The sequence below is a fragment of the Streptomyces sp. NPDC001315 genome, from assembly GCF_042896175.1.
In the GTDB taxonomy this organism is placed as follows: Bacteria; Actinomycetota; Actinomycetes; order Streptomycetales; family Streptomycetaceae; genus Streptomyces.
On the sequence record NZ_JBIAWZ010000006.1, the window covers coordinates 55,020 to 168,204 of the forward strand.

101 protein-coding genes and 4 pseudogenes (1 of these 105 running past the window's edge) are annotated in these 113,185 nt (G+C 71.9%); 38 read left to right on the forward strand and 67 right to left on the reverse strand.

Features of this window, described 5'->3' with window-relative positions; all coding sequences use genetic code 11:
- Positions 1-122: 122 nt before the first annotated feature.
- Both ACFY16_RS18910 and ACFY16_RS18915 read right to left on the reverse strand, forming a co-directional pair.
- Positions 123-908, reverse strand: coding sequence for a GNAT family N-acetyltransferase (locus tag ACFY16_RS18910; RefSeq protein ID WP_390648254.1), 786 nt, complete (start codon positions 906-908; stop codon positions 123-125).
- A 458-nt stretch (positions 909-1,366) separates the two neighbouring features.
- On the reverse strand, positions 1,367-2,023 hold the full coding sequence (locus ACFY16_RS18915; protein ID WP_390648255.1) for a chaplin family protein: 657 nt from the start codon (positions 2,021-2,023) through the stop codon (positions 1,367-1,369).
- Positions 2,024-2,673: 650 nt separating this feature from the next.
- Between ACFY16_RS18915 and ACFY16_RS18920 the strand changes: the two genes are divergently transcribed.
- Complete coding sequence (locus tag ACFY16_RS18920; protein WP_390648256.1) at positions 2,674-4,284, forward strand: alpha/beta hydrolase; 1,611 nt, start codon at positions 2,674-2,676, stop codon at positions 4,282-4,284.
- Positions 4,285-4,317: 33 nt separating this feature from the next.
- On the opposite strand, the gene ACFY16_RS18925 is transcribed toward ACFY16_RS18920, so the two are convergent.
- The 4 genes from ACFY16_RS18925 to ACFY16_RS18940 are packed head-to-tail and all read right to left on the reverse strand — an operon-like array spanning position 4,318 to position 8,203.
- Positions 4,318-5,115: an alpha/beta fold hydrolase gene (locus ACFY16_RS18925; protein WP_390648257.1), complete on the reverse strand. Its 798-nt coding sequence runs from the start codon at positions 5,113-5,115 to the stop codon at positions 4,318-4,320.
- Between the two features lie 34 nt (positions 5,116-5,149).
- A complete protein-coding gene (locus ACFY16_RS18930) occupies positions 5,150-5,554 on the reverse strand; it encodes a hypothetical protein (RefSeq protein ID WP_390648258.1) in 405 nt (134 codons plus the stop codon).
- On the reverse strand, positions 5,521-6,777 hold the full coding sequence (locus tag ACFY16_RS18935; RefSeq protein WP_390648259.1) for an arginine deiminase: 1,257 nt from the start codon (positions 6,775-6,777) through the stop codon (positions 5,521-5,523). The genes ACFY16_RS18930 and ACFY16_RS18935 overlap by 34 nt, the downstream gene beginning before the upstream one ends.
- A 16-nt stretch (positions 6,778-6,793) precedes the next feature.
- Complete coding sequence (locus ACFY16_RS18940; protein WP_390648604.1) at positions 6,794-8,203, reverse strand: basic amino acid/polyamine antiporter; 1,410 nt, start codon at positions 8,201-8,203, stop codon at positions 6,794-6,796.
- 126 nt (positions 8,204-8,329) lie between these two features.
- On the opposite strand from ACFY16_RS18940, the gene ACFY16_RS18945 reads away from it, so the two are divergent.
- Both ACFY16_RS18945 and ACFY16_RS18950 read left to right on the forward strand, forming a co-directional pair.
- Positions 8,330-9,427 (forward strand): chemotaxis protein, encoded by a 1,098-nt coding sequence (locus ACFY16_RS18945; RefSeq protein WP_390648260.1) that lies wholly within the window; start codon positions 8,330-8,332, stop codon positions 9,425-9,427.
- Positions 9,428-9,982: 555 nt separating this feature from the next.
- Positions 9,983-11,008: a Gfo/Idh/MocA family protein gene (locus ACFY16_RS18950; protein ID WP_390648261.1), complete on the forward strand. Its 1,026-nt coding sequence runs from the start codon at positions 9,983-9,985 to the stop codon at positions 11,006-11,008.
- Positions 11,009-11,120: 112 nt separating this feature from the next.
- Here the strand turns inward: ACFY16_RS18950 and ACFY16_RS18955 are convergent, their stop codons facing one another.
- Complete coding sequence (locus ACFY16_RS18955) at positions 11,121-11,534, reverse strand: SsgA family sporulation/cell division regulator (RefSeq protein WP_390648262.1); 414 nt, start codon at positions 11,532-11,534, stop codon at positions 11,121-11,123.
- A gap of 410 nt (positions 11,535-11,944) precedes the next feature.
- Between ACFY16_RS18955 and ACFY16_RS18960 the strand changes: the two genes are divergently transcribed.
- Positions 11,945-13,378 (forward strand): PP2C family protein-serine/threonine phosphatase, encoded by a 1,434-nt coding sequence (locus ACFY16_RS18960; protein ID WP_390648263.1) that lies wholly within the window; start codon positions 11,945-11,947, stop codon positions 13,376-13,378.
- Between the two features lie 28 nt (positions 13,379-13,406).
- Here the strand turns inward: ACFY16_RS18960 and ACFY16_RS18965 are convergent, their stop codons facing one another.
- Positions 13,407-14,903, reverse strand: coding sequence for a hypothetical protein (locus ACFY16_RS18965; protein WP_390648264.1), 1,497 nt, complete (start codon positions 14,901-14,903; stop codon positions 13,407-13,409).
- 245 nt (positions 14,904-15,148) lie between these two features.
- On the opposite strand from ACFY16_RS18965, the gene ACFY16_RS18970 reads away from it, so the two are divergent.
- Both ACFY16_RS18970 and ACFY16_RS18975 read left to right on the forward strand, forming a co-directional pair.
- The gene (locus tag ACFY16_RS18970) at positions 15,149-16,291 is read left to right on the forward strand and encodes an aminoglycoside phosphotransferase family protein (RefSeq protein ID WP_390648265.1); all 1,143 of its coding nucleotides are present in this window, start codon (positions 15,149-15,151) and stop codon (positions 16,289-16,291) included.
- A 264-nt stretch (positions 16,292-16,555) separates the two neighbouring features.
- On the forward strand, positions 16,556-18,523 hold the full coding sequence (locus ACFY16_RS18975; RefSeq protein ID WP_390648266.1) for an N-acetylmuramoyl-L-alanine amidase: 1,968 nt from the start codon (positions 16,556-16,558) through the stop codon (positions 18,521-18,523).
- An 8-nt stretch (positions 18,524-18,531) separates the two neighbouring features.
- Here the strand turns inward: ACFY16_RS18975 and ACFY16_RS18980 are convergent, their stop codons facing one another.
- The 9 genes from ACFY16_RS18980 to ACFY16_RS19020 form a co-directional block, all read right to left on the reverse strand.
- Positions 18,532-19,029 (reverse strand): hypothetical protein, encoded by a 498-nt coding sequence (locus ACFY16_RS18980; protein ID WP_390648267.1) that lies wholly within the window; start codon positions 19,027-19,029, stop codon positions 18,532-18,534.
- A gap of 65 nt (positions 19,030-19,094) precedes the next feature.
- On the reverse strand, positions 19,095-21,986 hold the full coding sequence (locus tag ACFY16_RS18985; protein WP_390648268.1) for an ATP-binding protein: 2,892 nt from the start codon (positions 21,984-21,986) through the stop codon (positions 19,095-19,097).
- A 110-nt stretch (positions 21,987-22,096) separates the two neighbouring features.
- Complete coding sequence (locus ACFY16_RS18990) at positions 22,097-22,708, reverse strand: CGNR zinc finger domain-containing protein (RefSeq protein ID WP_390648269.1); 612 nt, start codon at positions 22,706-22,708, stop codon at positions 22,097-22,099.
- A gap of 52 nt (positions 22,709-22,760) precedes the next feature.
- Positions 22,761-23,663 carry a universal stress protein gene (locus ACFY16_RS18995; protein WP_390648270.1) on the reverse strand — a complete coding sequence of 301 codons (903 nt, stop codon included), beginning with the start codon at positions 23,661-23,663 and terminating at the stop codon, positions 22,761-22,763.
- Between the two features lie 141 nt (positions 23,664-23,804).
- A complete protein-coding gene (locus ACFY16_RS19000; protein ID WP_390648271.1) occupies positions 23,805-24,047 on the reverse strand; it encodes a DUF397 domain-containing protein in 243 nt (80 codons plus the stop codon).
- A gap of 119 nt (positions 24,048-24,166) precedes the next feature.
- A complete protein-coding gene (locus ACFY16_RS19005) occupies positions 24,167-25,333 on the reverse strand; it encodes a thiolase domain-containing protein (RefSeq protein ID WP_390648272.1) in 1,167 nt (388 codons plus the stop codon).
- Complete coding sequence (locus tag ACFY16_RS19010; protein ID WP_390648273.1) at positions 25,330-26,400, reverse strand: thiolase domain-containing protein; 1,071 nt, start codon at positions 26,398-26,400, stop codon at positions 25,330-25,332. The genes ACFY16_RS19005 and ACFY16_RS19010 overlap by 4 nt, the downstream gene beginning before the upstream one ends.
- Positions 26,397-27,338 (reverse strand): Zn-ribbon domain-containing OB-fold protein, encoded by a 942-nt coding sequence (locus tag ACFY16_RS19015; protein ID WP_390648274.1) that lies wholly within the window; start codon positions 27,336-27,338, stop codon positions 26,397-26,399. The genes ACFY16_RS19010 and ACFY16_RS19015 overlap by 4 nt, the downstream gene beginning before the upstream one ends.
- Before the next feature lie 22 nt (positions 27,339-27,360).
- Entirely contained in the window at positions 27,361-28,161 is an 801-nt protein-coding gene (locus tag ACFY16_RS19020; protein ID WP_390648275.1) for a crotonase/enoyl-CoA hydratase family protein, read from the reverse strand.
- Positions 28,162-28,337: 176 nt separating this feature from the next.
- Here ACFY16_RS19020 and ACFY16_RS19025 point away from each other — a divergent pair, with 176 nt between their 5' ends.
- Positions 28,338-29,948, forward strand: coding sequence for an acyl-CoA synthetase (locus ACFY16_RS19025; RefSeq protein ID WP_390648276.1), 1,611 nt, complete (start codon positions 28,338-28,340; stop codon positions 29,946-29,948).
- Positions 29,949-29,993: 45 nt separating this feature from the next.
- Here the strand turns inward: ACFY16_RS19025 and ACFY16_RS19030 are convergent, their stop codons facing one another.
- The 10 genes and pseudogenes from ACFY16_RS19030 to ACFY16_RS19075 form a co-directional block, all read right to left on the reverse strand.
- A complete protein-coding gene (locus ACFY16_RS19030; protein WP_390648277.1) occupies positions 29,994-30,863 on the reverse strand; it encodes an alpha/beta fold hydrolase in 870 nt (289 codons plus the stop codon).
- A gap of 74 nt (positions 30,864-30,937) precedes the next feature.
- Entirely contained in the window at positions 30,938-32,440 is a 1,503-nt protein-coding gene (locus ACFY16_RS19035) for an acyl-CoA synthetase (protein WP_390648278.1), read from the reverse strand.
- On the reverse strand, positions 32,412-32,681 hold the full coding sequence (locus tag ACFY16_RS19040) for a hypothetical protein (RefSeq protein WP_390648279.1): 270 nt from the start codon (positions 32,679-32,681) through the stop codon (positions 32,412-32,414). Before ACFY16_RS19040 ends, ACFY16_RS19035 begins: the two co-directional genes overlap by 29 nt.
- Before the next feature lie 104 nt (positions 32,682-32,785).
- Positions 32,786-34,336, reverse strand: a complete 1,551-nt coding sequence (locus tag ACFY16_RS19045; protein WP_390648280.1) for an acyl-CoA synthetase — start codon at positions 34,334-34,336, stop codon at positions 32,786-32,788.
- On the reverse strand, positions 34,333-35,445 hold the full coding sequence (locus ACFY16_RS19050) for a nitronate monooxygenase (protein ID WP_390648281.1): 1,113 nt from the start codon (positions 35,443-35,445) through the stop codon (positions 34,333-34,335). The genes ACFY16_RS19045 and ACFY16_RS19050 overlap by 4 nt, the downstream gene beginning before the upstream one ends.
- Positions 35,446-35,499: 54 nt before the next feature.
- Positions 35,500-36,081 carry a GNAT family N-acetyltransferase gene (locus ACFY16_RS19055; protein ID WP_390648282.1) on the reverse strand — a complete coding sequence of 194 codons (582 nt, stop codon included), beginning with the start codon at positions 36,079-36,081 and terminating at the stop codon, positions 35,500-35,502.
- Positions 36,082-36,242: 161 nt separating this feature from the next.
- Positions 36,243-37,811 (reverse strand): phytoene desaturase family protein, encoded by a 1,569-nt coding sequence (locus ACFY16_RS19060; protein WP_390648283.1) that lies wholly within the window; start codon positions 37,809-37,811, stop codon positions 36,243-36,245.
- Between the two features lie 52 nt (positions 37,812-37,863).
- The gene (locus ACFY16_RS19065) at positions 37,864-40,101 is read right to left on the reverse strand and encodes a tetratricopeptide repeat protein (protein ID WP_390648284.1); all 2,238 of its coding nucleotides are present in this window, start codon (positions 40,099-40,101) and stop codon (positions 37,864-37,866) included.
- A 57-nt stretch (positions 40,102-40,158) separates the two neighbouring features.
- A pseudogene (locus ACFY16_RS19070) lies at positions 40,159-40,509 on the reverse strand (oxygenase MpaB family protein); the annotation flags it as partial.
- Between the two features lie 5 nt (positions 40,510-40,514).
- Positions 40,515-41,139, reverse strand: a pseudogene (locus ACFY16_RS19075) (AAA family ATPase); the annotation flags it as partial.
- On the opposite strand from ACFY16_RS19075, the gene ACFY16_RS19080 reads away from it, so the two are divergent.
- The gene (locus tag ACFY16_RS19080; protein ID WP_390648285.1) at positions 41,021-42,763 is read left to right on the forward strand and encodes an FUSC family protein; all 1,743 of its coding nucleotides are present in this window, start codon (positions 41,021-41,023) and stop codon (positions 42,761-42,763) included. The pseudogene ACFY16_RS19075 and the gene ACFY16_RS19080 overlap by 119 nt on opposite strands.
- Positions 42,764-42,888: 125 nt before the next feature.
- On the opposite strand, the gene ACFY16_RS19085 is transcribed toward ACFY16_RS19080, so the two are convergent.
- Positions 42,889-44,067, reverse strand: a complete 1,179-nt coding sequence (locus tag ACFY16_RS19085) for an acyl-CoA dehydrogenase family protein (protein WP_390648286.1) — start codon at positions 44,065-44,067, stop codon at positions 42,889-42,891.
- Between the two features lie 156 nt (positions 44,068-44,223).
- Positions 44,224-44,598 (reverse strand): four-helix bundle copper-binding protein, encoded by a 375-nt coding sequence (locus tag ACFY16_RS19090; protein WP_390648287.1) that lies wholly within the window; start codon positions 44,596-44,598, stop codon positions 44,224-44,226.
- 100 nt (positions 44,599-44,698) lie between these two features.
- Here ACFY16_RS19090 and ACFY16_RS19095 point away from each other — a divergent pair, with 100 nt between their 5' ends.
- Positions 44,699-45,064 carry a DUF6479 family protein gene (locus tag ACFY16_RS19095; RefSeq protein WP_390648288.1) on the forward strand — a complete coding sequence of 122 codons (366 nt, stop codon included), beginning with the start codon at positions 44,699-44,701 and terminating at the stop codon, positions 45,062-45,064.
- An 87-nt stretch (positions 45,065-45,151) separates the two neighbouring features.
- Here ACFY16_RS19095 and ACFY16_RS19100 read toward each other — a convergent pair whose 3' ends face one another.
- Together ACFY16_RS19100 and ACFY16_RS19105 are read right to left on the reverse strand one after the other, a co-directional pair.
- Complete coding sequence (locus ACFY16_RS19100) at positions 45,152-46,036, reverse strand: fructosamine kinase family protein (RefSeq protein ID WP_390648289.1); 885 nt, start codon at positions 46,034-46,036, stop codon at positions 45,152-45,154.
- Between the two features lie 429 nt (positions 46,037-46,465).
- A complete protein-coding gene (locus tag ACFY16_RS19105; RefSeq protein WP_390648290.1) occupies positions 46,466-46,921 on the reverse strand; it encodes an RpiB/LacA/LacB family sugar-phosphate isomerase in 456 nt (151 codons plus the stop codon).
- Positions 46,922-47,920: 999 nt separating this feature from the next.
- On the opposite strand from ACFY16_RS19105, the gene ACFY16_RS19110 reads away from it, so the two are divergent.
- The 4 genes from ACFY16_RS19110 to ACFY16_RS19125 all read left to right on the forward strand — a co-directional run bounded on the left by ACFY16_RS19110 (position 47,921) and on the right by ACFY16_RS19125 (position 52,766).
- Complete coding sequence (locus ACFY16_RS19110) at positions 47,921-50,344, forward strand: SpoIIE family protein phosphatase (RefSeq protein ID WP_390648291.1); 2,424 nt, start codon at positions 47,921-47,923, stop codon at positions 50,342-50,344.
- A gap of 385 nt (positions 50,345-50,729) precedes the next feature.
- Positions 50,730-51,722, forward strand: a complete 993-nt coding sequence (dhaK, locus tag ACFY16_RS19115) for a dihydroxyacetone kinase subunit DhaK (protein WP_390648292.1) — start codon at positions 50,730-50,732, stop codon at positions 51,720-51,722.
- A gap of 41 nt (positions 51,723-51,763) precedes the next feature.
- Positions 51,764-52,363, forward strand: coding sequence for a dihydroxyacetone kinase subunit DhaL (gene dhaL, locus ACFY16_RS19120; RefSeq protein ID WP_390648293.1), 600 nt, complete (start codon positions 51,764-51,766; stop codon positions 52,361-52,363).
- Positions 52,356-52,766: a PTS-dependent dihydroxyacetone kinase phosphotransferase subunit DhaM gene (locus ACFY16_RS19125; protein WP_390648294.1), complete on the forward strand. Its 411-nt coding sequence runs from the start codon at positions 52,356-52,358 to the stop codon at positions 52,764-52,766. Before dhaL ends, ACFY16_RS19125 begins: the two co-directional genes overlap by 8 nt.
- A gap of 19 nt (positions 52,767-52,785) precedes the next feature.
- Here ACFY16_RS19125 and ACFY16_RS19130 read toward each other — a convergent pair whose 3' ends face one another.
- Positions 52,786-53,424 (reverse strand): TetR/AcrR family transcriptional regulator, encoded by a 639-nt coding sequence (locus ACFY16_RS19130; protein WP_390648295.1) that lies wholly within the window; start codon positions 53,422-53,424, stop codon positions 52,786-52,788.
- Between the two features lie 147 nt (positions 53,425-53,571).
- On the opposite strand from ACFY16_RS19130, the gene ACFY16_RS19135 reads away from it, so the two are divergent.
- Positions 53,572-54,333, forward strand: coding sequence for an SDR family NAD(P)-dependent oxidoreductase (locus tag ACFY16_RS19135; protein ID WP_390648296.1), 762 nt, complete (start codon positions 53,572-53,574; stop codon positions 54,331-54,333).
- 7 nt (positions 54,334-54,340) lie between these two features.
- Here the strand turns inward: ACFY16_RS19135 and ACFY16_RS19140 are convergent, their stop codons facing one another.
- On the reverse strand, positions 54,341-55,045 hold the full coding sequence (locus ACFY16_RS19140) for a glycoside hydrolase family 75 protein (RefSeq protein ID WP_390648297.1): 705 nt from the start codon (positions 55,043-55,045) through the stop codon (positions 54,341-54,343).
- A gap of 412 nt (positions 55,046-55,457) precedes the next feature.
- Between ACFY16_RS19140 and ACFY16_RS19145 the strand changes: the two genes are divergently transcribed.
- Together ACFY16_RS19145 and ACFY16_RS19150 are read left to right on the forward strand one after the other, a co-directional pair.
- Entirely contained in the window at positions 55,458-56,438 is a 981-nt protein-coding gene (locus ACFY16_RS19145; RefSeq protein ID WP_390648298.1) for a fibronectin type III domain-containing protein, read from the forward strand.
- Between the two features lie 166 nt (positions 56,439-56,604).
- On the forward strand, positions 56,605-57,171 hold the full coding sequence (locus tag ACFY16_RS19150) for a hypothetical protein (RefSeq protein ID WP_390648299.1): 567 nt from the start codon (positions 56,605-56,607) through the stop codon (positions 57,169-57,171).
- A gap of 13 nt (positions 57,172-57,184) precedes the next feature.
- Here ACFY16_RS19150 and ACFY16_RS19155 read toward each other — a convergent pair whose 3' ends face one another.
- Entirely contained in the window at positions 57,185-57,736 is a 552-nt protein-coding gene (locus ACFY16_RS19155) for a PadR family transcriptional regulator (protein ID WP_390648300.1), read from the reverse strand.
- Positions 57,737-57,766: 30 nt separating this feature from the next.
- Complete coding sequence (locus tag ACFY16_RS19160) at positions 57,767-59,782, reverse strand: FAD-dependent oxidoreductase (protein ID WP_390648301.1); 2,016 nt, start codon at positions 59,780-59,782, stop codon at positions 57,767-57,769.
- Between the two features lie 373 nt (positions 59,783-60,155).
- Between ACFY16_RS19160 and ACFY16_RS19165 the strand changes: the two genes are divergently transcribed.
- On the forward strand, positions 60,156-60,956 hold the full coding sequence (locus ACFY16_RS19165; RefSeq protein WP_390648302.1) for a putative protein N(5)-glutamine methyltransferase: 801 nt from the start codon (positions 60,156-60,158) through the stop codon (positions 60,954-60,956).
- A gap of 171 nt (positions 60,957-61,127) precedes the next feature.
- Here the strand turns inward: ACFY16_RS19165 and ACFY16_RS19170 are convergent, their stop codons facing one another.
- Positions 61,128-63,233, reverse strand: a complete 2,106-nt coding sequence (locus ACFY16_RS19170; protein ID WP_390648303.1) for a SpoIIE family protein phosphatase — start codon at positions 63,231-63,233, stop codon at positions 61,128-61,130.
- Positions 63,234-63,536: 303 nt separating this feature from the next.
- On the opposite strand from ACFY16_RS19170, the gene ACFY16_RS19175 reads away from it, so the two are divergent.
- Positions 63,537-64,427, forward strand: coding sequence for a hypothetical protein (locus tag ACFY16_RS19175; protein WP_390648304.1), 891 nt, complete (start codon positions 63,537-63,539; stop codon positions 64,425-64,427).
- 148 nt (positions 64,428-64,575) lie between these two features.
- Complete coding sequence (locus tag ACFY16_RS19180; RefSeq protein WP_390648305.1) at positions 64,576-64,944, forward strand: hypothetical protein; 369 nt, start codon at positions 64,576-64,578, stop codon at positions 64,942-64,944.
- Positions 64,945-64,959: 15 nt separating this feature from the next.
- Here the strand turns inward: ACFY16_RS19180 and ACFY16_RS19185 are convergent, their stop codons facing one another.
- Entirely contained in the window at positions 64,960-65,124 is a 165-nt protein-coding gene (locus tag ACFY16_RS19185) for a hypothetical protein (RefSeq protein WP_390648306.1), read from the reverse strand.
- Between the two features lie 213 nt (positions 65,125-65,337).
- Between ACFY16_RS19185 and ACFY16_RS19190 the strand changes: the two genes are divergently transcribed.
- A complete protein-coding gene (locus ACFY16_RS19190; RefSeq protein ID WP_390648307.1) occupies positions 65,338-65,751 on the forward strand; it encodes a MarR family winged helix-turn-helix transcriptional regulator in 414 nt (137 codons plus the stop codon).
- A 91-nt stretch (positions 65,752-65,842) separates the two neighbouring features.
- Here ACFY16_RS19190 and ACFY16_RS19195 read toward each other — a convergent pair whose 3' ends face one another.
- Together ACFY16_RS19195 and ACFY16_RS19200 are read right to left on the reverse strand one after the other, a co-directional pair.
- Positions 65,843-66,574, reverse strand: coding sequence for a GNAT family N-acetyltransferase (locus ACFY16_RS19195; protein WP_390648308.1), 732 nt, complete (start codon positions 66,572-66,574; stop codon positions 65,843-65,845).
- On the reverse strand, positions 66,571-67,497 hold the full coding sequence (locus tag ACFY16_RS19200; RefSeq protein ID WP_390648309.1) for a zinc-binding alcohol dehydrogenase family protein: 927 nt from the start codon (positions 67,495-67,497) through the stop codon (positions 66,571-66,573). Before ACFY16_RS19200 ends, ACFY16_RS19195 begins: the two co-directional genes overlap by 4 nt.
- A gap of 229 nt (positions 67,498-67,726) precedes the next feature.
- Here ACFY16_RS19200 and ACFY16_RS19205 point away from each other — a divergent pair, with 229 nt between their 5' ends.
- The 5 genes from ACFY16_RS19205 to ACFY16_RS19225 all read left to right on the forward strand — a co-directional run bounded on the left by ACFY16_RS19205 (position 67,727) and on the right by ACFY16_RS19225 (position 71,423).
- Positions 67,727-68,332 (forward strand): sulfite oxidase-like oxidoreductase, encoded by a 606-nt coding sequence (locus ACFY16_RS19205; RefSeq protein ID WP_390648310.1) that lies wholly within the window; start codon positions 67,727-67,729, stop codon positions 68,330-68,332.
- Positions 68,325-69,080: a ferredoxin reductase gene (locus tag ACFY16_RS19210; protein ID WP_390648311.1), complete on the forward strand. Its 756-nt coding sequence runs from the start codon at positions 68,325-68,327 to the stop codon at positions 69,078-69,080. Before ACFY16_RS19205 ends, ACFY16_RS19210 begins: the two co-directional genes overlap by 8 nt.
- Positions 69,081-69,339: 259 nt before the next feature.
- Complete coding sequence (locus ACFY16_RS19215; protein ID WP_390648312.1) at positions 69,340-69,927, forward strand: hypothetical protein; 588 nt, start codon at positions 69,340-69,342, stop codon at positions 69,925-69,927.
- Positions 69,928-70,039: 112 nt separating this feature from the next.
- A complete protein-coding gene (locus ACFY16_RS19220) occupies positions 70,040-71,008 on the forward strand; it encodes an acetylxylan esterase (protein ID WP_390648313.1) in 969 nt (322 codons plus the stop codon).
- A 10-nt stretch (positions 71,009-71,018) separates the two neighbouring features.
- Positions 71,019-71,423 carry a nuclear transport factor 2 family protein gene (locus ACFY16_RS19225; RefSeq protein WP_390648314.1) on the forward strand — a complete coding sequence of 135 codons (405 nt, stop codon included), beginning with the start codon at positions 71,019-71,021 and terminating at the stop codon, positions 71,421-71,423.
- Positions 71,424-71,682: 259 nt separating this feature from the next.
- Here the strand turns inward: ACFY16_RS19225 and ACFY16_RS19230 are convergent, their stop codons facing one another.
- Positions 71,683-72,411 (reverse strand): class I SAM-dependent methyltransferase, encoded by a 729-nt coding sequence (locus tag ACFY16_RS19230; RefSeq protein WP_390648315.1) that lies wholly within the window; start codon positions 72,409-72,411, stop codon positions 71,683-71,685.
- Between the two features lie 96 nt (positions 72,412-72,507).
- On the opposite strand from ACFY16_RS19230, the gene ACFY16_RS19235 reads away from it, so the two are divergent.
- Positions 72,508-72,906 (forward strand): nuclear transport factor 2 family protein, encoded by a 399-nt coding sequence (locus ACFY16_RS19235; RefSeq protein ID WP_390648316.1) that lies wholly within the window; start codon positions 72,508-72,510, stop codon positions 72,904-72,906.
- A 254-nt stretch (positions 72,907-73,160) separates the two neighbouring features.
- Here ACFY16_RS19235 and ACFY16_RS19240 read toward each other — a convergent pair whose 3' ends face one another.
- Entirely contained in the window at positions 73,161-74,375 is a 1,215-nt protein-coding gene (locus tag ACFY16_RS19240) for a cytochrome P450 (protein WP_390648605.1), read from the reverse strand.
- A 91-nt stretch (positions 74,376-74,466) separates the two neighbouring features.
- Positions 74,467-74,874 (reverse strand): hypothetical protein, encoded by a 408-nt coding sequence (locus tag ACFY16_RS19245; protein ID WP_390648317.1) that lies wholly within the window; start codon positions 74,872-74,874, stop codon positions 74,467-74,469.
- A 343-nt stretch (positions 74,875-75,217) separates the two neighbouring features.
- On the opposite strand from ACFY16_RS19245, the gene rho reads away from it, so the two are divergent.
- Together rho and ACFY16_RS19255 are read left to right on the forward strand one after the other, a co-directional pair.
- Positions 75,218-76,363 carry a transcription termination factor Rho gene (rho, locus tag ACFY16_RS19250; protein WP_390648318.1) on the forward strand — a complete coding sequence of 382 codons (1,146 nt, stop codon included), beginning with the start codon at positions 75,218-75,220 and terminating at the stop codon, positions 76,361-76,363.
- A 122-nt stretch (positions 76,364-76,485) separates the two neighbouring features.
- Positions 76,486-77,319, forward strand: a pseudogene (locus ACFY16_RS19255) (D-alanyl-D-alanine carboxypeptidase family protein); the annotation flags it as partial.
- Positions 77,320-77,378: 59 nt separating this feature from the next.
- On the opposite strand, the gene ACFY16_RS19260 reads toward ACFY16_RS19255, so the two are convergent.
- Together ACFY16_RS19260 and mptB are read right to left on the reverse strand one after the other, a co-directional pair.
- Positions 77,379-78,755 (reverse strand): glycosyltransferase 87 family protein, encoded by a 1,377-nt coding sequence (locus tag ACFY16_RS19260; RefSeq protein WP_390648319.1) that lies wholly within the window; start codon positions 78,753-78,755, stop codon positions 77,379-77,381.
- Positions 78,752-80,155 (reverse strand): polyprenol phosphomannose-dependent alpha 1,6 mannosyltransferase MptB, encoded by a 1,404-nt coding sequence (mptB, locus tag ACFY16_RS19265; protein ID WP_390648320.1) that lies wholly within the window; start codon positions 80,153-80,155, stop codon positions 78,752-78,754. Before mptB ends, ACFY16_RS19260 begins: the two co-directional genes overlap by 4 nt.
- A 295-nt stretch (positions 80,156-80,450) precedes the next feature.
- Here mptB and ACFY16_RS19270 point away from each other — a divergent pair, with 295 nt between their 5' ends.
- On the forward strand, positions 80,451-80,801 hold the full coding sequence (locus ACFY16_RS19270; protein WP_390648321.1) for a DUF6234 family protein: 351 nt from the start codon (positions 80,451-80,453) through the stop codon (positions 80,799-80,801).
- A 1-nt stretch (position 80,802) separates the two neighbouring features.
- On the opposite strand, the gene ACFY16_RS19275 is transcribed toward ACFY16_RS19270, so the two are convergent.
- The 14 genes and pseudogenes from ACFY16_RS19275 to ACFY16_RS19340 form a co-directional block, all read right to left on the reverse strand.
- Positions 80,803-81,729, reverse strand: coding sequence for a glutaminase (locus ACFY16_RS19275; protein WP_390648322.1), 927 nt, complete (start codon positions 81,727-81,729; stop codon positions 80,803-80,805).
- Between the two features lie 47 nt (positions 81,730-81,776).
- Complete coding sequence (gene aspA / locus ACFY16_RS19280) at positions 81,777-83,189, reverse strand: aspartate ammonia-lyase (protein ID WP_390648323.1); 1,413 nt, start codon at positions 83,187-83,189, stop codon at positions 81,777-81,779.
- Between the two features lie 18 nt (positions 83,190-83,207).
- The gene (locus ACFY16_RS19285; protein WP_390648324.1) at positions 83,208-83,339 is read right to left on the reverse strand and encodes a hypothetical protein; all 132 of its coding nucleotides are present in this window, start codon (positions 83,337-83,339) and stop codon (positions 83,208-83,210) included.
- Positions 83,340-83,428: 89 nt separating this feature from the next.
- On the reverse strand, positions 83,429-84,451 hold the full coding sequence (locus ACFY16_RS19290) for an asparaginase (protein WP_390648325.1): 1,023 nt from the start codon (positions 84,449-84,451) through the stop codon (positions 83,429-83,431).
- A gap of 44 nt (positions 84,452-84,495) precedes the next feature.
- Entirely contained in the window at positions 84,496-85,935 is a 1,440-nt protein-coding gene (locus ACFY16_RS19295) for an amino acid permease (RefSeq protein ID WP_390648326.1), read from the reverse strand.
- Positions 85,932-86,609 (reverse strand): FadR/GntR family transcriptional regulator, encoded by a 678-nt coding sequence (locus ACFY16_RS19300; RefSeq protein WP_390648606.1) that lies wholly within the window; start codon positions 86,607-86,609, stop codon positions 85,932-85,934. Before ACFY16_RS19300 ends, ACFY16_RS19295 begins: the two co-directional genes overlap by 4 nt.
- Before the next feature lie 165 nt (positions 86,610-86,774).
- Positions 86,775-87,611 (reverse strand): undecaprenyl-diphosphate phosphatase, encoded by an 837-nt coding sequence (locus ACFY16_RS19305; RefSeq protein WP_390648327.1) that lies wholly within the window; start codon positions 87,609-87,611, stop codon positions 86,775-86,777.
- An 84-nt stretch (positions 87,612-87,695) separates the two neighbouring features.
- Positions 87,696-88,070 (reverse strand): fluoride efflux transporter CrcB, encoded by a 375-nt coding sequence (gene crcB / locus ACFY16_RS19310; protein ID WP_390648328.1) that lies wholly within the window; start codon positions 88,068-88,070, stop codon positions 87,696-87,698.
- Positions 88,067-88,447, reverse strand: a complete 381-nt coding sequence (locus ACFY16_RS19315) for a DUF190 domain-containing protein (RefSeq protein ID WP_390648329.1) — start codon at positions 88,445-88,447, stop codon at positions 88,067-88,069. The genes crcB (ACFY16_RS19310) and ACFY16_RS19315 overlap by 4 nt, the downstream gene beginning before the upstream one ends.
- Positions 88,444-88,899, reverse strand: coding sequence for a fluoride efflux transporter CrcB (gene crcB, locus ACFY16_RS19320; RefSeq protein ID WP_390648330.1), 456 nt, complete (start codon positions 88,897-88,899; stop codon positions 88,444-88,446). Before crcB (ACFY16_RS19320) ends, ACFY16_RS19315 begins: the two co-directional genes overlap by 4 nt.
- A gap of 75 nt (positions 88,900-88,974) precedes the next feature.
- A pseudogene (locus tag ACFY16_RS19325) lies at positions 88,975-89,941 on the reverse strand (SMP-30/gluconolactonase/LRE family protein).
- 42 nt (positions 89,942-89,983) lie between these two features.
- Positions 89,984-90,271, reverse strand: a complete 288-nt coding sequence (locus tag ACFY16_RS19330) for an ArsR family transcriptional regulator (protein WP_390648331.1) — start codon at positions 90,269-90,271, stop codon at positions 89,984-89,986.
- Between the two features lie 194 nt (positions 90,272-90,465).
- A complete protein-coding gene (locus ACFY16_RS19335; RefSeq protein WP_390648332.1) occupies positions 90,466-92,025 on the reverse strand; it encodes a glycosyl hydrolase 53 family protein in 1,560 nt (519 codons plus the stop codon).
- A 122-nt stretch (positions 92,026-92,147) separates the two neighbouring features.
- Positions 92,148-94,169 carry a beta-galactosidase gene (locus tag ACFY16_RS19340; RefSeq protein ID WP_390648333.1) on the reverse strand — a complete coding sequence of 674 codons (2,022 nt, stop codon included), beginning with the start codon at positions 94,167-94,169 and terminating at the stop codon, positions 92,148-92,150.
- 238 nt (positions 94,170-94,407) lie between these two features.
- On the opposite strand from ACFY16_RS19340, the gene ACFY16_RS19345 reads away from it, so the two are divergent.
- The 6 genes from ACFY16_RS19345 to ACFY16_RS19370 all read left to right on the forward strand — a co-directional run bounded on the left by ACFY16_RS19345 (position 94,408) and on the right by ACFY16_RS19370 (position 99,702).
- Positions 94,408-95,727, forward strand: coding sequence for an ABC transporter substrate-binding protein (locus ACFY16_RS19345; protein ID WP_390648334.1), 1,320 nt, complete (start codon positions 94,408-94,410; stop codon positions 95,725-95,727).
- On the forward strand, positions 95,724-96,650 hold the full coding sequence (locus tag ACFY16_RS19350) for a carbohydrate ABC transporter permease (RefSeq protein WP_390648335.1): 927 nt from the start codon (positions 95,724-95,726) through the stop codon (positions 96,648-96,650). Before ACFY16_RS19345 ends, ACFY16_RS19350 begins: the two co-directional genes overlap by 4 nt.
- Positions 96,647-97,552, forward strand: a complete 906-nt coding sequence (locus ACFY16_RS19355; RefSeq protein ID WP_390648336.1) for a carbohydrate ABC transporter permease — start codon at positions 96,647-96,649, stop codon at positions 97,550-97,552. Before ACFY16_RS19350 ends, ACFY16_RS19355 begins: the two co-directional genes overlap by 4 nt.
- Complete coding sequence (locus tag ACFY16_RS19360) at positions 97,549-98,580, forward strand: LacI family DNA-binding transcriptional regulator (RefSeq protein ID WP_390648337.1); 1,032 nt, start codon at positions 97,549-97,551, stop codon at positions 98,578-98,580. The genes ACFY16_RS19355 and ACFY16_RS19360 overlap by 4 nt, the downstream gene beginning before the upstream one ends.
- A 307-nt stretch (positions 98,581-98,887) precedes the next feature.
- A complete protein-coding gene (locus ACFY16_RS19365) occupies positions 98,888-99,238 on the forward strand; it encodes a VOC family protein (RefSeq protein ID WP_390648338.1) in 351 nt (116 codons plus the stop codon).
- A 74-nt stretch (positions 99,239-99,312) separates the two neighbouring features.
- The gene (locus ACFY16_RS19370; protein WP_390648339.1) at positions 99,313-99,702 is read left to right on the forward strand and encodes a MarR family winged helix-turn-helix transcriptional regulator; all 390 of its coding nucleotides are present in this window, start codon (positions 99,313-99,315) and stop codon (positions 99,700-99,702) included.
- A 24-nt stretch (positions 99,703-99,726) separates the two neighbouring features.
- Here ACFY16_RS19370 and ACFY16_RS19375 read toward each other — a convergent pair whose 3' ends face one another.
- Positions 99,727-101,226 (reverse strand): PQQ-binding-like beta-propeller repeat protein, encoded by a 1,500-nt coding sequence (locus ACFY16_RS19375; protein ID WP_390648340.1) that lies wholly within the window; start codon positions 101,224-101,226, stop codon positions 99,727-99,729.
- A gap of 155 nt (positions 101,227-101,381) precedes the next feature.
- Between ACFY16_RS19375 and ACFY16_RS19380 the strand changes: the two genes are divergently transcribed.
- Positions 101,382-102,143 (forward strand): hypothetical protein, encoded by a 762-nt coding sequence (locus ACFY16_RS19380; RefSeq protein ID WP_390648341.1) that lies wholly within the window; start codon positions 101,382-101,384, stop codon positions 102,141-102,143.
- A gap of 12 nt (positions 102,144-102,155) precedes the next feature.
- On the opposite strand, the gene ACFY16_RS19385 is transcribed toward ACFY16_RS19380, so the two are convergent.
- Together ACFY16_RS19385 and ACFY16_RS19390 are read right to left on the reverse strand one after the other, a co-directional pair.
- Positions 102,156-103,250 (reverse strand): hypothetical protein, encoded by a 1,095-nt coding sequence (locus ACFY16_RS19385; protein ID WP_390648342.1) that lies wholly within the window; start codon positions 103,248-103,250, stop codon positions 102,156-102,158.
- A 118-nt stretch (positions 103,251-103,368) separates the two neighbouring features.
- Complete coding sequence (locus ACFY16_RS19390; protein WP_390648343.1) at positions 103,369-103,767, reverse strand: SseB family protein; 399 nt, start codon at positions 103,765-103,767, stop codon at positions 103,369-103,371.
- A 325-nt stretch (positions 103,768-104,092) separates the two neighbouring features.
- On the opposite strand from ACFY16_RS19390, the gene ACFY16_RS19395 reads away from it, so the two are divergent.
- Positions 104,093-105,538 carry a glyceraldehyde-3-phosphate dehydrogenase gene (locus tag ACFY16_RS19395; protein ID WP_351140984.1) on the forward strand — a complete coding sequence of 482 codons (1,446 nt, stop codon included), beginning with the start codon at positions 104,093-104,095 and terminating at the stop codon, positions 105,536-105,538.
- A gap of 241 nt (positions 105,539-105,779) precedes the next feature.
- Here ACFY16_RS19395 and ACFY16_RS19400 read toward each other — a convergent pair whose 3' ends face one another.
- Positions 105,780-105,995: a DUF4177 domain-containing protein gene (locus ACFY16_RS19400; RefSeq protein ID WP_351140988.1), complete on the reverse strand. Its 216-nt coding sequence runs from the start codon at positions 105,993-105,995 to the stop codon at positions 105,780-105,782.
- Positions 105,996-106,232: 237 nt separating this feature from the next.
- Between ACFY16_RS19400 and ACFY16_RS19405 the strand changes: the two genes are divergently transcribed.
- Positions 106,233-106,880 (forward strand): DUF6629 family protein, encoded by a 648-nt coding sequence (locus ACFY16_RS19405; protein WP_390648344.1) that lies wholly within the window; start codon positions 106,233-106,235, stop codon positions 106,878-106,880.
- Between the two features lie 12 nt (positions 106,881-106,892).
- Here the strand turns inward: ACFY16_RS19405 and ACFY16_RS19410 are convergent, their stop codons facing one another.
- The 5 genes in view from ACFY16_RS19410 to hypF are tightly spaced (at most 56 nt apart) and all read right to left on the reverse strand, a layout consistent with a single transcriptional unit that may run on beyond the window.
- On the reverse strand, positions 106,893-108,365 hold the full coding sequence (locus tag ACFY16_RS19410) for a hypothetical protein (RefSeq protein WP_390648345.1): 1,473 nt from the start codon (positions 108,363-108,365) through the stop codon (positions 106,893-106,895).
- 56 nt (positions 108,366-108,421) lie between these two features.
- The gene (gene hypE / locus ACFY16_RS19415; RefSeq protein WP_390648346.1) at positions 108,422-109,501 is read right to left on the reverse strand and encodes a hydrogenase expression/formation protein HypE; all 1,080 of its coding nucleotides are present in this window, start codon (positions 109,499-109,501) and stop codon (positions 108,422-108,424) included.
- Positions 109,494-110,618, reverse strand: a complete 1,125-nt coding sequence (gene hypD / locus ACFY16_RS19420; protein WP_390648347.1) for a hydrogenase formation protein HypD — start codon at positions 110,616-110,618, stop codon at positions 109,494-109,496. The genes hypE and hypD overlap by 8 nt, the downstream gene beginning before the upstream one ends.
- Complete coding sequence (locus ACFY16_RS19425; protein WP_390648348.1) at positions 110,615-110,935, reverse strand: HypC/HybG/HupF family hydrogenase formation chaperone; 321 nt, start codon at positions 110,933-110,935, stop codon at positions 110,615-110,617. Before ACFY16_RS19425 ends, hypD begins: the two co-directional genes overlap by 4 nt.
- A 50-nt stretch (positions 110,936-110,985) precedes the next feature.
- Positions 110,986-113,185 carry the 3' portion of a carbamoyltransferase HypF gene (hypF, locus tag ACFY16_RS19430; RefSeq protein WP_390648349.1) on the reverse strand. The gene runs 203 nt beyond the window's last position, so only the last 2,200 of its 2,403 coding nucleotides appear in the window; the start codon falls outside the window, past its right edge; the stop codon is at positions 110,986-110,988.

Consider the following 113,185-nt stretch of genomic DNA (forward strand, 5'->3'; position numbering starts at 1 on the left):
CGTCGATCCGGGCCGTGAGCACCTACGCGTACGGCGCTGTCCTGCCCGGTGCTCCCGGTGTTCCCGCCGTGACAAACAGCGGGCGCCAGAGCCGACCTGCGGCACCCCTTACGGACGGCGCGCTACGGCACATACACGTACGGCGTCGTCGTGCTCAGTGCGGTGAAGCCGAGGCGTTCCAGGATGGGGCGACTGTCGGCGGAGGCGTCGACCTGAAGGTAGCGGTAGCCGCGGTCGGCGGCGACGCGGGCGCGGTGGGCGACCAGGGCGCGGTAGATGCCCCGGCCGCGCCAGGCTTCGACGGTGCCGCCGCCCCACAGTCCGGCGAACGGCGTGCCGGGGACCAATTCCATGCGGGCCGAGCTCACGGGCACATGGCCGACGACGGCGACCATGGCGACGATCGTGTCGGGGTCGGCGGCGAGCCGGGCGAGCATCCGGTGGCGCAGCCGTGTGCTGTCCCTACCGAACGCCTTCTCGTGCGCCTCGGCCATCAGGTCGACGCCCGCGGCGTCGGTGACGGGCAGGATGCGGATGCCCGCCGGCGGCTCGGCGTCGAGAGTCAGACTCGCCACTTCGGCGATGACCAGCGTCTCCTGCGGCTCGGGTGTGAACCCGGCCGCCTCGAGCCGCTGCCCGAGGTCGGTCGGCAGGTCGTGCCCGTAGACCTTCCACTCGAACTCGCGGCCGAGCCCCGTGAAGTACGCGATCTGCTCGGCGATCGCCGCGTCGGCGCCGGCCGCATCCAGCGCTGACCACAACACCCCGTTCCAGCCCTGTGCGGAGGCGACCTGGCGGACCACGTTGCCGGCGCGTTCGATGCGGGTGTCTGGGCCGTCGGGGCGGGCGCCTTCGCGCATGGCCCGGTCGTAACGGGCGAGTACCGCCGCGTGATCCGTCTGATTCATGCGCTCACTCCAGCATCAAGGCCCGGCCCGCTCAACGGATTTACCGCCGGGCGACGTCGGGCCGCACCGCCGCGAGGGAGAGGCACGCCACGCGCGCGTGCCGCCGGCCCGGGTCGCCGTCCTGCAGATCACGGTGTAGTACGCGGGCATCGCGGGCTCCCTCACCGGCGGAGTCGTCCTCGACGGCAGGGGCGCCGGTCCCTTCCGTGGACGGCGCTCCCGCCGGTCGCCGTGGGGCGTCGGCACCCCTTTCCCGCCCTACGCGAGCGAGCCCTCGGCACGGAGCCCGCGGCTCTGTATCACCGAGGGGCGGGCGGTGGGTGACGATCCGTTTGCCCCTTGTGTACAGCGGCCCACGCCTGGGTGGGGCTCAGGCGCGCTTCACTGTGGGGACGCCTGACGGAGGGCCCCCACAGGGGAGACCCTCCGTCGGACCGGAATCGCTGGGCTGGTTCCGGTCAGTACTCCGCACGCGGACGGAAGCGCCGGTAGAGGGCTGCTCCGCCCAGGACCAGGGCGGCGCCGCCGGCGAGGGCCGGGAGGGTCTGGTCCATTCCCGTGTGGGCGAGGGAGACGGGCTCGCCCAGGTCGTGCGGCGCGGGCGCCGGCGCCTGGTGCGCCTTCGGCGGAGCCGACTTCACCGGGACCGGGCTCACGGGGGTGGAGGGGGTGGCGGGGGCGTCACCGTAGGTGTTCGTCGACTTGTTGCCGACGGCCGCGTTACCGACGCCGACCCCGTTCACGGTGTTGCCGCTGACATTCACCGGGAGGTGGACGGGGAGCTGCACGACGTTGCCGGAGACGACGCCGGGCGAGTTCGCCGTCGTGCCGTGTGCCACCGCCCCATCGCGTGCGGATGCCCCGCCGGGTGCGGGGGCCGCGGCCTTGGCGTCGGCGGAGTCCTCGTTGGCGCAGATGTTGCCCGCGGCCGGATTCAGCAGCCCCGCCACGTTCACGGTGTTCCCGCACACGTTCAGCGGGATGTGCACCGGAACCTGGACGGTGTTGCCGGAGATCACACCGGGCGAGCCGGCCGCGGAACCGTCCGCCGCGGAACCGGCGTACGCGGGGATCGTTACTGCCATCGCGCCGGAGGCGGCGGCTACGGCGATCACACCGTTTCGGGTAGCCCGTCTCATAGGTTCTCTGCCTTCCAGACATGGTCGCGGGCGCTCGCCCGCACCGGGTAGAACGCAGGTCGAACCATCGAAGTTATGGCTTACCGGCCTTTCACCCCATTGAGCGGCACAGCTGTCGAACGGGCAGCAATACCGTCGTACCGGTAGCAGTCGTACCGGTACGACGGTGACGGTACGACGATCAGCGGGACCGCCGGGCGGCGAGGAGCGCCGCCACGTCGTCCTCGCGCACGCCGTTGGCCGGCCGGGCCAGGAGCGCGTCGAGCAGGTGCTCGAAGCCGCCCGTACTCATCCCGGCAGACGGCGACGCCGACGTCCTGCGGCTGCCGACCGGACCGCCCATCGGCGCCGACCGGCTCGTCGGCGGGACGGCCGTGGGCCTCGGGAAGAGCCACTGGGGCGGTGGTCGTTCAGCGGTCACACTTCTTGCGCTCGCTGTCGTGACCTGGTCACCTGCTCACCCATCGTGAAGTGAAGGTCCGGATGCCGCATCTCAGCCCGGCCCGGCCCGACGCCGCCGCCCGACGCCGCCGCCCGGGCCCCGCTCGTCCGGAGGCGGGGCTTCCCGAGCCCGCCTATCGTGAGCGGAAGCGCCCGGTCCGCCGTGGGGCGCCCTGGAGGCATCCATGCCGGCAAAGCTGTCAGCGCGGCCCGCGATACGGCGCTGCGCGCTCGTCGGAACCGTCGGGCTGGCACTGCTCGGCGCGGGACTGCCTGCGGCGACCGCGCAGAGCGGGGACGGCGGCGAGCCCGATCTGTCCCGGTTCTACCGCCAGAAGGTCACCTGGTCGGCGTGCCGGGGCGAGGGCATGCCCGAGGACCTGCAGTGCGGCACGGTCACGGTCCCCCTCGACTACGCGAGGCCCGGTTCCGGCACCCTCGACCTGGCCCTGGCCCGCTACCGGGCGACGGGTCGGTCGCGAGGCTCGGTGCTGCTCAACTTCGGCGGGCCGGGCGGCTCCGGGGTCAGCGGGCTGGCCACCGACAGCAAGGACTTCATGGGTCTGACCAACGGCTACGACGTGGTTTCCTTCGACCCCCGCGGGGTCGGCCGGTCCTCGCCCGTCAGCTGCGGCGAGGGCCAGGACGGCGCCTGGGCGGCCACCGGGGAGAGCGCGGACAGCCTCGCCGATCCGAAGGCCGTCCTCAGGCAGCTCAAGAAGTCGGCGGACGCGTGCGCCCGGCACGCCGGGCCCGTACTGCCGCACATAGGCACCGTGAACGTCTCGCGGGACATGGACGTCATACGCCAGGCGCTCGGCGACAAGAAGCTGAACTACCTCGGGTTCTCCTACGGAACGCGGCTCGGCGCGGTGTACGCGGCCCAGTTCCCGGACCGGGTGGGCCGGATGGCGCTCGACGGGGTGGACACACTGACCGAGCCGCTGTCCGAGCAGGGGGCGGCAGGCGCCGCGGGCCAGCAGGTCGCGCTGGAGGACTTCCTCGACTGGTGTGCGAAGGACGTCGCCTGCCCGCTCGGGCAGGATGCGCGCGCGGCCAGGGAGCAGATCGTACAGATCGTCCACTCGCTCGACGAGGACCCGGTACCGACGGACTTCGGCGACCAGTTCTCCGGCCAGGACCTCGTGGGCGCGATCGGTCAGGCGCTCTACAGCAAGGAGTTCTGGCCCTTGCTGGAGCGGGCCCTGGCCCAGCTGGTCGAGGACGGCGAAACGCGCGCGATCATGGGGTTCGTCTCCGGCGGATACGCGCTCCCGATCCGGCAGGAGAACGGAAAGCCGCACTCCGGGCACAAGGCCGGCGGCCTCGTCGACCCGGCGGACGTTCCCCTCGACAACCTTCCGGCGGCACTGATGGCGATCAACTGCGCGGACGACCCCGATCGCCCCGCCGCCGCGCAGGTCACCAAAGACCTCGACCGGCTGCGCACCGAGTACGACCAGGCGTCCGCGGTGTTCGGCGAGTACCGGCTCAGCCAGGTGCTGATGTGCTATGGCCGCCCCAAGGGCACCGACTACATCCGCGACGACGTCAAGAACGTCCACACGCCGAAGATGCTCCTCGTCGGCACGCGCGGTGACCCGGCGACGCCGTACCGCTGGACCCTGGAGACGGCGAAGCGGCTCGGCCCGTCGGCCGTGGTGCTCGACAACAGGGGCGAGGGCCACACCGGGTACGCGTCCTCGAAGTGCGTGCACGGCAAGGTCGACGCGTTCCTGCTGTACGGCTCCCTGCCGGCGAGCGGCAGCTCCTGCGGCTCGGAGGACGACGACTGAGCCCGGGGCACAAGGGCATGACGCATGATTCACTCAGGGCGTCGTCTCGCCTGCCTGCGCCGTCCTGACGAACCGGTCGATCGCCGCGGTGAGTTCGGCCGGCTTCTCCACCGGGAGTTCATGGCCGGCGTCGAGGATCCGGACCTCCGCGTCCGGGTAGCTCTTGGCCATCCGCAGCATCTGCTTCACGGGCAGCTGGATGTCGTAGTAGCCGTGGACGAGCAGGGTGGGCGTGCGAATCTCGCCGACCCGGTCCAGGACGTCGAAGGCCCGCATGGCGCCGTACAGCGTCATCACGACCTCGCGCGGGGTGTCCGCGGAGGACCGCACGTACTCCCGGATCTCCTCCCGCGGGTAGCCGGGGGCGAACGCCCGCTGGATGTTGGTGGCGACGAACAGCTTGAAGGGGACGAGGGTCGAGGCCGCCATCAGCAGCCCTCGCCCTCGGCTGTACGTCATCCGGCTGATGGAGTTGACCAGCACCATGCGCTCGACCCGCTCGGGGTGGGCGAGGGCGATGGTCTGGGAGATCATCCCGCCCATGGAGTGACCGACCGGCACGAACCGTTCGACCTTCAGGTGGTCGAGGAGGGCGAGGACGTCCTTCGCCAGCTCCTCGATCGTCCGCACGCCCGCCCCGCCGCTGTCGCCGTGCCCGCGCAGGTCGAGCCGGATCACCCTGCGCCGCTCGGCGAAGTGCGTCACCTGGTGGTCCCAGCGGTGCCGGTTGGCGGTCCAGCCGTGGATGAACACCAAGGGCACGCCGGCACCGTCGCGCGGACCCTCGTCGTCGTAGGTCAGGGCTGCGCCGTCGACTTCGAGCAGCGGCATGGGTGCCTCCTGGAGTGCGGTCCGGACAGTCCGGTTACTGTCCGGTTACTGTCCGGTACGGTAACCGGCCGTCCCTGCGGCCGTCACCGCCGACGCCGAGGAAATCGAGGATGTACCCGAACACGTCCAGGGCGGCGCCCCGGCCGAGGAAGGTGTCCAGGTGCCCGTGGCCGGGGATCTCGGTGTACGTCACGTCCAACTGCGGCTGCCGGTGGGCGAGTACGTCGCGGCACAGCTTCTGCGAGTCCAGCCACAGCCCGTTCTCGCTGCCCGCGAGCAGCAGGACCGGGCTGTCGACACGGTCGGCCGCGTCGCCAGGACGTCGGCCAGGTTGCGGGTCTCGGGCTGCAGGGTCGGAGTCGGCCGCGAAGTGGGCTGATTGCGTCCTGAACTGCTGCCGTGCCGTCAGAACTCCACAGGGTCCCGGACGATCGGACACGTCATACAGTGCCCACCGCCCCGCCCGCGCCCCAACTCGGCACCGACGATGGTGACCACCTCGATACCGGCCTTGCGCAGCAACGTGTTCGTCTGGGTGTTGCGGTCGTACGTGAACACCACACCGGGTTCCAGCGCGACCGCGTTGTTGCCGCTGTCCCACTGCTGCCGCTCGGAGGCGTAGACGTCCCCGCCGGTCTCCACGACCCGCAACTCCGACAGGCCGAGCGCCTTCGCGACCACGTCGACGTACGAGGCCGAGCCCTCGTCGGTGATGTCGACGCCGGGCGCCTTGTCCGAGGGGCGCAGGGAGAAGGCGTGGACAGCCTCCATGATGGTCGGATACAGCGTCACCAGGTCGCGGTCGGCGAAGGTGAACACGGTGTCCAGGTGCATCGCGGAGCGCAGCTTCGGCATGCCGGCGACGACAACGTGCCTGGCGGCGCCCCGGTCGAACAGGGCCTTGGCGACCTGGGTGATGGCCTGCCGCGAGGTGCGTTCACTCATCCCCATCAACACGACACCGTTGCCGACGGGCATGATGTCCCCGCCCTCGAACGTCGCCTGCCCCCAGTCGAGTTCGGGATCGCCCCACCAGACGTTGGAGTCCACGAAGTCGGGATGGAAGGCGTAGATCGCCTTCATCAGCAGGGTCTCGCCGTGCCGGGCCGGCCAGTACAGCGGGTTGAGCGTGACGCCGCCGTACAGCCAGCACGTGGTGTCGCGGGTGTAGAGGGTGTTGGGCAGCGGGGGCATCAGGTACTCACGCACGCCGGTCGACTCGCGGGCGAGGGTGACGTAGCCGGTGCGGTACTCGTCCGGCAGGTCGGCGGTGGCCAGGCCGCCGATCAGGAACTCGGCGAGCCGACCCGGTTCGAGGGTCTCGAGGTAGGCGCGCGTGGTGTCGATGAGGCCCAGCCCGACCTCGTTGGCGGTGATCTTCCGGTCGAGGAGCCAGTCCCGGGCCTCGGGGATCGCCATGGTCTGCGCGAGCAGCTCGTGCAACTCGACCACGTCGACGCCACGTCCGCGCAGCTTGTTGACGAAGTCGAGATGGTCGCGCTGGGCGTTCTCCACCCACATCACGTCGTCGAAGAGCAGGTCGTCGGAGTTGGTGGGGGTGAGCCTGCGGTGGGCGAGCCCGGGGGCACAGACAAGCACCTTGCGCAGCCTGCCGACCTCGGAGTGGACGCCGTACACGGGGCGGGTGTCTTGACTGGTCACGGTGCACCTTCCGGGGTCAGAGGCTGATCCAGCCCAGGGTCAGGGCGACGATCCCGAGGACCGCGCCGGCCACCGACACGGCCAGGACGACGAGTTCGTGCGGCGAGAACAGCCGCCTGCCCTGCTCCCTGCGGGCCATCACGAACAGGACGGTGGCGGGGGCGTAGATGATGAAGGAGACGAGGAGGAACTTCAGTCCGGCCGCGTAGAGAAGGAACGCGGTGTAGATGGTGGCGAGCGCTGCGACGAGCAGTTCCCCGTTCCTGTTCCCACCCCGGTCCCCCAGCCGCTCCGCTTCCCCGCCCTCCCCCTGCCCGCGCGGCCCGCGGGCGAGCGCGATCCGTACGGCGAAGGCCGCGGCCAGCAGAAAGGGGATCAGCGTCAGTGCGCTGGTCAGGTCCAGCGCGAAGTTGAACGCGTCGTCCGAGAACAGCGTGACGATCAGGAAGAGCTGGCTGAGCAGGGTCGACATCACCAGCGCGGGCACCGGCACGTCGGCCGCGGTGGAGCGCTTGAGGAACCGCGGCATGTCGTCGTCCTTGGCCGCCACGAACAGCACCTCCGCGGCCATCAGGGTCCAGGCGAGATAGGCGCCGAGCACCGAGACGATCAACCCGACGCTGACGAAGACCTCGCCCCAGGTGCCCACCGCGTGCTCCAGGACGCCGGCCATGGACGGCTGGCGCAGTTCGGCGATCTCACTCATCGGCATGATGCCGTACGACACGATGGTCACCGACGCGAAGATCGCGAAGACGCTGAGGAAGCCGAGGACGGTGGCTCGGCCGACGTCCTCGCGGCGGCGGGCGTGCCGCGAGTAGACGCTGGCACCCTCCACGCCGAGGAAGACGAAGACGGTGGCCAGCATGGTGCCCTTGACCTGATTGAAGAGCGAACCGGCGTAGTCGGCGCCGGCGAAGTTGTCGGCGAAGACCCGGGGTTCGAAGTAGAAGAGCGCGAGGACGACGAAGACGATGATCGGCACGACCTTGGCGATCGTGACGATCCGGTTGATGGCCGCGGCCTCCTTCACCCCGCGGCTGATGAGCAGGAAGAACAGCCACAGGCCCACCGAGGAGAGGACCACCGAGAGCACGGTGTCGCCGTCGCCGAGGGAGGGGGCGATCGCACCGATCGTCGACATGATCAGCACCCAGTACGTCACGTTGCCGACGCAGGCGCTGGCCCAGTAGCCGAAGGCCGAGAAGAAACCGAGGTATTCGCCGAAGCCCGCCTTGGCGTAGGCGTACACGCCGGCGTCGAGATCCGGCCGGCGCACCGCGAGGGTCTGGAAGACGAAGGCCAGCATCAGCATGCCGGTGCCGGCGACGGCCCAGGCGATCAGCGCGCCGGCCACGCCCGTCTCCTGGGCGAAGCGGCTCGGGAGGGAGAAGACGCCCGCCCCGACCATGGAGCCGACGACCATGGTCGTGAGGGTCGGCAGGCTCAGTTTCGCGGCAGCCACGCCAGCGACGTTAATACTGAAACTTCCCGAATGCCCGCCTGAACTGCCCCAAATGCCTGATACGCAAATCAGTCCTATGGTGCTCATATGGAGCACGCACTCAGTCCCGCAACCCTCACCGAGCTGCGCCGGCCCCGCCCCTACCCGGCGGTGTCCGTACTGACCCCGACGCACCGCCGCGAGCCCGACAACACCCAGGACCCGGTCCGGCTGCGCAATGTGCTGGCCGAGGCCAAGCGGCAGCTGGAGGCAGATCCCGCGGTCACCCGCGAGCGGCGCACGGAAGTCGTCGAGCAACTGGACCGGGCGCTGGCCGAGGTCGACCTGGCGCACGCCGAGGACGGCCTGGTGATCTTCGCCGCCCCGGGTGAGCACCAGGTGTGGTCGCTGGCCCGCCCCGTGCCGGAACGGGTGGTGCTCTCGGACACCTTCCTGACCCGTAACCTGGTCTCCGCGCAGGCCGCCGAGCGCCCCTTCTGGGTGCTGTCGGTCTCCGCCGACCGGGTGACGCTGTGGAGCGGCGGCGCCGAGCGCGTCACCGAGGAGCACGTCGGCGGCTTCCCGCTGACGCGGAGCGCCGAGAACTTCGACGCCGAGCGCCAGGAGCAGATCGGCGACCTGCCCAGCACCTTCCGCGACGAGGGGACCCGCCACTTCCTGCGCGAGGCGGACACCGCGATGAGCAAAATCATTCGGGACGATCCGCGGCCGCTGTACGTCACCGGCGAGCGGGCGGCGCTGTCCCTCCTGGACGAGGCCGGCGGCGCCACCAGCAGGAACGCGGTGCACGTCCCGCACGGCGGTCTCGCGACCGGCTCCCCCGACGCGGTGTGGCAGGCCGTACGCCCCGTCCTGGCTGCCGAGGACCGCAAGAACGTGGACACCGTGACCCGGGAACTCGTAACCGCCCGCGGCCGGAAGGAGTTCGCGGCCGGGGTGGACGAGATCTGGCAGAACGCCCGGGAGGCGCGGATCCGGCTGCTCGCCGTCGAGGAGAACTACCGCGTCACGGTGCGCGACGACGGCGACCATCTGGTCCCGGCTTCGAGCGGCGACCTGGACGCCCGCGACGACATCGTGGACGAGATCGTCGAGCAGTGCCTGGAGACGGGAGCGGACGTGCGCTTCGTGCCGGACGGCACGCTGGGTGACGCCCAGGGGATCGCGGGCGTGCTGCGGTACTGAGGCCCGCCCCGGGGCCTCTTGACGACCATGAAACCCTGGTCGTCGTGGAGTCGCCCGAGCCGCCCCGCCTCGAACCGCCCGCGCACCTCGGTCCCGGTGCCCTGTTCGTGTGCACGGCCGCCGTCTCCTCCGCCTACCGCCCGCCGGCGTCCCTCGGCCGGCCGGTCGCCTCCCTGCCCGGTGTGCACCGCATCCCCAGGCCCTGGGCCCTGCCGCACGCCGTCGGCTTCGACGAGTCGGGAAAGTTCGCGCGGTGCGACGGCCGGGAGGCGTCCTCCCTGCCGTGGCGCCGGGTGCGACGGCTCGACGTCGGCCGTCCCGAGTACGGCCGGCCCTTCTGGACACCGCCTCCCGGCCGGCTGCGGCTGTGGGTGGTCGGCGGTGCGACGGCCGGAGGCGTGGGGCGCCTCTCGGCATGGCGGCGGACCAGCGAGGGGGCCGTCCCGCTGTGGCCGTTCGGCGAGAGCGGAATCGACCGGATCTACGTACGTGAGGCCCTGCGCCGGCTCGCTCCGCCGGGTGCGCGCGTGGGGCTGGGAAAGGAGCCGACGGATCGTGTCCGAACTGCTGGGAGTAGCCGTCCTGGGTGCCGGCCACATGGGTGCCGACCACATACGACGTCTCGATCAGGTAGTGAGCGGCGCGAGGGTGGCCGCCGTGGCCGATCCCGATGCGGGACGGGCGAAGGAGGCGGTGGCCGGACTGGACGGCGTCTGCCTGCACACGGAGGCGGAGGCCGCCCTCGACGCCCCGGGGGTCGACGCCGTACTGATCGCCTCGCCGGGTCCCGCGCACGAGGAGGCGCTGCTCGCGGCCTTCGCACGCGGGCTGCCGGTGCTGTGCGAGAAGCCGATGGTGCCCGAGTCCGCGGGAGCGCTGCGCGTGGTGGAGGCGGAGGCGCGGCTGGGCCGGCGGCTGGCGCAGATCGGGTTCATGCGGCGCTACGACGCCGAGTACCAGCGGCTCAAGTCCCTTCTGGGCAGCGGGCGGTTGGGGCGGCCGCTGATGCTGCACTGCACCCACCGCAACGTCTCCTCCCCGCCCGGCTTCACCAGTGCCATGCTGATCAACAGCTCCGTGTCGCACGAGATCGACGCGGCCCGCTGGCTGCTGGACCAGGAGCTGACCGCGGTGACCGTGCTCCGCCCCCGGTCCGCCTCGGATGCTCCCCAGGGCCTGCTCGACCCGCAGTTCGTGCTCTTCGAGACCGATGGGGGCGCCCTGGTCGACGTGGAGGTCTTCGTCAACTGCGGCTTCGGCTACCAGGTCCGCTGCGAGGCCGTCTGCGAGGCGGGCAGCGCCCGGATCGGCGAGGAGCACACCATGGCCGTGACGTCCGCGGGCAGCGCGAGCCGGGACGTGCCGCAGGACTACCTCGTGCGGTTCGCGGACGCCTACGACCGTGAGGTGCAGGCATGGGTCGACGCGACCCGGCGGGGGCAGGTCACCGGCGCGAGCGTCTGGGACGGCTACGCGGCCTCCGTCGTGGCCGAGGCCGGGGTCCGGGCGCTGGAGAGCGGCGGCCGGGTGACCGTCGAGCTCGCCCCACGCCCGGACCTGTACGCGGCGGTCAGCCGCTGACGCACCCCGCGGTCGAAGCCGGCCGTCCTGCCGGGCGGCGGTGTCGCGACAGGCGTTCGAGTGGATCGAGAAGTGGGGGGTGGGAGCGTCTCCTCAAAGGTGTGTTGCGCACTCACGCGGGACGGAAGAGGGCGTTGAGGCTCTTGTCGACGGCGGCGGTGAGGTCCTCCTCGCCGGGCGCCACGACCGCGTACGTCCGAAGCAGGAAGCGGCGCAGCGCCGGGGTGTCGAACTGAAGCAGCGCCATCCCGCGGGCCGAGTGGAACTCCAGGACCGTACGGTCCCGCCCGCAGGGCCAGATGTGCACGTCACCGCTACCGGACGGTCCCCGCAGCCCGGCCTCCAGCAGAGTGCGGCCGAAGGTCCAGGTGGCCCCCTCGCCGTCGAGGGTGACGTCGGGCGGGAAGTCGACGTGCACGGCGAGCGGGTCGGCGTCGGTGTAACGGAAGGTGGCGGAGACGGGAAGCTCCTGCTGCTCCGCGGTGATCAGCCGGCCGTGGCTGGCCTGCTCGACGGTGACGTCCATGGTCGGTCTCCCCCGGGTGAGTGGCGGGTCGGTCGGCATTGCCGTGTTGTCTTTACGACCTCGCTGGGGGCCTTCGCATTACGCGGAACCGGCAACAATTTAGTGTGACCTGCATCACTCAGGGCGCGATTCGCTCGCACCATAGAACACAGGGTCGTCGAACATATGGATAGGCGCGACCTTCGAAGCCCCAACGCTCCGTCAAGCCCCGTAGGCCACCTACGACTTACCCTCACTGGTGGCGTACGTCATTCACCCTGTACAGCCACATCATAAAGACTGTGGCATATGCCAGAAGCACCACCGGATCGAGTGTTGCCAAATCCCTTACACGGCGTCGCGGGCTGTGCAACAGTCATAACGGTCCTTCCGTCAGCCTTGGTCGTACCGTCCCCGCATCGGAGTGCGTCATGCCGTCCCATCTCTCTGCGGACCGCCCAGCCGCCCAGCCGCCCGGACGCGGCTCGGTCGACGCGCTCATATCGCAGACGCGACACCTCAAGGGCGAGGTGGACGCCGTACGACGGGACGCGCAGGGCGACGCATCACACCCGGAGGGACGCTGGCAGCGCGCGCTGTGCGACCTGGCACTGCACCAACTCAGCGACCTCGACGCACACTTGGCGCAGCTGCGCGACGGCCCACCGCCCGTACCCACGGCATCCGAGACGGTGTCCGTCCCCCCGTCGGCCCCGGACGCCCCCCGGCGCGACTCGCTGCTCAGCCGCGTCGGCAGCGCGGAGTGGAACCTGCTGACCGACGAGGCCAGTTGGTCCGGCGAGCTGTTCCAGATCCTCGGCCGCGACCCGACCGCTCCCCCGCTCACCCTCGACGAACTGCCGTCCGTGGTCCTCGACGAGGACCGGCCGATGCTGACGGCGATGGTCACGGACTGCCTCGTCGACGCCAAACCCATCGACGGGGAGTTCCGGGTCGTGCGCCCGGACGGCGAGGTCCGGACCGTGCACATGATGGGCGAACCCGTGCTCGACGCCGACGGCAGCACCGCCTCGATGTGGGCTGTGCTGCGGGACGTCAGCGAACTGCGGCGCAGTCAGCGGGCGGTGAGCGAGACCCGTGACTCGCTCCAGCGCCACCAGCACCGCGCACAGACCGAGCACCGGCTCGCGGTCGAGCTGCAGGAAGCCGTGCTGCCACCGTGGCGCGGCTCCCTGCGGCTCCCGCACCAGGGCCCCCGGGCACTGGACCTGGCCGCCCACTACCTGCCCGCGTCGACCAGCACACTGATCGGCGGCAACTGGTACGACGCCCTCGAACTGTCCGACGGCGAGACACTCCTGACCGTCGGCGACCTCACCGGACACGGCCCCACCGTCACCTCGAGCATGGCGATGCTGCTGGGCGCCCTGCGCGGCATGGCCATGGCGGGCACCCAGCCCGCCCAACTGATGGCCTGGCTCAACCAGTTACTCGACGCCACCGTCCAGCCGGCCCTGGGCAGCGCGGTCTGCTGCCGCTACCGCGCCGACACCCGCACACTGCTCTGGGCCCAGGCCGGACACCCCGCCCCCCTGCTGTACCGCGGCGGGACGGGGCGCAGGCTCGACGCCCCGGACGGCGTGCTGCTCGGCGCCACCTCGGGTGCCATCTACGGACAGACCGAAGAGACCCTCGAGGTGGGCGACCTGCTCCTGCTGCACACCGACGGGCTGGTGCCCAGTGGGTGGGGAGGAGCGACGTCCGTGAACCGTCTCCTCGACCTGGCCCCACGCTTTGACGAGGCGCGCACCGCACAGGACTGCGTACGGATGGTCGTGGAGGAGTTCGGCGAGACCGAGCGGCAGGACGACGCGTGCGTGCTCCTGGTCAGGGTGGCCTCGTAACAATCAATCAGGGCAGCCGCAGGAACCCCTATGCCTGGGCACTGTTACCACTACCGCCCTTCACCGTCTTCGGCAGCACGAGCCTGATCTCCTCGCGCAGCTCGTGGATCTTCGGGTAGCTGGCGTACTCGGCGGTGAGCCGGTACATCTGGCGCAGCCGGTCCCAGGTGCGGTGCGAGGAGTTCGAGCCCATCGACACCAACGCGAGCCGGGCATAGCGGTCCGCCTGTTCGGGATCGTCCGCGATGAAGCAGGCGGAGGCCATGGACAGGAAGTCGAAGATCTTCGACCGCTGCCTGCCGTCGACGCGCAGGGCCAGGGCCTTCTCCGCGTAGTGCTGGGCGTGCACGGCCGCTTCCGGGTCGTGCTCGGCCAGCGTGCGGTAGGCCAGGGCCTGCATGCCGTACAGGTCCTCCTCCTTGAACGTCTGCATCCAGTCGGGCGGTTCCACGTCGGCCCTGTCGGAGACGAACAGGTCCTCCGCCTGTCCGAGGGTGCGGCGCATCGCCTGGCCCTTGCCCATGGACGCCTGCGCCCAGGCCTCGACGGTGTAGAGCATCGCCTTGGTGCGCGGCAGCACCTCTTCGCCGGAACCGGACTGGGCGAGCTTCATCAGGTCGAGTGCGTCGTCGGGCCGGCCGAGGTGCACCATCTGGCGGGCCGCCCGGGAGAGGGCCTCCCCGGCGCGCGGCCGGTCACCGCCCTCCCTCGCGGCATGGGCGGCGATGACGAAGTACTTCTGCGCCGTGGGCTCCAGGCCGACGTCGTGCGACATCCAGCCCGCGAGAACGGCGAGGTTGGCGGCGACGCCCCACAGGCGCCGCTGGAGATGGGGTGGATGGTGGTAGGCGAGCATGCCTCCCACCTCGTTGAGCTGGCCCACCACGGCCTTGCGTTGCAGCCCGCCGCCGCGGGCCGCGTCCCAGGCCCGGAACACCTCGACGGAGCGTTCCAGTTCCTCGACCTCCTGCGCCCCGACGGGGGCGGCCTCATAGCGGTCGAACCCAGCGGGGTCGGCGTGCAGGGGGTTGTCGGAGTGGGGAGCATCGGCGGACAGGGTCGGATCGGTGTGCAGCCAGTCGTACATGGCGCTGCTGAGGGCGGATCCGGCGGCGAGCGCGGCACCCGCGCCCACCAAGCCGCGTCGGTTGAGCATGAGGTCCATTCCCGTGAATTCGGTGAGGACCGCGGCAGTCCGCTCGGGCGCCCACGGCACACCGTCGGGATGCTCCACGCTCCCGGCGCCCTGCCGTTTCCCCGCACGCCCGTGCCGGACCAGACCGAGGTCCTCGATGGTCACGACACGGCCGAGACGCTCGGTGAACAGGGCTGCCAGCACCCGCGGTACCGGATCGCGTGGGATCTCTCCCATGTCGATCCACCGCCGCACCCGTGAGGTGTCGGTCGAGAGCTGGGGGTGGCCCATGGCCGCCGCCTGCCGGTTGACCAGCCTCGCGAGTTCACCCTTGGACCAGCCGGCCAGGCCGAACAGGTCGGAGAGGCGGGTGTTGGGTTCTCCGCTCACGTCAAGCCCCCAGGTTCTCGGCTGAGTTGACAGTAGCCCGGTGAGAGTTGCCGGGCGACTATTCGCCAGGCTTCGCCAGGGTGCGCCAGATGGTGTGCCACTGGGCATCGGGTGTCAGGTAGGAACGCGCCACCCCGACCCGGTCGCCATCCTGACAAGGCGGACGCATTCCCCAGGGTGCACCCGGGCGGTCGGGCGGGGCAGCGCATTGACGTCGCAGGCACACGAAGGGATCTGTTTCGCCCATGTACGCAGCATCGTCCTCCGTGTCCGCCCCGCCCCGGCCCCTGCACCCCCGCCCGGGTGGCAGCGGCCCCTACCTCGACCCCGCGCGGTCGGCGGCGGCCCCCGTCATCGGTGCGGGCCGGCCGCGGCGCGCCCCGGGGGTCGGCACGCAACCGCTCAGCGGGAGACTCGACTTGTCCGGCCCTCAGGGCGCCCAGCTGCGCACGGCGATCGCGTCGGTGCACCGGATCTGCCCGGAGTTCGCCCCGGTGCAGGTGCTGCGCCGTAGCGGGCGCTCGGTGCTCCTCGTCGGCACGACGGGACGCAGCACAGCCGTCGCCAAGTGTTTATTGGACCACTCCCCTGTGTGGGCCGAGCGGTACCGGCACGAAATAGCCGCGTACCGCACGTTCGTCCGGCAGCGCCCCCCGGTGCGCGTGCCGAGACTGATCGCGGCGGATCCGGACAACTGCACCCTCGTCATCGAGCGGATGCCCGGGCGGGTGGCGGCCCTCCAGCGGCACCCGGCCGAGGCCCCGCCCCGCAGCGACATCCGGACGGCACTGGGCGCGATCTGCCGGCTCAACGCCTGGCGGCCGTCGGCGGGCACGTTCGACGCGCCCCTGGACTACGCGGCGCGCATCTCCCGGTACCACGAGCTGGGGCTGCTCACCGACCGGGACATGGGGGACCTCCAGAAGCTGCTGCACGGCATCGCGCTCGCCGCGGGCCGGCAGGGCATGGGCCAGTTCTGCCACGGCGACGCGCTGCTCTCGAACATCCTGCTCTCACCGGCCGGTCCAGTGCTGGTGGACTGGGAGCACGCGGGCTGGTACCTACCGGGCTACGACCTGGCGACGCTGTGGTCGGTGCTCGGGGACGCGCCGGTGGCCCGTCGGCAGATCAGCCAGATCGCACAGTCGGCGGGACCCGCGTCACGGGACGCGTTCCTGGTGAACCTGATGCTCGTCCTCACCCGTGAGATCCGTACCTACGAGACGGCCGTGCAGCGTTCGATGCACGACACGACCCCGGCGGCACCGGGAATGGCTCCCCCCGGTGCTGCGCCGTCCGGCGAGGAACAGCGGCTGCTCCTACGGCGGCTGCACGACGACTGCCAGATGGCCCGGCGGGCCGTACGCGCGGCGGTCGGCACTCGCTGACGGGGATGGTGGTCCGCGGTGCGCCAGGAACGACGGCGCACCGCGGACCTTCGCCATTATCCGCATGCGTCCCCTGCGGCCATTGGTGTACGCCACTGACGCCCCGCAGGCCCGCGGCCCGCCGCCACGAAACTCCCCGGCCCCCTTGTTGACATGGGAAATCGCCTCCTTCTGGGCATGATTGACGGATCGTCGGACAGCCGGTACCACTGACACGCCCGGCCCCGCACGGCTCATCGCGCTCAACCGTCCCTGGAGGCTGCATTGCAAGGATCCGCCACCGACCCCAACCGTGCCCCCGGGCACAGACGCGCACGCAGAACCGCGGTCGCCGTGGCCTCCGCGGCGCTGCTGCTGCCGCTGCTCGGCGCGGCCCCGTCCGCCGGCGCCACGGACTCCGCGGAGCGCCTGCAGCAGGCGTTCGCCACCGCGGCCGCCGAGTACCACGTACCGCAGAGCGTCCTCCTCGGCGTCTCGTATCTCCAGTCCCGCTGGGACGCGCACGACGGGGCGCCGAGCGTCACCGGCGGGTACGGCCCGATGCACCTCACCGACGCCCGCACCGCGCTCACGCGGGCACCGCACCACAGCGAGGGCACGGAGGACGCGCGCGGCGACAGCGCCCGCCCGGCTCTGCTCCCCGACACGAAGGTGCCGGAGAACACGGAACTCCCGGCCCGCCTCAAGACCTTGCCGAAGGCGGCCGAGCTGACCGGTCTGAGCGCCGAGGAGCTGCGCACCGACCCCGCCGCCAACGTGGCGGGTGGCGCCGCGCTGCTCGCCGCCGCCCAGCAGGACCTGGGCGAGCCACTGAGCGCCGATCCGGCGGACTGGTACGGGGCGGTGGCCCGCTTCTCCGGCGCGGACGACACCTCGACGGCGGCGGCGTACGCGAACGACGTGTACGACGTGCTGCGCGGCGGCGAGGAGCGCATCACGGACGCCGGGCAGCAGGTCGCCCTGGCCGCACAGCCGGAGCTCACCCCCGATACCGCGCAACTGGGGCGGACGGGCCTGCGCACGACCTCCGCCGACGGCACGGAGTGCCCGAAGTCGGTGTCCTGCGAGTGGATCCCGGCACCGTACGAGGAGTTCGGCGACAACGACTACGGCAACCACGACCTGGGCGACCGACCGGCGTCGCAGAGCATCAAATACATCGTCATCCACGACACCGAGGGCGCCTGGGACGGAGTCCTCAACCTGGTGCAGGACCCGACCTATGTGTCGTGGAACTACACGCTGCGCTCCACCGACGGCCACATCGCCCAGCACGTGAAGGCCCAGGACGTGGCCTGGCACGCCGGCAACTGGTACGTCAACGCCAAGTCGGTCGGCCTGGAGCACGAGGGTTTCCTCACCTCGCCGGACGCCTGGTTCACGGAGGCGATGTACCGGTCGTCGGCGCGCCTGGTGAAGTACCTCGCCAAGAAGTACGACATCCCGCTGGACCGGCAGCACATCCTCGGCCATGACAACGTGCCCGGCCCGACCACCGGGACCGTCCCTGGTATGCACACCGACCCGGGCCCGTACTGGGACTGGCGGCACTACTTCGAGCTGCTCGACCACCCCTTCAAGCGCACCGCCGGAAAGAACGGCGGCCTGGTGACGATCCTGCCCGACTACGCGGCCAACCAGCCGGTGTACACGGGCTGTGTGACCGCGGGCGAGCCGTGCGCGGCCCATGGTTCCGGTGAGGTGCGCCTGTACTCCGACCACGACGAGAGCTCGGCGCTGATCAAGGACATCGGCCTGGGGACGACGCCCACCGCCGGAGTGAACGACCTGTCCTCGCGGGTGTCCACCGGACAGCAGTACGCGGTGGCCGACCGGTGGGGCGACTGGACCGCGATCTGGTACCTGGGCCAGAAGGCCTGGTTCAAGAACCCGAAGAAGGAGCCGACCGCGGTGAACGCGGCCGGTCTCGTGATCACGCCGAAGGACGGCCTGGACAGCGTCCCCGTGTACGGGCGTGCCTACCCGGAGAAGGCGGCCTACCCGACGGGCGTACCCGCCCAGACGGTGTCACCGCTGCCGTACAAGGTGCTCGCGGGCCAGCGGTACGCGGTCGGCGACGAGGTGCCGGGCGAGTACTACTACGCGGTCACCTTCACCACCGACTCGCACAGGGTGGTCGTCGGCACGGACCTGTACTACGAGATCCAGTACGGCCACCGGGTGGCGTTCGTGCGCGCCACGGACGTACAGCTGGTGCCGTCGGCCGCCTAGCGGCCGCCTCAGCCCTGCTGGAAAAGCTCCGCCGGGAGCGGCTTCAGCAGGGCGTACAGGTCGTCGGTGATGGGGCGGTCCCAGGCGGCGATGGTCACCAGGACATTGTCGCTGCGGTCGAACTGCACGCAGGAGATCCGGCTTTCCGACAGCTTCAGCCGGCGCACGATGAGGAGGTTGTCGCCCTGCATCACGGGCATGTCCTCGGTGCCGACGACGGTCACCTCCTCGTCGTTCTCCAGGGCCAGCAGCAGCTGGGCCACCTCGAAGGGGACCTCTCCCTCGGCGACCTCGCGGGCCGGTGAGCCCTCGGGCAGATTACCGATGATCATCGCGGGGCCGCGGCCGCCGAAGAGGTCGTAGCGCAGGAAGACACCCTGACAGCTGCCGTCGGGGGCGGGCAGCAGGCCCGCGCCCAGATTGCCGGGCCAGTCGCCCGGGTCCATGGCCAGGACGTCGAAGTCGGGCCCGGCGGGAGTGGCGCTGCGGCGGCGGAGGAACGACATGCGGCCATGGTACGTGCCCGGGCGTGTCCGGCGACGTGCGGGAGGCGGCCGGACGGGGTACCGGTCTACTCCCGCGCCCGCTCCGTCAGGGCCGCCCCCAGCCCCGTGGGCTCTGTGCCGACCTTCCGGTAGACCGCCGAGAGCAGACGGACGACCGTCTGCTCGTCGGTGTGCAGTTCCCCGGCGATCTCGGTCTCGGTGCGGCCGCGGGCGGCCAGGGCCGCCGCGGTGCGTTCGCGGGCGGTGAGGGAGTCGGTCTCGGTGGTGTGGAGGCGGCGGGGGCGCAGTCCGGCGGCGGCGAGTCCGTCACGGGCGGCCTCGGCGAGTCCGTCGGCGCCGCACTGCGCGGCCGTGTCGAGGCCGCGGTAGAGGTGTTCGGCGGCTTCTTCGGTGCGGCCGGCGCGGTACAGCTCGGTGCCGAGGGAGACCAGGGCGCAGGCCAGTTCGTAGGCGGCCGGAGAGCGCTCCAGGTGGGCCACGGACTCCTCGAGGTATTTGACGCGGGCGGAGCCCGCGGAGACTTCGGCGGCGGTGCGCAGCGCCTGACCGATCGCGGAGGGGGCGCCGAACTGGCGGGCGCGGGCGAGTGCTTCGAGGGCGGTGGCGACGGCGCGCTCGGGGTCGTCGTGGCTCTCGGCGCGGGCGAGGTGGAGCTGCCAGGGGCACCAGGCGGGGTTGCGGATGCCGCGCGGGTCGAGGCGGCGGCCGGCGGCGGACAGCTCGGCGGCGGCCTCCTTGGCCAGGCCGCGGGCGAGCAGCAGCTCGCCGCGCACGGTCTGGGCGTCGGGGAAGACGACGGCTGCCGGGAAGGGCGCCGAGAAGCGGTGGTCGTCGGCGGTCTGCGCGGCCTCGGCGACGCGGCCGCGGGCGATCAGGAGCTGGATGAGGATGCCGACCGCGTACCAGTGGGCGGGGGTGCCGGGGCCGACGCGTTCGGCCAGCCGCAGGCCGGCCCGGACGAAGTCCTCGGCCTCGGCGAGCCGGCCGCGCCGGTAGCGGACGTAGGCGAGGAGGGTGTAGGCGAAGGAGAGGTGGGCGCCCCGCCAGCCCTGGCGCTCGAAGTCGGCGATGCCGGCGGCGAAGAGTTCCTCGGCGCGGCCCGGGCGGTCGGCGTACAGGAAGGCGAGGGCGACCAGGACGGGCACCTCGAAGCCGCGGTCGGGTTCGGCCCAGCCGAGGCCGCCGGCGAGGGCGCGTTCGGCGTGGTGGAGGGCGACGTGGGCGGGTTCGCCGCGCTGGATCGCGTCCCAGGTCCGCAGCCCGATGATGTAGCGCTCGGTGAGGTCGCGGCCCTTGAGCCGGTCGGCGAGCCGGGTGAGGCGGCGGGAGCGGGCGGGGTGGTCGGGTTCGTCGGCGCGGAAGGCGTCCCACATGAACTGTTCGGCGACCATGCGCAGCCTGACCCGGGCGTCGTCGGTGACGCGGATCTCGCGGGCGAGGGCGTCGGAGGCCTCGGCGAGGCGGTCGCTGTGGGCGAGGACCTGGGAGAGGCGGTAGACGATGTGGTGGCGCAGCTCGGGGTCGGCGATGGGTTCTTCGAGGGCGGCGCGCAGGTGGTTGACGGTGGTCGCCGGCTCGGTGAGCAGGGAGGCACAGCCGAGCTCGTACAGGATGGCGGCCCGGTTCTCGGCGGTCGGGGGTTCGCGCAGGGCGCGGGCCAGATAGCTGCGGGCGGCGTCGGGGGCGCCGGCCCGGAGGGTCTCTCCGGCGGCGGCGCGCAGCTGCTGGACGACCCAGGGGTCGCCCTCGGGGTGGGTCTCCAGGAGGTGGCGGGCGGCCGCCGCGGGGCCCAGGCCCGCGTCGACGACGCACCAGGCGGCCTGGCCGTGCAGGGCGACGCGGAAGCCCGCGGGGATGGCCCGGTAGACGGCGGTGGCGATCAGCGGGTGGACGAACTCCAGGGTGCTCTCGCCGGTGAGGACGCGGGCGCCGCGCAGGGCGTCGGCGGCGTCGGCGGCCTCCTCGTGGCCGAGTCCGGCGACGGCGGCGGCGAGGGCCTGGGGGATCTCGGTGCCGAGGACGGCGCAGGCCCAGGCGAAGCGGACGGTGGAGGCGCCGAGGCGTTCGAGGCGGGCGATCAGGCCGCTGCCCTTGGCGGCCGCGGCGAGGTCGCGCAGCAGGTGGGCGCCGTCCTCGGTCGGGTTGAGGCCGCGGTCGCGCACTTTGGCCGTCAGCTCGACGGTCTCGAACGGGTTGCCCGCGGTGACGGCCCAGCACTCGTGGCAGAACGCGTCGTCGGCGTGGCCGCCGACCGTTTCGCGCACCAGGCGGGCGACGGCGCCGGCGCTCAGCGGTTCCAGGTCGATGGGACGTCCGCCGGCGCGGCCGGGCAGCCGTCGGAACGACTCGGCGTGGTCGGGGAGTTCGTCGGGCCGGTAGGCGACGACGACCAGCAGCGGGAGTTCCTCGGCGCGGGGTGCGAACGCGGCCAGCCAGCGCAGCGATTCGGGGTCGGCCCAGTGCGCGTCGTCGAGGAGGAGGACCATCGGGGCGCGCCGGACGGCGAGGTGGGTGAGCACCCAGTCCAGCCCGTCGCGCAGGCCCTGCTGGTCGGGCGGTGCGCCGTCGGTCGGGGCGCAGATGCCGAGGGCGGGGCCGACGATGTCGTACCAACTGCCCAGCGCGGAGCGCAGATCGGCCTCCGCCGCGCCCGCGAACTGCGGCTGGAGGAGCTGGCGGGCGACGTGGAAGGCGACGCGCTGTTCCTGGTCGCCGCCGCGGGCGGAGAGCACGGTGCAACCGTGGGTGGCGGCGCGGCGGCGGACCTCGCCGAGGAGGGTGGTCTTGCCGATGCCGGCGTGTCCGGCGAAGGCGAGCAGGGCGCCGCGCGGCCGGTCGGACGGTTCGGCGCCGTCCGCACGCAGGCCGGTCAGCTCCCTCAACGCCTCGTCGACGGCGGCGAGTTCGCTCTCACGCTCGAAGAGAGTCCTTCTGCCGCGTGCGATGTGCTGCCCCATGATGCACCCCCTGTCACGGTGGTCCACCCGCGCGGGGAGCGGGCGCGCACCATGACCTACTGGCAGCTCAGCGTACGCCCGGCGGGGGTCGCGCGCCCCGCCGTTGACCGTTACCGACCGAAGCCGTTCCGGGCGTCCTGCCGGTGCCGCTCGTGGTGGCGGGCGACACGGGCCCGGTTGCCGCAGGAGGGCTTGCACCACTCCTGGCGCGGGTGCTCCTTGAGGAAGTAGCGCACACAGCGCGGCGCGTGGCAGGCGCGCAGCCGTTGCCGGTCGGGGCCGGCGAGGAAGGCGATCGCGGCCTGCGCCAGGACCGCGGTGAGCTCTCCTCGATCCGGCCGCCGGTGGACGAAGGGTTCGTTGTCCGCGGGCCAGTGCAGGACGGGGACGGTGGGCATCCGGGCGGCCGTGGTGTTGAGGTACTCCAGTGCCTCCGGCACGGGCATGAGACGGGCCGCGTCGGCGGGGCTCGGCTCGCCCGGCCGCACGGCGCGGGCGAAGAGCGCGCGGACGGCGGCGCGCAGGTCGCGTACGGCGGCGAGGGCCGGGCCGTCGGCGACGAAACCGGCGGCGTCCGGGAGGGCGTCGGGGTGGGCGCGGACCCAGGCGGTGAGACCGGCGGGGTCGGACAGGTCGTCGGCGACCCCGCCGTTGCCGTCGTGCCGGACGGTGAGGGCGAGGTCGAGGGCGAGCGCGGTGTCCGTGCTGAGCGAGTCCTGCATGTGGTTAATGATAGATCTACGGTTTCCCATTAGCCCACGAGGGCTGCCTCCGTCACTCCTCGGCAGGCGCGGGCGGCACCACCGCGACCGGGCTCGCCGCGTGCAACAGGACGGCGTGGGTGACGGAGCCCAGCATGCGGGCGGGCGCGAGGAGACGGCGGCGGTGACGGCCCACGACGACCAGGTCGGCGTCCTTCGAGGCCGCGACGATGTGACCGGCCGCGTCGCCCGGGGGCACGTACGGCTCGGCCCGGACACCGGGGTGCCGTTCGCGGTGCGGGGCGAGGAAGCCCTCGGCGAGGGTGCGTGTCTCGCTCTCGATGGCGTCCTGCTCGATCGCCGGCGGTAGGAGCTCACCGGGGGCCACCCAGGAATGGATCGGCCACGGGTAGGCGGCGACCACCTGCAGGCGCGCCTCACGCAGCGCCGCCTCGGCGAAGGCGAAATCGAGGGTGGCGTCGTCGGGCCCGTCCACGTTCAGGCCGACGACCACGCGGGGCCCGGGCCCGGACGGCGGCGCGTCCTCGACCTGACGGCCGGGCCGGGGCACCACGACGACCGGGCACTCGGCGTCACGGGCGGCTGCCATGCCGTTGGAGCCGAGCAGCAGGCTGGCGAAGCCGCCGCGGCCCCGGGAGCCGAGTACCAGGAGCTGGGCGGCGGAGCCGAGTTCGGGCAGCGTGGCGCCGGGGGCACCGTCGAGGGCGACGTACTCCGTGTCCGGCAGGTCGGTGCGCCCGGCCAGGTGCTCCCTGACCTGGGCCAGTACCGGGTCGTCCGCGGGGGCCGGCGGCGCGACGACCGGGACGGCGGGCGGTACCCATGCGGCGTACTGCCGCACATGGACCACCCGCAGCGGTGCCCCGCGCCTGCGGGCGTCGTCGAGGGCCCACTCCAGGGCGCGCAGGCTGTCGTCCGAGCCGTCGACCGCCGTGATGACCGGCAGGGCGCTCATGGTTCTCCACCTCCGGAATGCGACCTTCCCGTTCCTGGGGTCAGCCTGGCTCAGGCATCGACCCCAGGACGGCGTACAAGGTCGCGTGTCCGGAAAATCGGGCGTGACACACCCGGATCGGCCCGCGGCTCACCGCGCGATTCAGGTGAGGTCGAACTCCCCTTCCCGTGCGCCCGACACGAACGCGCCCCACTCGGCGGGCGTGAAGATCAAGGAAGGGCTTTCCGGCCGGCCGCTGTTGCGCATCGCGATGAATCCCTCGACAAAAGCGATCTGAACATCCCCCCGGCCTCGGCTGCTGGACTGCCACTCGGCGTTGCTGAGGTCCAGCTCCGGCTTGTCCCAGCCCGTGAGCGGCTGCTGCTGGATGGTGCTCTCGGCCACGTCCGTGCTCCTCCCGATTCGTCGTCCGCGGGCCAGCCTAGCGATCGGTTCCTACCGCCGACAGGCCACGTGAGGGGGACCTTTCGGGAGCCCTTCACTCTGTGCTCGGGGGCGTACTCTCAGGCATCCGGAGCCTGCGCTCCGACGAGCCACATGGAGAAGAACTGCGCCCCTCCCCCGTAGGCGTGTCCGAGCACCCTGCGGGCCCGCTCCACCTGGTGTTCCCCGGCCTGCCCGCGCACCTGGAGCGCCGCCTCGGCGAAGCGGATCATGCCGGAGGCGCCGATGGGGTTGGCCGACAGCACCCCGCCCGACATGTTCACGGGCAGGTCCCCGTCCAGCTCGGTCGCCCCCGCCTCGGTGAGTTTCCAGCCCTCGCCCTCCGCCGCGAAGCCGAGGTTCTCCAGCCACATGGGTTCGTACCAGGAGAACGGCACGTACATCTCGACGGCGTCGATGTCCCGCCGCGGGTCGGCGATCCCGGCCTGCCGGTACACGTCGGCGGCGCAGTCCTTGCCGGCCTGCGGCGACACGAAGTCCTTGCCGGCGAAGAGCGTGGGCTCGCTGCGCATGGCGCCGCCGAGCATCCAGGCGGGCGGCCGGGGGGCGCGCGCCGCCCCCGCCCGGTCGGTGAGGACCATCGCGCAGGCGCCGTCGGAGGACGGGCAGGTCTCCGAGTAGCGGATGGGGTCCCACAGCATCGGCGAGGCCTGGACCTTCTCCAGCGTGATGTCGTGCTCGTGGAGGTGGGCGCAGGGGTTCTTCAGCGCGTTGCGCCGGTCCTTGTAGGCGACCAGGGACCCGACCGTGTCGGGCGCTCCGCTGCGCCGCATGTACGCCCGTACGTGCGGCGCGAAGAAACCGCCCGCCCCGGCGAGCAGCGGCTGCTGGAACGGGATCGGCAGGGACAGGCCCCACATGGCGTTCGACTCGGACTGCTTCTCGAAGGCGAGGGTCAGCACGGTGCCGTGCACGCGGGCCGCGACGAGGTTGGCGGCGACAAGCGCCGTCGATCCGCCCACCGAACCGGCCGTGTGCACCCGCAGCATGGGCTTGCCGACCGCGCCGAGCGCGTCGGCGAGGTACAGCTCGGGCATCATCACGCCCTCGAAGAAGTCGGGCGCCTTGCCGATGACGACGGCGTCGATGTCGGCCCAGGTCAACTCGGCGTCGGCGAGGGCACGTCGGGCGGCCTCGCGGACGAGCCCGGCGATCGACACGTCCCGCCGGGCCGCGACGTGCTTGGTCTGGCCGATCCCTACGACGGCCACGGGCTCCTTGCTCATCGGGGATCCCCTTCGAGTACGGCGACCAGGTTCTGTTGCAGGCAGGGGCCGGAGGTGGCGTGGGCGAGGGCGCGGTCGGACTCACCCCGGTGGACACGGGCGGCGGCCTCGCCGATGCGGATCAGTCCGGCGGCCATCATCGGGTTGGCGGCGAGAGCTCCACCGGAGGGGTTGACGCACACGCCGTCGTCGAGCCGCAGCGCCTTGCGCAGGACGACCTCCTGCGCGGTGAACGGCGCGTGCAACTCGGCGGTGTCGACAGGCCGTTCGAAGGCACCGGCCCGCTCGGCGGCCAGCCGGGTGGACGGGGAGTCGGTCAGGTCACGTACCCCCAGGCTGTGCGCCTCGATGCGGTGGTCGATGCCGCGGATCCAGGCGGGCCGCGCGCACAGCTGCCGGGCCCGCTCCCCGGCCGCGAGGATCACGGCGGCGGCGCCGTCGCCGACGGGCGGGCAGTCGCCGGTGCGCAGGGGCCGTACGGCGTAGTCCCCGTGCGGCACCGAACCCCGCAGCTGGGCATGAGGGTTGGCGGTGGCGGACGCCCTGCTGCGAGCGGCCACGGCGGCGAGTGCGGGCTCGTCGACGTCCCCCGCGTCGATGAGCGCCTGCGCCTGGAGCGCGGCCAGGGCTATGGCGTCGGGCCACAGGGGGGCGACGTAGTACGGGTCGAGCTGCCGGGTCAGCACGTCGCGCACGGACCCGGGCGAGGATTTGCCGTACGCGTAGACCAGGGCCGTGTCCGCGTCACCGGTGAGCAGTTTGGTCCACGCCTCGTACAGGGCCCACGCGCCGTCCATCTCGACGTGCGACTCGGAGATCGGCGGCCAGGCGCCCACGCCGTCGAGGGCGAGCGTGAAGGAGAAGGCCCGGCCGGCGAGGTAGTCGCTGGACCCGGAGCAGGTGAAGTCGATGTCGGCGGTCTTCAGGCCGGTCCGGTCGAGCACGTCGTGCAGGACCGGCATGAGCATCTCCACCTCGGAGAGCTCGTCGGTGGTGCGTCGGTGGTCGCTCTGGGCGAAGGCGACGACGGCGATCTCGCGGCCCCCCGGGGCTTCTTCCCGCGTCACAGCAGCTCCTTGTACGTCTCGTAGTCCGCGTCGGGTTCGCCGGTGGGCCGGTAGTGGTCGGGGTAGCGGGCCCCCTCGGTCCACACCGGTTCGACGCGCAGGCCCATCCGCACCTGGTCGTAGGGGATGCCGCCGATGCGGCCGTGCAGGGCGAGATCGGCGCCGTCGAGGGCGATGTGGGCATAGACGTACGGCACGTCGATGTCCAGGTTCTTCGCCTTGATGTTGACGATGCAGAAGGTGGTGACGGTGCCGCGCGGGCCCACCTCCACCTGTTCGGCGGTGGCGACGCCGCAGGTGGGGCAGGCGCCCCTCGGCGGGACGTACACCTTCCGGCAGGACGGGCAGCGCTCGCCGACGGTCCGCTGTTCGGTGAGCGCCCCGATGTACGAGGCCTGGGCACGGCCGGGCGAGTAGGTGTAGTCGAGGCGGGCGGGGGCGACGACGCGTGTGACCGTGTCCTCGAACTCGCCGACTCGCCCGGAGAGCTGGGCCGCTTCACCGTCGTACGGTTCGAAGCAGGCGATGTCCGTGATGGCGCCGGTGCGATCCGCGGCCCAGCGCAGGCGGACGCGCATGCCGGTGTGTACGGCGTCGGGGCCGGGGGCATCGAGGGCGTGCAGGAGGGCGGTGTCGGCACCGTCGAGGCGGACCAGGACCCAGGCGAAGGGGGTGTCGAGGGGCTGGCCGCGGCGGGGTGCGTGGTTCCAGGCCCAGGTGGTGACCGTGCCGGTGGTGGAGACCTCGACGAGGTCGCGTATCTCGTCGGCGGTGACGGGGTCGTACTCGACGGGTGGGACGAGGACGCGGTCGTCGCCGGTCCGCACCCCGAGGACGACGCGCTCGCGCAGGCCGGTGAGGAAGGCGCTCTGGACCGGGCCGAGGGAGCGGGTGAAGGGGAACTCGACGACGAGCGGGGCTTTGAGGACTTCGGGCATGGCGGCTCTCTCCTCGGCAGGGTCAGGCGCGCTTGTAGACGGGCGGCCGCTTCTCCGCGAAGGCGCGGGCGCCTTCCTTGGCGTCGGCGGTGTCGAAGACCGGCCAGCCGCGCTTCAGTTCGGCGGCGAGGCCGTCGCTCTCGGTCAACTCGGCGGTCTCGTACACCGAGGCCTTGACGGCCTCGACGGCCAGTGGCCCGCAGGAGTTGATCTGATCGGCGATCTCCAGGGCCTTCGTCAGTGCCGTGCCGTCGGCCACGACATGCCCGATCAGGCCGATGCCGGCCGCCTCCCGGGCGCTGTAGGGGCGGCCGGTGAGCAGCATCTCCAGGGCATGGGTGCGCGGGACCTGGCGCTGCAGCCGGACGGTGGAGCCCCCGATCGGGAACAGACCCCTCTTGACCTCGAAGAGCCCGAAGGTCGCGGACTCGCCGGCCACCCGGATGTCGGTGCCCTGGAGGATCTCCGTGCCGCCCGCGACGCAGTACCCCTCGACGGCGGCGATCACCGGCTTGCGGGGGCGGTGGTGGCGCAGCATCGCCTTCCAGTGCAGATCGGGGTCCGCCTTGAGCCGGTCGCGGTGCTGCTCGCCCTCCATCCCCTTCCCGGCCAGGGCCTTCAGATCCATCCCGGCGCAGAAGGCGCCGCCCGCGCCGGTGAGCACGATCGAGCGGACGGCGTCGTCCTCGTCGGCTTCGACCCAGCCGTCGTACAGGCCGACGAGCATCCCCAGTGAGAGCGCGTTCTTGGCGTCCGGCCTGTTGAGCGTGAGCACCAGTGTGGCGCCTTCGCGCTGCACGGTGAGGTGTTCCGTCCCACCCATCGCTCGTCTCCCCTCTCGAAGAACGAGAACAGGTTGCAGTAGCCGGGATGGCACTTCAAGGGTTTTCTGACAGGCAGTCAGATTTCTTCGCGCGGACCCTTCACAGTTGCCGCGCCCTTTGCTCTGATGACCGGCGAACCGTCGGATGCCAGGCACGCCCGGGGTCAGGAGGAACGGTGGAGTACAACATTGCCGACCTGTTCGAGTCGGTCGTCGACGTGGTGCCGGACCGCGAGGCACTGGTGTACATCGACCACCCCGGCACGGGCGCGGAGCGCCGTCTGACCTACGCCCAGCTCGACGCGGCCGCCAACCGCGTCGGTCACCACCTCGTCGAGAGCGGGATCCGTCCCGGCGAGCACCTCGGCATGCACCTCTACAACGGTGTCGAATACCTCCAGACGGTACTGGGGTGCCTGAAGGCGCGGATCGTCCCGGTCAATGTCAACTACCGATACGTGGAAGATGAGTTGGCCTACCTCTACCGGGACGCCGATCTGGTGGCGCTGGTCTTCGACGCGGAGTTCACGGACCGGGTGGCGGCCGCGCTGCCGCGGACCCCGAAGCTGCGGCATCTGCTGCGGGTGGGGGAACCCGTCGCGGGGGTGGACGCCGTGCCGTTCGCGGACGCGGAGGCCTCGGGGTCACCCCGGCGCGGGTTTCCGGCGCGGTCGGGCGACGACCAGTTCATCATCTACACCGGCGGCACCACCGGGATGCCCAAGGGCGTGATGTGGCGCCAGGAGGACCTGTTCTTCTCCGGGCTGGGTGGCGGAGCGCCGACCGGCGAGCCGGTGCAGAAACCGGAGGAGCTGGCGGAGCGCGTCGCGGCCGGCGGGGCGGGGATCACCTTCTTCCCCACACCCCCGCTCATGCACGGCACCTCCACCCTCACGGCGTTCATCGGCTTCAACTTCGGCCAACGGGTCGTGCTGCACCGCAAGTTCGTGCCCGAAGAGGTGCTGCGCACGATCGAGAGGGAGAAGGTCACCAGCATGTCGCTGGTGGGCGACGCCATGTTGCGCCCGCTCATCGACGCGCTGAACGGCCCCATGAAGGGCACGGACTGCTCGTCGATGTTCAGCGTGTCGTCGTCGGGCGCGATCATGTCGGAGACGGTGCGCCGGCAGTTCCTCGCCCTGCTCCCGAACGTGATGCTCCTCAACAACTTCGGTTCCTCCGAGTCCGGCTTCAACGGCACCGCGACACAGGACTCCGGCCCCGAGCGCGGCTTCCGCGTCCGCGTCAACTCCCGTACGCAGGTGGTCGACCCGGCGACGTACGAGCCGGTCGCCGTCGGTGAGATCGGCCGCGTCGCCCAGTGCGGACACGTCCCGCTCGGCTACTACAACGACCCGCGGAAAACCGCCGAGACCTTCTTCGAGAAGGACGGCGAGCGGTGGGTGCTGCTCGGCGACATGGCGACCGTCGACCAGGAGGGCGTGGTCACCGTCCTCGGCCGCGGCTCGCAGTGCATCAACACCGGGGGCGAGAAGGTGTACCCGGAGGAGGTCGAGCAGGCGCTGAAGTCCCATCCGGACGTCTACGACGCGCTGGTGGCCGGAGTGCCGGACGTGCGGTGGGGCAATCACGTGGCGGCCGTCGTGCAACTGCGCACGGGCGCGGCGCGACCGTCCCTGGAGGACATCCAGACCCACTGCCGCGCCCATCTCGCCGGGTACAAGATCCCCCGCCAACTGGTGATCACCGATGCCGTCCGGCGCTCCCCCAGCGGCAAGGCGGACTACCGGTGGGCACGGGAGGTGGCGGTGGCGGCGGACCGGTGACGGACGCCGCTCACGCCTCCCGCACCTCCGGCGCCCGTCGCCGCGCTACTCCGCCGAGGGCGAAGCGGCACCACGACCGTCGAGGAACGCGGCGACACGGCGCACGAACCACTCCGGGTCGTCCAGCCACGGGTAGTGGCCGGCGCCGGGCTGTACGGCGAACTCCGCGTTCGGAAAGGCGTCGGCCGTCTCGCGGGCGAGCTCGGGGCGCGGGCCGCCGTCGACTTCGCCGGCGAGGACCAGGACAGGGGCAGTGACCCGGGCGAGCCCCTCGCGGGTGGCGGCCGGGTCGAAGGCACCCTCGGCGAAGTAGACGCCCTCGGCCTCTTCGTTCGACTGCTCGTCCAGGGGGGCGATGTGGGCGCGGGCGGTGTCGTCCCAGCGGCCGTAGAAGAATCCGGCGAAGGCCATCAGGTCGTCGGCCGCGCCGTCGCCGGCGAGCCACGCCTCGAACGCCGGGTACGCCTGAGCGAACCACGGCTCGTCCTTGCGCAGCCGAGCCGCGGCCAGGCGGTGTTCGGCCGTGGCCGGCCGCCCCAGCACCCACGGGGTGGCGGTGATCAGCGCGAGCCGTGCCACCCGCTCCGGGTACCGGCCCGCGTACAGCATCGCGAGGCTGCCGCCCGCCGAGTGGGCAAGCATGTCCATCCGCTCCAGGCCCAGCTGGACCCGGAGCGCCTCCACGTCGTCCACGAGCCGGTCGCAGCGGTACGTCGCCGGGTCCGCCGGCACCGCGGAGTCGCCGGTGCCGCGCAGGTCGAGGAGGATCAGGCGGCGGTGGGCGGCCAGCCCGCCGAGGTCGCCGAGGTAGGAGGAGGCGCGCATGGGACCTCCGGGCAGGACGACGAGAGGGTCGCCCTCGCCGCGTATGTGGTAGGTGAGCGCGGTCCCGTCAGCTGCGGTGAAGGTCGGCATACCTCTGATCCTCACGTGATGTGACGGCTCGGCGCAACGGACTTCCACAGGACCTGCGGCCGGCCCGGGGCCGCTCACGAACGGTCCTTGAACCGCTCCCTCAACTCCCGCTTGAGGATCTTCCCGCTCGCGTTCCGCGGCAGTCCCTCCACGAACAGCACCTGCTTGGGCGCCTTGAAGTGGGCGAGCTTCTCGCGGGCGTGGGCGACGAGTTCGGCCTCGGTGACCTCGCCGCGCGGGACGACGATCGCGGTGACTGCCTCGATCCAGCGCTCGTCGGGCAGGCCGACGACGGCGACCTCGGCGACGGCCTCGTGGGTGTACAGGGCGTCCTCGACCTGGCGTGAGGCGACCAGGACGCCACCGGAGTTGATGACGTCCTTGACCCGGTCGACGACGGTGAAGTAGCCGTGGGCGTCGCGCACCGCGAGGTCGCCGGAGTGGAACCAGCCGTCCCGGAAGGCTTCGGCGGTCTCCTCGGGCTTGTCCCAGTAGCCCTCGCACAACTGCGGGGAGCGGTAGACGATTTCACCGGGTGTGCCGTCGGGAACGTCCTTGCCGTCCTCGTCGACGACACGGGCGTCCACGAAGAGGACCGTGCGGCCGCAGGAGTCCATCCGGCCCTTGTGCTCGTCCGGGGCGAGGACCGTGGCCAGGGGGCCGATCTCGCTCTGCCCGAAGCAGTTGTAGAAGGCCAGCTTCGGCAGGCGCTCGCGCAGCCGCTCCAGGACCGGGACCGGCATGATCGACGCCCCGTAGTAGGCCTTGCGCAGGCCGGCGAGGTCACGGGTGGCGAAGTCGGGGCGGTTGGACAGGCCGATCCACACCGTCGGCGGCGCGAACAGGCTGTCCGCGCGGCCCGCCTCGATCAGGTCGAACAGCTCGTCGCCGTCCGGCGCGTCGAGGATGAGGTTCGTCGCGCCGACCGCCAGGTAGGGCAGCAGGAACACGTGCATCTGTGCCGAGTGGTAGAGGGGGAGGGAGTGCACCGGGCGGTCGCCCGCGCTCAGGTCGAGGGCGGTGATCGCGCTCAGGTACTCGTGGACCAGGGCGCGGTGGGTCATCATCGCGCCCTTCGGCAGGGCGGTCGTCCCCGAGGTGTAGAGCAGCTGCACCAGGTCCTCACCGCGCGGCTCCGGGCCGTCGTACGGCGCTGCCGTCGCCAGCCGTGCCAGCAGTGAGTCGTCGGTGTCGCGCAGCGGCAACGTACGGACTTCGAAGGGGAGTCGCCCGGCCAGGTCAGGGTCCGCCAGGATCAGCGCGCTGCCCGACTGGGCGACGATGTACGCGAGGTCGTCGCCGGTCAGGTTCTGGTTGACCGGTACGTGCACCAGGCCCGCGCGGGCGCAGGCGAGGAAGGCGATGAGGTAGGCGTCGGAGTTGTGGCCGTAGGCGCCGACCCGGTCGCCGGGGGCGAGGCCCTGGTCGAGCAGGACGCTCGCCGCGCGGGAGACGGCCGTGTCGAGTTCGTCGTAGGTCCAGGTGCGGTCGCGGTAGCCCACCGCGACGCGCGCCGGGGTGCGCCGGGCGCTGCGCCGCAGCACCCCGTCAACCGTGCTCCCGTGTCCAGGCGTCATGAGACTTGATCCTCGGCCCGCCGAAGAAGGAGGTCAAGCGCCGGCCGCAGGTCGCGTACGTCTCGGTACGCTCGGGTGAGCAGCTCGGCGTGTTCGTCGTCGGCGAGCGTGAACCGGTCACGTCCGGCGGCGAGATGCCGGGCGGCACGGTGGTGCGGCCGACGGCAGTTCGCGACAAGGTGAGCAGCGGGATGAGGGCCCGGCCGACGACTCCGGTGGCTCCGGCGACGAGGACGCGCATGAGAACTCCTGATGGCGGGCCCCCGGGCGGTTACCGCTCCCGGGGGCGTTTCGGCATCAGCGGGCGACCGCCCTTCCGCGTGACAGGCCCACCCTGTGACCCCGTCACATCACCCTCGTGCGGCCCTCCCAGTACGGATCCCGCAGCCGCCGCTTGTAGAGCTTGCCGTTGGGGTCGCGCGGCATCTCGGCGATGAAGTCGACCGTCTTCGGGCGCTTGTAGCCGGCGAGCTGCCCGGCGCAGTGGTCCAGGAGCGCGGCGGCGAGAGCCGGGCCCGGTTCATGCCCGGCCGCCGGTTCGACGACGGCCTTGACCTCCTCGCCCCAGTCGTCGTGCGGGATGCCGAAGGCGGCGGCGTCGGCGACGGCGGGGTGGGCGAGCAGGACGGACTCGATCTCGGCCGGGTAGATGTTGACTCCGCCCGAGATGATCATGTCGATCTTGCGGTCGCGGAGGAAGAGGTAGCCGTCCTCGTCGAGGTAGCCGAGGTCGCCGACGGTGAAGAAGTCGCCGATGCGGTTCTTCCGCGTCTTCGCCTCGTCCTTGTGGTAGGAGAAGCCGCCGGTGTTCATCGTCAGGTAGACGGTGCCGAGTTCGCCGGGCGGGAGCCGGTTGCCGTCGTCGTCGAAGATCGCGAGTTCGCTGATGGGCCAGGCCTTGCCGACCGTGCCGGGCTTCTTCAGCCAGTCCTCGGCGGTGGCGAAGGCGCCGCCGCCCTCGCTGGCCGCGTAGTACTCCTCCACGGAGTGGCCCCACCAGTCGATCATGGCGCGTTTGACGTGGTCGGGGCAGGGAGCGGCGCCGTGGATGGCGTGCCGCATGGAGGACACGTCGTACCGGGCGCGTACGTCGTCGGGAAGCGCCAGGAGGCGGTGGAACTGGGTCGGGACCATGTGCGTGTGGGTGCACCTGTGCGTGTCGATGAGGCGGAGCATCTCCTCGGGCGTCCACTTGTCCATCAGCACCAGGCGGTGACCGATGTGCAGGGAGGAGCCCGCGAACTGGAGGACGGCCGTGTGGTAGAGCGGCGAGCAGACGAGGTGGACGTTGCCGTCGTGGGGCCTGATGCCGAAGAAGCCGAGGAAGCCGCCGAGGTAGGCCTCCTCGGGTGGCTTGCCGGGCAGCGGGCGCCGGATGCCGCGCGGGCGGCCGGTGGTGCCCGAGGTGTAGTTCATGACCCAGCCGAGGGTGCGGTCGGCGGGCGCCGACTCCGGTTGTCCGTCGAGGAGTTCGGCGTACGGGCGGAAGCCCTCGACGGCGCCGACGCAGTACCGGTGGGTGGCCGGGAGGCCGGCCTCGTCGGCGGCGTGGCGGGCGGGACCGGCGAACCGTTCGTGGGCGATGAGCACCTTGGCGCCGGAGTCGGCGACGATCCAGGCGATCTCGGGGCCGACGAAGTGGTGGTTGACGGGGACGAGGTAGAACCCGGCCTGGGTGGCGGCCAGGTACGCCGTGAAGAATTCGGCGGAGTTGGGCAGCACGACCGCGAAGGAGTCGCCGCGTTCGAGTCCGGCGGCGCGCAGTCCGTGGACGAGCCGGTTGGCGGCGGCGAGCAGGCGTCCGGCGGTCCACTGCTCGCCGTCGGGGGCGACGAGGATCGTGCGGTCGGGGTCGGCGGTGGCCTGGGCCCAGAATCCGGTGGGGGGTGTGCTCACGACTGGCCGCTCCTTCCGGCGATGCGGTTGATTCGGTCGACGGCCTGCTCGAAGCCGCGGGTGAGGTCGTCGAAGACGGCCTGGACGCTGCGTTGGCTGTTCATGCGGCCGACGATCTGACCGACGGGCGTGCCGAGCAGGGGGTCGACCTCGTACTTCTGGATGCGGGAGACGGCTTCGGCGACGAGCAGGCCCTGCAGGGGCATGGGGAGGGTGCCGGGTCCGTCCGGGGCGTCCCAGGCGTCGGTCCATTCGGTACGGAGCTGGCGTGCGGGCTTCCCGGTCAGGGCGCGGGAGCGGACGGTGTCACCGGAGCCGGCGGCGAGCAGCTTGCGGGTCAGGGCGGGCGAGTGGAGGTCGGCCTCGGTGGTGGTGAGCCACAGCGAGCCCAGCCACACGCCCTGGGCGCCGAGTGCGAGGGCGGCGGCGACCTGCTGCCCACTGCCGATGCCGCCGGCGGCCAGCACGGGCAGCGGGGCGACGGCGTCGACGACCTCGGGCGTCAGCACCATGGAGGCGATGTCCCCGGTGTGGCCGCCGGCCTCGTAGCCCTGCGCGACGACGATGTCGATGCCGGCGTCCTTGTGCTTGCGGGCGTGCCGGGCGCTGCCGGCGAGCGCGGCGACCAGCACGTTCCGGTCGTGGGCGCGCGCCACGACGTCCGCGGGCGGCGAGCCGAGGGCGTTGGCGAGCAGCCGGATCGGATAGTCGAAGGCGACGTCGAGCTGGGTGCGGGCGACCTGCTCCATCCAGCCGGTGATGCGCCAGCCGGACGCCTCGCCCTCCGCCAGCTCGGGCACGCCGTACTTGGCGAGGGTGTCCGTGACGAATCGCCGGTGCCCCTCGGGGATCATCGCCTCGACGTCGGCCTCGGTGACGCCCTCGACCTTCTTCGCGGGCATGACGACATCCAGGCCGTAGGGCCTGCCGGCGACGTGCGCCTCGATCCAGTCGAGGTCGCGCTTGAGGTCGTCCGGGGCGGTGTAGCGGACCGCGCCGAGCACTCCGAAACCGCCGGCCCGGCTGATGGCCGCGGCGACGGCGGGGAACGGCGTGAAGCCGAAGACGGCGTGCTCGACTCCCAGTTTCCTGCTCAGCTCCGTCTGCATGGGCGCAGAATGCCGCAGCCGTCCCGACGACGGAAGACCTTTTCTGATGCTCCGTCAGATTTCTTGCGGCGCCGCACGGACGAGGGTGTGCACATGACCGTCGAGGGGGAGGGCGGGCGGGGCCGCCGGCAGAAGGGCGGTGAAGGCGAACCCGGTCTTCTGGGCGACGCGGCAGGACGCCGTGTTGTCCACCTGGTGCAGCAGTTCGAGCCGGGTCAGACCATCGGCGGCGAAGGCGCCGAAGGCCCAGTCCGTCAGTGCGTGCAGGGCCCGGGGCGCCACTCCCCGGCCGCGGGCGTGTGCCGCCGTCCAGTAGCCGACCTCGGCCGACGAAGCGTCGGGGACGGGCCTCTTGAGGACGACGTGGCCCGCCAACCGCCCGTCGGCGCCGTCCGTCCGGGTCTCCACGACGGCGAAGGCGAACCGGTCCCCCACCGCCCAGCCCCGCTCCTGCTCCCGCACCCAGCCTGCCGCACTCTCCGCGTCGTCCACGGCTCCACTCGTCCAGCGGCGGAGTGCCTCGTCCCGGTACAGCTCGACCAGCCCGGTGGCGTCGGCCTGGCGCCAGGGGCGCAGGAGGACGGCAGGAGCCGTCGGAGTGGCGGCCGCCTCCAGTCGTACTGCTGTCGTGTCCATCGGCCGAGCGTACGTGCCCGGGTGCCGAGCGTACGTGCCCAATTGCCGGACGTACGTGACCGGGTGCCGAGCGTATGTGCCCAGGTGCCGGACGTGCGTGACTGAGTGCCGAGCATATGTGCCCGAGTGCCGGACGCACGTGCCCGGGTGTCAGGGCCCGGTCAGCCGTCCCCCTCCTCCAGCACCGCCATCGCCGCGTTGTGCCCCGGCACCCCGCTCACCCCTCCCCCGCGCACCGCACCGGCCCCGCAGAGCAGCACGTTGGTGTGCCGGGTCTCCACGCCCCAGCGGCCGGTGTCCTCCTGGGCGTACGGCCAGGAGAGTTCGCGGTGGAAGATGTTGCCGCCGGGGAGGCGCAGGTCGCGCTCCAGGTCCAGCGGGGTCTTCGCCTCGAGGCACGGGCGGCCGTCGGCGTCGGTGGCCAGGCAGTCGGCGAGGGGTTCGGCGAGGTGCCCGTCGAGCTGGGCCAGCGTCGACTTCAGCAGCTCCGCGCGTACGGAGTCGTTGTCACGTTCGAACAGGCGGGCCGGCGTGTGCAGGCCGAAGAGGGTGAGCGTCTGGTAGCCCCGCTCGACGAGCTCGGGGCCGAGGATCGTCGGGTCGGTGAGGGAGTGGCAGTAGATCTCGGAGGGCGGGGTGGTCGGCAGGTCCCCGGCGGCGGCCTGGGCGTGGGCCGCGGCCAGTTGCTCGTAGCCCTCGGCGATGTGGAAGGTGCCGGCGAACGCCTCGCGGGGGTCGACCGCACTGTCGCGTAGCCTCGGCAGCCGCTTGAGCAGCATGTTCACCTTGAGTTGGGCACCCTCGGCGGCGGCGGGCGGGGTGTCGCCGGTGAGGGTGGCGAGCTGCTGCGGGGAGGCGTTGACCAGGACGTGCCGGGCCTCGGCGACGCCCTCCCCGTCCGCTGTGCGGTAGGTCACCTCCGCGGTTCGCCCGTCCGTGTCGATCCGTACCGCTTCGTGCCCGGTCGCGAGCACGGCGCCGGCCTGACGCGCGGCGGCGGCGAGCGCGTCGGTCAGGGCGCCCATGCCGCCGACGGGTACGTCCCAGGCGCCGGTGCCGCCGCCGATCACGTGGTAGAGGAAGCAGCGGTTCTGCTTCAGCGAGGGGTCGTGGGCGTCGGCGAAGGTGCCGATCAGCGCGTCGGTGAGGACGACACCGCGTACCAGGTCGTCGGCGAAGTACTCCTCGACGGCGACCCCGAGGGGCTGCTCGAACAGCGTCCGCCAGGCGTCCTCGTCGTCGACCCGGCGGCGCAGTTCCGCACGGGTGGGCAGCGGGTCGGTCAGGGTCGGGAACACCCGTTCGGCGACCCGGCCTGTCATGGCGTAGAAGCGCTGCCAGGCCTCGTACTCGCGCGCGCCGCCCGTGAGGCGCGCGAAGGCCTCCCGGTTGCGCCGTTCGCCGCCGCCGACGAGCAGGCCCGTGGGCCGTCCGTCGCGCTCGACGGGGGTGTACGAGGAGATGGTCCGCCCGCGCACCCGGAAGGCCAGGCCCAGGTCGCGCACGATCTTCTTCGGCAGCAGGCTGACCAGGTACGAGTAACGCGACAGCCGTGCGTCGACGCCCGCGAACGGGCGGCTGGAGACGGCGGCACCCCCGGTGTGGTCCAGTCGCTCCAGCACCAGCACGGACCGTCCGGCCCGGGCCAGATAGGCGGCGGCGACCAGACCGTTGTGCCCTCCGCCGACGATGACGGCGTCGTAGCTGCGGTGTCCCTCGTGTGCAGGCATGTTCCTTGGTAACACGAGGTGATCTAGGTCGGCCAGAGGGAGGGCGCCAAGGTCAGCGCCCGCCGGGCGCCTGCTGCCGGCGCAGCACCGCGACCCTCCGGTACAGCTCGACCGCCTCCGCGCCCCGGCCGAGTTGCTCCAGGCAGTGGGCCTCGTCGTTGCGGCTGGCGAGGGTGTCGGGGTGCTCCGGGCCGAGGACGCGCTCACGGGCCGACGCCACTCGCCGGTACTCGGCCAGCGCGTCCGACCAGCGACCCAGCCAGCCCAGGCCGACGGCGACCTCGCGCCGGCTGACCAGGGTGTCCAGGTGCTCCGCGCCCAGGACACGCTCGCGGATCGCGCACACGTCGCGGGACTCGGCGAGGGCCTCCTCCCAGCGGCCGAGACGGCCGAGGTTGACGCCCAGACCGTGACGGGCGCGGAGGGTCTCGGGATGGGTGGGGCCGTGGACTCGCGTGCGGTCGTCGACGAGGTCCCGGTACAGGGAGAGCGCCTCCGCGCTGCGGCCCAGGCGGCCGAGGCTGATGCCGATCTCGTAGCGGGCGGCGAGGGTGTCGGCGTGGTCCGGGCCGAGGGCCTGGGCGCGGGCCTCGGCGACCTCGCGGTACGTCTGCAGCGCCTCCGGCCAGCGGCCCAGCTGGCCGAGCGCGTAGGCGACCTCGTAGCGGGTCACCAGGGTGTCGGGGTGGTCGGGCCCCAGGACGCGGGCGCGGGCCGCGGCCACCTCGCAGGCCATGCGGTACGAGTCCTCCAGGCGGCCGAGCCTGCTGAGGTTGAAGGCGAGGTTGTGGCGGCAGCGCAGGGTGTCGGGGTGGTCGGGGCCCATGGTGTGCTCCCGGGCGGCGAGCACCGCGTTGTAGACCTGGTGCGCGTCGAAGTGGCGGCCCAGCTGGCCCAGTACGTAGGCCATTTCCTGGCGTACGGCGAGCGAGTCGGGGTGGTCGGCGCCCAGCGCCCGGGTGCGGGCCGCGGCGACGTGTTTGTACTCGCGCAGCGCGTCGGCGGCACGGCCGGTGCGGCTCAGGGTGAAGGCGACCTCGTAGCGGCTGGCAAGGGTGTCGGGGTGGTCGGGGCCGAGGAGGTGCTCGCGTTCGGCGGCGACCGCGCGGTGCACCTCGCCGGCCTCGCTCCAGCGGCCCAGGCGGCCCAGGCTGAGCCCGGCGTTGTGGCGCCCGGCGAGGGCGGTGAGGGTCTCCGGGTCCGGGGCGGGCGGTGTGTCCGGCCGGGGCTGCGGGGGACGGCTCGTGGCGGAGCGTGGGATCCACTCGCCGGAGAGTCCGGCTCCGGCGTCCGGGGGCGTGCTGCGCAGCCCGGCCGCGGTCGCCTTGTGGCCGGTGGTCATGCCCCGGGTCCAGGACGGCAGGCGCGGCTCGCGGCCGGTCGGCGCGGGCGGGCGCAGCTCCGGCCGGGGCGTCACCACCGTCGGCACGTACGTCGGTGCGGTGCGGCCCGCGCTGATTCGGCGGCCCAGTTCGCGGGCGTCGTAGGGGCGTTGCTGCGGCTCCTTGGCCAGCAGGTCCAGGATGATCCGCTCGAGATACTCGGGCAGCTCGGCGCGGTGGCTGCGCGGCGGGCGGGGCGGGGTGTCGCGGTGGCCGACGAGGATCGCCCAGGCGTCGTCGAGGTCGAACGGCGGTACCCCGGTGGCGATCTCGTACAGCACGCAGCCGAGGGAGTACAGGTCGCTGCGCTGGTCGACCTCGGTGCCGCCGATCTGCTCCGGCGACATGTAGTGCGGGGTGCCCATCGCGATGCCGGTGCCGGTCAGGCGGGAGGTGAAGCCGATGTCGTGGCCCAGGCGCGCTATGCCGAAGTCGCAGATCTTCACCGTGCCGTCGGTGAGCCGCACGATGTTGGCGGGTTTCAGGTCGCGGTGCACGATGCCCTGCCGGTGCGTGTAGGCGAGCGCGACGGCGACCTGGTCGGCGATCTCGACGACGTCGGCGACGGGCAGCGGATGATGCTTGTTGTCCTCGAGGAGCTGGCTGAGGTTACGGCCCTCCAGGAGCTCCATGACCAGGAACAGGACGCCGTCGGACTCACCGAAGTCGTGGACGACGGTCACCCCGCGGTGCTGGAGGGCCGCGGCCACCCGGGCCTCACGCCGGAACCGCTCCCGCAGGACCCGGGTGAAGGACTGATCGTGCGGCGGACCGATCGGCTTGAGGCACTTCACGGCGACATGCCGGCCGAGGGACTCGTCGCGTGCCCGCCACACCTCGCCCATGCCACCGCGCCCGATCAGGTCGAGCAGCCGGTACCGGCCCTGGATCAGCCTGGTCTCCGCCATCTCGTACGGTCGCCCCCCGTTCGCCCCGTCCTTCCCCGGCTCGTCCAGTATGGCGACCTATCGCCCGACTTTGTACGGTGCCGGGCGAGCGCCGGGGCCGAGGCGGGCCATGGCGCGAAGGATGTGTTTGGGCGGGAGTTGCCAGCGCAGACGTGCGGGAACGCAGCGCAACAGGGTGCCGGTGGCACGCAACCGGCGGGTGACAGTGGCGGGTTGCGGAGCCGGTCTGCCGTACAACGCGTGGGCGCACGGCGGCAGGGAGGCGTACGCCAGATGTGCCACGCGCCTCCACAGCACCTCGCGCGCCGGAAGGAGGAGGGGGTGCGTCGGCGGGCGGAGGAGGAAGTCGTCCACCGTGCGTGCCTCGGTTCCGGCGGCGAGTGCGGGGCGCACCTTCTCGAAGCAGGCGGGCACATGATGATCACGGTGTTGCGGAAGTCGACGGTGCGGCCCTGAGCATCGGTGATGCGCCGGTCATCGAGGATCTGCAGCAGGGTGTTGAAGACATCGGTGTGCGCCTTCTCGATCTCGTCGAACAGCACGACCGAGTACGGCTTGCGGCGTACGGCCTCGGTGAGCTGGCCGCCTTCCTCGTAGCCGACGTATCCGGGCGGTGCGCCCATGAGCCGGCTGACGGTGTGCCGCTCCTGGTACTCACTCATGTCGAGGCGGACCATATTCTCCTCGGAGTCGAACAGAGTCCGGGCGAGGGTCTTGGCCAGCTCGGTCTTCCCGACGCCGGTGGGGCCGAGGAAGATGAACGAGCCGATGACGCGGGTCGCGGATGCCGGAGCGGGCGCGGATGATGGCGTCGGCGACGAGTTTGACGGCCTCGTCCTGGCCGATGACGCGCTCGCGCAGGATCTCGTCGAGGCGCAGCAGTTTCTCGCGTTCGCCCTCCTGGAGGCGGGCGACGGGGATGCCGGTCCAGGCGGCGACGATCTCGGCGATCTCCTCCTCGGTGACGACCTCGCGCAGCAGCCGGTTCTGCCCTTGTTTGGTGGCCAGTTGCTCCTCCTCGGCCGTCAGCCGGCGCTCCGTGGCGGACTACGCCCGCCGGTTGCGGCACGACCCGACCGCCCCGTTCGACCCGGAGCCGTTGATGACGGCCCGGGACGCGGCTGCCGTGACGCCGTCACAGGCCCGCACCCGTCCCCCCGTCCTGCACGGCCCCCGGGGACTCGCCGAGCGCATTCGGCCGGTCGTCGCCGCGCTCGCCGACCCGGACGTGGGCGCCCCGGCGGAGGGACCCGGGCGGGACCGCGCGCGGGAGTTGCTCGACGCGGCCGCCGACGTTCTGGATGCGGCCGCCCGTTCGATCCGCCGCGGCACGCCCGCCGAGGTGCGGCCCGGGAGCATGGACGTCCTGCGCGTCGACGAGAAGCACGAGGTGCTGGAGGGCCCCGCGCGGCAAGCCGCCGAGCAGCTCGTGGAACTGCTCGGCGAGGCGTTGGAGATCGCCGGGAGCGGCGGCGCGCGCGGGAGGACGCCCATGCCGCCCGGCCTCGCCGGCGCCCAGTTCCTGGTGCGCCCGACAATGCTCCGGCTGGTCCCGGTCGTCGTCCGGGCGGTCCGCCGTGAGCTCCGCCGGGACTCGCCCGTGTTCCGGCACGCCGTCCGCCTGGCGGCGGTGGCCACGCTCGGCTATCTGATCGCCGCCCGGCTCCCACTGGGCCACGGCTACTGGGCGCCCATCGCCTCGGTGATGGTGATGCGGCCGGACTTCCACCGGACGTACGCGCGTGCGGTGGCCCGTCTCGCCGGGACCCTGGCGGGGGTCGCGCTCGCCACCGGGATGGTGCGGGCCCTGGGCCCGGACACCCATGTGTCCGGCGCGCTGGCGGTGGTCTCGGCGGGCCTGTCGTACACGCTGCACCGTACCGGCTACGCCTACTCCCAGTGCTTCACCGCCGCGTACGTCGTCTTCCTGCTCGGCATGGGCGGCCAGGCATGGGAGCAGACAGTCCCGGAGCGGGTGGTGCTCACCCTGCTCGGCGGGGCCCTGGCAATGCTGGCGTACGTGGTGTTCCCCGCGTGGGAGACACCCCGGCTGCCGGGCCGGCTTGCGGACTGGCTCGCCGCCAACGGCCGCTACGCGGCTGCGGTGCTCCGCAACTACGCCGAACCGACCCGGGAGCATCACGCCGACATGCGCAGGGCACTGCTGGCGAGCAGGGAGGCACGTGCCGCCTGGCAGGAGGCATACGACCGGGCAAGGCAGGAACCGGTCCGCCCCAGGGGGCTGACGTCGCGCGAGGCGCAGGAGGCGCAGGAGGCGCTCAAGGGGTTCGGCCGCGCGGCGATGCTCATGGAGAGCCACGTCCCGCGGGCCGACAGCCGTGTCGTCCCCGAGGCGGAGCGGTTCGCCGAGGCCCTGGCGACGGACACCGCGAAGGCAGCAGTCGCCGTGCGCGAGCACAGAAATCCGGACTGGGGACGCGTGGAGGAGGCGCTCCACGCGTGGGAGGACGCCGCCGGCAATGGGAGCCCGGTCGTGCGGCGCGAGGCGGAACTGCAAAAACGGGCCTTGGAAGACCTCGCGACAGCCGTGAGCCGCACCCCCCTGGAACGGGACGTCGGCTCTGCTCGCGAGGAGCAGCGGGTGCGGGCCGCCGTGGCGGCGGAAGGTGACGGATCAGGACCCGCGCACCGGGGTGGGTGACGAAGTCGACCACGGGGAGCACCTCGCCTCCTGGAGTGACAAGCAGTCTCCCTGTCCGACCATGGAACGATCTTGGTGACAATTATCGTGCCTATGTGACAACTAAAATGCGTGGTCACAGCAGGCTAGCGCCGTACCCGCGGCATCCCCAGGCCGATCCAGGAGATGATCTCCCGCTGGATCTCGTTGTTGCCGCCGCCGAAGGTGAAGATCACCGCCGACCGGTAGCCGCGTTCCAGTTCGCCGTGCAGGACCGCGCCCGCAGAGCCCTCCTGGAGTGCGCCCGGGGCCCCGACGATCTCCAGGAGCCAGGCGTAGGCGTCCCGGCGGGCCTCGGAGCCGTAGACCTTGACGGCGGAGGCGTCCTGGGGGGTGAGGGTGCCGTTCTGGACGGCGGTCACCATCTGCCAGTTCAGGAGCTTCAGGGCGTCGAGCCGGGCGTGGGTCTGCGCGAGCCGGCGGCGGACCCAGGGCAGGTCGACGACGCGGCGGCCGTCGGCGAGCTTGGTCTCCATCGCCCAGCGCTGGACGTCGTGCAGGGCGCGGATGGCCATGGTGCCGTGCGCGGCGAGGGTCACGCGCTCGTGGTTGAGCTGGTTGGTGATCAGCCGCCAGCCCTGGTTCTCCGCGCCGACACGACGGGAGACGGGGACGCGGACGTTCTCGTAGTAACTGGCCGTGGTGTCGTGACCGGCGAGGGTGTGGATGAGGGTGCAGGAGTAGCCGGGGTCGGTGGTCGGCATCAGCAGCATGGTGATGCCCTTGTGGGGCGGGGCGTCGGGATCGGTGCGCACGGCGAGCCACACCCAGTCGGCCGTGTCGCCGTTGGTCGTCCAGATCTTCTGGCCGTTGACGACGTACTGGTCGCCTTCCCGCACCGCGCGCGTGCGCAGGGCGGCCAGGTCCGTGCCCGCGTCGGGCTCGCTGTAGCCGATCGCGAAGTCGATCTCGCCGGAGAGGATTCGGGGCAGGAAGCACGCCTTCTGCTCGTCGGTGCCAAACTGCATGATCGTCGGGCCGACCGTGTTGAGGGCCATCAGCGGCAGCGGTACACCCGCCTGGGCGGCCTCGTCGAAGAAGATGAACTGCTCCATCGCTGTCAGGCCACGCCCGCCGTACTCCTTCGGCCAGCCCACACCGAGCCACCCGTCCGCGCCGAGCCTGCGGATGGTGTCGCGGTAGAACCGCTTCTGGGCGGCGGGATCACCGTGCCGGGTGTGGGCGCTGTCGGGCACCAGCTCGGCGAAGTAGGCGCGCAGTTCCGTGCGCAGCCGCTGCTGTTCGGGCGTGTGATCGAGGTGCACGGCGCCTCCAGGCTCCCCTTGGCCGGTCCTGACGGCGCACACCGTAGAACGTGTTCCAGAAATTAGGAATGGGAGTGCGGGGCAATCGCGCCCGAGCCTGCGCGACGACGGCCGGAGCAGGAAGGCCATGAGACGCCACGAGAGGCCGTCGAACGGTCAGACCAGCGTGGCCATGAACTCCGTACAGGCCCGTGCGCAGGCGCGGCAGGCCTCCGCGCTCCCCTCGGCACCCGGCTGCCCATCGAACACCTGCGCGCACTCCAGGCAGACGGTCCGGCACCACTCCAACTGGAGGCGGATACCGGCCTCGTCCACGTCGTTCTGCTCGGCCAGCAGACGGCAGGTGGCGTCGCACACCTCCGCGCACATGATCCCCTTGCGCCGTACGAGTTCCTGCCCCTCGGTTCCGCCGGGATCCGCCAGGCTCGCCCGCAGCGCACACGCTCGAGCGCACTCCGTGCACGCCTGCGCGCACGCGAACCGGTCCTCCAGGAAGCGGAACAGTTCCTGTTGGGATCTCGTCGATGCCACACCCTGCGGGTAGCCGCGCCGGACGGCGCCAAACCCCGCGCTCCGGCGGCTGTTCCGGAACATGCGGTTCGCCCTCGACCGCAAGGGGTACTCGAAGGGCATGAATACCGCAACCATGCAGATAGCTGCGCAAAGCGGATGGCTGAGCCTCGGGCCGCTCCTGGCGGGAGTGGCGGTCGTGGCCATCCTGCTCGGCGGTTTCTGGTGGGGGGCCATCGTGCGGCGCCGTGAGTCGCCTCCGCCGCGCCCCGAGGAACAGCCGCACCTGCCGCCGGGTGGAGCGGTCCGTGAGGTCCGGGAGAACCGCGAACCCGACGAGATGCCCCAGAGCCCCACCCGGGTGCTGCCGCACGAACTGCACGCATTCGGCAATCTCGGAACCCGTCCGAGCCCGACCAAGCCACGGCCACGCTGGAGCAAGGGCACCAGCGGGTCGTTCGGGGGCGGCGGGCTGGGGGGCCACTGACAAGGCGCCGGAGCCGAAGCCGGAGCCGTCAAGTGAACCGCGGGCCCGCCCAGTAGGCCTGCGGTTCACCCCGTGCGGGCCCGCGGTTCACCCCGTCAGGGCCGCCCGGGCCACCGCGAGGGCCTGCTCGGCGTAACCGCGGCCGAACAGCACCGCGTGTACCAGCAACGGGAAGAGCTGATGCAGCCCGATGCGGTTCACCCAGCCGTCGGCGAGCGGTGCGACCTCCTGGTAGCCGTCCAGCACGCGGTCCAGATGTGGGCAGCCGAACAGTTGGAGCATGGCGAGGTCGGTCTCCCGGTGTCCTCCGTGGGCCGCCGGGTCGATCAGCCAGGTCTCCTCGTCGGCGCCCCACAAAACGTTGCCGTTCCACAGGTCGCCGTGCAGCCGGGCGGGCGGCTCCGCGGGGCCCGCCAGCTCGGGCAGCCGGGCACAGAGCCGCTCGACGACGGCCGCCTCGGGCCGGCGCACGGTGCCGTTGTCGACCGCGCCGCGCAGGTAGGGCAGCACCCGGTGCTCGGCGTACCAGTGCGGCCAGTCGGCTCCGGGGACGTTGCGCATGGGGGCGAGCCCGATGTACGCGTCCTCGGGGCCGCCGGGCGGCGCGGCGCCGAACGCGGGCGCCCCGGCGGCGTGCAGGGCCGCGAGGTCGCGGCCGAACCGGACGGCCGCCGGTGCGCTCGGCCGGCCGATGGGCACGCGGTCGGTCACCAGCCAGCGCTCGTCGTGACCGTGCACGGCCGGGACGCGGACCGGCCCGGCCTCAGCCAGCCAGCGCAGCCCGGCCGCCTCGGCACGCACCGCGCCGGGATCGTCGCCGCGCTTGACCATCACCACGTGTCCGTCGTCGAGGGTGACTTCGGCGAGTGCTCCGGACAGCCGACGCCGCTCTCCGGTCACCGGGCGCCCGGTGAGCCGTGCCGCCACGGAGCACGGGCCTTCGCGACGGCCGGCCGTCGACCGGGGGATCATGCGGGGAGGTGGGGGATGCGGATACGCACGGCGAACAGGGTACGTCCGCGCCCGCTCGGCGGACAGCCCACTGTGGGGCTCGGCCCTGCCGTATCCCTGTCGCAGGGCCGTGGCGCCGCCCTGTAGGCGCCCGGCGAGACCCCCTGCCCGGGCGCACGAGGCCACCGCCCCCTGCTCCTGCCTATGCGCCGTCCGCACACGCTCGTGTGCCCTGTCGAACCACGGGCCGCGGAAGGGAAGTCGCCGCCGCGGGTGGGTCGCCTCAGCCGTCCCACGCCGAGCAGGCGCGGCTCGGCGCTGCCGGCCCCAGCCTGTCCTGTGACCCCACTGCGGCCCCACAAGGTCGACCGACTCCTGCCCCACTGGTCGCCCCACCGCCGGTCGAGCCGCCTCCGGGCGACCGTGGCCTCCCGAGGTTCACAGGAGGAGTCAGGGGCCGACTCGGCCGAAGTCCAGCCGCCCGATGTGGGCCACGTTCGCTTGGTCCTCTGGTTCGCCCCCGGTCTCGGCCGCGAACCAGGCGTCGAGGATCTCCTTCAGCAGCGGTTCGGATGTCAGCCGCAGGCTCAGTGCCAGCACATTGGCGTCGTTCCAGCGGCGCGCGCCGTCCGCCGTGTATGCGTCCGCGCACAGGGCGGCCCGCACGCCCGGCACCTTGTTCGCGGCGATCGACGCGCCCGTTCCGGTCCAGCAGCACACCACGGCCTGGTCCGCCGTCCCGGCGGCGACCTCCCTGGCCGCCGCCTCCGAGCACACCGCCCACTGGGGGTTGTCTCCGGGGCTCAGCGCCCCGTGCGTCACCACGTCGTGGCCGCGCAGGCGCAACTCTGCGACGAGGGAGCGGGCCACGGGTTCGTCCATGTCCGAGGAAACGGAGATCCGCATGTCCCGGAGCCTACAACGCGTCGGCTCCCCGGCGGGTCCCCGGCGGGTCCCGAGCCGGGATGCCGCCCGCCCAGGGAGGCCGTGGATGCCATAGCCGCCACGGCAACGGAAACGGCCCGGCCGGGAGCGAGTTCACCGTCCCGCGTGAGCTGGCCGCACCGACCGGGCCGGCACCGCCCGTCGGCCCTCAGTGCCGGGCGGACTCGGGGGTGCGCCGTACGCCGACAACGGCGACGACACAGTCTTTGGTCGACGGCGCGGTTCCGATCGCCCTGTCAAGTGACGGACCGTACGGGCCTGTCGAGCCGTGGGCGGTGATCGACGCGGCGGTGCGTCGCCGCACCCGGTCCGGACGGGTCGTCGGCACAGCTGAACGGCTCACCGCACCTCGGGCACTCGACGCCTACCTGGGCTCTCCCGACGCTCCCGGCGGAGTACCCCGACGGGTCGCGCCGGGGCGCCGGCCGACCTGGTGCTGCTGCGCGCGCCCCGAGCGGAGGCCCTGGCCCAACCGTCCGCGGACCTCGTCACCGCGACCTTGACCGCCGGCGAAGTGGTGCCTTGTTGGGGCCACAGCGTGCTGTGGCCTTCCGCATACGCGGCAGTTCCCGAACAACGTCTCCCGGCAGGGGCATGGGCCACCCGAGCACACTCGGCAACATCCCGAGCGGAAGCACCGGCCTTGAACCACGCCGTGCATCACGCCGGAGCGGCCCCGGGGGCGGGCCGTAGCCCGTCCGGTCGTCACTGTCGGCCGCAACCCGCCGCACGCCCGCCGATGACCTGCGTCATTCACATCGCGGCAGCCGCCATGGCCGCCATCGCCAACTTCAGCATCTTCAAGGCCATCCACGGCTGTGTGGCCACGCCCAGGCCCTGAGACCCCTTGGGGCGACCGTGCGGCGGCGCCGTCCACGTCCGCGATCACTTGACGGGAACTGGAGCCAGGACCGAGCGATCCTTGAATCAGCAGGGAACCCGAAAGCGAGATGATCGACCATGGACCCACCGGAGCGTTGCCCTGGTGACTCTTTCTCCGCCGCTTGGGCTCTGGCAGTGGCCGCTCCGGACGGTGCGCTGACCTGCTGGAGCTCCGGGGCGGAGCAATTGCTCGGGCACTCCGCCGCCGAAGTCGTCGGGCGACCTGTGGCAGAGCTACTCGCATCGGACCTCCCCGCGGCTGCCGGTGAGCGGTTCGATCGGCAGGAGGGCTGGACGGGGCAGGTGTCACTCCGCCACCGGGACGGCAACACGGTGCAGTGCCGGTTGCGGGCGCGTCCGCTGCCCACGGGTGGCGGTCGGGCCTGTTGGTTGCTGGAGGGCGTCCCGGTGCGGGAGGAGGCGGAGCCCGACGTGGACCCGCTCATGCGCTGGTCGTTCGACCAGTCTCCGTTCTCCCTGGCGATCTACGACACCGAGGGCCGATTCCTACGGGTCAACGAGCCCATGACCAGGCAGCTCGCCGCTTCGGAGCGAGAGCTTCGGGGGCTACGGATCACGGAGCACATGCCCGAGCCGGCCTTCCGGGCTCCCGAGCGATCCGTCGATCGCGTGCTGGAGACCGGCGAGCCCGAGCAGATCGAGAACTACGTCAAAGTCCCGGGAGAGCCGCAAGCACACGCCTGGATCATCCACTTCAGCCCGCTCAAGGACTCCCACGGGCTGGTACAGGGCGTGCAGCTGGCCGCCCTGGACTTCTCCGACCAGTACGCGGCCCGCGAGCGCCTGGCGCTGCTCAACGAGGCCAGCAGGACCATCGGCAGCAGCCTGAACGTGAGCCGCACCGCTCAGGAACTGACCGACGTGGCCGTGCCCGCCCTCGCGGACTTCGCCTCCGTCGATCTCTTTGACGCCGTGCTGCGTGGCGACGAGCCCCCGCTGATCGCCGTCGACGGGCCTCTGCTGCTTCGGCGCGCAGCCTTCCGCTCCGGTGTGAAGCCTGCCGTCGCAGTCGGCGAGCCGGCCCGCTACCCGGAGTTCTCGCCGGTGGCCCGCTGCCTGGCCACCGGTCACGGCACCGTGCACCAGATCGGGGATCCCGAGATCACCCGCTGGCTGGCCCACGACCCCGACCGGGCCGCCTGGGTGAGCCGGCACCGCGCGCACTCGCTGATCGCGGTGCCGCTGCGCGCCCGCGGCACCAACCTCGGCGTCGTCCTCTTCACCCGTCTCGGCCCCTCCGCCCCGCCGTACGGACACGAGGACGTGAAGATCGCCGAGGAACTGGCGGGGCGTGCCGCGGTCTGCATCGACAACGCCCGCCGTTACACGCGCGAGCACACGACGGCACTGGCTCTGCAGCACAGCCTGCTGCCGCAGGGGATTCTCGAGCAGGCAGCCGTCGACGTAGCCGGCCGTTACCTGCCGGCGGACTCGAAGATCGGCGTAGGCGGTGACTGGTTCGACGTGATCCCGCTTTCCGGCGCCCGCGTCGCCCTCGTCGTCGGCGATGTGGTCGGGCACGGCATCGCCGCCTCGGCCGCCATGGGGCGCCTTCGCACCGCCGTAGGCACCCTCGCCGATGTCGATCTGACCCCGGACGAGCTTCTCGCCCACCTGGACGACCTTGTCGTCCGGCTCAGCTCCGGGCCCGACTCCGGAGCAGAGGCGAGCTTCGGAGAACTCGGAGCCACCTGCCTCTACGCCGTCTACGACCCCATCTCCCGCAAGTGCTCGCTCGCCAGTGCGGGCCACCTCTGGCCCGCACTGGTGCGCCCTGACGGCCGAGTGGACTTCGTCGAACTGCCCACCGGCCCGCCGCTCGGCGTGGGCGGCATGCCGTACGAGTGCGTCCACCGCAAGCTTCCCGAAGGCAGTCTCCTCGCGCTGTACACCGACGGCCTGATCGAGGCACGCCATCGTGATGTCGACGCCGGCCTGCATGCCCTGCGCGATGCCCTCGCCGGCGCCGTCGACTCGTCGTTGGAGACCACCTGCGACAAGGTGTTCAAAGCGATGCTCGACGAGCGGCCCACCGACGACGCCGCGCTGCTCATCGCCCGTACGCGTGCCCTGGACAGCAGGCACGTCGCCGTCTGGGACCTTTCCGGCGATCCGGCCGTCGTCGCAGGTGCCCGCTCTCAGGCGATCGCCCAACTCCACGCCTGGGAGCTGGACGAGCTGTCCTTCGTCACCGAACTCGTGGTCAGCGAACTGGTGACCAACGCCATCCGCTACGGCGGCGGGCCGATTCAGCTCCGGCTGATCAAGGAACGGACGCTGATCTGTGAGGTCTCCGACGGCAGCAGCACCTCCCCACACCTGCGCCGGGCCCGCATCTTCGACGAGGGCGGACGTGGCCTCATGCTGGTCGCCCAGCTCACCGAGCGCTGGGGGACGCGGTACACCGGCACCGGCAAGGTCATCTGGACGGAGCAGCCCCTTCCCGCACGGGTGCCCGGGACCGGTGGACGGCGGGCATGAATCACGCTTTCCTGTCCGGACACCTCGCCGCTTCGGGCAACGCCCGAGATCACCGCTGTACCGGCGCCTCGCCAGGGAGTGTGCTGCTTGTGCTGCGGGCCGGTGTCGCCTGGCGCGACGTACCCGCACAGACCGTGGGCCCCGCACGTGACCTTCGCGGCCGCAAGGTCGATACTGCCTCCACGAGACCTTGCGCCACTGTACGAACGAGCTGCTGCCGGCACCTGGCCCATCGTCACCGAAGTCGGCAGCACGTCAGCATCAGTACCGCCGGAGCCCGCGCGCAACCGCCACGCACCGCCAAGTTCATCAAGTGCCCGTGGTCGGCCTGACCAGCCATGACGCAGGTCAGGAGCCCACCTGCCAGTCTCACCAGGAGGTACCCGTGAAGATGCTCATCAACGTCCCGGAGACCGTGGTCGCGGACGCGCTGCGGGGCATGGCGGCCGCCCATCCGGAGCTGACCGTCGACGTGGAGAACCGCGTGATCGTACGGCGGGACGCCCCCGTGGCCGGGCAGGTGGGCCTCGTCTCCGGCGGGGGCTCGGGGCACGAACCGCTGCACGGCGGTTTCGTGGGGCCCGGCATGCTGTCCGCCGCCTGCCCCGGCGAGGTGTTCACGTCGCCCGTTCCCGACCAGATGGTGCGGGCTGCGGCGGCCGTGGACAGTGGGGCCGGGGTCCTGTTCATCGTGAAGAACTACACCGGGGACGTCCTCAACTTCGACATGGCGGCCGAGCTCGCCGAGGACGAGGGCATCCTGGTCGCGAAGGTGCTGGTCAACGATGACGTGGCGGTCACCGACAGCCTCTACACGGCCGGCCGGCGCGGCACCGGAGCCACGCTGTTCGTGGAGAAGATCGCCGGAGCGGCCGCCGCGGAGGGGCAGCCCCTGGAGCGGGTGCAGTCGCTCGCCGCGCAGGTCAACGAGGACTCCCGTAGCTTCGGCGTCGCGCTCAGCGCGTGCACCACGCCTGCCAAGGGCAGCCCCACCTTCGACCTGCCGTCGGGCGAGCTGGAGCTGGGCGTCGGCATCCACGGCGAGCCGGGCCGGGAGCGACGGGCGATGATGACCTCGAGCGAGATCGCCGACTTCGCCGTCCACGCCATCCTGGAGGACATGCCCGCCCGCAACCCCGTCCTCGTGCTGGTCAACGGCATGGGTGCGACGCCGCTGCTGGAACTGTACGGCTTCAACGCCGAGGTCCAGCGGGTGCTCGGGGAACGCGGTGTCGCTGTCGCCCGCACGCTCGTCGGCAACTATGTGACCTCGCTCGACATGGCGGGTGCCTCGGTGACGCTGTGCCAGGTCGACGAGGAACTCCTGCGGCTGTGGGACGCGCCCGTGAAGACGCCGGGCCTGCGCTGGGGCGCCTGATCCGGTCGAAGGCCGACGTACCTACCACGCAAGGAGATCCAGTGCTCGACGCCGACTTCTTCCGCCGCTGGATGACCGCGACCGCGGCTTTTGTCGACCGCGAGGCGGACCGGCTCACCGCCCTCGACTCGCCCATCGGGGACGCCGACCACGGCAGCAATCTGCAGCGCGGGTTCACCGCAGTGACCGCCGCGCTGGAAAAGGAGGCGCCCGGGACGCCCGGTGCCGTCCTCACCCTCGCCGGGCGGCAGCTCATCTCCACCGTCGGCGGGGCGTCCGGACCGCTGTACGGGACGCTGCTGCGGCGCACCGGCAAGGCGCTCGGCGACGCGGCGGAGGTCGACGCGGAGCAGCTCGCCGCGGCGCTGCGTGCGGGCGTGGACGCCGTGATGACGCTCGGCGGTGCCGCGCCGGGCGACAAGACGATGATCGACGCCCTGGTGCCGGCCGTCGACGCCCTCGGCGAGGGTTTCGCCGCGGCACGCACGGCCGCCGAGCAGGGTGCCGAGGCGACGATTCCGCTCCAGGCCCGCAAGGGCCGGGCCAGCTATCTCGGCGAGCGCAGCATCGGGCACCAGGACCCGGGTGCCACGTCTTCGGCGCTGCTGATCGCCGCTCTTTCGGAGGCGAACGGTGAGTGACGAGAAGCTGGTCGGGATCGTGCTGGTGTCGCACAGCGCGCAGGTGGCCGCGTCCGTGGCCGAGCTGGCGAAGGGGCTGGCGGGCGGCGGCGTCACGGTGCCCGTCGCCCCGGCGGGCGGCACCGAGGGTGGCGGGCTCGGTACGAGCGCCGAGCTGATCGCCGCCGCGGCGGCGTCCGTGGACCGGGGCGCCGGGGTCGCCGTCCTCACCGACCTCGGCAGCGCCGTCCTGACCGTGAAGGCGCTGCTGGCGGAGGGCGACGAACTTCCCGCCGACTCCCGCCTGGTCGACGCCCCGTTCGTGGAGGGCGCCGTGGCCGCGGTCGTCACGGCGGCGACGGGAGCCGACCTCGACGCCGTGGAGGCGGCGGCAGCGGAGGCGTACACGTACCGAAAGGTGTGAGGGCGCCCGCGACGAGGAGCTAGGCCAGCCCCTGTGCCGCCACCGCCAGCGCCGAGCGCATGGTCGCGGCCAGTTCGGCCTCCGCGGTGGCGGGGGCCTGGTCGGTGTCGGCGGTGCGCCGGGCGTAGTGCTCCACTGCCGCGCGCAGGGCCGCGTTCAGCACCGCCGCCTGGATGGCGGGCCGCAGGTCGTCGGCGGGCAGGCCGGCCCGTTCGGCGAGGGCGCGGGCGAACGCCGGCTCGGCCTCGTCGTAGGACTGGAGCCAGACCGCGCGCAGTCCCGGCTCGGTCCAGGTCAGGCGTATCAGCGCGCCGACGGTGGTGTAGCCGGGGCCGGGTGTCAGGCGGAGTTCGTCGGTCAGCGCCTGGTCGAACGCCTCCTCCAGGGGCTGCCCGGTGCGCCAGTCGCGCAGGAAGGCCGCGATCACGTCGATTCCCGCGGTGAAGAGCGGGCGTACGCAGCTCTCCTTGCTCGGGAAGTAGCGCCACACGGTCCGCGCGGAGACGCCGACCGCCTGTCCGATCTGCTCGCCGGTGGTCGCCGCGACGCCCTGCTCGACGAACAGCTCCACCGCGGCTCGCGCGATCTCGAGCCGGATCTCGGCCTTGCGCTCCTCCGTCAGCGGTGGTCGTCCCGTGCGTCCGCGGGATGCGGTCATCCGTCCCTCCGGTCCCAGTCGCTCTGATGAGACTCCGTACGTCCGAGATTCTTCACCATGACTTTATGTCACTCACAGACAATAAGTCGTACTGTTGGAGCGCAACGGGCTCGACGCCCCCCACACCGCACACTGAGGAGCACCCCCATGGCCACTGGACTCGACGGCCGCAGCGTCATCGTCACCGGAGGGAGCTCGGGCATCGGGCGCGCCGCCGCACTGGCCTTCGCCGCGGAGGGGGCCAGGGTCCTGGTGGCCGACCTCAACGCCGAGGGCGCGGAGGCGGTCGTCAAGGAGATAGAGCAGGCGGGTGGCACCGCCGTCGCCGTCACGGGCGACCTGAGCGAGCAGGCCGTCGTCGACCAGGTGGCCGCGACCGCCGTGGAGCGCTTCGGCGGTGTGGACGTCCTGGTGAACAACGCCGGGATCATGGACCGGATGTCGGCGCTCGCCGACGTCAGCGACGCCGAGTGGGAGCGGGTCCTCCGGGTCAACCTCACCGCGCCCTTCCTGCTCACCCGGGCGGTGCTGCCGCACATGCTCGCGGCGGGCAGGGGCGCGATCGTCAACACGGCCTCCGAGGCCGGACTGCGCGGCAGCGCTGCGGGCGCCGCGTACACGGCCTCCAAGCACGGCGTGGTCGGGCTCACCAAGAACCTGGCCGTGATGTACCGGGGCAAGGGCATCCGCGCCAACGCCATCGCCCCCGGCGGCACGAAGACCGCCATCGCGGTGGACGCCGACCAGAGCGCGCACGGACCGGCGGCGCTCGGCCCGCACTTCGTCAACGTCGGCCGGCTGGCCGAGCCCGAGGAGCAGGCCGCCGCCATCGTGTTCCTCGCCTCGGACGCGGCGAGCAACGTCAACGGCGTGGTCCTGCCGGTCGACGACGGCTGGTCGGCGGTCTGACGGCCGCTCAGTCGCCCTTCACGAACGACCGCGCCAACCGCTCCCCGGTGGCCACGGCGGCCGCATGGTCCTCGATCGGCGACACCTCGGAGTCCTTGAAGACGATGTAGGTGACGCCGGAGGGCGTGCCGCCGCCGTGCGGGTCGGGAGGGATACCGAGCGCCTGCGCGGCGGCGTACGACGCCTCGCCGATGATTTCGCCCGGGCCCGTGTCGCCCACCACCGCGTACTGGACCCGGTCACGGTAGACGACGGCCGCGACCGAGCCTCCGTGGACGCCGTGGGCACGGTAGTCCCAGATGTCGCTCGCGCCGGGCACCACGATGTACGGCAGCTCCTCGGCGCTCAGGTAACGGCCGTCGGACTGGGTGAACGCCGTGGCGCCGGAGAACGACGGGTCGGAGCTGCCGTTGCAGTGCGTGCCCGGCCGCCCGTCGCAGTCGATGTCCATGTCCGCCGTCCAGTGGACGGCGGACTCGGTGCCGCAGACCGGAACGGTGGCGGGCTGGTCGGCGTCGGTGCGGTACCGGCCGCGGGAGACCTGGGCACAGTCACGCACCTTGGCCAGCAGGTCGGCGGCGCGGACGGCGCCCTCGCTCCGGGGCGCCAGTGGCTTCTGCTGGGCACCCTCCCGCGGTGGGGGGTCGGGCAGCGTCGTCGGAGCCAGCAGGGCAAGGCCGGCCACAGCCAGCGTCAGCGACCGGACACGCACGATGGGAAACCCTCTCGTGGGGGGACTTGACGAACACTCGCCCAAATCTGGTGCGGGTCCAAGCACCTGGCCACCCTGAGTGGTCCGTACGGCGCACGCCCCCTGATAATCCGACAGGGGCCGGGTGGCCGGAACCTTTCCAGGACCCAACCACCCGGACACCCGCGCCGGCGCGGGATCAGCGACGACAGCGGTCCGCGCCAGAGGCGTGAACTCCCCTGTTCTGGTGGAGAGTTCAGCCGTGAGTGACTTCAGCATACGTAACTCGCCCGGGCCGTCACCATTGACGGCCCCCCGACCGCCCTCTCGACCGCCGTCTCGGCCGCCCTTTTGGCCGCCCTCTTGATGGACGGCGACACCGGCGCCATATTGGTCCGGACCATTGCCGCCGTGCCGTGCCGGGAGGCGAGTCGTGCGACGCTTTCTGCCGCTCTGCGGCCTCCTGCTGGTCACGTCCTGCGGCTGGGCGGGGGCCGACGACGGGGAGAGCGCCCGGCTGCCCGGCGTGCCGACCGGGGTCACCGCCGTCGCGGGCAGCGCGACCAGCGTGCACGTCATGTGGAACGCGGTCTCCGCGGCCGACGGCATCGGCGGATACGAGGTGTACCGCGGCCCCACGAAGGTGACGGACGTGCCCGCCGCCGCGCACATGGTGGACGTCACCCGGCTCCACCCGTCCACCACGTACGTCTTCACCGTGCGTGCCCGGGACTCCGCCGGACGGCTCGGGCCGCGCAGCCGTGCGGTGCGCGCCACGACTCCGGCGGCCGTCGCCGCGGACCGTTCGGCCCCGACCCGCCCGGGCGGCCTCAACGGGCGGGCGGTCGGCAGCCGGGCCGTCCAGTTGTCCTGGTCCGCGTCGACGGACGACCGGAAGGTGCTCTCGTACGACGTCCACCAGGGCGGGACGAAGATCCACAGCGTCGGAGCGAGCCAGACCGCGACCGTGATCACGGGCCTGCGACCGGGCACCCGCTACTCCTTCACCGTCCGGGCCCGGGACGCGGCCGGCAACCTCTCGCCCGTCAGTGACACCGTCCGCCTCATCACTGCCCCGGGCACCGATGACGGGCGGGACACCGCGCCGTCCGGCTTCCGCGTGACGACGCACGCTGCCGACGGGGCGTACTACCTCGACCTGTCCTGGGTGCCGCCGCGCACGGACGGCGTGGTCACGGAGTACCAGATCCAGCTCGACGGCCGCCCGGCCACCTCCCTGGTGTGGGGCGGGACCCCGCCGCGTGACCGGGCGACCTACAGCTTCTACGTGGGGCGGGAGGCGGGGGTCAGCCACCGGGTGCGCATCCGGGCCAGGCTGCCGGACGGCACCTGGGGCGGCTTCTCGGCGGAGTCGACGGTGACGACGGGGGCGGGCGCCGGGGCGATCCCGTGACGTCCCCCGGGGGTTGCGCCGTACGAAGGGCTCCTTCACCTGGCTGGGGGTGGCCGGAATGCGGGCCGCGCCGGGGGCACGTTGGCTGCACCTGAGGGGGCACGGCCTTCCCGATCCTCGGCGGCGCAAGGGATGGACCGCCGACCGTGCCGCCGGAGGACAACCGATGCGCACTACCCACCCACTCCTCCGCGCCGGCCTGACCGGCACGGCCGCCGCGGCGATACCGCTCGCCCTGGCCCCCGGACCGGCCGTGGCCCAGGGTCCGGGCATCTCCGTGAGCACGGCGGGATCCACCGTGTCGGTGGTGACCGGCGCGTGCACCCAGATGAACGGCAGCTGGGGCACCGCGTCGCTGCTCAACAGCAGCCAGGGAAGCTTCGCCCAGGGGCGTCAGGTGGCGCTGTCCGGCACGACCGTCAGCCAGTCCGCGGCCTGGTCGAACGTCGTCCCGGGCACGTACACGGTGATCGTCATGTGCTCGAACGGCGGCACCGCGGGCACACAGTCCGTGATCGTGTCCGCGCCCACCGCGCCCACCGCGCCTGCCTCACGCTCCGCGCCGACCATCTCCGCGACGTCATCGCCCTCGCGCGGCGTCCTGGGCGGTTTCGGCGGTGCCGTCCGGGACTACGGCACGCTGACGATGGCGGTGGGCGGAGCCCTGGTGGGTGGCGGTGTCATCGCCACGGCCTGGTTCCTGCGCCGCCGTTCGAAGCCGAACCGGCTGTGATCCGCTCAGGCGCTCACGCCTGCTCCTCGGGCTCCAGCTCCGCGAACTCCTCCAGTGCGTGCGTGAGCCAGCGCGTCCAGAAGGTCTCCAGATCGATGCCCGCGCGCAGCACGAGGTGCCGCAGCCGGTCCTCGGCGCCGTCCTTGCCGGGCGGGAAGTCGCGCTCCTCGATCTCCTCGTACTCGGCCAACTGCCGCCGGTGCAGGTCGAGATGGCGGCGCAGATCGTCCTCCAGGCCCGCCGTGCCGACCACGGCCGCGGCGCGCAGCCGCAGCAAGAGCGCGTCGCGGTGCGGCTTCGGGTCCTGGGCGGCGGCCGTCCAGCGGGCCAGTTCGGCGCGGCCCGCGGGCAGGACCTCGTAGGTCTTCTTCTGCCCGCGGGCCGGCTGCTCGGCCGGCAGGGCTCGGATGTATCCCTCGGTCTCCAGCCGTCCCAGCTCGCGATAGATCTGCTGGTGCGTCGCCGACCAGAAGTAGCCGATCGACTTGTCGAACCGGCGGGTCAGATCCAGCCCTGCCGACGGCTTCTCGAGCAGGGCGGTGAGGATCGCGTGCGGGAGTGACATGGAGTCATCCTAGGGAGGCGCCGGGCCGCGCTACAGGGCCGCCGCCAGCTCCGTGCCCTGCTTGATGGCCCGCTTGGCGTCGAGCTCGGCGGCCACGTCGGCACCGCCGATGAGGTGCGCGTCACGCCCGGCGGCGAGCAGTTCCTCGTACAGGCCGCGGCGCGGATCCTGCCCGGTGCACAGCACGATCGTGTCGACCTCGAGGATCGTGCTCTCCTCGCCGACGGTGATGTGCAGTCCGGCGTCGTCGATACGGTCGTAGCTCACGCCCGGGACCATGGTGACGCCGCGGTGCTTCAGCTCGGTGCGGTGGATCCAGCCGGTGGTCTTGCCGAGGCCCGCGCCGACCTTGCTGGTCTTGCGCTGGAGCAGGTGCACGGTGCGCGGCGGGGCGGGCCGCTCGGGTGCGGCGAGGCCGCCGGGCGAGCGGTAGTCCATGTCGACGCCCCACTGGCGGAAGTACGTCGCCGGGTCCTCGCTCGCCTTGTCGCCGCCGTCGGTGAGGTACTCGGCGACGTCGAAGCCGATGCCGCCCGCGCCGAGGATCGCGACGCGGTCGCCGACGGGGGCGCCGTCGCGCAGGACGTCCAGGTAGCCGATGACGCTCGGGTGGTCGACGCCGGGGATCTCGGGTGTGCGCGGAGTGACGCCGGTGGCGACGACGACCTCGTCGTAGTCGGCGAGGTCCTCCACGCCCACCCACGTGTCGAGCCGTACGTCCACGCCGTGCGCGTCCAGCTGGTGACGGAAGTAGCGCAGCGTCTCGTCGAACTCCTGCTTGCCGGGCACCTGGCGGGCCACGTTGAGCTGGCCGCCGACCTCGCTCGCCGCGTCGAACAGGGTGACCGCGTGGCCGCGTTCGGCCGCGCTGACGGCGCAGGCGAGGCCCGCCGGTCCGGCGCCGACGACGGCGACGCGCTTGCGCAGCCGGGTCGGGGAGAGGATCAGCTCGGTCTCGTGGCAGGCACGCGGGTTGACCAGGCAGGAGGTGATCTGTCCGCTGAAGGTGTGGTCGAGGCAGGCCTGGTTGCAGCCGATGCAGGTGTTGATGGCCTCCGGGCGGCCGGCCGCGGTCTTGGCGACGAAGTCGGGGTCGGCGAGCATCGGGCGGGCCATCGACACCATGTCGGCGCAGCCGTCGGCGAGCAACTGCTCGGCGAGTTCGGGGGTGTTGATGCGGTTCGTCGTCACGAGCGGGACGGAGACCGCGCCCATGAGTTTCTTCGTGACCCAGGTGTACGCGCCGCGCGGCACGGAGGTCGCGATGGTGGGGATGCGGGCCTCGTGCCAGCCGATGCCGGTGTTGATGATCGTCGCCCCGGCGGCCTCGACAGCCTTGGCGAGCGTGATCACCTGGTCGAGCGAGGAGCCGCCGGGCACGAGGTCCAGCATGGACAGCCGGTAGATGACGATGAAGTCCTCGCCGACCGCCTCGCGCACGCGGCGCACGATCTCGACGGGGAAGCGCATGCGGTTCTCGTACGAGCCGCCCCAGCGGTCGGTGCGGCGGTTGGTCTGCGCGGCGATGAACTCGTTGATGAGGTAGCCCTCGGAGCCCATGATCTCGACGCCGTCGTAGCCGGCCTGCCGGGCCAGGCGGGCGGCACGGGCGTAGTCGCCGATGGTCCGCTCGACGTCGGCGTCGGTGAGTTCGCGGGGCGGGAAGGGGCTGATGGGCGCCTGGACGGGGCTCGGCGCGACCAGGTCACGGTGGTAGGCGTAGCGGCCGAAGTGCAGGATCTGCATCGCGATCCGGCCGCCCTCGCGGTGCACGGCGTCGGTGATCTCGCGGTGCTGCTCGGCCTCGGCGTCGGTGGTGAGCTTCGCACCGCCCTCGTACGGGCGTCCCTCGTCGTTGGGCGCGATGCCGCCCGTGACGATCAGGCCCACTCCCCCGCGCGCCCGGGCCGCGTAGAACTCCGCCATCCGCTCGAATCCGCGCTCGGCCTCCTCCAGGCCGACGTGCATGGAGCCCATGAGGACGCGGTTGGGCAGTGTGGTGAAGCCCAGGTCGAGCGGGCTCAGCAGGTGGGGGTAACGGCTCATCGGGGCCTCCGTGCGCGGTGTCGTCGCCTCCTGTTGTAGAGGACCGGCCTCGGCTTTTGCAACTAGTTGCAAAACTACGCGGTGCCTTGTCATGGAAGTCACATGACACGAGTGACGCAGGGGGGCGCCCAACGCCGTTCCGAGCACGCGGCTGAGCGACAACGGCCCTGGATGCGGGAACCACTCCCGTTGAGTCGGCGGGAACGGTAAGGTGGCCGTCCGGCTGGGTACGGACCCGGCAGGAGAGACCGAGGAGGTGGGACCCATTACCGCTTGTCAGGTCGGGTGCTCTCACCTCGTCGCGACGGCGCGGATCACCGGCTGCGGGTGACCGCGAGAGCGCCCTTCGGCTTCCGAAAGGCTCTCGGCTTCCATGCCCGCACACATTCCCTCGCCCTCCCCCTCCGCTCCCCTCTCCCCCTCCCTGGTCGTCGCTGCGCTGCGCGCCGGCGGGTGCGTCTTCGCCGAGGACGAGGCGGAGTTGATCCTGGCCACCGCCCGCACGCCGGACGAACTCACCACCATGGTGGACCGCCGTGTCGCGGGACTGCCCCTCGAACACGTCCTCGGCTGGGCCGAGTTCCACGGTCTGCGCATCGCCGTGGAACCGGGCGTCTTCGTGCCCCGTCGCCGTACCGAGTTCCTCGTCACTCAGGCGCTCACCCGAGTCCCGCACGCCGCCCTCGTCGTGGACCTGTGCTGCGGCTCCGGCGCGGTCGGCGCGGCTCTGGCCGCCGTCCTCGGCCGCGTCGAACTGCACGCCGCCGACATCGACCCGGCCGCCGTGCGCTGCGCCCGCCGGAACGTCACCGGGCATGTCCACACGGGCGACCTCTTCGAGGCACTCCCCGGCGAACTGCGCGGCCGCGTCGACATCCTCGCCGCCAACGTGCCGTACGTCCCCACCGACGCGGTGGCCCTGCTGCCCGCCGAGGCACGCGACCACGAACCGCTGACCGCCCTCGACGGCGGAACCGACGGACTCGACCTGCTGCGCCGCGTCGCCGCCGCGGCCCCCGACTGGCTCGCCCCTGGAGGCTGCGTGTTCGTCGAGACGAGTGAGCACCAGGCGCCGACGGCCGTCGAAGCCTTCACCCGCGCCGGCCTGACCGCTTGCCTGGCCGAGTCCGAGGAGCTGTACGCCCATGTGGTGATCGGAGCCAAGGGCGCGTAGCGCTCCGCCGGAGGAGCGGTCGTGAACCCGCGGGCCCGCAGGGCGCGTCAACGGGTGTCAGGTCGTCGCGCCGCTGCCCGACCGGCCGGGAGACGGCGCGCGGTGCCCCCGGTCGCCCGGACCACGGTGCACGAGAACTCCGTGACATGGGTGAGCGGGTGGCGCGGGCGGCTACGCCTCCGGACGTGCCCGGGCGATGAGCAGCGCCACGTCGTCGTGGTTGTCGGGGTGGTGCAGCGTACGCAGCAGGTGGTCGCAGACGCTCTCCAGCGGGCGTGAGCGGTCGTCAAGGAGCGTCAGCAGCATGGCCAGCCGTTCGTCGAGGGAGTGCCGTCGCGTCTCCACGAGCCCATCGGTGTACAGGACGAGCTGGTCGCCGGGGGCGAAGTCGACGGTGACGGTGGTGAACTCGACACCGCCCACGCCCAGCGGCGCGCCCGTGGGCAGGTCGAGCAGCTCCGGGAGGTGGCCGGGACGGAGCCGGACCGGGGGCAGGTGCCCGGCGTTGGCGATCCGGCACTGGCGCAGCCGGGGGTCGTGGACGGCGTAGACGCAGGTCGCGATGAAGTGGTCGAGGCCCGCCGTGCTGCGGTCGAGATGTTCGAGGAGCACGGCGGGGTCGAGGCCGAGCGAGGCCAGCGTGTTGGTCGCGGTACGCAGCCGGCCCATCGTGGCGGCGGCGGAGATGCCGCTGCCCATCACGTCGCCCACGACGAGCGCGGTCTTGCCGCCCTCCAGCGGAATGACATCGAACCAGTCGCCGCCGACCTCGGTGGTGGCGCCCGCGGGCTGGTAGCGCGAGGCGACCTCGAGGCCGCCGGTGACGGCCGGATGACTGGGCAGCAGACTGCGCTGGAGGGTGAGCGCGGTGTTGCGGGCGTTCTGGTACCAGCGGGCGTTGTCGATCTGCACGGCCGCGCGGGCCGCCAGCTCCCGGGCGAGCAGCAGATCGTCCTCGCCGAAGGGCAGCGGGTTGCGGATGCGCTTGAGGTCGAGCGCGCCGAGCACCTCGCCCCGCGCGATCAGCGGAACCGCCAGATACGAGTGGACGCCCGCGCGGCCCAGCAGCTCGGCCGCCTCAGGAGAGCGCGCGATGCGCGGCAGGTCCGCCTCCTTGACCTGCGCCACCAAGACCGGCTCACCCGTGCGGACGCACTCCGTGACGAGCCGGTCGGGCCCGTAGCGGGCCACCCGACCGGGTGGGTCGGCCGCCCGCAGGGCCTCCGGGGCGTCGTCCGCCTGCACGGCCAACGCCCGGATGACCGCCGCCTCGGCGGGACCCAGGCTGCTGCGGCGGCCCTCCACCACCGCCTCCAGCAGGTCCACGGCCGCGATGTCGGCGAGCTCCGGCACGGCGACATCGGCCAGCTCACAGGCAGTGCGGTCCAGCTCCAGCGTGGTGCCGATCCGGGCGGAGGCGTCCGCGATGACGGCCAGGCGCCGCCGCGCCCGCTCGGCCTCGACACCCGCCCGGTACTGCTCGGTGATGTCGACGGTCGAGGCGGCCACGCCCAGTACGGTGCCGCGGGCGTCCTCCAGCCGGTACAGGGAGACGGCCCAGGCATGGTCCTCGTCCGGATCGGCCGACGTCCGGCCCACGATGCGCCGGTCGACGAGCGGCAGACCGGTCCGCAGCACCTGGCGCGCCTCGGACACCAGGACGTCGGCGTCCAACAGCGGCAGCACCTCGTGGATCGTCCGCCCGAGGTGATCCTCGGTCGGGATGCCGTCGAGCCGCTCCAGCGCCGGGTTGACCGACACGAACCGCAGGTCGGTGTCGAGGACCGCCAGCCCGGCCGGCGACTGCTCCACGATCCGGGTCGACAGCGCCACGCCCCGCTCCAGTCGGCGCACAGTCGACTGGTCCGTCGCGAGTCCCAGGGCGTAGACGTCGCCGTGGTCGTCCAGGAGCCGCATGTTGCGGAACTCCACGAGCCGGGTGGTGCCGTCCTTGCGGCGGATCGGGAAGGCCCCGGCCCAGCCCTGACCGGTGGCCATGACGTCGGCGAAGAGCTTGACGACCAGCTCGACGTGCTGCTCGTGCACCATGACGTGCGCCGCGTACCGCCCCAGCGCCTCCTGCGCCGAGTAGCCGAACAGTTCCTCCGCCTGGGGGCTCCACAGCGCGATGCGCCCCTCGTTGTCCAGTACCACCGAAGCCACGTTGAGCACGTCGAGCAGACCGCTCGGCTTGTGCGGTCCGCGTCCCGGCTCGACGCCGTGGGCCACCGGTGATCCGGGTGAACCAGCTGATCCGGCTGATCCGGCTGCACTCATTCACGCACCGCCTCCGACCATCCACGCGGCACGCCGTCCCCCGTGCCGACTCCCCTTGTTCTGTCGCGCTCAACCCTTTCTCCTACGCCACCGGCGCCCTCCTCCACCATCCCTCGACACGCACCGATCGTCCGCCTGGAGCCGGTGACGCGGGGCGTGTCCGGCCGAGCGCGATGGGTCGCCGAACGGACACCGGCTGTTCCGGTACGGGGGTACAGGCGTTCCCCCGTATTGGCCTGTACATGACCACAATGTCACGCCAGACTGTCCGCCGAACGCGTCCCCCCACGGAGGAGCCGCCCGATGCCCCTGCGCCCGCGTCCCGCCCGGCAGCGTTGTCACGCCGCCCTGACGAGTCTGGTCGCCCTCGCCACCGCCACCGTCGTCACGCTGTCCGCCGCCCCGCCCGCCGCGGCCGCCGACACCTGGACCGAGATCGGTTCCGACCGCGCCGACCCGTTCACCGAAAGCCAGGGCCTGACCTCGGTCGAGGTCCCCGCCGGAAGCCCCAACCACTACACGGGCATCGGCACGATCCCCGTCGACGTCAGCAGCCGCGGCTGGAACCACGTCGGCGACCCCGACGCCTCCTACGACGGCTACTACATCGAGCCCTACCAGCGCGACTCCGGCACCACGAAGATGTTCCGGGTGCAGGCGCCGGGCGGCGGCCGGTCGGAGTACGTGCACACCCTCGGCGCCGGCGAGGCACTGAACAATTCATGGGCCGCGATCTCGCCCGGCGGCCAGTGGATGCTGGCGGGAGAGTACGGCACCATGAGCCGGCTCCTGGTCTTCCCGACGCCGGGTGTCAACCCGGGCACCTCGCCCTCCGCGAACCTCCCGCAGGCCTCCACCGTGAACCTGGACCACGCCGTGCGCGACGTCCAGGGCTGCGACTTCTCGAGCCCGACCCGGCTGCTGTGCTCCTCCGACGACCCGGCGGGCACCCTGTTCGGCATCACCAAGCCGCTGCTCCAGATCGACCTGTCGGCCGAGCCCAACGGCACGGCCGACGTCTCCGGCCACGTCACCGCCCTGCGCCAGCTGCCGCTGCGCAGCTCCTGTTCGGGCACGTTCGAGGCGGAGGGCATCGACTACGACCGCCGTACGGGCACGTTGCGGGTGGTCGTCGTCTCCCCGGGCTTCTGCGTGCTGACCGACAGCAAGACGTACCGCTTCACGCGCGGTTAGCGAGTGCGAGCACCGCCGGTGGGCACCCGGGGGCCTCTCGACGGTCTCGCGGTGGTCTGTCCCGGAAGGTGGTGCTTTTCTTGGGGTGGGGTGCGGTGTCGCGGGGAACCCGCGGTACCGCAGCCCGGTCACGAGAGGAGCGATCACGATGCACAGCAAAGGACCGCACCCGGAATCCATCTCCGTGGAAATCAGCGATTGCAGCAAGGAGGACGCCCGGATCGTGTTCGACACGCTGTGCGCGTGCTTCGAGTCCGACCGGTGCGCCGAGGACGTGCCGCAGCAGCTCCACGAAACACGTCCCATGGTGTGGCTCGGCACGTTCGACGTGGCCGACACCCACCACTGCGACCGCCCGGGCCGGCTCGCCGGGTCCGTCACGGCCGACGTGCAGGGCGGCTACTGGGCGATCGACCAGTTCCGTCTGACCCTGGACTCCCTGTTCACCGTGCAGGACCTGAGCACCGCCTCGGGCGACCAGGAGAGGGAGCTGCACGTCCGACTGAAGAGCAGGTAGGGCGGCCAGAGCCTGTCAGACGCCGAGAGGGCCGAGCACGGCCCTCTCGCTGGACGGCGTGGACGCGGGCAGCCCCGCGAGCCGCACGCTCCCGTCCACGCCGTGCAGCCCCTCGTACGGCAGGCCGATGCCGGCCGCGCCGGGATGCCCTTGGCGGCGAACAGGCTGCCGATGCTGCACGCCCGCGGTTCTCGCCCACGCCGTCGACCCCTCCCTGGCGGCAGTATCGAGGAACGCGGCGGTCGCCTGCTCGTCCTCGATCGGGCGCTACCGCGACCAGGCGGTACGGCGGACGGCGACCGGGGCGATCCGGGTCGGCCGCGGCGCCGGCAGCGCCGCACCTGCGACTCCCCTCCAGTTGTATTATGCAACCGGAAACGTGAGGGAGATCCAGTGACAGCAGCCGAGGCCGTGGAGACCATCCAGCGAGAGATGACGATCTTCGCCCGTCGGGCCCGCGCCTCGGCGGGCCGCATGCACCCCGAGCTGTCGCTGGTCTCGTACACGCTGCTCGGCCATCTGGAGGAGATGGACGGCTGCCGGGCCACCGACCTCGCCGCCCACTACGCCCTCGACAAGTCCACCGTCAGCCGCCAGGTCGCCGCCCTGGAGCGCGCCGACCTGATCGAGCGTCGGCTGGACCCGGAGGACCACCGCGTCCAGGTCCTCCATCTGACGGACGCCGGCCGCAGCATCCTCCTCCAGGTCACGAAGAGCCGCCGGGCCGCCTTCCGTGAACGGCTCGCGGACTGGCCGGAGGACGATCTGGAACGGTTCGCCGGGTACCTCGAGCGCTACAACGCCTGATCGACCCCCGCCTCCGAGGCAACCGGGCGTCCCTCCGACCGGTCGGGTCCGCTGCCGGGCTCCGCAAGCCCGAGCAGCGCAACCCGTTGCCCTACGAAACAGCCACCGTCCGCCCCTCCGCCAGCCGCTCCGGTGCCCGTGCCGCCAGGAAAGCGGTTCTGAGCCGGAGCCGGAAGCCCAGGGACTCGTACAGGCGGATGGCGCCCGTGTTGCCGGCGGCGGTGTGCAGGAACGGAGTCTCGCCGCGTTCGCGGATGCCGTGGGCCACGGCGAGGATCAGGCGGGTGGCCAGGCCCTGGCCGCGGACGGCGGGGTCGGTGCAGACCGCGCTGATCTCGGTCCAGCCCGGCGGGTGCAGCCGCTCCCCCGCCATGGCGACGAGGGCGCCGTCCCGCCGTATGCCCAGGTAGGTGCCGAGTTCGATGGTGCGGGGCTCGAAAGGGCCGGGCTGGGTGCGGGCGACCAGGTCGAGCATCTCGGGTACGTCGGTGGGGCCGAGACGGACCGCCTCCGGATCCGGCGCGGCGGCCAGGCCGTCGTCCACCAGTTGGACGCCCTCCATCTGGAAGGTGATCTCCCAGTCGGACGGGACCTGCCCGCGGAAACCGGGGAGCGGGACCTCGGCCCCGGGGCCGGCGAGCGCCGCGAGGTCCGCCCAGTCGCCGGCGTCCGGCTCGTCGGGCAGGGCCAGCCAGGGCGAGACGTCGACGGGGTAGCGCAGCACCCGGCCGCGCCGCTCGGCGAAGTGGGCGTGCGGGCCGGTGAGGGAGGCGAGGGCGGGGTTGTCGAGGACGTGCCGCCGCGTCTGCTCGGGGATGCTCATATGGCCACCTCGATCACGACCTTGCCGCGGGCGTGGCCCTCCTCGACGGTGCGCAGCGCCTCGCCCGCGCGTGCGAGGGGGAAGGTCTGCGTGACATGCGGGTCGAGGGAGCCGTCGACCACGAGGTCCGCCACCGCCGCCAGCACGGCCGCGGTGCGCGCCCGCTCGACGCGTGAGCCGCCGAGGCTCTCCACCTCCTGGGGTGATGCCCCGGCGGTGATCAGCTTGGCGCGGTCGGTCAGCAGGGCCGCCGCGTCGGCGAGCACCTCGCCGCCGACGAGGTCGTAGACGCCGTCGACACCGTCCGGCGCGGCGGCGCGGGCCCGCTCGGCCCAGTCCGGCCCGGCGGATACGTGGACGGCGCCGATCGCCTCGACGAAGTCCTTCTTGGCCTCGCTCGCGACGCCGACGACGCGCAGTCCGAGGGCGCGGGCGATCTGCACGGCTGCGGAGCCGACTCCGCCGCCCGCGCCCGTGACCAGGAGGGTCGCCCCGGCGGGCAGGTCGAGCTGGCGGACGCCGTCGTAGGCGGTCGCGGCGGCGACCGGCAGCGTGGCGGCGTCGGTGTGGGACAGGCCGGCCGGCTTGTGCGCGGTCAGCGCGGCCGGCAGCAGCGTGTACTCGGCGTACCCGCCGGCCGCCGTGTTGCCGAAGACCTCGTCACCGGCGGCGAAGCCGGTCACGCCCTCGCCGGCCTCCTCGACGACTCCGGAGACCTCGCTGCCGAGGACGGTGGGGAACACCGGCTCCGCGGTCTCGCCGGGCCGGCGGAAGCCCGTGCGGAGCTTCCAGTCGACGGGGTTCACACCCGCCGCGCGCACCGCGACGAGAACCTGGCCGGGGCCCGGACGAGGCCGGTCCACGTCGACCAGCGCCTCGGTCTCCGGACCGCCGTACCTGGTGAAGACGTACGCCTTCGGCATTGCTTCCACTCTCCTTCGCTGTCGCCGGCTCACCGGTCGTGCGGGTCGACCGGTTGCGGGCACGCATCGTGCAAGGGAGAGCGCCGGGCGGCTATTCCCGGGGTGCCGGAGACTTCATACGGCCTTAATGATCGAGGGGTGGACCGGTGCCGGGGCATCTCTGACATGCACGTACGGTTGACTACGTAAGCGATCCGCACGCGTCAGCACGTAGGCAGGCACCACCCGCATGAACGTCACCCGAGGCTTCACCGGGCGCCCACGCGTCCACAATCCGGGGCTGCCACCCGGCCAGTACGACGCGGGCGAGGACTGGCCCGTGCTGTCCGCCGAGGTCACGCCGGACCTCGCGCCCGCCGACTGGACCTTCCGCGTGGACGGTCTGGTGGAGCGGCCGCGCACCTGGGACTGGGAGGCGGCGCACGCGCTGCCGGCGTCCGCCTACGAGGGCGACATCCACTGTGTGACGAGCTGGTCGAAGTTCGGGGTGCGGTTCGGGGGTGTGTCGCTGGACGCGTTCCTGGCGGCCGTGGGCCCGCACGCGTCGGCCACCCACGCCGTCGCCTACTCGCACACCGGCTACACCACGAACCTGCCGCTCGCGGACCTGACCGGCGGGCGCGCCTGGATCGCGTTCGAGTACGACGGGCAACCGCTGAGCCCCGAGCACGGCGGTCCGGCGCGGCTGCTGGTGCCGCACCTGTACTTCTGGAAGAGCGCCAAGTGGATCGCGGGCCTGACGCTGCTCGACCACGACGAGCCGGGCTTCTGGGAGCAGAACGGTTACCACGCGCGCGGCAACCCCTGGGAGGAGCAGCGGTACTCCGGTGACTGAGACATTCACTCCTTCCACGCGCTTCGCGGTGCCCGGCCGCATCGCCGTGAGCAACCGGGCGGCGGCGGTGTGGCAGACGGCCACGCTCACCGAGATCCGGCGGGAGACCCCACGCGCGGCCACGTTCCGGTTCGCCGTGCCCGCCTGGGCGGGGCACCTGCCCGGACAGCACCTGATGCTGCGGCTGACCGCCGAGGACGGCTACCTCGCTCAGCGCCACTACTCGATCGCGTCCGCGCCGGACGACTCGGGGCACATCGAGCTCACCCTGGACCACGTCGAGGGCGGCGAGGTGTCCGGCTGGTTCCACACCGAGGCCCGGCCCGGTGACCAGGTGGAGGTGCGCGGACCGCTCAGCGGCTTCTTCGCCTGGCCCGGCGACCGGCCCGCCCTGCTGATCGGCGCCGGCTCCGGCGTCGTACCGCTGATGTCGATGGTGCGGCACCACCGGGAACGGGGCCTGTCGGTGCCGCTGCGGCTGCTGGTGTCGGCTCGCGGCCCCGAGGAGCTCATCTACGGCCGCGAGTACGGCGCGGAGACCACGCCCGTGTTCACGCGGACCGCGCCCGCGGGAGTAGGGGTGGGGCGTATGACCGCCGCCCACGTGGCGCCGCTCCTGGCCGAGTGGCCCGACGGCGGGTGGGAGGCCTACGTGTGCGGCTCCAACGCCTTCGCCGAGCACGCCTCGCGGCTGCTCGTCGAGGCCGGTCAGCCCGTGGACCGCATCCGGATCGAGCGCTTCGGCTGAGAGCCCGGTCGAACGCTGCCGCTGAGATCCGGATCGAACGCTTCGGCTGGGGCCGGACCCGGCGCGCGCACGGCCGGTCAGGGGGCTCGCACCGCCCGTCGTGCTCCGTCGCGGGCCGGCCACGCTGAGCGATGTCGCGCGGACGGGGTACGTAACCCGTGTGACTCTCGCACGTGGTGCGGAAGGAGTGACGCACCGGCCGCCGGTACGGCTCCTTCCGTCCCCTCGGCTCCGCTGACGGCGAGGAGGTCGGTCGAACATGCGAACCCGGGTGCGCCTCCGGCGACTGCGGCGCAGTGCGCTGCGGCGGCGTTCGGATGTCATCGAGGTGTGGACGGCGCTGGTCGTCGCCGTCCTGCTGTTCGTGGGCGCGCCCCTGGCCGGGGCGGCCGCCGCCTGGTGGGCGCACGACCAGGCGCGGGCGCTCGCCGCGGCCCAGCGCGCGGAACGCCATCGGGTGCGCGCCGAGGTGACCGGGCAGATACCCGACACGCTGCCCTCCGCGGACGGCAGCCCGCAGCGCACGTACCGCGTGACCGTGCGCTGGACGGAGGACGCCGGCAAGGTGCGGACGGCCACGGCGCGCGTTCCGAACGGGACTCGGCACGGTGACGTGGTCGACGTCTGGTTCGACGCGCGGGGCCGCAACGTCGTCCCGCCGCCGGGTGAGTCGGCGATCTGGCAGCACACGCTCACCATGGGTGCCTGCGCCACGGGCGGTGCCGTGGCCCTCGTCCTCCTCGGGCACGGTGCGGTCCGCCGCGTGGCCATGCGGCACCGGCTGGCCGAGTGGGAGCGGGACTGGGCGCGGACCGAGCCGGAGTGGACGCGGCGGCACCCGGCGTGACGCCACCGGCGGCCGGCGATTTGAACCGTTTCACAGGGCCTGGCGCACGCTCCCCCGGGGCACGTACGGTGTGATCATCCGCACGCTCCCTTCTCACCGAAGGCGGTCCTAGATGGCCCTGTTCGACCTTCCTCTCGACGAGCTCCGTGAGTACCGCAGCGAGTCCACCGAGCCGGAGGACTTCGACGCGTTCTGGTCGAAGACGCTGCAGGAGGCACGTGAGCACGACCTCGACGCCCGCTTCGAGCCGGTCGACACGGGTCTGGCCACGGTGCGCGTGCACGACGTGATGTTCGCCGGGTTCGGCGGCCACCCGGTGAAGGGCTGGCTGACGCTGCCCGCCGGGGCCGAGGAGCCGCTGCCGCTGGTGGTGGAGTTCGTCGGGTACGGCGGCGGGCGCGGTCTGCCGCACGAGCACCTGCTGTGGGCGTCGACGGGCCGAGCGCACTTCATCATGGACACCCGCGGCCAGGGCAGCGCCTGGGGCGGCGGTGGCGGCACCGCCGACCCGGTGGGCGGCGCGCCCGCGTACCCCGGTTTCATGACCCGGGGCATCGACGCGCCCGAGAACTACTACTACCGCCGGGTGTTCACCGACGCCGTGCGCGCCGTCGAGGCCGCCCGGTCGCACCCGCTGACCGACGCCGCCCGGACGGTGGCACTCGGCGGCAGCCAGGGCGGCGGCATCACCATCGCCGTGGGCGGCCTGGTCCCGGACCTGGCCGCGATAGCCCCGGACGTACCGTTCCTGTGCGACTACCCGCGCGCCGCGACCATCACGGACCGCCACCCGTACCGGGAGATCGGCCTCTACCTCAAGACGCACCGCGGCCGCACCGAGGACGCGCTGAGCACCCTGTCCTACTTCGACGGCGTGCACTTCGCGGCCCGCGGCAACGCGCCCGCCCTGTTCTCCGCGGCCCTGGAGGACCAGACCTGCCCGCCCTCCACCGTCTTCGGCGCCTTCAACGCGTGGGCGCACGACGACAAGACGATCGAGGTGTACGACTTCAACGACCACGAGGGCGGCGGCCCTTACCAGGAGGCGGCCAAGCTGCGCTGGCTGCGGTCGTACGTCTGAGGAGTGCCGGGTGGAGACACGCGCCGCCGCGGAGCGGTTCGTCGCGGTCTGGACACGGGCCTGGGCCGCGCATGACGTGGCGGCGCTCCTCGAGTTGTACGCCGAGGACTGCGTCCACCGCTCGATGCCGTTCCGCGAGCCGCACCGCGGCCGGGACGAACTCGCCGCGTATCTGCGCCGGTCGTTCGCCGGGGAGCGGGTGACCGACGTGCGGTTCTCCGCTCCGGTGGTCGGGCAGGACGGTGTCGCCGTGGCCGAGTTCCGGGTGCTGGCGGAGCAGGACGGTGCGCCGTCCACCCTCGCCGGCTGCGTCTTCGTGCGCTTCGACGGCGCGGGCCGCGCCATCGAGACCCGCGACTACTGGCATACGGCAGAGGGGAACCAGGAGCCGGCCGGCCGGCTGTTCTTCCGGTGACCTTCCCCCCGGTCCGACCAGTCGGCGTGTTCTTGGGGCCCGGGTCGCAGCGTCACGGCCCGGGTTTCGGCGGACGACGATGTCCGAGCACCGCTACGAGTCGGCCGATGCCGCCGGCCGCGGCCGGCGTACGGCGGTGACGTGGTTCTCCACCGGGGGGGTTCACGCTGCCCCCGGCGGGCTGACGGTCAGCCGGCCGAGACGACCGGGCGACCGAGGCGATGGCCCGAGTGCGCCGCCCCGGCCGCGGCCACGGTTCCTAGGAGAGCGGCCGTTCGGCCGTGACCAGCCGGACGCGTGGGCTTCCGTCGCGCCGTCGCCCGAACTCGGGGAGCGCCTGGAGGTCCACGCGGAACCCGGCGTGCTCCAGCTCCCGGCGTACGTCCCCGAGCCGGAAGGCGCGGTAGTACATGACGAACGGCGGCCGCCACACCGCGTTGCGCACCCGCATGACCGCGTCGAAGCTCCACAGCATCCAGAACGCCGGCGAGGACGGGCGGGGCGGGGCGACCACGGGGAACACGAAGCGGCCGCCGGGCCGCAGCACGGAGTGGACCTGGGCGAACAGCCCCGGCAGCTCACGGGGCAGGAAGTGCCCGAACGCCCCGAAGCTGACCACGAGGTCGAAGGCGGGGCCGAACGGCAGGGCTCGGGCGTCGGCACGGACCCAGGCGACGCGAGGCTCCGGGCCCGGCGTGCGCCCGCGGGCCTCGGCGAGCATGCCCGCGCTGAAGTCGACGCCGGTGACGCTGCGCCGGCACACCCGGGCCAGTACGTCCACCCCAGCGCCCGTCCCGCAGCACAGGTCCAGTCCGTCGTCGACGGGCCCGGTCCACTCCAGCGCGGACGCCACAGCGTCGAGCACGGAGTCCGGCGTACGGAACGGGGTGTGGTCGAACTTCGGCGCGAGCAGGTCGTAGCCGCGCTCGACGGACGACAGCGCCTGGACGGCGAGTTCGCGCAGGGTGGGACCTTCTGGGCTGAACATCAGGGTCAGCCTAGAGGAACCGGTCCATGGACACGCTTACCGCTGGTGATTACCCTGATCCACCTCTACTCAACTAATTGACTATGAGGTGATCCGATGCGCGCGTTCCGCGAGGCGGTCGAGGCGGGCGATCTTGACGCCGTAGAGGCGCTGCTCGCCGAGGACGTCGCCTTCTCCAGCCCGGTCGTGTTCAAGCCGTATCCGGGCAGGGCGATCACCGCCGCGATCCTGCGCGCTGTCGCACAGGTCTTCGAGGACTTCCGCTACGAGCGCGAGCTCACCGGGACCGACGGCCGCGACCACGCGCTGGTCTTCGCCGCGCGGGTGGGCGACCGTGAGATCACCGGCTGCGACTTCATCCACGTCGACGAGGACGGCCTGATCGACGAACTGACGGTCATGGTGCGCCCGATGTCCGGCGCGCAGGCCCTGGCGGCGGCCATGGGCGCGCGGTTCGAGCAGATCGCGAAGGAGGCGGAGGCGCGCTCCGTCTGATTCAGCGCGCCTCCGCCGGCTCTCCGGCCACCGTGAGCGTGATGGCGCCCGTGTGGGTCGTGCCGGATTCGACGACCGTACGAGTTCGACGGTTTCCGCCGCGCTGCCCTCGTCGATGTCACAGCCGAATACAAGTGCGCCCTCTGCCGCGAATACCTGGGCCGCGACCCTTCCGATTCCGGCTCCTGTGCCACAGAAATGCGTCGCCGAAGGGCCATCGGGCGTTCGTATGGCTGGTATGGCCGGTCTGCCGCTCAGGGGCGCAGGCGTACCGGCAGCGTCCGTACGCTGTTGCCCACGAAGCTGGAGTGGCGGGAGAGTCCGGCCTCGGGCACGGCGAGGTCGAGGTCCGGGAAGCGGGTGAACAGCCGTTCCAGCGCGATGCCGGCCTCCAACCGGGCCAGCGGGGCGCCCAGGCAGTAGTGGGCGCCGTGGCCGAGCGAGAGGCTGCGCACGGTTCCGGGCCGTCCGGGCCGGGTGACGTCGAAGCGGTCGGCGTCCGGCCCGTGCGCGGCCGGATCGCGTCCCGCGGCGGAGTAACCGGCGAGGACGGGCGTGCCCTTGGGTATCACGGTGCCGTCGAGCGTCAGGTCCCGCACGGGGTAACGGAACGGGAAGTAGCTGACGGGCGCGTCCCAGCGCAGGGTCTCCTCTATGACGTCACTCCAGTCCGCCGCCCCCTGCCGGACGAGGTCGAGCTGGTCACGATGGCCGCACAGGGCCCGTACGGCGTTGGTGATGAGGTTGAGCGTGGTCTCGTGCCCGGCGATGATCATCAGTACCAGGGTGCCGATGAGTTCCTGCCGGCTGAGCCGGTCACCGTCCTCGTCCCGGGCCGCGATCAGCGCGCTGGTGAGGTCGTCGCCGGGCCGCTCGGCCTTGGCGGCGGCGATCTCGGACAGGACGGCGACGAGTTCACGGTTTGCGGCGACGGCCTGCTCGGGGCGGATGTCGGTCGCGACCACCTGGCTGGACAGGTGGTGCAGCCGGTCGCGGTACTCGGTGCCGACACCGAACAGTGCGCCGATGACCCCCATCGGCAGCGGCATCGCGAAGTGCCGGCGCAGGTCGGCGACGCCGCCGTCCCCATCGGCGGCCCGGTCGAGTCCGGTGAGGAGCGAGTCGGTCAACTCCTCTATTCCGCCCCTGAGTTCCTCTACGCGCCGGGTGGTGAAGGCCCGGCTCACCAGGGACCGCAGCCGGCGGTGGTCCTCGCCGTCGGCGGTGGTCATGCCCGGCACGGCCGCGAAGGTCAGCAACGGCCAGCCCGCCCCGATCCGTCCCTCGCGCAGTGCGGTGAAGTGGCCGGCGTTCTTGGCGACTTCGGGATGCGCGAGGAACTCCTTGAGCGCCTCGTGACCAAGGACGGCCATCCCCTCGATCTCGCCCGGCAGGACTACCGGGGCGACGGCACCGCGGGCGAGCAGCCGGGCGTTGTCGGCGTGCGGGCAGCCGCCGGAGGGGTCCATGCGGTGGGGCGTGGCGGGTGGCCGGTTGTCCACTGGTGGCTCCTGGTCGGAGGGGCGGTTTCGACGCCGTGCGGTGATCGATTCTGCCTGTTCACAGGCTGTCGCGCAGCACCTCGGCGAAGCCTTTGGGGTGGGTGATGTTGCCGTTGTGGCCACCCGGGAAGTGAACGAGCCGGCTGCCGAGTCCGGCGGCCGGCTCCTCGGCGCACCGGTGGTCGAAGACGGTGCGCGGGGTGGTGAGCCCGGCCGCGGGCACGATGCGGACGGGGCCGGCCTTCAGGGCGGTCAGTTCGTCGGCGGTGAGCTCGGCGTGGCGCATGGTCAGGGTGTCGTACTTGATGAAGAAGGTGAAGTCGGGTTCGCGGGAGGCATCCAACGGGGCGAGCCGGGCGCCGGGTTCGGTTTGCTGACGGGCGGGGTCGATGCCGAGGAGGTGACCGATCTTCCGCACCCCGGCGATCCAGCCGTCCCGCTCGAAGACGGCGCGCATCTCGTCCAACTCGGCGTGCGTGCGAAGTCGTTCGGGCTCGGGCAGCAGTCCGGGGATGACGGGCTCGTGCGCGACGAGCGTGGTACAGTGCAGTCAGCACTTGTGTACGCCCCCTTGTGGCGCCGGTGCCGTTTCTCTTCGTTTCGCTGATCCGCCCCGCCGGTTCCCGGTCGGCGCGACAGCTTCCCAGCATCACCTTGTGAGCAGATCGGTTCTGCTGTCGCAGGCGCTCTCGCCCCGCCCGAGGTGCTGTTCCCGTCGCCAGGAGGCGCGCACGACCGCCTCCCCCTCGCGGCCCCTCCCCTTCCTTCCGCATGTCTCACGCCTGCCGTCCTCGAAAGGACCGCCCCTGATGACCACCACACTCGAACACCCTCCCCTCCAGCAGCAGGCCCCCGCCCCCCGGACCGTCACCGGTGTCCTCGACATCGACGCGGGCGGGAAGGGGTACCTGCGCGCCGCGAACTGCCTGCCCACGTCCGACGACACCCAGGTCTCCCCCGCACTGATCCGCCGACACGGCCTGCGCAAGGGCGACCTCGTCGAAGGCGCGCGCGGCGACCGACGCGCACTGACCGAGGTCGAGCGCGTCAACGGCCGTACGCCCGAAGAGCTGCGCCGTCGCCGGAACTTCCACGACCTCACCCCGCTGCACCCGCGCGAGCGGCTCCGGCTGGAACACCCCGCTTCCGGGCTCACCGGCCGGGTCGCCGACCTGATCACCCCCGTCGGCAAGGGCCAGCGCGGGCTCATCGTGGCCCCGCCCAAGACCGGCAAGACCGTGCTGCTCCAGCAGATCGCCGCCGCCGTCGCCGGAAACCATCCGGAGTGCCGCCTGATGGTGGTGCTGCTCGACGAGCGCCCCGAGGAAGTCACCGACATGCGGCGCTCCGTACGCGGCGAGGTGTACGCCTCGACCTTCGACCGGACGCCCAAGCAGCACATCGCTCTCGCCGAGCTCGTCGTCGAGCGGGCCAAGCGGCTCGTCGAGGCCGGCGAGGACGTCGTCATCCTCCTCGACTCGCTGACCCGTCTGTGCCGGGCGCACAACAACGCCGCCTCCGCCGGCGGCCGCACCCTCAGCGGCGGTGTCGACGCGGCCGCGCTGCACGGCCCCAAGCGGCTCTTCGGCGCCGCCCGCCTGGCCGAGGAGGGCGGCTCGCTCACCATCCTCGCCACGGCGCTGGTGGAGACCGGCTCCCGTGCCGACGACCTCTTCTTCGAGGAGCTCAAGAGCACGGGCAACATGGAACTCCGCCTGGACCGCGACCTCGCGAACCGACGTCTGTTCCCGGCCGTCGACATCAACCCCTCCGGCACCCGCCGCGAGGAACTCCTCCTCTCCCCGGCCGAGTTGACGACCACGCGCGGTCTGCGCCGGGCCCTGCAGACCCGCGATGGTCACGCGAACCTGGAGACCCTCCTGGAACACCTGCGCGCGACCCCCGACAACGCCACGTTCCTGCGGCGGATCCAGCCGACGCTGCCCACCGGCTGAGGCGGCGGCCCAGAGCGGCTCGGACGTCGCTCCGCCACCCCGCGTGCGGCATCCGGGTGCTCGCGCGTCGCGTTCGGCCCTGGCAGCGCGCCCCCGGGCCGGTCCGTTCCTACGTTTGCGGTATGACAATCGGATTCTCATCCCGGACTGCCCTGTCGGCCTGCGCGCTCTGTGTGGCGGGCGTCATCGCCCTCACGCCCGTCGCTGCGGCCGCCGAGGCCGAAGCGGATCCCGGGGCGCCGGGGCCGTCGCGGACGGCGGTGCGGCCGGATCCGCTTCAGCGGTCCGGCACGCAGGTCCGGCCCCACCAAGGGGCGCCCGAGGTCCCGGACGTCTCCGCGCTGTCCTGGCTGGTGGCGGACGCCCGCAGCGGCGCGGTGCTCGCCGCGCACGACGCACACCGCAAACTGCCACCCGCCAGCACCCTGAAGACCCTGTTCGCCCTGACGGTGCTGCCGATCCTGCCCGCGGGAATCCGGCACACGGTGAAGGGGGAGGAGCTGGCGGGCATCGGGCCGGGCAGCAGCCTGGTCGGGGTCGACGAAGGGCACACGTACCGGGTCGCCGATCTGTGGCACGGCGTGTTCCTCAACTCCGGCAACGACGCGGTGCATGTACTGGCCGCGCTCAGCGGGGGCTGGCACACCACGGCCACCCTGATGCAGGCCAAGGCCCGCACCCTCGGCGCCCGCGACACACATGTCGTCTCCCCCGACGGCTACGACGCCCCGGGCCAGGTGTCGTCCGCGTACGACCTGGCCGTCTTCGGGCGGGCAGGGCTGCGCAACGCGGAGTTCGCCCGGTACTGCCGCACGGTCCAGGCCAGGTTCCCGGCCGGCGGCGGCTGGTCGTACGAGATCGAGAACACCAACCGGCTGCTGACCGGCGAGGACGGTGTGGAGCCTTACCCGGGGCTGATCGGCGTCAAGAACGGCTACACCAGCAACGCCGGCAACACGCTCGTCGCCGCGGCGAAAAGGGGCGGGCGCACCCTGGTCGTCACGGTGATGAACCCTCAGGCGGACGGCGGCCTCGCCGTGTACGAGGAGGCGCGCGAGCTGCTCGACTGGGGGTTCGCGGCGGCCGGGCGGGTCGATCCCGTGGGGTCGCTGGACGCGCTGCGGGTCAAGCCGCAAGCCGCCCCCGTCGCGCTGCCGGTCGCCGCGGCCGTCGCTCCCGAGGGCGGGCCGGGCTGGCCGGAGACCTGGGCGATCTCGGGAGCCGCGGGCCTCGGCGCGGGGGCGGTGGCACTGGCACTGCGGTCCAAGGGCGCCCGTACGTCCCGGGTCTGACCGGCCGGCAGCCACAGCAGCAGGCCCAGCGTGATCCACGCGTAGGCGTTGCCGCCGAGGAAGCCGTCCACGCCGGAGGAGTCGTCGAACCAGAGCCACACCACACTGCTGCACAGCACCGCGTACAGGGCGCCCGCGACACGCTGGTGCCCCGCGCGGACGAGGACCGTGAAGGACGGCAGCAGCCACACCAGGTGGTGCACCCAGGTGATCGGGCTGACCAGACAGGCCGTCAGTCCGGTGAGCGCGAAGGCCGCCTGCCAGTCGCCGGCCGCCACCGCCCGGCGGGACCGGAGCACCCACACGCCCAGGACGAGCAGGACCGCCGCCGCCCAGACCGCGCGGTCCGGCATACCCGCGCGAGCGAGAATCCCCTGCAGGGACTGATTCGAGACGTAGTCGAGACGGCCCACCCGCGTCGTGTCCCACATCGCCCGGGTCCAGTAGAAACGCGAGGCGTCCGGGGCCACCCACGCGGCCAGTGCCGTCGCCGCGGCCGCCACCGCCGTCGCCACCGCCGCCGCACGCCACCGGCGGGCCACCAGCAGCAGACCGATGAACAGCGCGGGCGTCAGCTTGACGGCCGCCGCCAGGCCGATGCCCACACCCGCCCAGCGGCCCCGCCCGGTGGCGAGCAGCCATCCGTCGGCGAGGACGAGGGCCAGCAGGAGCAGGTTCACCTGACCGAAGCTGACGGTGTCGCGCAGGGGTTCGAACAGGGCCAGCGCGCAGAGGACGACGGCGCAGCCGTACCAGCCGTGGCGGCGCCACGCACGGCCGGTGAGCATGCGCAGCGCCGCCGCCAGCGCCAGCAGGTTCAGCAGCAGGGCGACGGCGATCGCGGTGTGCAGGCCGAACAGGGCCATCGGCAGCATGGCGACCGCCGCGAACGGCGGGTAGGTGAAGCCGTATGTCGTGCCCGGCACCCGGTAGTCGTAGATCCGTCCGCCGTGATGGACCCAGCTGTCGACGGTGCCGTGGTAGACGCGCAGGTCGAACCAGTCGCGCAGCAGCGGGACCGTCGCGGTGAAGACGGTCACGGCGGTGACGAGGGCCAGGACCAGGAGGAGCCGGGCGGCGTCGGTGCGGGGCGCTCTCATGCCGTACGTCCCAGGGCCGGTGCGTGCGCCGCCTGGTGCGCCTGCCACAGCACGACCATCGCGAGTGCGCCGCCGGAGACGGCCAGCACCAGCTGCCCGATGTCCGCCGGGCCGCCGCTGGGCAGCACGGCGAGTGCCAGTACCGCCGTCACGGCCGCCACCCGGTGCCGTACCGAGGCGCTGGGCGCGGCGGCGGCGATGAGGAACAGGCCCCACAGCGCGTACCAGGGACGGATCGCCGGGCCGAAGGCGGCCACGGCGGCCAGGCTCAGGCCGAGCGCGTACACGGGGTGCGGGCGCAGCCGCCACCATATGGCGAGGACGACGGCCCCGGTCAGCGCGAGGCCGAGCACGTGCCAGGCGGGCAGGGCCAGCGGCGCCAGGTCGCTGCCGAGCCGCTTCAGCAGGGCGCCGGTGGCGCTGCCGAGCAGGCTGGTCAGCGCCCAGTTGTGCGGGGAGACCGGGGTGTCCAGCGCGCCTGTCCAGCCGTATCCCGTGCCGGCGAGGGCCGTCGCGGCGACCGTGGTGGCGCCGGAGGCGGCCGTCGTCGTCAGGGCGGCGCGTGCCGGACGGCGGCCCGATCGGATCTGGAGCACGATCACCGCGGCGAGTCCGAGCGCCGCGGGCGCCTTGACCAGGGCCGCGAGGGTGATCAGCACGGTACCCAGGTGCGGCCGCCCGCCGAGCGCCGCGACCAGGCCGAGGCCCAGCAGACCGAGCATGATCGCGTCATTGTGGGCGCCCGCGACCAGGTGCAGCAGTACGAGCGGATTGAGGGCGCCCAGCCACAGGGCGGCGGCCGGTTCGGCGCCACTGTGGCGGGCGAGGCGGGGCAGCGCGGCCGCCATCAGGGCCACGCCGAACAGGGCGACCAGCCGCATGCCCAGGAGCCCGGCGGGGAGTTCGCCCCCGGTGAGACCGGACAGCGCGGAGGCGACGCCGAGGAACACCGGGCCGTAGGGGGCCGCGGTGTGCCGCCAGAGCGGTGCGACCTCGTCCGCGAGCGGGCCGCCGAGCTGGGCGGGCCCGTGCGTGTAGACGTCCATGTGGGCGTCCACCATGGCCCCTTGGGCCAGGTAGCTGTAGACGTCCCGGCTGAACAGCGGTGGCGCGATCAGCAGCGGGGCCGCCCAGACGGCGAGGACCAGCAGCAGGGCGCGCGGGGTCGGCGGATCGGCGCTGCGGACGAGGCGCCCGAGCAGCGCCCAGGCCGCTATCAGCAGGACGACGCCGAAGTACACGCCGACCAGGCCGAGGGCCGCCTGGACCGAGGACGGGGCCGGCAGTTCCCGAGCAGGCAGGGCACCGGCCGTCTCACCGCCCAACGCCAGGACGGCGGTACCGGCCAGGCCCAGAGCCTGGCAGCGGCGGAGATCCACGGGGAAAGCCTTGGCCAACACTCGGTCAGCGTGTCAACGCCGGATGGCCGGAAGACGACGCACCGCCTGCCGTGCGGCGGCCTGCGTGTGACCGCCGCGTGAGCGTGCCCCGGTGCCGTCGGACGAGCCCGGGGCCCGGGTACCTGCCCGGCCGAGTCGAGAGCTGTCCGGGCGCCCCGCGGTCAGGAGCCGCGCACGGCGGGGCCGAAACCGCGAGCCGGTCGTCAGGCGGACCGTCCGGTCATGCCCGCGTCGAGGCCACCGAGTTGAGTACCCGTATTCAGGACCCGGGCCGCGCCGGAAGCACGCTGGTGCCATGACGACGGCACCGACACCGCCCACCCCGCGACGCGACCACCTGCATCCGGTGGCAGACGTGTTCCTCGCCGTCGTGCTGCTCGCCGTGGACGCCGGGGCGGCACTCCGGGCGTACCTCGCCGGCCTGGAGGCGGCCGGTTACGAGTTCTTCGACACCGGCGCCGACAACTCCGGCGTCAGCATGACCGAGTCCGGCGTGTACGTCGCCGTCGTGGGCGTCGTCGTGCCGGCGACGGCGGTGGCGGCGGGCAGAGGCCGGGCGTACTTCACCGCCCTCGGTCAGATCCTCGCCGGTCTCGCCCTCCTCCTCGTCGCGGCGGTCGCGCTGACCGGGAGCCAGGGCTCCTGAGTCAGAAGACCGACAGTCCGGTCAGCGTCGTGAAGCGGTCCAGGGCCGCGACGCCCGCCACCGAGTTGCCGCGGTCGTCCAGGCCCGGACTCCACACGCACAGCGTGCACCGGCCCGGCACGACCGCGATGATCCCGCCTCCGACCCCGCTCTTGCCGGGCAGGCCCACGCGGTAGGCGAAGTCGCCCGCCGCGTCGTAGGTGCCGCAGGTCAGCATCACCGCGTTGACCTGTTTCGCCTGGCTGCGGGTGAGCAGCCGGGTGCCGTCGGCGCGGATGCCGTGGCGGGCCAGGAAGCCGGTGGCGAGGGCGAGGTCGGCGCAGGACGCCGTGATGGAGCACTGGCGGAAGTACTGGTCCAGCAGGACCGGTACGGGGTTGTCGATGTTGTTGTAGGACGCCATGAAATGCGCGAGGGCCGCGTTGCGATCGCCGTGGGCGGACTCGGAGGCGGCGACCTCCGCGTCGAAGTCGAGGGCCGGGTTGCCGCTCTCGGCGCGCAGGAAGGCGAGCAGTTCGCCCGCCGCGTCGCCGGTACGGGTGTGCAGGCGGTCGGTGACGACGAGCGCGCCGGCGTTGATGAACGGGTTGCGCGGGATGCCGTGCTCGTACTCCAGCTGCACCAGGGAGTTGAACGGGTTGCCGGAGGGCTCGCGGCCCACGTGCTCCCACAGGGCGTCGCCCTCGCGGGCCAGGTCGAGGGCGAGGGTGAAGACCTTGGTGACGGACTGCGTGGAGAACGGCCGGCGCCAGTCCCCCACGCCGTACACCGTGCCGTCCAGCTCCGCGACGGCCATGCCGAAACTGCGCGGGTCGCGGGCGGCGAGCGCCGGGATGTAGTCGGCGGGCCGGCCACTGCCGGGGGTCCGTCCGATCTCGTCGGCGATGCGCTCCAGGACCGGCTGGAACGTGAGGGACGACGTTGTCATGATCACTATTCTGCCTCCGGGCCGGTCCTGGCGCGTCCCCCGCTGGTTCAGACCACGGGCACGCCGCTGCCCGCGACGACCTCGGGCCGGAGCAGCGCGGCGAGCCGCTCGGCCGGCAGCAGGCCCTTCTCCAGGACGAGTTCGGCGACTCCGCGGCCGCTGGCGAGGGCCTCCTTGGCGATGTCGGTGGCGGCGGTGTAGCCGATGTGCGGGTTGAGGGCGGTGACCAGGCCGATGGAGTTCTCGACGGTCGCCCGCAGCACCTCCGTGTTGGCGGTGATGCCGACCACGCAGCGCTCGGCGAGGGTGAGGCAGGCGGTCCGCAGGTGGGTGATGCTCTCGGACAGGGAGTGCAAAATGATCGGCTCGAAGGCGTTGAGCTGGAGCTGTCCGGCCTCGGCGGCCATGGTGATGGTGACGTCGTTGCCGATCACCTCGAACGCGACCTGGTTGACGACCTCGGGGATCACCGGGTTGACCTTGCCGGGCATGATGCTCGAACCGGCCTGCACCGGCGGCAGGTTGATCTCGCCGAGGCCGGCGCGCGGCCCGGAGGACAGCAGGCGCAGGTCGTTGCAGCTCTTGGAGAGCTTGACGGCGATCCGCTTGAGCACGCCGGACATCTGGACGAACGCGCCGCAGTCCTGGGTGGCCTCGACGAGGTTGGCGGCGGTGACCAGCGGCAGTCCGGTGATCTCGGCGAGGTGACGGCGGGCCGACTCGGCGTATCCGGCGGGGGCGTTGAGGCCCGTGCCGATCGCGGTGGCGCCCAGGTTGATCTCGTGGATCAGCTCGACGGCCTCCGCGAGCCGGCTGCGGTCCTCGTCGAGCATGACGGCGAACGCCGAGAACTCCTGGCCGAGCGTCATCGGCACGGCGTCCTGGAGCTGCGTACGGCCCATCTTCAGTACGTCGCGGAACTCGACGGCCTTGCGGGCGAAGGCGTCCTGGAGCACCGCCATGGCCTTGAGCAGACCGCGCACCGCGAACACCGTCGCGACCTTGACGGCGGTCGGGTAGACGTCGTTGGTGGACTGGCCGAGGTTGACGTCCTCGTTGGGGTGCAGATGGGCGTACTGGCCCTTCTCGTGGCCCAGCAGCTCCAGCGCCCGGTTGGCGACGACCTCGTTGGCGTTCATGTTGGTCGAGGTGCCGGCGCCGCCCTGGATCACGTCGACGACGAACTGGTCGTGCAGCTCGCCGTCGCGGATCTCCCGGCAGGCGGCGACGATGGCGGCGGCCTTCTCGGGCTCCAGCAGCCCGAGTCCCTCGTTGGCGAGGGCGGCGGCCTCCTTGACTGCGGCGAGGGCATCGATCAGGTGCGGGTAGGCGGAGATCGCGGTGCCGGTGATGGGGAAGTTCTCCGTGGCGCGCAGGGTGTGGATGCCCCAGTACGCCTCGGCGGGGACGTCACGGTCGCCGAGCAGGTCGTGCTCGCTGCGGGTGGCTGCGGCGGTCATGGCTGTGCGGGCCTTCTCTCAGACGTGGGTGTACGGGGGCTGCGTGAGCGGATCGAGGGCACGCACCGGCCGGACGCTGCCGAGCGGCGGCTCGCCCGCGAGGTCCGCGAGCGCCGCCGGGGCGATGCCGGGCCGGGCCGCGGCGGCCACGCGACCGGGACGTTCGCCCGGTTCGCACCGTCGGCGATCTTCATGGCCCCGGCCCGGCGGGGCGGCGACGTGCGGGTGCGCGCCCTCTCTCAGACGTGGGTGTGCGAGGGCCGCGTGAGCGGATCGAGAGCGCGCACCGGCCGGACGCTGCCGACCGGCCGACCGCCCCCGAGCAACGGCTCGCCCGCGAACTCGGCGAGCGCCTCCGGGGCGACACCGGCCCGGGCCAGGGCCGCCGCGGCGACCGGGATGCGCGCCCGGTCGGCGCCGTCGGCGATCTTCACGGCGATGGCCCGGCCGTCGGGCAGGGCGGCTACTTGGACGCCCTCGAAGCCGTCCTTGGCGAGCAGACCGGGCACGGCCCGCATCAGCGCTGCCACGTCCCGGCCGGAGCCGGAGGCCATCTCGGCGTGCTCGCGCATCGCGTCGGCCACGCGTGCCTCCGGGGTGCCGGGGGCGGCGGTGGTGATACGGGCGGCGGCACGGGCGAGGCCGTGCAGGGAGACGGCGAACAGCGGGGCGCCGCAGCCGTCGACGGTCACCTGGGCGATGTGCTGCCCGGTCAGGTCCTCGACGATCTCCGCGATGGCCGTCTGGAGCGGGTGGGCGGGGTCGAGGTAGTTCTCCAGGGGCCAGCCGTTGAGCTTGCAGGTGTACAGCATGGCCGCGTGCTTGCCGGAGCAGTTCTGGGCGAGCCGGGAGGGCAGGCGGCCGTCCCGCACCCAGGCGTCCCGGACGACCGGGTCGTACGGCAGGTCGGGAACGTTGCGCAGGTCGTCCTCGGTGACACCGGCGAGTTCGAGGATCCGCCGGGTGCCGGCGAGGTGGTGCTCCTCGCCGGAGTGGCTGGCGGCGGTCAGGGAGAGCAGGTCGCCGTCGAGCGGGAGCCCGGCCCGCGCCATGGCGACCGCCTGGACGGGCTTGAGCGCCGAGCGCGGATAGAAGGCGGCCTCGATGTCGCCGAGCTGGAAGTCGACCTCGCCGTCGGCGCCGAGGACGACGACGGAGCCGTAGTGGATGCCCTCGATCACCCCGCCGCGTATGAGGTGGGCGACGGGAGCGTGGAGGGGTTCACGGACCGCGGGTGCGTCCGCGAGGGAACTGCTGTACATCACTGCCTGGATCACTGGTGGGTGGGTGGGGACCGGCACGCGGGTCACGCGTCGGCCTTGGAGGAGATGCGCGCGATGCGGCCACGGACGGCGTACCAGCCCGCGACCAGCGCCGCGACGATCAGCGGCAGGCACAGCACGGTGGTGCGTCCGGCGCCGCCGTCGGCGTACATGAGGACCAGGACGGAGGCGAGGAAGGCCATCGTCACGAGTTCGGTCCAGGGGGAGCCCGGCAGTCGGTAGCCGGGGCGGGTCAGTTCGCCCTTCTGGGTCTTCTGCCAGAAGAGCAGGTGACAGAGCATGATCATGCCCCAGGTGGCGAGGATGCCGATCGCGGCGAAGTTCAGGACGATCTCGAACGCGTCGGCGGGAACCACGAAGTTGAGGCCGACGCCGAGGACGCAGATGCCGCTGGTGAGCAGGATGCCGCCGTAGGGGACCTGGCTGCGGCTCATCCGCGCCGTGAACTCGGGCGCGGAGCCGTTGACGGCCATGGAGCGCAGGATGCGGCCGGTGGAGTACAGGCCGGAGTTGAGCGAGGACATGGCCGCGGTGAGCACGACCAGGTTCATCACGCCGCCCGCCGCCGGGATGCCGACGTTGGACAGCACGGTGACGAAGGGGCTTTCGCCGCCGGTGTACTTGTTCCAGGGCAGCAGCATCGACAGCAGGACGACCGAGCCGACGTAGAACAGGCCTACGCGCCACATGATCGAGTTGATCGCCTTCGGCATGATCTTCTCGGGGTTCTCGGTCTCACCGGCCGCGACGCCGACCAGTTCGACGGAGGCGTAGGCGAAGACGACGCCCTGGATGATCAGCAGCATGGGCAGCAGGCCGTTGGGGAAGATGCCGCCGTTGTCGGTGATCAGGGACGGGCCCGGGGTCGCGCCGTCCACCGGGTGCTGGGTGACCAGCAGGAAGATGCCGATGCACATGAAGACCACCAGCGCGCTGACCTTGACGATGGCGAACCAGAACTCCAGTTCGCCGAAGATCTTCACCGAGATCAGGTTCACGGTGAGGACCACGGCCAGGGCTATCAGCGCGATCACCCACTGCGGGATGTCGGAGAACATGCCCCAGTAGTGCGTGTACGTGGCCACCGCGGTGATGTCGGCGATACCGGTGGTGGCCCAGTTCAGGAAGTACATCCAGCCCGCGGTGTACGCGCCCTTCTCGCCGAGGAACTCCCGGGCGTACGACACGAAGGCACCGGAGGACGGGCGGTACAGCACGAGTTCGCCGAGCGCGCGCACGACGAGGAAGGCGAAGACGCCACAGACGGCGTACGCGATGAACAGGGACGGGCCCGCGTCGGCGAGACGGCCGCCGGCGCCGAGGAAGAGGCCGGTGCCGATGGCGCCGCCGATGGCGATCATGTTGACGTGGCGGGACTTGAGGGACTTGCTGTAGCCCTCGTCTCCGGCGTCGGTGTGTCCGGACGATGGGCGCGTCTCGTCTTTGAGGTGCTGCTCGCTCACGCCTCGGGTCCGCCTTCCGTGGGGGTGTCCGCGCGCGCGGGGCGCACGATGTCGGTGAGGGTGGTCTCGACGCGGTCGAGGTGGTGGGACATGGCCTCCACCGCGTCGTGTTCGGAACCGTCGATCAGCGCCTCGACGATGGCGCGGTGCTCGCGGTTGGACTGTTCCCGCCGCCCGCCCAGCTCGTTGAGGAACGCCGACTGACGCGCCAGTGCGTCGCGGATCTCCTCGATGACCCGGCGGAAGACCGGGTTCTGGGCGGCCTCGGCCACGGCCAGGTGGAAGAGGGTGTCCATCGCGACCCACGCGGTGGTGTCCGTCTCCCGCTCCATGCGGTCCAGCAGGTACGCAAGGTGGTCGAGGTTCTCCGAGGTGCGGCGCAGCGCCGCGTACCCGGCGACCGGGATCTCGACGTGGCGGCGCACCTCCAGCAGGTCGCTGGCCGCGTAGTCGCCGAAGGTGGGGTCCTCGACGGCGTTCGCGACCACGAAGGTGCCCTTGCCGGTCCTGGAGACCGTCAGGCCCATCGTCTGCAGGGCGCGCAGGGCCTCCCGCAGGACCGGCCGGGAGACCTCGAGGGTGCGGCACAGCTCCGCCTCGGAGGGGAGCTTGTCGCCGATCGCGTACTCGCCGCGCTCGATGGCGCCGCGGAGGTGGCCGAGCACCGCTTCCATGGCGCTGACGCGCCGCGGTATCGAACCACCTGTCTGGCTGTCTGACAGGTTCACGGGAGCGATCCTGCGGGTGGCGGGAGGGGGCTGTCAAGGGGAGCGAAAAAATAAATTCACGGGGTGTGAAGCCTGAATACCTGCTTCACACCCCGCGTCGCGTCAGGCTGCTCAGCTGTCGAGGACGCCCGTGGCGAGCAGGCCGAAGAGCCCCACGCCGACGACGATCCGGTAGATCACGAAGGCGTTGAAGGAGTGCTTGGCGACGAACTTCAGCAGCCAGGCGATGGAGCCGTAGGCGACCACGAAGGAGACGAGGGTACCGACGGCCAGAGGGGCCGCGCCCACGCCCGTGCCCAGGGCGTCCTTCAGTTCGTACAGGCCGGCGCCGGTGAGGGCGGGGATGCCGAGGAAGAACGACAGGCGGGTGGCGGCCACCCGGTCCAGGTCGAGGATGAGCGCGGTGGACATCGTTGCGCCGGAGCGCGAGAAGCCGGGGAAGAGCAGCGCGAGGATCTGGGAGCTGCCGACCAGCATCGCGTCCTTGAACGAGGTGTCGTCCTCACCGCGCTTGTGGCGGCCCATCTGGTCCGCCGCCCACATCACGCCGCTGCCGACGATCAGCGAGCCCGCGACCACCCACAGCGAGGCGAGCGGCCCCTCGATGAGCGACTTGGCGGCCAGGCCCACGGCGACGATCGGAATGGTGGCGTAGATGACCCACCAGGCGAACTTGTAGTCGTGGTGGTACCGCTCCTCCCGGTTGGTCAGACCCCGGCCCCACGCGGAGACGATCCGCACGATGTCCTTGAAGAAGTACACGAGCACGGCGGCGATCGCGCCGACCTGGATGACGGCCGAGAACCCGACGACGGCGTCGTCGTCGACGGGGATGCCCATCAGCCCCTCGGTGATCTTCAGGTGGCCGGTGGAGGAGACGGGGAGGAACTCGGTCACTCCCTCGACGGCTCCTAGGACGACGGCTTGGCCGACGGAGATGACACTCATGGAATCCAGTTCTGAGGAGTTGGTCGACAGTGCTGTAGACAGTCTTACTACGTGTGGGGATGCCGTCCGACCGATTCCGACCGTCTACGACCACAAAGCTTGGGCAATCCACACTCCGGCGAATGCCGCACCGAGGCCCGCCGCCACGCTCGCGGCGACGTTGGCGGCGGCGTAGAGGCCCGCGCCGGTCTCGGTCAGCCGCAGTGTCTCGTACGAGAACGTCGAGTACGTCGTCAGGGCCCCGCACAGGCCGGTGCCCAGCAGCAACTGCAGGTGGGACCCGGCGACGCCGGCCGCCACCGCGCCGGTCAGAAGGCCCAGGATCAGACAGCCGGTGACATTGACCACGAAGGTGCCCCAGGGGAAGACCGAATCGTGCCGGGACTGCACCGCCCGGTCGGTCAGATAGCGCAGCGGGGCACCCACCATGCCTCCGATGACGACCAGCGCCCAGTTCACAACGACTTCTTACCCTTCACGCCCGTTTTGCCGGACTTCTCGTCGCGTCCGACATACCTGATCACTTCGCAGTCGTCGAGAATCACGAGTCCCTCGGTGACCAGTTCGTCGAGCTGCGGCAGGAAGCCCCGTACGCGCTCCTCGGTGTCGACGATCACGATCGCCACCGGGAGGTCCTCGCTCAGGGACAGCAGCCTGGAGGTGTGGATCAGGGAGGACGCACCGAAGCCCTCGATGCCCCGGAAGACGCTGGCGCCCGCCAGGCCCGCCCGGTGCGCGCGGTGGACGATCTCCGTGTACAGGGGCTTGTGGTGCCAGATGTCGTTCTCGCCGACGAAGACGGTCACGCGCAGGGCGCTGCCGGTCAGCCTCGTCATCGCTGCCTCCAGGTCAGGACGCGGCGGGTCGCCGTCGCGGCGAGCCACACCGCCGAGAGCGCCGCGACCAGGGTCGCGGCGAGATAGGCCAGCGCCGTGCCCGGGTGGCCCGCGTCGAGCAGCCTCTGGATGTCGACGGCGTACGTCGAGAAGGTGGTGAAGCCGCCGAGCACACCGGTGCCGAAGAACGGGCGCACCAGCCGGTGAGCGGTCCACGCCTCGGTGACGAGCACCAGGAACACACCGATCACCGCGCAGCCGGTGACGTTGACCCAGAAGATCGTCCAGGGGAAGCCGCCGGTCCGGGCGGGCCACCACAGCGAGGCCGCGTACCGGGCCGTGGCACCGAGGGCGCCACCGAGGGCGACCACCGCGACCACGGGGAGCTGCCCGCGCCGGGCGGGCTGCCGTGGGGCGGAGGTGCGGATGCTCTCGGCTTCCGGGGCTGACATGTCGTGCGTCTCCTGCCTGGCCTTTCACCGCACCACGAGCGGTGATCACGGCCGGTCAACAGGGTAACGCCGGGCTCACTCGAGGGTGGGCGCCTCGCACACCGCGACGCCCCGCTCCCACAGACTCCCGAGGATCAGGTGACCACCGGACTCGCACACGCTGGTGACCATGCGGAACCCGGAGTGGTGGCGGGCGAGATGGTGCAGCACGCACCCGGCCGTCGTCGTCCACGGCGAGGACGCCCGCCGTCCCGGTCGGGCGGAAGGGGACGCGTACGGCCACGCCGGCCGCCGCGTGGCGTACGGCCGGTGCGGCGCGGTGGAGCAGGTCCAGCGCGGGGACGCGCGGACCCGCCAGCGCGACCCAGATCGGACCGTCGGGTCCGCCGCGCCAGATGTTGTCGGGCATGCCCGGCAGGTTCTCCGCGAAGGGCTCGGCCCGGCCGGCCTTCGGTCCGGTGAGCCAGTAGCGGGTGAGCCGGCCTGCCCCGGTCTCGGCGATCACCAGGAAGCTGCCGTCGGCGCCGGGGGCGAGTCCGTTGGCGAACTGCAGCCCCTCCAGCAGCACTTCGGGCGTCCCGCTGCCGGGGGCGAGGCGCAACAGCCGTCCCGTGCCGGTGTGTTCGACCAGGTCACCGATCCACTGGCGGAGGGGATAGCGGCGGCTGGAGACGGTGAAGTAGACGGCACCGTCGGGCACGGCGACGACATTGCTGCAGAACCGCAGCCGCTCCCCCGCCACCGAGTCGGCGAGGATGCGTACGGCGCCGTCGTCGAGGTCGATGCGCAGCAGTCCGCGTTCCGCGTCGCAGACCAGCAGGGAGCCGTCCGGCAGGAGTTCGAGGCCGAGGGGCCGGCCGCCGGTCTCGGCGAGGACCTCGACGCGGGCCGGCGCGGGGCCGGTCGGCCCCTCGAGGCGCAGGATGCGGCCGTCCTCCACGCCGGTCAGGACACGGCCGCGGGTGTCGGTCACGACGTCCTCCGGGCCGTGGCCGCCGAGGGCGACGTAACGGATCGGGACGAGTGGCGTGGGACGGTCCATGGGCGTTTGTCCTTCGTGCTCGTGACGGTGGTGACCGACCGTCTACCACCCTTTCTCGAACAACCGCGCCACCTCCGCGATCCGCACCTCGTCACGCCGGTAGTAGGTGCGGCGCCGTATCCGCTTGGTGCGCAGCAGGCCGATGCCGGCCAGGAGGCCCAGGTGGGTGTCGGCGACCGAGCGGCGCACGCCGAGCTTCGCGGCGACGGTGGCGGCGGTGACGCCGTCCTCGACGAGGTCGGCGTGCCGTTGTGGGGGAAAGTGCGCGGCGGGATCCTTGAGCCACTCCAGGATGTCCAGACGCCTGTCACCGACCGGAGCCCTCAGCATCTCGTCTCCTTCGTCTCCGAGCCTCCTCGTAGCGAGTCTTCCCACTGTCGCGCAGTCCGGACCGCGCCGTCCGGGACATGTCCCGTGTTGACCGATATCGAACTCCCTTACGAGGCGGCGGGTTCCAGTGGGCCCGGTGACGACACGCAGAGGGGCCCGGCCGCACCGACGCGGCCGGGCCCCTCGTCACGCACTCAGCGGTGGCTGAACCACGACATCGACGAGAGCGCCTTGTCGTCGTAGCCGAACAGGGCCTGGTTCTCCCAGCCGTTGCCGGAGGTGGCGTCGGTCGGGTCCCAGCCGTTGCCGGTGACCGCGGTCCAGGTCGCCTCCCAGTAGAAGACGCCGAGGCCACGGCCGTTCGGGACGGCCTCCACGATGTTGGCGACGCTGTTCATCCAGGCCAGCTGGCCGGCCGCCGTCGCCGGGTAGCCGGAGACCAGCTCACCGGTGGTGTCGATCTGGTTGGTGAGCGAGTCGTCGCTGTCGAGACGGAAGGGGTAGGCCGTCTCGGCGATGAAGACGGGCTTGCCGTAGCGCGAGGCGACGTCGTCGAGGGTGGTCTGCGCCGCGGCGAGCGTGCCGTGCCAGTAGCCGTAGTACGACAGGCCGATCACGTCGTAGTTGATGCCGTACGTCTTCGCGTTGTCGAACCACCAGCGGACGGTGGCGTCGTCACCGGCGTTGGCCAGGTGCAGCGCGACCTGTGTGCTGGAGGAGACCGCCTTGGCCGCGCTGTAACCGGAGTTGATCAGGCCGGCGAGCTGCGACCAGTTGTCGGTCGAACCCTCGGACCACAGCATGCCACCGTTGATCTCATTGCCCACCTGCACCATGTCGGCCGTCGTGCCCTGCGCCTTCAACGCGTTCAACACGTCGTACGTGTGGTTGTACACGTCGGTCTTCAGTTGACTGTACGAGTGCCCTGACCAGGCGGCCGGCTTGGTCTGCTTGCCCGGGTCGGCCCAGGTGTCCGAGTAGTGGAAGTCCACCAGCAGCTTCATGCCCTGCGCCTTGATGCGCTTGGCCATGGCCAGCACGCGCGTCTGGTTGTTGTAGCCGTCGGCCGGATTCACCCAGACCTTCAGGCGCGCGTAGTTCATGCCGGCGGACTTCAGGATGGCGAGCGCGTCGCCGGTGGTGCCGGAGCTGGTCTTGTAGACCCCGCCGAGGGCCTCGCTCTTGGCGAGGGACGAGATGTCGGCCCCCTTGATCGACAGACCGGTCGTACCGGACGTGAAGGTCAGGTCGTCAACGTTGATCCAGTTGCCCGCGTTCGCGTCACTGTTGATGCTGATCGTGCACTGGTTGTTCGTCACATTGATGGACGTGACGATACGGACCCAGCTGCTGGACGAGACCGGCAGATCGGTGCGCTGCTCGGAGCTGCCGCAGTTCTTCAGGGCCATGTACGCGGAGTTCTGGCCGCCGCCCGAACGGACCCAGGCGGTGAGGGTGTAGTTCCCGTTGGTGAGCCCGGAGAGGTACTGGTACGTCTCCACCTTGTAGGCGGCGGACGAGTACTGGCTCAGGCGGTAACTCCCGCTACGGCCACCGGACTCGACGTACGAGGCACCGGTGTCGCCGTACTCCGACCACCCGCTGGGCGTGGCCACGCCCGAACCGTCGGTCTCGAAACCGCCGTTGGTGAGGGTGCTTGCGGCCTGTGCGGTCTGGGCGGGCAGCGCGGTGAGGGCGAGCCCGGCGACGAGCGGCAGCAGCAGGGCCCTGATGGTGCGTCTGGGATGGAACATCTTCGTCCGTCGTCCCTTCGACGTGGTGGGGTTGAAGCGCCCCCGGGGGTGGTGCAACGGGGATGGGGGCGCGAGCCCCTCCGCCCGCGGCTCGCGGCTCGCGCGGGCGGAGGGGAGTCGGCTCAGCCGTCGAGTCGTACGACCCGGACGGCTCCGGCCGGGACCGCGAGGCGGCCGGCGGCGCGTTCGCCCGTGAGCAGCTCGGTGCCGTGCGCCTCCAGCGGCACCTTGGCGTCCGTGGCGGTGTGGTTGATCGCGAACAGGTAGCTGCCCGACTCGCCGGTGCGGCGCACGACCTCGACGTCGTGGGGTAGTTCGGCGCGCGGGGCGACGCGCGCGTCCTCGGCGGCCCAGCCCAGCAGCGCGTCGAGGCCCTCGCGACCCAGGCGGGTGGAGACGTACCAGGCGGTGCCCTCGCCGAGGCGGTGCCTGGTGACGGCCGGGCGCCCGGCGGGCAGGCCGTCGGCGTATGTCAGCACCGTCTCGGCGCCGCGCGGCACCACGAACTCCGTCCAGACGTCGCCGCCGAGTTCGAAGCCGTCGGGGCCGGTGACGCGCACCGACTCGCCGGACAGGAGGGGCGAGAACTCCTCCACGGTCAGGCCGAGGACGTCACGCAGCGCGCCCGGGTAGGCGCCCTCGTGGACCGCGTCGTGCTCGTCGACGATGCCGGAGAAGTACGACACGACGAGGGTGCCGCCGTTCTCGACGTACTCCTTGAGGTTGCTGCCGGCCGCCTCCGTCATCAGGTAGAGCGCGGGTACGACGACAAGGGGATACGCCGACAAGTCGGCTTCCGGGTGGGCGAAGTCGACCGTGAGGTGGCGGTCGTAGAGGGCCTCGTAGAAGGCGTCGGCGCGCTCGCGCGGGTCGTGGTCCTCGCTGGGGCGCCACTGGAGGTTCTGGGCCCACCAGGAGTGCCAGTCCCACAGGACGGCGACGTCGGCCCGGGTGCGGGTGCCGCGGATCTGGCTCAACGCGTCGAGAGAGGCGCCGAGCTCGACGACCTCGCGCCACACGCGCGTGTCGGTGCCGCCGTGCGGCACCATCGCGGAGTGGAACTTCTCGGCGCCGCGCCGCGACTGCCGCCACTGGAAGAACATGGCGCCCTCGGAGCCGCGTGCCACGTGGGCGAGGGAGTTGCGGGCCATCTGGCCCGGGGCCTTGGCGGGGTTGCGGGCCTGCCAGTTGACGCCCGAGGTGGAGTGCTCGAGGAGCAGCCAGGGGGCGCCGTCGGCGACGGAGCGGGTGAGGTCCGCGGCCATCGCGAGGTTGACGTGGGTGCGGCGGCCGTCGGTGATCAGGTAGTGGTCGTTGGAGACGATGTCGACCTCGCGGCCCCAGGCCCAGTAGTCGACCGAGTCGCACTGGCTGAGGGCCGTCATGAAGTTCGTGGTGACCGGGACGCCCGGCGACAGGCGGTGCAGGATGTCCCGCTCCATGACGAAGTTCTCGCGCATCGTGGCGTCGGCGAAGCGCTTGTAGTCCAGCGCCTGGCCCGGGTTGCCGACCGTCGGGGCCTGACGGGGCGGGTTGATGTCGTCGAAGCCGCTGTAGCGCTGGCCCCAGAAGGCGGTGCCCCATGCCTGGTTGACCGCGTCGACGGTCCCGTACGAGGTTGCCAGCCAGCGCCGGAAGTGCGCGGCGCAGGACTCGCAGTAGCAGGCCGAGACGGGGACGCCGTACTCGTTGTGCACGTGCCACATCGCCAGGGCCGGGTGGTTGCCGTAGCGCTCGGCGAGCCGGGTGGTGATGCTGGCGGCGGCGGCACGGTAGTCGGCGTTGCTGTGACAGATGGCGCCGCGCGAGCCGAACTCGTAGCGCGTGCCGTCCGCGGTCACGGGCAGCGCGTCGGGGTGCGCTCGGTAGAACCAGACGGGCGGCACCACGGTCGGTGTGCCCAGGTCGACACGTATGCCGTTCTCGTGCAGCAGGTCGAGGAGCCGGTCGAGCCAGCCGAAATCGTACGCCCCTGGTGAGGGCTCCAGGAGCGCCCAGGAGAAGATTCCGACGCTCACCATGGTGACGCCGGCCTCCCGCATGAGCCGTACGTCCTCCTGCCAGACGGATTCCGGCCACTGCTCCGGGTTGTAGTCCCCGCCGAAGGCGAGCCTGGTGAGGCCCCTGGGGGTGGTGTCCGGCATTGGGTCTCTCCCGCTAAATCGATCATTTGGGAACGTGCACACACACTGCTGGCGGCGCGAGGCCAACATAACCGCACAGCAACAACCATTGACAAGTGTCCAGGATGTTTCTCTACTGTGAACGCTCACAGAGCAGGACAAGGACTCGCGGCTTGCGAGGATCCAGGTCATGTGAACGCTCACAGGAGCAGGCAGGCCCCCGCATCAGGGTGGGGGCCTCAGGTCAGGGGAGAGATCCATGCCGAACACGAAGCGCCGTCGCCTCGTGGCAACCGCCGTCGCCGTCACCCTCGGCGCGACCGCCCTCGCCGCTTGCGGCTCGTCCGACGACGACAGCGACGCCGAATCGGGGCCGGTGTCGCTGACGTACTGGACCTGGACGCCCGGCATGGACAAGGTCGTCGACCTGTGGAACAAGGGTCAGGGCAAGAAAAACCAGATCAGCGTCACGGTGAAGAAGCAGGCGTCCGGCGACACGCTGGTCACCAAGATCCTCACCGCGCACAAGGCCAAGCAGGCGCCGGACCTGGTGCAGGCCGAGTACCAGGCGCTGCCGACGCTGGTCAGCAATGACGCGCTCGCCGACATATCGAAGAACGTGGGCGACGCCAAGTCGGAGTTCGCCGACGGCGTCTGGCAGCAGACCACGCTGGGCACGGACGCGGTCTACGCGGTCCCGCAGGACATCGGGCCGATGATGTTCTACTACCGCGAGGACCTGTTCAAGAAGTACAAGCTGACGGTTCCCACGACCTGGGACCAGTTCGCCGAGACGGCGCGCAAGCTGAAGAAGGTGTCTCCCGACACGGATCTGACCACCTTCTCCGCCAATGACTCCGGTCTTTTCGCGGGCCTCGCCCAGCAGGCCGGCGCCAAGTGGTGGACGACATCCGGCGACAAGTGGAAGGTCGGCATCAACGACGCGGCGACCCAGAAGGTCGCCAAGTTCTGGGGCGGCCTCGTCAAGGAGGGCGTCATCGACAACCAGCCGATGTACACCCCGGCCTGGAACAAGGCGCTGGACACGGGCAAGCAGATCGCCTGGGTCAGCGCCGTGTGGGCGCCGGGCACGCTGACCACGGCGGCGCCCGACACCAAGGGCAAGTGGGCCATGGCCCCGCTCCCCCAGTGGTCCGCGAGCGAGAACGTCACCGGCAGCTGGGGCGGCTCCTCCACCGCCGTCACCACGGACTCCAAGCACGAGGCGGCCGCCGCCGAGTTCGCCGCGTGGCTGAACACCGACAAGGAGGCGCTGAACGCGCTGGCGAAGGAGAGCGGCATCTACCCGGCCGCCACGTCCGCCCAGCTCAGCGGCGCCTTCCTCACGCCGCCGGACTACTTCTCCAACCAGGCCGACTTCTACACCCAGGCCGCCAAGATCGCCGAGACCACCGCGGCCTCCGCGTGGGGCCCGAACGTGAACGTGGCCTACACGTCCTTCAAGGACGCCTTCGCCACCGCCGCGAAGGACAAGTCGGACTTCGTCGCCGCCCTGAACACGATGCAGGACGACACGGTGGCCGACCTCAAGAAGCAGGGCTTCGGGGTCGCTCAGTGACAAGCCCGGCACGCCGGAAGCCGTACGGGGTCAAGGGGGCCCCGTACGCCTTCCTCCTCCCCGCGACGATCCTCTTCTGCCTGTTCTTCGCGCTGCCCATCGGGTACGCGGTCTGGCTCAGCTTCCGCAAGGTGCACGTCTCCGGGCTCGGCCTGGGGTCGGGTGCCCGCGAGGAGGTCTGGGCCGGTGTGGAGAACTACACCGACGCCCTCACCGACAACGAACTGCTGAGCGGCGCGCTGCACGTGCTCGGCTACGGCTGCATCGTCGTACCGGTGATGCTCGGGCTCGCCCTGCTGTTCGCACTGATGCTCGACACCGACAAGGTGCGGCTCGCCCCGTTCACCCGGCTCGCGATCTTCCTGCCGTACGCCATCCCCGGCGTCGTCGCCGCGCTGCTGTGGGGCTTCCTGTACCTGCCGGACGTGAGCCCCTTCTACTTCGTGCTCGAGAAGCTGGGCCTGCCGCAGCCGGACCTGCTGGACGGCGGTCCGCTGTACCTCGCCCTGTCGAACATCGCGGTCTGGGGCGGCACCGGCTTCAACATGATCGTCATCTACACCGCGTTGCAGGCCATCCCGGCCGAGGTGTACGAGGCGGCCAAGCTGGACGGCGCCACCCCGCTGCAGATCGCGCTGAAGATCAAGATCCCGATGGTGGCGCCCTCGCTGGTGCTGACCTTCTTCTTCTCGATCATCGCGACGCTCCAGGTGTTCAACGAGCCGACCACCCTGAAGCCGCTCACCAACTCCTTGCCCACCACCTGGAGCCCGCTGATGAAGGTGTACCAGGACGCCTTCGGCAAGGGTGACATCTACGCGGCCGCCGCCGAGGCGACCCTGATCGCCCTCGTCACGCTCGTCCTGTCCTTCGGGTTCCTGCGGGCCGCGAACCGCCGCAACAAGCAGGAGGCAGCACGATGAGTTCTCTTGCCGTCCGCAAGGCTGCTCCGGCCGCCGGCACCACACCGGGCACCCCCCAGGGCCCGCCGCTGCGCCGCCGGATCGCGCTGGTCCCGACGGTCACGCTGCTGCTGGGCGCGCTCTACTGCCTGCTCCCGGTGGCGTGGGTGGTGATCGCGTCCACCAAGTCCGGCCACGAGCTGTTCTCCACGTTCACCTTCCTGCCGGGCAGCGGCTTCGCCGACAACATCAAGGACCTCAACGCCTACCGCGACGGGGTCTACTGGAAGTGGATGGGCAACTCCGCCCTGTACGCCGGCCTGGGCGCCCTGGTGTCGACGGCCGTCTCGGCGTTCAGCGGCTACGCGCTGGCCACCTACCGCTTCCGCGGCCGGGAGACGTTCTTCAACATCCTGCTGGCGGGCGTGCTGATGCCGCCGGTGATCCTCGCCATCCCGCAGTACCTGCTGCTGGCGAAGGCGAACCTCACGGACTCCTACCTGTCCGTGCTGCTGCCGCAGATCCTCTCCCCGTACGGCGTCTACCTGTCGCGGATCTACGCCGCGGCCGCGGTCCCCGCCGACGTGGTCGAGGCCGGGCGGATGGACGGCGCGAGCGAGTGGCGGATCTTCACCCGCGTCGCACTGCCGATGATGGTGCCCGGAATGGTGACGGTGTTCCTGTTCCAGTTCGTGGCGGTGTGGAACAACTTCCTGCTGCCGTACATCATGCTCAGCGACGACGAGAAGTTCCCGATCACGGTGGGCCTGTACACGCTGCTGGAGCAGGGGGCGAACACGCCCGCCCTGTACACGCTAGTGATCACAGGTGCCTTCCTGGCGGTGATCCCGCTGGTCGCGCTCTTCCTGGTCATTCAACGGTTCTGGAGCCTCGATCTGCTGTCCGGGGCCGTAAAGTCATGACCATGAACAATGCGGGGGGCCGACGGAAGCCGCCGACCATCCATGACGTGGCCCGCGAGGCAGGGGTCTCACGAGGCACCGTCTCGCGCGTGCTCAACGGCGGCCACTACGTCAGCCCCACCGCACAGGAGGCGGTCAACGCCGCCATCCGCAAGACGGGTTACGTCGTCAACCGGCACGCCCGTTCCCTCATCACCGGGCGTTCGGACTCGGTCGGCTTCCTGTTGACGGAGCCTCAGGAGAGGTTCTTCGAGGACCCCAACTTCAACATCCTGTTGCGCGGTTGCACGCAGGCGCTGGCCGCGCACGACATCCCGCTGCTGCTGATGCTGGCGGGTACCGAGGACGAACGACGGCGCATAGCGCGGTACATCACGGCCGGTCACGTCGACGGGGTGCTGCTGGTCTCCAACCACTCCGGGGACCCCGTGGCGGAGGAGCTGTGCGAGGCGGGCGTACCGCTGGTCGCGTGCGGCAAGCCGATCGGACTCGGCTCCAAGGTGAGCTACGTGGCCGCCGCCGACCGGGACGGCGCCCGGGACATGGTGCGCCATCTGCTGTCGCTGGGCCGCCGCCGGATCGGCGTGGTCACAGGTCCGCTCGACACCCCCGGCGGTGTGGAGCGCCTCGCCGGTTACAAGGAGATGCTCGCCGAGGCGGGCGTCGCCTTCGACGAACGGCTCGTCGTCTCCGGCGACTACAGCCGGGCCAGCGGCGACGCGGGCGCCGAGCGGCTGCTCGCGCGGGCCCCTGACATGGACGCCGTGTTCGTCGCCTCCGACCTGATGGCGCAGGGTGTGCTGGCCGCGCTGCAGCGGGCCGGTCGGCGGGTTCCGGAGGACATCGCTGTCGGCGGCTTCGACGACTCGCCCGCGGCGACGGCGGCCAGCCCCGCCCTCACCACCATCCGCCAGCCGTGGGACCGCATCAGCAACGAGATGGTGCGGGTGTTGCTGGCGCAGATCGGCGGAGAGGACCCGGCGGCGGTGATCCTGCCGACCGAGCTGGTCAAGCGCGAGTCGACGTGAGCGTCCGAGGGCGCGGGCGGGTCACCGGTCGGGTGACCCGCCCGCGCCCTCGGCGTTCCCCGGTCCGACCGGTCCCGTCTCATACACGAGGACGACGGCCCGGCCGCGGTCGCGGAGCGCCGGCTCGGCGGAGATCCGGGCCACGTGGGACGTCACCGTGGCCTCGCTCAGGGCCGGTTCGCCCGCGACCGGTCAGGATCGGAGAAGTCGTCCGGCGCTCCCCCGGCCTAGCGTGGGATCACCGGCGGAAAACGTCGGTCCGACACCGACGCGCCCCGTCGGCCCGCATCTCACGGAGGAGTACGTCATGACCGCCGGACTCAAGACGATCATTTACCCCGTCAAGGACCTCGCCCGGGCGAAGTCCCTGTTCAGCGCACTGCTGGAGGTCGAGCCGTACGCGGACGAGCCGTATTACGTCGGTTTCAAGGACGCCGGCCAGGACGTGGGCCTCGACCCGAACGGGCATGCCAAGGGCATGACCGGGCCGGTGCCGTACTGGCACGTCTCCGACATCCGGGCGCGGCTCGCGGCCCTGCTGGAGGCGGGGGCCGAGCTGCTTCAGGACGTGCAGGACGTCGGCGGCGGCAGGCTGATCGCCTCGGTGAAGGACGCGGACGGGAACCTCGTGGGCCTCCTTCAGGACCCGGCCGCCTGAGACAGCGCCCCGCTGCTTGCGCGCGCACTAGTTGCACACTCAACAAATGGCTGGATCGGTGTTACCGTGCCGGTATGGCAGTGAAGACGGCGGCCGCCCGGCTCGAGGAACGGTGGCGGGACATCCTGTCGGTGCACGCGCGCGCGATGTGCGAGATCGACCGCGTGCTGCACCCGCACGGCCTGGGTGCGAGCGACTTCGAGGTGCTCGACATCCTCGCCGTCGAGTCGCCCGAGGAGGGCGACCACTGCCGGGTGCAGAACCTCGTCGGACGGGTCCACCTCAGCCAGAGTGCCCTGTCCCGCCTCATCGGGCGGCTGGAAAAGGAGGGCCTCGTCGAGCGTTCCGTCTGCGTGGAGGACCGGCGGGGCGTGTGGGTCGCCCTCACCCGCAAGGGCCGCGATCTGCACGCCGAGGTGCTGCCGCTGCAGCGTGCGGTACTGGCACGCGTCCTCGGGGACTAGGGCCGGCCCGGACCGTCCTCTCTGTCATCCCTTGACCCCGAGTACGGGCGGGTGGCTGTCGCCGTCGACGTTGACGACGATCCAGGTGTCGCCCGCCCTCAGGAGCTGAGCGGTGTTCTCGATCTTGCCGTCGACATCGCGCACCATGGTCCCGTCGCCCTCACCCAGGCGGTTCCCGTCGGCCGCGGCAAGCGTCCACAGCCGGTCGTCGCCGCCGAGCACGGCGACCTGACCGCGTCCCGCGGGAGCCAGGGCGGTGATCGTGCCGCCCAGGTCCTGGTGCCACAGGCGCTGTCCGTCGCGCAGCGAGTAGCCGGCGACCCGTTGGGGCTCGTCGGCGCCGGGCTTCGTGGCGGCGACGACGAGCGTGCCGGCGCTGACCGTCGCCAGCAGTGCCGGGCGTGCGGTGAAGGACGTGCCCGTCGGGACCACGGTCAGATCCTCCTCGTCGGCGGTGAGGGGGATGTTCACCGGGTCGCCGCCGGAGCCGGAGTAGGCCAGCACGGCGGCGACGCCGCGCTCGTCCTCCTCCTTCAGCAGCAGGGTGAACGGGTCGGCCGAGACCACCATCACCGTGCTGACGGGGCTCTCCACCGGCAGCTCGCGACTGCTCCGTTCCTTCCCCGTGGCGTTGTCCAGGGTCACCAGCCGTGCCGACCTGAAATCTCCGAGCTTCGTACACGTGACGACGACCCTGGTGCTGCCGCCGGCCGCGGAGGCGACCTGCGGCTGGCACTCCACCGCGTCGCCGTCGCCGTCCGTCGAGTTCAGCTTCGCGGTCCAGCTCGGCGTGCCGTCTGCGAGGTCGTAGCCGTGGACAGCTCCGTCCGCCAGCGCCACGGCCACGCCCGCGTCGGCGGTGAGCAGGCTGTCACTGCCGGAGGTGTACTGGGGAACCCCGCTGATCTTGCGCTCCCACACCTTGCGGCCACTGCGCACGTCGACGCCCCACACGGTGTCGCACGGCTCGTCGTACCGCCCGAAGGCGACCAGGCCGATGCCGTCGACGACGCGCTCGCTCATCCCGCACACCGATGCGCGTACGGGAGCCCTCAGGGACCAACGGCGCTCCCCGGCACGGGAGTCGTACGCCACGAGCGCGTCGCCGCGCACCCGGACCACCGTCGCGGCGTCCTCGCCGACGGTCCACACACCGAGGCCGCGCACCGTCGACGGGCGGTCCCGGCCGGCCTCCCACGCGGGGTCGAGGACCGGTCCGCGCATCCACAGGTACGCCTGCCAGCCGGGCCACAGCGCGAGCAGCACGCCCGCCGAGACGAGGACGGCGGGCAGCGCCTTGCCGGGGCGGATCCGGGTGAACGCGGCGACGGCGGCACCCACCGCGCCGAGACCGGCGAAGGTGAACAGGAACGCCAGCAGGAGGGTCGGCGTGGTGCCGTCCGGGCAGGGGTCGTAGTCGCTGCCGCAGGAACCGCCGGGAATGGACGTCCAGCCCAGCCAGTGGTACTCCACCGCCAGTCCGGCGACCGCACCGGCCGCCACGACGATCAGGCCGGCGGGCACCGCTCTCCGCCCCGCGCGCGGTCTGCTGTCCTCAACCACCCTTGTCCCCCGTCCTGTTCTGCTCCATGGCGCTCCCCAGCGCCACCCCCTCCGGCACGAAGGGGCGCTGGAGCATAACGCGCCCGGGTGGATCACGTCCGAGGCATACTGCCCAGGTGGACAAAGAGGCGATCGAGGACGCCCGGCGCTGGCTGGCCGAGCACGGCGTCACCCGGCTCGACGACGGGGCGTGGGCCGCCGACGACGCCCCGGGCGAGCGGCTCACCTCCAACGAAGTCGCCCACGGCTGGGCGGGGTTGGCGCTGACCGACGGGGACCGGGACGCGACGGGGCGGCTGCGACTGGCGTTCGGGCTGCTTGATCTGCTCGACGACTACTGGGTGACCTGCGAGATCCGGTTCGCCGACCGGGGCCCGGAAGGGCCGCTGCCCGCCGAGCCGCTGTGGGAGAGCTACCGGCGGCGGCTGGAGGCGCCCCGGGATGCGGAGGCCGTCACGTACTCGCTGTGGGTGGACTGGTTCGAGGACCGGGACACCGCCGCCGTCGCCTTCGCCGAGGTACTCGGCCGTGACATCGGCCTGCTGAGGAGCGATGCTCCGCAGGCCCTGCTCCGCCGGACCCGCCGGGTCCTGGAGTGCTCGGGCCCGGTGCCCTGGCCGGCGAAGGACGCCGCGTACCGTGCCGCGGCGCGGCTGCCGGTCCTGCATCCGGCGCTCTTCAAGGCCTTGTTGAACGGCTATCACGATGTACACGGCGACCTCGAACCGACCGGCGCGCTGTCCCTTCTGGCCGACCTGGACCTGCCGACGGGCACTGAGCACGTCGGAGAACTGCACGCCGTACTCGCCGCCGGGCACAGGAACCACTACCGCAGCCCTGGCGCGTGGGACGAGGCGGTGCGCCGGAACGCCGGGTAGAGCGTGCCCGCGCTATCCGGCCGCGGTCGGCCCGGGTTGCCGATCGATCGGCCGCTCAGGCGAGACCGAGGTGGCCCGGAAGTCGCGCGGGCCGGTCCACAGGGCCGGGACCGCGTCGCAGCGGCGGCACAACTCGTAGGCGACGGCCTCGTAGTTGACCCGCCAGCCGTGGAAGTGCGGCCACGCCTCCTTGGTCGTGCGCTCGGACCGGAAGGCGGTGGCCTCCAGCATCGCCACGGCCTCTTCGAACTCGGCGAAGGTCAGCTGGATCGGGGCATCCGGGGCCGGGTCGGGGTCGAACCGGATGCGGACCGAACGGGCGATGTCCCGCAGCGCCGAGAATCCGGCGCGCAGCACCAGACGGGCCTCCGGCGGGGCGCTGCGCGGGGCGAGCGCGAGCTGCATGGCCGCCGCGTCCATCACGGCGACCAGCCCGACCAGCCAGTTGCGGTACGGCCGGGGCGAGCGGAAGGCGAGCAGCACCGGATAGGTGGCGTGGCTCTCGCCCAGGTCCGCGGCCAGCCGCTCCCAGGACCGGTACAGCTCGGGCAGTGCCGTCTCGGTGTCGACCAGCCACTGCCGGGCCAGGATCTCCGGGCCCCAGGCGGGCTCCCCGGCGCGCGACTGGAGCAGGGTGACCTCCAGCTCGCGCCGGTTGTAGGCGGCGTACAGGGTGGGCAGGTAGGCGATCTGAAGGGCGATGACGACGGGGCCGGTGGCCGCCGCGACGAAGTCGAGCGCGGACAGGCTGATCCGGGCGCCGCTGGCGAAGCCGAGGGTGAACAGGCTGGAGCCTGCCTCCCGGAAGGAGGTCGCCCAGGACAGCGGGGACAGTGCGTACTGCAGCAGCCCGTAGCCGACCAGGGCCCCGCCGAGCCAGGTCGCGAGCATGCCGATCAGCATGAACGGGGCGAGCCACGTCTGCGCGCGGTCGATGGCACGGTAGCCGCCGGAGGGCGCGGCCAGGCGCAGCAGCCGCCGCAGGAGCCACCACAGCCGGAAGACCAGCGCGGAGTAGAGGCCCCGCGGCACCACGAGGGTGCGCAGGATGCTGCTGAGGACGGCCAGAAGGACGAGGCCGCCGGCCACACCGGAGATCCAGAACATGCGGTCATTCTGGACCGCGCCCGCGGGTACCTCAGGTCGGCGGGATCCATCCGGCCGCGGGGCGGCCGGTGTCCGTGGATCCGGCGGTCGGGCCCACCCGGCCGCCGAAGTGGGTCGCTCAGCCCTGCGGCCGGGCCAGCAGGGTGCGCACGCCCTCCGAGGTGAGCGTCAGGGCGTGTGACCCGGCGGCGTCGATGGTCAGCGACAGGTCGTCGGACGGCCACTGCGCGGCGAGCGCGCCCAGCGGCACCAGGCGGTAACGCTGGATGAACGGCAGCAGGTGGGCCATCTCCGGTTCCGAGGTGAACACGGGCACCACCGGATCGCCGCCCTGCTGTTCCAGGACGGGAAGCGCAACGGTGTCCGCGTCCTCCTCGGGGGCGTCCTCGGGTACGGGTACGAGTACGTCGCTGTGCGCGAGCGTGTCGAGCGCGTCCGTGTCCTCGGTGTTCTCGGAAAGCGCGGCCAGCGCCCGCTGCGCGGTGCTGCCGGTCTCGTCGTGGGCAGGTGTGTCCATGGCAGATCCCCTGGTAGCGGTGGTCGTGGGCCTGCCCCGTCCGGATGGGACCCGGGCGCGGCTGGGTTCGCGTACCCGATACGGACGGGAACATTCCCGCGCCGACGACCGGATCCAGGTGACCGTGCTCGACCCGGGTGGAGGCGGGCGGCATCGGGGCCGTCGTCGCCGCCAACGCGGTCATCGTGCTCACCCGACGCGGCTGAAGGCAGACGGTGTCCGGCCCACCGCCGAGTGAGCATGCCCCGCCTTCCCGGGCCCTCCTCCATGATCGAAATCGCGGGAGGTTAACATCTGAGCACCGCCTAGCTCGAAAGATGAACCTGTGACTGTCAACGAGGACTCGTTCACCAACTGGAAGACCCGCGAGGAGATCGCGGAGTCGATGATCCCGATGATCGGGAAGCTGCACAGGGAGCGGGACGTCACGGTCCTGCTGCACAGCCGTTCCTTGGTGAACAAGTCGGTGGTCAGCATCCTCAAGACCCACCGATTCGCCCGGCAGATAGCCGGTGAGGAGCTCTCGGTCACCGAGACGCTGCCGTTCCTGCAGGCTCTCACCGCGCTCGACCTCGGCCCTTCCCAGATCGACATCGGCATGCTCGCCGCGACGTACCGGACCGACGACCGGGGTCTGACGGTGGCGGAGTTCACCGCCGAGGCCGTCGCCGGCGCCACTGGTGCCAACAAGATCGAGCGCGGCGAGGGGCGCGACGTCGTCCTCTACGGCTTCGGGCGCATCGGCCGCCTCGTCGCCCGCCTGCTCATCGAGAAGTCCGGCTCCGGCAACGGCCTGCGGCTGCGCGCGATCGTCGTCCGCCAGGGCGGCGAGCAGGACATCGTCAAGCGTGCCTCGCTGCTGCGCCGCGACTCCATCCACGGCCAGTTCCAGGGCACGATCACCGTCGACGAGGCGAACAGCACGATCGTCGCCAACGGCAACGAGATCAAGGTGATCTACGCGGGCGACCCGTCGGAGGTCGACTACACGGCGTACGGCATCAAGGACGCCATCCTCATCGACAACACGGGCAAGTGGCGCGATCGCGAGGGCCTGTCGCAGCACCTGCGCCCCGGCATCGACAAGGTCGTCCTGACCGCGCCGGGCAAGGGCGACGTCCCCAACATCGTGCACGGCGTCAACCACGACACGATCAAGCCGGACGAGCAGATCCTGTCCTGCGCGTCCTGCACCACCAACGCGATCGTCCCGCCGCTGAAGGCGATGGCGGACGAGTACGGCGTCCTGCGCGGCCATGTGGAGACCGTCCACTCGTTCACCAACGACCAGAACCTGCTGGACAATTACCACAAGGCCGACCGTCGCGGCCGCTCGGCGCCGCTCAACATGGTGATCACCGAGACCGGAGCCGCCTCCGCCGTCGCCAAGGCACTGCCCGACCTGAAGGCGCCGATCACGGGCAGCTCGATCCGCGTCCCGGTGCCGGACGTCTCGATCGCGATCCTCAGCCTGCGGCTCGGCCGCGAGACCACCCGCGAGGAGGTCCTCGACTACCTCCGCGACGTGTCACTGACCTCACCGCTCAAGCGGCAGATCGACTTCACCACCGCACCCGACGCGGTCTCGAGCGACTTCATCGGCTCCCGCCACGCCTCGATCATCGACGCCGGCCCCACCAAGGTCGACGGCGACAACGCGATCCTCTACCTCTGGTACGACAACGAGTTCGGCTACTCCTGCCAGGTCATCCGCGTCGTCCAGCACGTCTCCGGGGTGGAGTACCCGACCTACCCGGCGCCGGCGGTCTGACCACCGGGGACCGAACGATCCGACGTCCGGCAGACGGGCGGACGACAGCGGGCGGGGGACGACCGATACCGATCGGCATCAGGCCGCTGCGGAGGCTCTCGTTGCCGAAGCGCTTGCCGGACTCCCCGTCCGCGGCCAGAAACAATCGTCCAGTCCTCGATGGGCCGGGCGTCGGGTCGTCCGCCCCGCCTCGGAGCCCGGTCCGGAAGCAACCGCTCGAACGAAACGGGCTCCGGGACCGTTACCGACGCGGACGCTCGAAGGTCAGCAGCAGCCCCTCGACGGCTCCCGGGCCTATGCGTCCCTTGACGTCGGCGGAGGTGATGGCCTTGAGGCCCCAGCCGTCCTCGGCATGCTTGTTCAGGACCTTCTCCAGCTTGTCGCTGTCCAGCGCGTCGCCGATCAGCGACTCCCGGAAGGTGACGACCTTGTACTCGTACGTGTAGGGGCTGCTCATGGTTGCGAAGTCCTCCCGCGGGCCGGCCGGGCCGGGTTGTGGTGTGGTGGCCGGGGCCAGCCAATCATCCTCGGTGCCGCCGGCCACCGACGGCCCCGCTTCGCGGAGCATCCGGCCGTGCCCGGGCACCGCCTCGGCGACGCGGCTGTCGTGTCACGCGGACCGTCGGCGGAAAGGGCCGTAGCGTGGTCCGCGGCGACGGCGGACGGACCCGACGGTGAACCCCTTGGTGGCGTGATGTGCTGGAGTGCGACGGCCGATCTCGTCGCGGGCGCCGGTGTCGCGGCTGTCGGCGTGGCCTGTGTGGCACAGGTGCGCAGCGGCCGGGATCTTCCGCTCGCCGCACTGCCGTTGCTGCTCGGAGCCCACCAGATCGTCGAGTCGGTGATCTGGGGCTCGGGTGGGGGCAGCGGCCCCGCCACCGTCGCGTGGGCCGTCATGGCGCTGCCCCTGCTGGCGGTGTGGGTGCCGGCGGGAGTGATGTGCGCCGCCCCGTCGCACGCCCGTCGCCGGCTGGTTCTCCCCCTCGCAGCCGGAGCCGCGACCGCCGCGGTGCTCGCGTACGGCGTTGCCACCGGCCCGGTGACGGCCGAGATCCGCGGTCGCACGGTCGGTTACGTGCTCGGCCTGCCCCACGCGCCTCTGCTCGTCACGGGCTACCTCCTGGCCACTGTGGGCTCTCTGCTGCTGTCCGGCGACCGACGACTGCTGATGCTGGGGATCCTGGTCGCCGTGGGCGCGTCGGTCTGCTGGGCGCTGTGGCGGCTGGAGTTCGTGTCGACCTGGTGCGCGTTCGCGGCAGTGTGCTCGTTGGTGCTGTTCGCCTGGGTGCGCGCACGCCTGGCCACTCCGGCGAAGCCACGTGGCCCGATCGCGGCACAGTGATCCCCAGCCTGCTCACCCGGCCTCCCCCGGACGGCCGCGGCGCCTGCGGTACGCGGTGACCAGTACCACGACCCCGACCGCACCCGCGCCGATCGCGGCCCAGGTCGCGGGGCGCAGGAAGGGACGATGGGGCAGGGCCGGTGACGCCTGGACCGGGATGACGGCGGTGTCGTTGCCGGGGGTGCGGTCGAAGGGGTTGTACGTCCGGATGGTGCCCCGCGCGCCGGGGACCTGCCGGTCGATGCGGACGTGGAAGTCGATGGTGGTCGTACCGTCTTCGCCCTCGGAGAAGAGGGCGTCACCGATCTCACAGACGAACGCCCCGCCGGACTTGTCCGGCCGCTTGCACGCCCAGTCCCCGCCCGAGTCCTCGAAGGTGTACGGGATGGAGGTGACCGTGGTGCCCTCCGGCGGGACCACCTCGAAGCGGCCGAGCGTCTCGTCGCTCATCAGCCGGCCGGGGCTGAGGTCGCGCACCCCGAGCCGCACCTTCACCGTGTCGCCGACCCGGCCCCGGACCGTCGCGGTGACCGGCTCGTAGTCGGCCTGCTCGGTGGTCTCCACCTTGAGGACGCCTTCGCCGCCCCCGAAGCCGCGGTCGGCCGTCCCGGTCAGCGTGAGCGGGGCCCCCGTGCCGCGCACGGTGTGGTCGCCGGGCTTCTGCGGGGCCGACGACCAGCTGTAGCTCACGCGGCCGGTCAGCTTCCCGGGGGCGGCCGTGAAGGTGAGTGGGGAGCTGGTGCGGTACGCGGTGCCCGGTGCGGCCTTGGTGGGGAAGGTGCACCACGCCGAGGTGGGCGAGGAACCCGCGTAGTAGCAGTTGCTGTGACGCTTCGTCAGGGTCAGTTCGTCCGACACCTTGACCTGGAGGGCTACGCCCCGCTTCGCGGTGAACCGCGTGAGGTTGGCGAACCTCGGGGTCACCGGCTCCGGCTTCCCCGGCTCCACCCCGCTCACCGCCTCCTCCTTCGCGGGCGCGTTCAGCGTCGGACCGCCGATGATCATGCGGGTGGTGCCGGTGACGGGCGCCACGTTGTCGGCGCCGGCCGTGTACGTGACCGTCCCGCTGTCGCCCGGCTGTACCCCGTCCACGCCGAGGATGTCGAAGGGCGCGTTGGCCTCGCTGTCGTCCTTCATGGTGCCGTACATGCAGGTGTAGACCCAGCCCTGGCCGGTGCAGTTGCCGTACCCGCCCTTGGTCACGCGGGCGATGCCCTCCAGCCCGGACGCGTCGACCACGACCTTGATGTTGCGGGCGGGGGTGCCGTCGCCGGTCACTTCGACGGGTACGACGAAGTCCGACTTGACCGCCTTGCCTCCCTCGTCGGCGTTGTACACGACCATGGTGGCCGGGGCCGTGAGGTGTAACGCGACGTCATCAGTGGCGGGAGCCGCGGTGGCGGGCGCGACGGCCGTGCCGAGGACGGCGGTGAGACCTGCGGCCGCCAGGGCCCCGCGGCTGCTGATCCGTATCCGAGAAGGCATGCGAGGCACTATGCCATCAGCGGGAACCACGCCCGCAGCACGGCCTCCGCGCGGGTTCAGCAGATGCGCGGCAGCTGTTCCCCGATCGGAAGGTCGACCACGCGCGTGCCACCCAGTCCGGTGCGGGCCACGACCATGCCCGGGTGGTCTTCGACGGCCTCGCCGATGATCGCGGAGTCGCTGCCCAGCGGGTGGGCTCGCATCGCATCCAGAACCGCGTCGGCGTGTTCGCGCGGGACGAAGGCGACCAGCTTGCCCTCGTTGGCGACGTACAGGGGGTCCAGGCCCAGGATGGCGCACGCGTTGGCCACGGTCGGCGGGATCGGCAGCTCGCGCTCCTGGATGATCACACCGGCGCCGGAGGCCGCCGCGATCTCGTTCAGTGCGGCCGCCACCCCTCCGCGCGTGGGATCGCGCAGCACGTGCAGGTCCGGGGTGACGGCGAGCATGGCGTCGACCAGACCGCCGAGCGCGGCACAGTCGCTCTCGAGTTCCACTCCGAACTCCAGGCCCTCACGGACGCTCATGATCGCCACTCCGTGGACGCCGATCCCCCCGCTGACGATCACGACGTCGCCGGGGACGACCCGCTGCGGGCGCAGATCGACGCCCGCCGGGACGAGGCCGATGCCCGCGGTGTTGATGAAGATCCCGTCGCCGTGGCCGGCCTCCACCACCTTGGTGTCGCCGGTCGCCACCTCGACGCCCGCGGCGCGCGCCGCGGCGCCCAGCGCCTTGGCCACCCGGTCGACCTCGTCCAGTTCGACGCCTTCCTCCAGGATGAAGCCGCAGGAGAGGTAGGCGGCGCGGGCGCCGCTCATGGCGAGGTCGTTGACGGTGCCGTTGACGGCCAGATCACCGATGCTGCCGCCGGGGAAGAACAGCGGTCGCACCACGAAGGTGTCGGTGGAGAACGCCAGCCGTACGCCCCCCAGTGTGAGAGCCGCGGCATCGCCCATCTGGGCGAGCGCCTCTCCCCCGTAGGCGGGCGCGAACACATGCTGCACCAGCTCGGCGGAGAGCGCCCCGCCACCGCCGTGCCCCATGACGACCCGGGGCCGGTCGCGCAGCGGAGCCGGGCAGGTCCACGCCTCGGGGTCCAGTGCGGGTACGCGCAGGTCGGTGGTCTCAGACAACGGGGCTCGCCTCCCGGGGTGCGGTGGGGATGTCCAGCCGGCGGTAGAGGTAGTACGCGGCGCAGGCGCCCTCGCTGGAGACCATGGTGGCTCCGAGCGGGGTGCGGGGGGTGCAGAGGGTGCCGAAGGCCTCGCACTCGTGCGGCTTGATCAGGCCTTGCAGGACCTCGCCGCTGCGGCACTCCTCGGGTTCGAGCGTCTGGATGCCGGTGACCGAGAACCGGTACTCGGCGTCGTAGTCCCGGTACTTCCGGGACAGCCGCCAGCCGCTGTCGGGGATGACGCCGATGCCGCGCCAGGCGCGGTCGGTGACCTCGAAGACGTCCTCCAGCATGGCCTGGGCGGCGGGGTTCCCCTCCGGGCGGACGGCACGGGCGTAGGCGTTGTCCACGGTGTGTTCGCCGCGTTCCAGCTGGTGGATGGTTCGGCGTACGCCTTCCAGGATGTCCAGCGGTTCGAATCCGGTGACGACGATCGGTACCCGGTGGCGTTCGGCCAGCTCCGGATACTCCCGCACGCCCATCACGCTGCAGACGTGGCCGGCCGCGAGGAAACCCTGGACGCGGCAGCTCGGGGACCTCATGATCGCCTCGATGGCGGGGGGCACGCGCACGTGCGACACCAGCAGGCTGAAGTTCGGGATGCCGAGTTTTCTCGCCTGATGGACCGTCATGGCGTTGGGTGGCGCCGTCGTCTCGAAGCCGATGCCGAAGAACACCACCTCGCGGTCCGGGTTCTGCTGAGCGATGCGCAGAGCGTCGAGCGGCGAGTAGACGACGCGTACGTCGCCGCCTTCGCCGCGTACCTGGAACAGGTCCCGTCCGGTCCCCGGCACGCGCAGCATGTCGCCGAAGGAGCAGAAGATCACCTCGGGGCGGGAGGCGATCTCCAGTGCCTTGTCGATGACTTCCAGCGGGGTGACGCACACGGGACAGCCCGGCCCGTGGATCAGTTCGACCTCGTCCGGGAGGAGTTGGTCGATGCCGTGGCGGATGATGGTGTGCGTCTGTCCTCCGCACACCTCCATCAGGGCCCACGGCCGGGTCACCGTGGAGCGGATGTCGTCGAGGAGCCGGCGGGCCAGCTCCGGATTCTGGAACTCGTCGATGTACTTCACTTCCGCGCCTCCTCGATGACGTCCTCGACCTCGGTCGGGGCGGCTCCGCCCGTCTCCGCGGCCAGTTCCCAGGGGTCGCCGAACTCCTCCTGCAGCATGCCGAGGGTGGCGAAGAGTTCGAGCGTCCGCTTCGCCGACTCCTCGTCCAGCCGCTGCAGGGCGAACCCGACGTGGACGATGGCGTACTCGCCGACCTGGAGGTCGGGCAGGTACTCCAGGCACACCTCCTTGACCACGCCGCCGAAGTCGACGTTGGCCATGCGGGTGCCGTCGCGTTCCTCGATGTCCAGCACTCGGCCGGGTACCGCCAGGCACATGGGCCTCTCCTCGCTGTGGTCGTTTGCGTCGCCCGGTGCTGCCGGGGCGGTTATCGGTCGGTGTCCCCCGGCCGGGCCCTGGTGCGGGCGGCCACCACCAGCTGGCCGAGCGCCAGCCCGCCGTCGTTGGGCGGGACCAGGTGGTGACGCAGGACCGTGAACCCGTCCGCGCGCAGCGCCCCGGCGCAGGCCGAGGAGAGCAGGGTGTTGGCGAACACCCCGCCGCTGAGGGCCACCGTGTCCAGCCCGTGCCGCTCGCGTGCCCGCACACACATCACGCGGACGAGACCGGTGACGGCCCGGTGGAAGCGGGCCGCGACCAGGCCCGCGTCCGCGCCCGCCCGCAGGTCGTCGACGATCCGCGCGAGGACGGGTGCCGGATCGGCCCGCACCGCCCCGCCGGCGTCCCGCTCCGGGGGCAGGAGGGCGAACGCGTAGGCGGTGGCGTCCTCGGTGGGGGCCCGCAGTGCGGCGGCCTCCAGCTCGACGGCCGCCTGGGCCTCGTATCCGGCCCGGTGGCACACACCTACGAGGGACGACACGGCGTCGAAGAGCCGGCCCATGCTGGAGGTGGGCACACAGTTGAGGTCGCGTTCCAACTGCCGCTCCAGTACCCGCCGTTCGTCGGACGGGCAGGCGGCTACGCAGGCGAGCTCGTCCGACCAGCCGATCCCGGCCGCGCGCAGGTGGGCGAGCGCCATGCGGTACGGCCGGCGCACGACGGCATCGCCACCGGGCAGCGGGACGTACGCGAGATGCCCGAACCGGGTGAAGCCGTCGTAGTCGGCGAGCAGGATCTCCCCGCCCCACACCGCGCCGTCGTCACCGTGGCCGGTGCCGTCGAAGGCGACGCCGATCACCTGACGGCTGCCGTCCAGACCGTGTTCGGCCATGGCGGCGGCGACGTGGGCGTGGTGATGCTGGACGCGTACGACGGCCCGCCCGCCCGCGTTGCGGTCGGCCCACTGAGCGGAGCGGTAGGCGGGATGCCGGTCGGCCGCCAGCAGCCCCGGCCGCACTCCGGTGATCGACTCCAGGTGCGCCCGGGCGCGTTCGAAGGCCCGCTGGGTGCTCAGGTCGTCCATGTCGCCGATGTGCGCGGACAGCCACGCCCGGCGCCCGTCCCCCACGCAGAACGCGTTCTTCAGATCGCCGCCGACGGCGAGGGCCGGCCGCACGGGCACCGGAAGCGACACGGGAAGCGGCGCGTGGCCGCGGGCGCGTCGGATCACGAGGGGCTGTCCGTCGCAGACCCGCACGACGGAGTCGTCGCACGGCACATGGATCGGCCGGTCGTGGGTGAGCCAGGCGTCCGCCAGGTGCGCCAGCCGTTCCAGCGCCTCGCCGTCGTCGGTGACGATCGGCTCGCCGGCCACGTTGCCGCTGGTCATGACGAGCAGCCGGGGGCCGTCGGGGTCGCCGGGCAGGCCGAGCAGCAGATGGTGCACGGGCGTGTACGGCAGCAGCACGCCGAGGTCCGGGCTGCCGGGTGCGACAGCGGCGGCGGGCCGTACCTCCCCCGGCGCCGGGTCCGTACGGCGGCGCAGCAGCACGATGGGTCTGGTGCCGCCTTCGAGCAGGGTCCGTTCCGCGGGACTCAGCCGGACGAGGTGCTCGACGTCGTCCGCACTCCTGGCCATGACGGCGAACGGCTTGTCTCCCCGCGCCTTGCGGCGACGCAGCGAGGCGACGGCGTCGGAGTTCGAGGCGTCGCAGGCGAGGTGGTAGCCGCCCAGGCCCTTGACCGCGAGGATCGCACCGGCCGCCAGGAGCGCACGGGCATCGGCCACCGGATCCGACCCGGGGACGGTCGTCGCCTGCCCGCCGAGGTCCTGTCGCGGCACGAGCAGCCGTAGCCGCGGACCGCAGGCGGGACAGGCGACCGGCTGGGCGTGGAAGCGGCGGTCGGCAGGATCGGCGTACTCCCGGGCGCAGTCGGAACACAGGGCGAAACCCGACATCGTGGTGTGCGCACGGTCGTACGGCACACCGGTGACGATCGTGAAGCGCGGCCCGCAGTGCGTGCAGTTGATGAACGGGTGACGGTGGCGGCGGTCGGCGGGGTCCGCCAGTTCGCGGAGGCAGTCGGCGCAGGTGGCCGTGTCCGGGGACACGAGGGTGCGCGCGGGTCCGTCGGTGCGGGAGGCCAGGATGGTGAACGCGGTGCCGCCCGTGACGGGCACCTCCTGGTGGTCGACGGACTCCACGCGGGCCAGCGGTGGCGCCTGGGCGGCGATCCGCTCGCAGAAG

Bases quoted from the DNA above. Each gene is read 5' to 3' on its own strand.
- ACFY16_RS19180 (WP_390648305.1), top strand. From the start codon at position 64,576: ATGCACAGCAAAGGACCGCACCCGGAATCCATCTCCGTGGAAATCAGC.
- ACFY16_RS19080 (WP_390648285.1), top strand. From the start codon at position 41,021: ATGCCGGTCCAGGCGGCGACGATCTCGGCGATCTCCTCCTCGGTGACG.
- ACFY16_RS19170 (WP_390648303.1), bottom strand. From the start codon at position 63,233: ATGAGTGCAGCCGGATCAGCCGGATCAGCTGGTTCACCCGGATCACCG.
- ACFY16_RS19235 (WP_390648316.1), top strand. From the start codon at position 72,508: ATGCGCGCGTTCCGCGAGGCGGTCGAGGCGGGCGATCTTGACGCCGTA.
- ACFY16_RS19370 (WP_390648339.1), top strand. From the start codon at position 99,313: ATGGCAGTGAAGACGGCGGCCGCCCGGCTCGAGGAACGGTGGCGGGAC.
- ACFY16_RS19330 (WP_390648331.1), bottom strand. From the start codon at position 90,271: ATGCTGAGGGCTCCGGTCGGTGACAGGCGTCTGGACATCCTGGAGTGG.
- ACFY16_RS19230 (WP_390648315.1), bottom strand. From the start codon at position 72,411: ATGTTCAGCCCAGAAGGTCCCACCCTGCGCGAACTCGCCGTCCAGGCG.
- ACFY16_RS19035 (WP_390648278.1), bottom strand. From the start codon at position 32,440: ATGACGCCTGGACACGGGAGCACGGTTGACGGGGTGCTGCGGCGCAGC.
- ACFY16_RS19335 (WP_390648332.1), bottom strand. From the start codon at position 92,025: ATGTTCCATCCCAGACGCACCATCAGGGCCCTGCTGCTGCCGCTCGTC.
- ACFY16_RS19410 (WP_390648345.1), bottom strand. From the start codon at position 108,365: ATGCCTTCTCGGATACGGATCAGCAGCCGCGGGGCCCTGGCGGCCGCA.
- ACFY16_RS19055 (WP_390648282.1), bottom strand. From the start codon at position 36,081: ATGGACACGACAGCAGTACGACTGGAGGCGGCCGCCACTCCGACGGCT.
- ACFY16_RS19095 (WP_390648288.1), top strand. From the start codon at position 44,699: ATGAATACCGCAACCATGCAGATAGCTGCGCAAAGCGGATGGCTGAGC.
- ACFY16_RS19100 (WP_390648289.1), bottom strand. From the start codon at position 46,036: ATGATCCCCCGGTCGACGGCCGGCCGTCGCGAAGGCCCGTGCTCCGTG.
- ACFY16_RS19020 (WP_390648275.1), bottom strand. From the start codon at position 28,161: ATGGGTGGGACGGAACACCTCACCGTGCAGCGCGAAGGCGCCACACTG.
- ACFY16_RS19135 (WP_390648296.1), top strand. From the start codon at position 53,572: ATGGCCACTGGACTCGACGGCCGCAGCGTCATCGTCACCGGAGGGAGC.
- ACFY16_RS18970 (WP_390648265.1), top strand. From the start codon at position 15,149: ATGTACGCAGCATCGTCCTCCGTGTCCGCCCCGCCCCGGCCCCTGCAC.
- ACFY16_RS19385 (WP_390648342.1), bottom strand. From the start codon at position 103,250: ATGTTCTGGATCTCCGGTGTGGCCGGCGGCCTCGTCCTTCTGGCCGTC.
- ACFY16_RS19355 (WP_390648336.1), top strand. From the start codon at position 96,647: ATGAGTTCTCTTGCCGTCCGCAAGGCTGCTCCGGCCGCCGGCACCACA.
- rho (WP_390648318.1), top strand. From the start codon at position 75,218: ATGACCACCACACTCGAACACCCTCCCCTCCAGCAGCAGGCCCCCGCC.
- ACFY16_RS19240 (WP_390648605.1), bottom strand. From the start codon at position 74,375: ATGGACCCCTCCGGCGGCTGCCCGCACGCCGACAACGCCCGGCTGCTC.
- ACFY16_RS19040 (WP_390648279.1), bottom strand. From the start codon at position 32,681: ATGCGCGTCCTCGTCGCCGGAGCCACCGGAGTCGTCGGCCGGGCCCTC.
- ACFY16_RS19200 (WP_390648309.1), bottom strand. From the start codon at position 67,497: ATGCCGAAGGCGTACGTCTTCACCAGGTACGGCGGTCCGGAGACCGAG.
- ACFY16_RS18940 (WP_390648604.1), bottom strand. From the start codon at position 8,203: ATGGTCGTCGGCTCCATGGTCGGGGCGGGCGTCTTCTCCCTCCCGAGC.
- ACFY16_RS19305 (WP_390648327.1), bottom strand. From the start codon at position 87,611: ATGAGTGTCATCTCCGTCGGCCAAGCCGTCGTCCTAGGAGCCGTCGAG.
- ACFY16_RS19345 (WP_390648334.1), top strand. From the start codon at position 94,408: ATGCCGAACACGAAGCGCCGTCGCCTCGTGGCAACCGCCGTCGCCGTC.
- ACFY16_RS19160 (WP_390648301.1), bottom strand. From the start codon at position 59,782: ATGAGCCGTTACCCCCACCTGCTGAGCCCGCTCGACCTGGGCTTCACC.
- ACFY16_RS19165 (WP_390648302.1), top strand. From the start codon at position 60,156: ATGCCCGCACACATTCCCTCGCCCTCCCCCTCCGCTCCCCTCTCCCCC.
- ACFY16_RS19220 (WP_390648313.1), top strand. From the start codon at position 70,040: ATGGCCCTGTTCGACCTTCCTCTCGACGAGCTCCGTGAGTACCGCAGC.
- ACFY16_RS19275 (WP_390648322.1), bottom strand. From the start codon at position 81,729: ATGACAACGTCGTCCCTCACGTTCCAGCCGGTCCTGGAGCGCATCGCC.
- ACFY16_RS19110 (WP_390648291.1), top strand. From the start codon at position 47,921: ATGGACCCACCGGAGCGTTGCCCTGGTGACTCTTTCTCCGCCGCTTGG.
- ACFY16_RS18955 (WP_390648262.1), bottom strand. From the start codon at position 11,534: ATGGACGTCACCGTCGAGCAGGCCAGCCACGGCCGGCTGATCACCGCG.
- ACFY16_RS19150 (WP_390648299.1), top strand. From the start codon at position 56,605: ATGCGCACTACCCACCCACTCCTCCGCGCCGGCCTGACCGGCACGGCC.
- ACFY16_RS18920 (WP_390648256.1), top strand. From the start codon at position 2,674: ATGCCGGCAAAGCTGTCAGCGCGGCCCGCGATACGGCGCTGCGCGCTC.
- ACFY16_RS18960 (WP_390648263.1), top strand. From the start codon at position 11,945: ATGCCGTCCCATCTCTCTGCGGACCGCCCAGCCGCCCAGCCGCCCGGA.
- ACFY16_RS18925 (WP_390648257.1), bottom strand. From the start codon at position 5,115: ATGCCGCTGCTCGAAGTCGACGGCGCAGCCCTGACCTACGACGACGAG.
- ACFY16_RS19060 (WP_390648283.1), bottom strand. From the start codon at position 37,811: ATGCCTGCACACGAGGGACACCGCAGCTACGACGCCGTCATCGTCGGC.
- ACFY16_RS19215 (WP_390648312.1), top strand. From the start codon at position 69,340: ATGCGAACCCGGGTGCGCCTCCGGCGACTGCGGCGCAGTGCGCTGCGG.
- ACFY16_RS19030 (WP_390648277.1), bottom strand. From the start codon at position 30,863: ATGCCGACCTTCACCGCAGCTGACGGGACCGCGCTCACCTACCACATA.
- ACFY16_RS19300 (WP_390648606.1), bottom strand. From the start codon at position 86,609: ATGGAAGCGGTGCTCGGCCACCTCCGCGGCGCCATCGAGCGCGGCGAG.
- ACFY16_RS19105 (WP_390648290.1), bottom strand. From the start codon at position 46,921: ATGCGGATCTCCGTTTCCTCGGACATGGACGAACCCGTGGCCCGCTCC.
- ACFY16_RS18945 (WP_390648260.1), top strand. From the start codon at position 8,330: ATGGAGCACGCACTCAGTCCCGCAACCCTCACCGAGCTGCGCCGGCCC.
- ACFY16_RS19425 (WP_390648348.1), bottom strand. From the start codon at position 110,935: ATGTGCCTGGCGGTACCCGGCCGAGTGCTGGACATCGAGGAACGCGAC.
- ACFY16_RS19195 (WP_390648308.1), bottom strand. From the start codon at position 66,574: ATGAGCATCCCCGAGCAGACGCGGCGGCACGTCCTCGACAACCCCGCC.
- ACFY16_RS18990 (WP_390648269.1), bottom strand. From the start codon at position 22,708: ATGCAGGACTCGCTCAGCACGGACACCGCGCTCGCCCTCGACCTCGCC.
- ACFY16_RS19340 (WP_390648333.1), bottom strand. From the start codon at position 94,169: ATGCCGGACACCACCCCCAGGGGCCTCACCAGGCTCGCCTTCGGCGGG.
- ACFY16_RS18985 (WP_390648268.1), bottom strand. From the start codon at position 21,986: ATGGGGCAGCACATCGCACGCGGCAGAAGGACTCTCTTCGAGCGTGAG.
- ACFY16_RS19405 (WP_390648344.1), top strand. From the start codon at position 106,233: ATGTGCTGGAGTGCGACGGCCGATCTCGTCGCGGGCGCCGGTGTCGCG.
- ACFY16_RS19260 (WP_390648319.1), bottom strand. From the start codon at position 78,755: ATGAGAGCGCCCCGCACCGACGCCGCCCGGCTCCTCCTGGTCCTGGCC.
- ACFY16_RS19315 (WP_390648329.1), bottom strand. From the start codon at position 88,447: ATGACGAGGCTGACCGGCAGCGCCCTGCGCGTGACCGTCTTCGTCGGC.
- ACFY16_RS19065 (WP_390648284.1), bottom strand. From the start codon at position 40,101: ATGGCGGAGACCAGGCTGATCCAGGGCCGGTACCGGCTGCTCGACCTG.
- ACFY16_RS18995 (WP_390648270.1), bottom strand. From the start codon at position 23,663: ATGAGCGCCCTGCCGGTCATCACGGCGGTCGACGGCTCGGACGACAGC.
- ACFY16_RS19365 (WP_390648338.1), top strand. From the start codon at position 98,888: ATGACCGCCGGACTCAAGACGATCATTTACCCCGTCAAGGACCTCGCC.
- ACFY16_RS19050 (WP_390648281.1), bottom strand. From the start codon at position 35,445: ATGCAGACGGAGCTGAGCAGGAAACTGGGAGTCGAGCACGCCGTCTTC.
- ACFY16_RS19390 (WP_390648343.1), bottom strand. From the start codon at position 103,767: ATGGACACACCTGCCCACGACGAGACCGGCAGCACCGCGCAGCGGGCG.
- ACFY16_RS19270 (WP_390648321.1), top strand. From the start codon at position 80,451: ATGACGACGGCACCGACACCGCCCACCCCGCGACGCGACCACCTGCAT.
- ACFY16_RS19175 (WP_390648304.1), top strand. From the start codon at position 63,537: ATGCCCCTGCGCCCGCGTCCCGCCCGGCAGCGTTGTCACGCCGCCCTG.
- crcB (WP_390648330.1), bottom strand. From the start codon at position 88,899: ATGTCAGCCCCGGAAGCCGAGAGCATCCGCACCTCCGCCCCACGGCAG.
- ACFY16_RS19130 (WP_390648295.1), bottom strand. From the start codon at position 53,424: ATGACCGCATCCCGCGGACGCACGGGACGACCACCGCTGACGGAGGAG.
- ACFY16_RS18980 (WP_390648267.1), bottom strand. From the start codon at position 19,029: ATGTCGTTCCTCCGCCGCCGCAGCGCCACTCCCGCCGGGCCCGACTTC.
- ACFY16_RS19400 (WP_351140988.1), bottom strand. From the start codon at position 105,995: ATGAGCAGCCCCTACACGTACGAGTACAAGGTCGTCACCTTCCGGGAG.
- ACFY16_RS18910 (WP_390648254.1), bottom strand. From the start codon at position 908: ATGAATCAGACGGATCACGCGGCGGTACTCGCCCGTTACGACCGGGCC.
- ACFY16_RS19290 (WP_390648325.1), bottom strand. From the start codon at position 84,451: ATGTACAGCAGTTCCCTCGCGGACGCACCCGCGGTCCGTGAACCCCTC.
- aspA (WP_390648323.1), bottom strand. From the start codon at position 83,189: ATGACCGCCGCAGCCACCCGCAGCGAGCACGACCTGCTCGGCGACCGT.
- ACFY16_RS19205 (WP_390648310.1), top strand. From the start codon at position 67,727: ATGAACGTCACCCGAGGCTTCACCGGGCGCCCACGCGTCCACAATCCG.
- ACFY16_RS19155 (WP_390648300.1), bottom strand. From the start codon at position 57,736: ATGTCACTCCCGCACGCGATCCTCACCGCCCTGCTCGAGAAGCCGTCG.
- ACFY16_RS19015 (WP_390648274.1), bottom strand. From the start codon at position 27,338: ATGCCCGAAGTCCTCAAAGCCCCGCTCGTCGTCGAGTTCCCCTTCACC.
- ACFY16_RS19005 (WP_390648272.1), bottom strand. From the start codon at position 25,333: ATGAGCAAGGAGCCCGTGGCCGTCGTAGGGATCGGCCAGACCAAGCAC.
- ACFY16_RS19360 (WP_390648337.1), top strand. From the start codon at position 97,549: ATGACCATGAACAATGCGGGGGGCCGACGGAAGCCGCCGACCATCCAT.